General features: G+C 67.9%; 84 protein-coding genes, 3 pseudogenes and 1 riboswitch. Of the genes and pseudogenes, 41 read left to right on the forward strand and 46 right to left on the reverse strand.

What is annotated here, in order from left to right; translation table 11 throughout:
• The 3 genes and pseudogenes from CJZ98_RS05245 to CJZ98_RS05255 form a co-directional block, all read left to right on the forward strand.
• Nucleotides 1-147, forward strand: a pseudogene (locus tag CJZ98_RS05245) (IS5/IS1182 family transposase); the annotation flags it as partial.
• A 309-nt stretch (nucleotides 148-456) separates the two neighbouring features.
• Complete coding sequence (locus CJZ98_RS05250; protein WP_094589082.1) at nucleotides 457-651, forward strand: CopG family transcriptional regulator; 195 nt, start codon at nucleotides 457-459, stop codon at nucleotides 649-651.
• 61 nt (nucleotides 652-712) lie between these two features.
• Nucleotides 713-991, forward strand: a complete 279-nt coding sequence (locus CJZ98_RS05255) for a hypothetical protein (protein ID WP_094589084.1) — start codon at nucleotides 713-715, stop codon at nucleotides 989-991.
• Between the two features lie 5 nt (nucleotides 992-996).
• Here CJZ98_RS05255 and CJZ98_RS05260 read toward each other — a convergent pair whose 3' ends face one another.
• Genes CJZ98_RS05260 through CJZ98_RS05270 form a run of 3 tightly spaced genes read right to left on the reverse strand, consistent with a single transcriptional unit; the run spans nucleotide 997 to nucleotide 4,833 of the window.
• Nucleotides 997-2,271, reverse strand: a complete 1,275-nt coding sequence (locus CJZ98_RS05260) for an FAD-dependent oxidoreductase (protein ID WP_094589086.1) — start codon at nucleotides 2,269-2,271, stop codon at nucleotides 997-999.
• The gene (locus tag CJZ98_RS05265) at nucleotides 2,268-3,830 is read right to left on the reverse strand and encodes a DHA2 family efflux MFS transporter permease subunit (RefSeq protein ID WP_232756227.1); all 1,563 of its coding nucleotides are present in this window, start codon (nucleotides 3,828-3,830) and stop codon (nucleotides 2,268-2,270) included. Before CJZ98_RS05265 ends, CJZ98_RS05260 begins: the two co-directional genes overlap by 4 nt.
• A gap of 1 nt (nucleotide 3,831) precedes the next feature.
• Nucleotides 3,832-4,833, reverse strand: coding sequence for an HlyD family secretion protein (locus tag CJZ98_RS05270; protein ID WP_232756229.1), 1,002 nt, complete (start codon nucleotides 4,831-4,833; stop codon nucleotides 3,832-3,834).
• Nucleotides 4,834-5,095: 262 nt separating this feature from the next.
• Between CJZ98_RS05270 and CJZ98_RS19330 the strand changes: the two are divergent.
• The 4 genes and pseudogenes from CJZ98_RS19330 to CJZ98_RS05285 form a co-directional block, all read left to right on the forward strand.
• Nucleotides 5,096-5,341: pseudogene (locus CJZ98_RS19330) on the forward strand (cation-transporting P-type ATPase); the annotation flags it as partial.
• Between the two features lie 349 nt (nucleotides 5,342-5,690).
• Entirely contained in the window at nucleotides 5,691-6,014 is a 324-nt protein-coding gene (locus CJZ98_RS19015) for a hypothetical protein (RefSeq protein WP_232756244.1), read from the forward strand.
• Between the two features lie 357 nt (nucleotides 6,015-6,371).
• On the forward strand, nucleotides 6,372-7,052 hold the full coding sequence (locus CJZ98_RS05280; protein WP_094589091.1) for a response regulator transcription factor: 681 nt from the start codon (nucleotides 6,372-6,374) through the stop codon (nucleotides 7,050-7,052).
• Nucleotides 7,049-8,434 (forward strand): sensor histidine kinase, encoded by a 1,386-nt coding sequence (locus CJZ98_RS05285; RefSeq protein ID WP_094589093.1) that lies wholly within the window; start codon nucleotides 7,049-7,051, stop codon nucleotides 8,432-8,434. Before CJZ98_RS05280 ends, CJZ98_RS05285 begins: the two co-directional genes overlap by 4 nt.
• Before the next feature lie 57 nt (nucleotides 8,435-8,491).
• Here CJZ98_RS05285 and CJZ98_RS05290 read toward each other — a convergent pair whose 3' ends face one another.
• Nucleotides 8,492-8,995, reverse strand: a complete 504-nt coding sequence (locus CJZ98_RS05290) for an HdeD family acid-resistance protein (RefSeq protein WP_094589095.1) — start codon at nucleotides 8,993-8,995, stop codon at nucleotides 8,492-8,494.
• Between the two features lie 109 nt (nucleotides 8,996-9,104).
• On the opposite strand from CJZ98_RS05290, the gene cysK reads away from it, so the two are divergent.
• Nucleotides 9,105-10,088 carry a cysteine synthase A gene (gene cysK, locus CJZ98_RS05295; protein WP_094589097.1) on the forward strand — a complete coding sequence of 328 codons (984 nt, stop codon included), beginning with the start codon at nucleotides 9,105-9,107 and terminating at the stop codon, nucleotides 10,086-10,088.
• 35 nt (nucleotides 10,089-10,123) lie between these two features.
• Here the strand turns inward: cysK and CJZ98_RS05300 are convergent, their stop codons facing one another.
• From CJZ98_RS05300 to CJZ98_RS05310, 3 genes are all read right to left on the reverse strand, one after another.
• On the reverse strand, nucleotides 10,124-10,348 hold the full coding sequence (locus CJZ98_RS05300; protein ID WP_094589099.1) for a DUF6447 family protein: 225 nt from the start codon (nucleotides 10,346-10,348) through the stop codon (nucleotides 10,124-10,126).
• Nucleotides 10,349-10,374: 26 nt separating this feature from the next.
• Nucleotides 10,375-10,722: a hypothetical protein gene (locus CJZ98_RS05305; RefSeq protein ID WP_094589101.1), complete on the reverse strand. Its 348-nt coding sequence runs from the start codon at nucleotides 10,720-10,722 to the stop codon at nucleotides 10,375-10,377.
• 93 nt (nucleotides 10,723-10,815) lie between these two features.
• On the reverse strand, nucleotides 10,816-12,555 hold the full coding sequence (locus CJZ98_RS05310; protein ID WP_094589103.1) for an ABC transporter ATP-binding protein: 1,740 nt from the start codon (nucleotides 12,553-12,555) through the stop codon (nucleotides 10,816-10,818).
• A gap of 44 nt (nucleotides 12,556-12,599) precedes the next feature.
• Here CJZ98_RS05310 and CJZ98_RS05315 point away from each other — a divergent pair, with 44 nt between their 5' ends.
• The 3 genes from CJZ98_RS05315 to folP all read left to right on the forward strand — a co-directional run bounded on the left by CJZ98_RS05315 (nucleotide 12,600) and on the right by folP (nucleotide 14,558).
• Complete coding sequence (locus tag CJZ98_RS05315; protein WP_269798972.1) at nucleotides 12,600-12,785, forward strand: RNA-binding S4 domain-containing protein; 186 nt, start codon at nucleotides 12,600-12,602, stop codon at nucleotides 12,783-12,785.
• A 184-nt stretch (nucleotides 12,786-12,969) separates the two neighbouring features.
• Nucleotides 12,970-13,671 carry a triose-phosphate isomerase gene (gene tpiA, locus CJZ98_RS05320; RefSeq protein ID WP_261348241.1) on the forward strand — a complete coding sequence of 234 codons (702 nt, stop codon included), beginning with the start codon at nucleotides 12,970-12,972 and terminating at the stop codon, nucleotides 13,669-13,671.
• A 29-nt stretch (nucleotides 13,672-13,700) separates the two neighbouring features.
• Nucleotides 13,701-14,558, forward strand: a complete 858-nt coding sequence (gene folP / locus CJZ98_RS05325) for a dihydropteroate synthase (protein ID WP_094589109.1) — start codon at nucleotides 13,701-13,703, stop codon at nucleotides 14,556-14,558.
• Here the strand turns inward: folP and CJZ98_RS05330 are convergent.
• Nucleotides 14,545-15,216 (reverse strand): hypothetical protein, encoded by a 672-nt coding sequence (locus tag CJZ98_RS05330; protein ID WP_157910881.1) that lies wholly within the window; start codon nucleotides 15,214-15,216, stop codon nucleotides 14,545-14,547. The genes folP and CJZ98_RS05330 overlap by 14 nt on opposite strands.
• Before the next feature lie 396 nt (nucleotides 15,217-15,612).
• Here CJZ98_RS05330 and CJZ98_RS05335 point away from each other — a divergent pair, with 396 nt between their 5' ends.
• From CJZ98_RS05335 to CJZ98_RS18180, 4 genes are all read left to right on the forward strand, one after another.
• A complete protein-coding gene (locus tag CJZ98_RS05335) occupies nucleotides 15,613-17,160 on the forward strand; it encodes an ABC transporter transmembrane domain-containing protein (protein ID WP_232756232.1) in 1,548 nt (515 codons plus the stop codon).
• Nucleotides 17,157-19,289: an ATP-binding cassette domain-containing protein gene (locus CJZ98_RS05340; RefSeq protein ID WP_232756233.1), complete on the forward strand. Its 2,133-nt coding sequence runs from the start codon at nucleotides 17,157-17,159 to the stop codon at nucleotides 19,287-19,289. Before CJZ98_RS05335 ends, CJZ98_RS05340 begins: the two co-directional genes overlap by 4 nt.
• 33 nt (nucleotides 19,290-19,322) lie before the next feature.
• The gene (locus CJZ98_RS05345; protein WP_094589115.1) at nucleotides 19,323-20,792 is read left to right on the forward strand and encodes an HlyD family type I secretion periplasmic adaptor subunit; all 1,470 of its coding nucleotides are present in this window, start codon (nucleotides 19,323-19,325) and stop codon (nucleotides 20,790-20,792) included.
• A 979-nt stretch (nucleotides 20,793-21,771) separates the two neighbouring features.
• On the forward strand, nucleotides 21,772-27,888 hold the full coding sequence (locus tag CJZ98_RS18180; protein WP_157910882.1) for a beta strand repeat-containing protein: 6,117 nt from the start codon (nucleotides 21,772-21,774) through the stop codon (nucleotides 27,886-27,888).
• 85 nt (nucleotides 27,889-27,973) lie between these two features.
• Here the strand turns inward: CJZ98_RS18180 and CJZ98_RS05355 are convergent, their stop codons facing one another.
• Together CJZ98_RS05355 and CJZ98_RS05360 are read right to left on the reverse strand one after the other, a co-directional pair.
• Entirely contained in the window at nucleotides 27,974-31,978 is a 4,005-nt protein-coding gene (locus CJZ98_RS05355) for a magnesium chelatase subunit H (protein ID WP_094589117.1), read from the reverse strand.
• A gap of 71 nt (nucleotides 31,979-32,049) precedes the next feature.
• On the reverse strand, nucleotides 32,050-33,378 hold the full coding sequence (locus CJZ98_RS05360; RefSeq protein WP_157910883.1) for a cation:proton antiporter domain-containing protein: 1,329 nt from the start codon (nucleotides 33,376-33,378) through the stop codon (nucleotides 32,050-32,052).
• Nucleotides 33,379-33,574: 196 nt separating this feature from the next.
• On the opposite strand from CJZ98_RS05360, the gene dapB reads away from it, so the two are divergent.
• From dapB to CJZ98_RS05385, 5 genes are all read left to right on the forward strand, one after another.
• The gene (dapB, locus tag CJZ98_RS05365; protein ID WP_094589121.1) at nucleotides 33,575-34,441 is read left to right on the forward strand and encodes a 4-hydroxy-tetrahydrodipicolinate reductase; all 867 of its coding nucleotides are present in this window, start codon (nucleotides 33,575-33,577) and stop codon (nucleotides 34,439-34,441) included.
• 46 nt (nucleotides 34,442-34,487) lie between these two features.
• Nucleotides 34,488-35,132, forward strand: coding sequence for a hypothetical protein (locus tag CJZ98_RS05370; RefSeq protein WP_094589123.1), 645 nt, complete (start codon nucleotides 34,488-34,490; stop codon nucleotides 35,130-35,132).
• Between the two features lie 312 nt (nucleotides 35,133-35,444).
• Nucleotides 35,445-35,693 (forward strand): high light inducible protein, encoded by a 249-nt coding sequence (locus CJZ98_RS05375; protein ID WP_094589125.1) that lies wholly within the window; start codon nucleotides 35,445-35,447, stop codon nucleotides 35,691-35,693.
• Between the two features lie 145 nt (nucleotides 35,694-35,838).
• Complete coding sequence (locus CJZ98_RS05380) at nucleotides 35,839-37,110, forward strand: FAD-dependent monooxygenase (protein WP_094589127.1); 1,272 nt, start codon at nucleotides 35,839-35,841, stop codon at nucleotides 37,108-37,110.
• 13 nt (nucleotides 37,111-37,123) lie between these two features.
• The gene (locus tag CJZ98_RS05385) at nucleotides 37,124-37,336 is read left to right on the forward strand and encodes a DUF2949 domain-containing protein (RefSeq protein WP_094589129.1); all 213 of its coding nucleotides are present in this window, start codon (nucleotides 37,124-37,126) and stop codon (nucleotides 37,334-37,336) included.
• Here the strand turns inward: CJZ98_RS05385 and CJZ98_RS05390 are convergent.
• A complete protein-coding gene (locus CJZ98_RS05390; protein ID WP_094589131.1) occupies nucleotides 37,327-37,854 on the reverse strand; it encodes an adenine phosphoribosyltransferase in 528 nt (175 codons plus the stop codon). The genes CJZ98_RS05385 and CJZ98_RS05390 overlap by 10 nt on opposite strands.
• Before the next feature lie 122 nt (nucleotides 37,855-37,976).
• Between CJZ98_RS05390 and CJZ98_RS05395 the strand changes: the two genes are divergently transcribed.
• From CJZ98_RS05395 to ppk2, 5 genes are all read left to right on the forward strand, one after another.
• Nucleotides 37,977-38,555, forward strand: a complete 579-nt coding sequence (locus tag CJZ98_RS05395; RefSeq protein WP_094589133.1) for a DUF3038 domain-containing protein — start codon at nucleotides 37,977-37,979, stop codon at nucleotides 38,553-38,555.
• 50 nt (nucleotides 38,556-38,605) lie between these two features.
• On the forward strand, nucleotides 38,606-39,214 hold the full coding sequence (locus CJZ98_RS05400; RefSeq protein ID WP_094589135.1) for a DUF4335 domain-containing protein: 609 nt from the start codon (nucleotides 38,606-38,608) through the stop codon (nucleotides 39,212-39,214).
• Nucleotides 39,215-39,324: 110 nt separating this feature from the next.
• On the forward strand, nucleotides 39,325-39,570 hold the full coding sequence (locus CJZ98_RS05405) for a hypothetical protein (RefSeq protein WP_094589137.1): 246 nt from the start codon (nucleotides 39,325-39,327) through the stop codon (nucleotides 39,568-39,570).
• A gap of 19 nt (nucleotides 39,571-39,589) precedes the next feature.
• Nucleotides 39,590-39,988 carry a hypothetical protein gene (locus tag CJZ98_RS05410; RefSeq protein WP_232756235.1) on the forward strand — a complete coding sequence of 133 codons (399 nt, stop codon included), beginning with the start codon at nucleotides 39,590-39,592 and terminating at the stop codon, nucleotides 39,986-39,988.
• A gap of 66 nt (nucleotides 39,989-40,054) precedes the next feature.
• Nucleotides 40,055-41,017: a polyphosphate kinase 2 gene (gene ppk2, locus CJZ98_RS05415; RefSeq protein WP_094589139.1), complete on the forward strand. Its 963-nt coding sequence runs from the start codon at nucleotides 40,055-40,057 to the stop codon at nucleotides 41,015-41,017.
• Between the two features lie 126 nt (nucleotides 41,018-41,143).
• Here the strand turns inward: ppk2 and CJZ98_RS05420 are convergent, their stop codons facing one another.
• Nucleotides 41,144-41,587 (reverse strand): hypothetical protein, encoded by a 444-nt coding sequence (locus CJZ98_RS05420; protein ID WP_094589141.1) that lies wholly within the window; start codon nucleotides 41,585-41,587, stop codon nucleotides 41,144-41,146.
• Nucleotides 41,544-41,738 (reverse strand): hypothetical protein, encoded by a 195-nt coding sequence (locus CJZ98_RS05425; protein ID WP_094589143.1) that lies wholly within the window; start codon nucleotides 41,736-41,738, stop codon nucleotides 41,544-41,546. The genes CJZ98_RS05420 and CJZ98_RS05425 overlap by 44 nt, the downstream gene beginning before the upstream one ends.
• A gap of 441 nt (nucleotides 41,739-42,179) precedes the next feature.
• Between CJZ98_RS05425 and CJZ98_RS05430 the strand changes: the two genes are divergently transcribed.
• Nucleotides 42,180-45,356 (forward strand): PAS domain S-box protein, encoded by a 3,177-nt coding sequence (locus CJZ98_RS05430; RefSeq protein WP_157910884.1) that lies wholly within the window; start codon nucleotides 42,180-42,182, stop codon nucleotides 45,354-45,356.
• Nucleotides 45,357-45,384: 28 nt separating this feature from the next.
• Here CJZ98_RS05430 and CJZ98_RS05435 read toward each other — a convergent pair whose 3' ends face one another.
• Nucleotides 45,385-45,606, reverse strand: coding sequence for a hypothetical protein (locus CJZ98_RS05435; RefSeq protein ID WP_094589147.1), 222 nt, complete (start codon nucleotides 45,604-45,606; stop codon nucleotides 45,385-45,387).
• A gap of 191 nt (nucleotides 45,607-45,797) precedes the next feature.
• Between CJZ98_RS05435 and CJZ98_RS05440 the strand changes: the two genes are divergently transcribed.
• Nucleotides 45,798-46,388: a peroxiredoxin gene (locus CJZ98_RS05440; RefSeq protein WP_094589149.1), complete on the forward strand. Its 591-nt coding sequence runs from the start codon at nucleotides 45,798-45,800 to the stop codon at nucleotides 46,386-46,388.
• A gap of 265 nt (nucleotides 46,389-46,653) precedes the next feature.
• Here the strand turns inward: CJZ98_RS05440 and CJZ98_RS05445 are convergent, their stop codons facing one another.
• From CJZ98_RS05445 to purS, 3 genes are all read right to left on the reverse strand, one after another.
• The gene (locus CJZ98_RS05445) at nucleotides 46,654-47,541 is read right to left on the reverse strand and encodes a S66 peptidase family protein (RefSeq protein ID WP_232756236.1); all 888 of its coding nucleotides are present in this window, start codon (nucleotides 47,539-47,541) and stop codon (nucleotides 46,654-46,656) included.
• 179 nt (nucleotides 47,542-47,720) lie between these two features.
• Nucleotides 47,721-48,374: a phosphoribosylformylglycinamidine synthase subunit PurQ gene (purQ, locus tag CJZ98_RS05450; protein ID WP_094589153.1), complete on the reverse strand. Its 654-nt coding sequence runs from the start codon at nucleotides 48,372-48,374 to the stop codon at nucleotides 47,721-47,723.
• A gap of 2 nt (nucleotides 48,375-48,376) precedes the next feature.
• Nucleotides 48,377-48,643, reverse strand: coding sequence for a phosphoribosylformylglycinamidine synthase subunit PurS (purS, locus tag CJZ98_RS05455; protein WP_094589155.1), 267 nt, complete (start codon nucleotides 48,641-48,643; stop codon nucleotides 48,377-48,379).
• 91 nt (nucleotides 48,644-48,734) lie between these two features.
• On the opposite strand from purS, the gene CJZ98_RS05460 reads away from it, so the two are divergent.
• A complete protein-coding gene (locus tag CJZ98_RS05460; protein ID WP_094589157.1) occupies nucleotides 48,735-49,172 on the forward strand; it encodes a hypothetical protein in 438 nt (145 codons plus the stop codon).
• 62 nt (nucleotides 49,173-49,234) lie between these two features.
• Here the strand turns inward: CJZ98_RS05460 and CJZ98_RS05465 are convergent, their stop codons facing one another.
• From CJZ98_RS05465 to CJZ98_RS05475, 3 genes are all read right to left on the reverse strand, one after another.
• Nucleotides 49,235-50,365, reverse strand: a complete 1,131-nt coding sequence (locus CJZ98_RS05465) for a GTP-binding protein (RefSeq protein WP_232756237.1) — start codon at nucleotides 50,363-50,365, stop codon at nucleotides 49,235-49,237.
• A 1-nt stretch (nucleotide 50,366) separates the two neighbouring features.
• On the reverse strand, nucleotides 50,367-50,924 hold the full coding sequence (locus tag CJZ98_RS05470) for a HupE/UreJ family protein (RefSeq protein ID WP_232756238.1): 558 nt from the start codon (nucleotides 50,922-50,924) through the stop codon (nucleotides 50,367-50,369).
• A gap of 69 nt (nucleotides 50,925-50,993) precedes the next feature.
• A riboswitch (cobalamin riboswitch) is annotated at nucleotides 50,994-51,171 on the reverse strand.
• A 34-nt stretch (nucleotides 51,172-51,205) separates the two neighbouring features.
• The gene (locus CJZ98_RS05475) at nucleotides 51,206-51,667 is read right to left on the reverse strand and encodes a pentapeptide repeat-containing protein (RefSeq protein WP_094589275.1); all 462 of its coding nucleotides are present in this window, start codon (nucleotides 51,665-51,667) and stop codon (nucleotides 51,206-51,208) included.
• 168 nt (nucleotides 51,668-51,835) lie between these two features.
• Here CJZ98_RS05475 and upp point away from each other — a divergent pair, with 168 nt between their 5' ends.
• The 3 genes from upp to ilvD all read left to right on the forward strand — a co-directional run bounded on the left by upp (nucleotide 51,836) and on the right by ilvD (nucleotide 54,588).
• A complete protein-coding gene (gene upp / locus CJZ98_RS05480; RefSeq protein WP_094589161.1) occupies nucleotides 51,836-52,498 on the forward strand; it encodes a uracil phosphoribosyltransferase in 663 nt (220 codons plus the stop codon).
• 69 nt (nucleotides 52,499-52,567) lie between these two features.
• Nucleotides 52,568-52,858, forward strand: a complete 291-nt coding sequence (locus tag CJZ98_RS05485; RefSeq protein ID WP_094589163.1) for a hypothetical protein — start codon at nucleotides 52,568-52,570, stop codon at nucleotides 52,856-52,858.
• 59 nt (nucleotides 52,859-52,917) lie between these two features.
• A complete protein-coding gene (gene ilvD / locus CJZ98_RS05490; RefSeq protein ID WP_094589165.1) occupies nucleotides 52,918-54,588 on the forward strand; it encodes a dihydroxy-acid dehydratase in 1,671 nt (556 codons plus the stop codon).
• Here ilvD and CJZ98_RS18185 read toward each other — a convergent pair.
• The 8 genes from CJZ98_RS18185 to glpX all read right to left on the reverse strand — a co-directional run bounded on the left by CJZ98_RS18185 (nucleotide 54,579) and on the right by glpX (nucleotide 62,947).
• Complete coding sequence (locus CJZ98_RS18185) at nucleotides 54,579-55,532, reverse strand: hypothetical protein (RefSeq protein ID WP_157910885.1); 954 nt, start codon at nucleotides 55,530-55,532, stop codon at nucleotides 54,579-54,581. The genes ilvD and CJZ98_RS18185 overlap by 10 nt on opposite strands.
• A gap of 145 nt (nucleotides 55,533-55,677) precedes the next feature.
• Nucleotides 55,678-56,070 carry a hypothetical protein gene (locus CJZ98_RS05500; RefSeq protein WP_094589169.1) on the reverse strand — a complete coding sequence of 131 codons (393 nt, stop codon included), beginning with the start codon at nucleotides 56,068-56,070 and terminating at the stop codon, nucleotides 55,678-55,680.
• Nucleotides 56,071-56,098: 28 nt separating this feature from the next.
• On the reverse strand, nucleotides 56,099-56,728 hold the full coding sequence (locus tag CJZ98_RS05505; RefSeq protein ID WP_094589171.1) for a CIA30 family protein: 630 nt from the start codon (nucleotides 56,726-56,728) through the stop codon (nucleotides 56,099-56,101).
• Between the two features lie 90 nt (nucleotides 56,729-56,818).
• Nucleotides 56,819-57,553, reverse strand: coding sequence for a 6-phosphogluconolactonase (gene pgl / locus CJZ98_RS05510; RefSeq protein WP_094589173.1), 735 nt, complete (start codon nucleotides 57,551-57,553; stop codon nucleotides 56,819-56,821).
• A 40-nt stretch (nucleotides 57,554-57,593) separates the two neighbouring features.
• Nucleotides 57,594-59,012 carry an NADP-dependent phosphogluconate dehydrogenase gene (gene gndA, locus CJZ98_RS05515; protein ID WP_094589175.1) on the reverse strand — a complete coding sequence of 473 codons (1,419 nt, stop codon included), beginning with the start codon at nucleotides 59,010-59,012 and terminating at the stop codon, nucleotides 57,594-57,596.
• A 112-nt stretch (nucleotides 59,013-59,124) separates the two neighbouring features.
• Nucleotides 59,125-60,420, reverse strand: a complete 1,296-nt coding sequence (locus CJZ98_RS05520) for a glucose-1-phosphate adenylyltransferase (RefSeq protein WP_094589177.1) — start codon at nucleotides 60,418-60,420, stop codon at nucleotides 59,125-59,127.
• 177 nt (nucleotides 60,421-60,597) lie between these two features.
• Nucleotides 60,598-61,908, reverse strand: coding sequence for a glutamyl-tRNA reductase (locus tag CJZ98_RS05525; protein ID WP_094589179.1), 1,311 nt, complete (start codon nucleotides 61,906-61,908; stop codon nucleotides 60,598-60,600).
• 34 nt (nucleotides 61,909-61,942) lie between these two features.
• Nucleotides 61,943-62,947: a class II fructose-bisphosphatase gene (gene glpX, locus CJZ98_RS05530; protein WP_094589181.1), complete on the reverse strand. Its 1,005-nt coding sequence runs from the start codon at nucleotides 62,945-62,947 to the stop codon at nucleotides 61,943-61,945.
• A gap of 336 nt (nucleotides 62,948-63,283) precedes the next feature.
• Between glpX and rpe the strand changes: the two genes are divergently transcribed.
• Nucleotides 63,284-63,967 (forward strand): ribulose-phosphate 3-epimerase, encoded by a 684-nt coding sequence (gene rpe, locus CJZ98_RS05535; protein ID WP_094589183.1) that lies wholly within the window; start codon nucleotides 63,284-63,286, stop codon nucleotides 63,965-63,967.
• 130 nt (nucleotides 63,968-64,097) lie between these two features.
• Here rpe and ccsB read toward each other — a convergent pair whose 3' ends face one another.
• The 8 genes from ccsB to CJZ98_RS05575 all read right to left on the reverse strand — a co-directional run bounded on the left by ccsB (nucleotide 64,098) and on the right by CJZ98_RS05575 (nucleotide 73,640).
• The gene (ccsB, locus tag CJZ98_RS05540; protein ID WP_094589184.1) at nucleotides 64,098-65,084 is read right to left on the reverse strand and encodes a c-type cytochrome biogenesis protein CcsB; all 987 of its coding nucleotides are present in this window, start codon (nucleotides 65,082-65,084) and stop codon (nucleotides 64,098-64,100) included.
• A 79-nt stretch (nucleotides 65,085-65,163) separates the two neighbouring features.
• Nucleotides 65,164-66,285 (reverse strand): LptF/LptG family permease, encoded by a 1,122-nt coding sequence (locus CJZ98_RS05545; RefSeq protein ID WP_094589276.1) that lies wholly within the window; start codon nucleotides 66,283-66,285, stop codon nucleotides 65,164-65,166.
• Nucleotides 66,286-66,356: 71 nt separating this feature from the next.
• Nucleotides 66,357-67,085 carry an LPS export ABC transporter ATP-binding protein gene (gene lptB / locus CJZ98_RS05550; RefSeq protein WP_094589186.1) on the reverse strand — a complete coding sequence of 243 codons (729 nt, stop codon included), beginning with the start codon at nucleotides 67,083-67,085 and terminating at the stop codon, nucleotides 66,357-66,359.
• Nucleotides 67,082-67,435: a hypothetical protein gene (locus CJZ98_RS05555; RefSeq protein WP_315861400.1), complete on the reverse strand. Its 354-nt coding sequence runs from the start codon at nucleotides 67,433-67,435 to the stop codon at nucleotides 67,082-67,084. The genes lptB and CJZ98_RS05555 overlap by 4 nt, the downstream gene beginning before the upstream one ends.
• 268 nt (nucleotides 67,436-67,703) lie before the next feature.
• Nucleotides 67,704-68,057, reverse strand: coding sequence for a DUF309 domain-containing protein (locus CJZ98_RS05560; protein WP_094589288.1), 354 nt, complete (start codon nucleotides 68,055-68,057; stop codon nucleotides 67,704-67,706).
• A 31-nt stretch (nucleotides 68,058-68,088) separates the two neighbouring features.
• On the reverse strand, nucleotides 68,089-69,915 hold the full coding sequence (typA, locus tag CJZ98_RS05565; protein ID WP_094589188.1) for a translational GTPase TypA: 1,827 nt from the start codon (nucleotides 69,913-69,915) through the stop codon (nucleotides 68,089-68,091).
• A 279-nt stretch (nucleotides 69,916-70,194) separates the two neighbouring features.
• Nucleotides 70,195-72,888: a U32 family peptidase gene (locus tag CJZ98_RS05570; RefSeq protein ID WP_232756239.1), complete on the reverse strand. Its 2,694-nt coding sequence runs from the start codon at nucleotides 72,886-72,888 to the stop codon at nucleotides 70,195-70,197.
• Nucleotides 72,885-73,640 carry a M15 family metallopeptidase gene (locus CJZ98_RS05575; RefSeq protein ID WP_094589190.1) on the reverse strand — a complete coding sequence of 252 codons (756 nt, stop codon included), beginning with the start codon at nucleotides 73,638-73,640 and terminating at the stop codon, nucleotides 72,885-72,887. The genes CJZ98_RS05570 and CJZ98_RS05575 overlap by 4 nt, the downstream gene beginning before the upstream one ends.
• A 140-nt stretch (nucleotides 73,641-73,780) precedes the next feature.
• On the opposite strand from CJZ98_RS05575, the gene chlP reads away from it, so the two are divergent.
• The gene (gene chlP, locus CJZ98_RS05580; RefSeq protein ID WP_232756241.1) at nucleotides 73,781-75,217 is read left to right on the forward strand and encodes a geranylgeranyl reductase; all 1,437 of its coding nucleotides are present in this window, start codon (nucleotides 73,781-73,783) and stop codon (nucleotides 75,215-75,217) included.
• A gap of 149 nt (nucleotides 75,218-75,366) precedes the next feature.
• Here the strand turns inward: chlP and CJZ98_RS05585 are convergent, their stop codons facing one another.
• Complete coding sequence (locus CJZ98_RS05585; protein ID WP_094589192.1) at nucleotides 75,367-76,461, reverse strand: fatty acid desaturase; 1,095 nt, start codon at nucleotides 76,459-76,461, stop codon at nucleotides 75,367-75,369.
• Between the two features lie 224 nt (nucleotides 76,462-76,685).
• Nucleotides 76,686-78,851 carry a glycine--tRNA ligase subunit beta gene (gene glyS, locus CJZ98_RS05590; protein WP_094589194.1) on the reverse strand — a complete coding sequence of 722 codons (2,166 nt, stop codon included), beginning with the start codon at nucleotides 78,849-78,851 and terminating at the stop codon, nucleotides 76,686-76,688.
• Between the two features lie 388 nt (nucleotides 78,852-79,239).
• Between glyS and sir the strand changes: the two genes are divergently transcribed.
• Complete coding sequence (sir, locus tag CJZ98_RS05595) at nucleotides 79,240-80,970, forward strand: sulfite reductase, ferredoxin dependent (RefSeq protein ID WP_094589291.1); 1,731 nt, start codon at nucleotides 79,240-79,242, stop codon at nucleotides 80,968-80,970.
• Nucleotides 80,971-80,975: 5 nt separating this feature from the next.
• Nucleotides 80,976-81,395 carry a hypothetical protein gene (locus CJZ98_RS05600; RefSeq protein WP_157910886.1) on the forward strand — a complete coding sequence of 140 codons (420 nt, stop codon included), beginning with the start codon at nucleotides 80,976-80,978 and terminating at the stop codon, nucleotides 81,393-81,395.
• A 30-nt stretch (nucleotides 81,396-81,425) separates the two neighbouring features.
• Here the strand turns inward: CJZ98_RS05600 and CJZ98_RS05605 are convergent, their stop codons facing one another.
• Nucleotides 81,426-82,175, reverse strand: a complete 750-nt coding sequence (locus CJZ98_RS05605) for a M15 family metallopeptidase (protein ID WP_094589198.1) — start codon at nucleotides 82,173-82,175, stop codon at nucleotides 81,426-81,428.
• Between the two features lie 89 nt (nucleotides 82,176-82,264).
• Between CJZ98_RS05605 and CJZ98_RS05610 the strand changes: the two genes are divergently transcribed.
• Both CJZ98_RS05610 and CJZ98_RS05615 read left to right on the forward strand, forming a co-directional pair.
• Entirely contained in the window at nucleotides 82,265-83,077 is an 813-nt protein-coding gene (locus CJZ98_RS05610; protein WP_094589207.1) for an ABC transporter ATP-binding protein, read from the forward strand.
• 161 nt (nucleotides 83,078-83,238) lie between these two features.
• A complete protein-coding gene (locus CJZ98_RS05615; RefSeq protein ID WP_094589209.1) occupies nucleotides 83,239-84,924 on the forward strand; it encodes a hypothetical protein in 1,686 nt (561 codons plus the stop codon).
• Nucleotides 84,925-84,958: 34 nt separating this feature from the next.
• On the opposite strand, the gene CJZ98_RS05620 is transcribed toward CJZ98_RS05615, so the two are convergent.
• Nucleotides 84,959-85,189, reverse strand: coding sequence for a Nif11 family protein (locus CJZ98_RS05620; protein WP_094589211.1), 231 nt, complete (start codon nucleotides 85,187-85,189; stop codon nucleotides 84,959-84,961).
• A 179-nt stretch (nucleotides 85,190-85,368) separates the two neighbouring features.
• On the opposite strand from CJZ98_RS05620, the gene CJZ98_RS05625 reads away from it, so the two are divergent.
• Nucleotides 85,369-85,653, forward strand: a complete 285-nt coding sequence (locus tag CJZ98_RS05625; protein WP_094589213.1) for a 2Fe-2S iron-sulfur cluster-binding protein — start codon at nucleotides 85,369-85,371, stop codon at nucleotides 85,651-85,653.
• A 29-nt stretch (nucleotides 85,654-85,682) separates the two neighbouring features.
• On the opposite strand, the gene CJZ98_RS05630 is transcribed toward CJZ98_RS05625, so the two are convergent.
• The 3 genes from CJZ98_RS05630 to CJZ98_RS05640 form a co-directional block, all read right to left on the reverse strand.
• Complete coding sequence (locus CJZ98_RS05630; protein WP_094589234.1) at nucleotides 85,683-86,486, reverse strand: ABC transporter permease; 804 nt, start codon at nucleotides 86,484-86,486, stop codon at nucleotides 85,683-85,685.
• Nucleotides 86,483-87,706 (reverse strand): ABC transporter substrate-binding protein, encoded by a 1,224-nt coding sequence (locus CJZ98_RS05635; RefSeq protein WP_094589237.1) that lies wholly within the window; start codon nucleotides 87,704-87,706, stop codon nucleotides 86,483-86,485. Before CJZ98_RS05635 ends, CJZ98_RS05630 begins: the two co-directional genes overlap by 4 nt.
• An 86-nt stretch (nucleotides 87,707-87,792) precedes the next feature.
• Nucleotides 87,793-88,707 (reverse strand): ABC transporter ATP-binding protein, encoded by a 915-nt coding sequence (locus tag CJZ98_RS05640; RefSeq protein ID WP_094589239.1) that lies wholly within the window; start codon nucleotides 88,705-88,707, stop codon nucleotides 87,793-87,795.
• A 192-nt stretch (nucleotides 88,708-88,899) separates the two neighbouring features.
• Between CJZ98_RS05640 and CJZ98_RS05645 the strand changes: the two genes are divergently transcribed.
• The 3 genes from CJZ98_RS05645 (at nucleotide 88,900) to CJZ98_RS05655 (ending at nucleotide 92,017) form a co-directional block, all read left to right on the forward strand.
• Nucleotides 88,900-90,210 (forward strand): acyl-CoA dehydrogenase family protein, encoded by a 1,311-nt coding sequence (locus CJZ98_RS05645; protein ID WP_108723285.1) that lies wholly within the window; start codon nucleotides 88,900-88,902, stop codon nucleotides 90,208-90,210.
• Nucleotides 90,211-90,220: 10 nt separating this feature from the next.
• On the forward strand, nucleotides 90,221-90,784 hold the full coding sequence (locus CJZ98_RS05650; RefSeq protein ID WP_094589241.1) for an OsmC family protein: 564 nt from the start codon (nucleotides 90,221-90,223) through the stop codon (nucleotides 90,782-90,784).
• A gap of 255 nt (nucleotides 90,785-91,039) precedes the next feature.
• On the forward strand, nucleotides 91,040-92,017 hold the full coding sequence (locus CJZ98_RS05655; RefSeq protein WP_094589243.1) for a sulfate/molybdate ABC transporter ATP-binding protein: 978 nt from the start codon (nucleotides 91,040-91,042) through the stop codon (nucleotides 92,015-92,017).
• Nucleotides 92,018-92,069: 52 nt separating this feature from the next.
• Here CJZ98_RS05655 and CJZ98_RS05660 read toward each other — a convergent pair whose 3' ends face one another.
• The 3 genes and pseudogenes from CJZ98_RS05660 to CJZ98_RS05670 form a co-directional block, all read right to left on the reverse strand.
• Complete coding sequence (locus CJZ98_RS05660; protein WP_094589295.1) at nucleotides 92,070-92,963, reverse strand: LysR substrate-binding domain-containing protein; 894 nt, start codon at nucleotides 92,961-92,963, stop codon at nucleotides 92,070-92,072.
• Entirely contained in the window at nucleotides 92,960-93,301 is a 342-nt protein-coding gene (locus CJZ98_RS05665) for a hypothetical protein (RefSeq protein WP_094589245.1), read from the reverse strand. The genes CJZ98_RS05660 and CJZ98_RS05665 overlap by 4 nt, the downstream gene beginning before the upstream one ends.
• 57 nt (nucleotides 93,302-93,358) lie before the next feature.
• Nucleotides 93,359-93,544 (reverse strand): annotated as a pseudogene (locus tag CJZ98_RS05670) (hypothetical protein); the annotation flags it as partial.
• Between the last annotated feature and the right edge of the window lie 98 nt (nucleotides 93,545-93,642).

Consider the following 93,642-nt stretch of genomic DNA (forward strand, 5'->3'; position numbering starts at 1 on the left):
TACGGCTGGATCAAACAGGCCGCCGGGTTGCGGCAGCTCAAGGCCAGAGGCCGCACCCGGGTCGGAGCGGTGTTCCGGTTGCATGTGGTGGCCTACAGCCTGATCCGCCTGGCCAAGCTGCTCAGCCCACAGGAGGCCATGGCATGACATCGGCCGAGAGGGGCGATTGGGGCCGATGCCGTGCTCAACAAGAGCAGCGGATGCCAGAAGGCGCCCCCGAATTGCTGATCAAGAGCCCCAGATGACAGGTACCGGCCACGGCAGGAGCGGCAACAGCAATGCGGCGCGGGTCTGGGCGGCTATTTCAGCAGCCTCCTAGATCCACGGCTCTGGCAGTCGGGCCAACAGCTCACTACTAACGTATCTGATATTATTTGAATCCACCTGAAGACAGAAGGGATACGAGCTGCATGTTCCGTACCGGTCCCGCGAGGGTTCCCCCAGATTTCTGCGCCCGTGCCGAGTGAAGAGAGGACCGCTCGCCTGAGCGTCCTGATCGACCCGAAGAAGAAGGCCTGTTTCGAGGAGCTGTGCCGCCGCGAGGACATCACCCCCTCCCAGGCCGTGCGCCAGCTCATCCGCAGCTTCATCGAAGAGCGCCTGGGTGCCGACTGGCGCGACCAGGTGCTGGGCGAGGACCTGCCGGATTAGCCGGCCAGCGGGGCCCTTGCCCTCCTCGGCCCAGACCACCCATCCCCTTGCACACCAGCCCATGAGCGGCGATCGCATCGGCCACCGCTACCAGATCGGCGACAGCGTGATCAAGCGCAACCCCAACGGCCGCTCCCGGCGCGGCTGGATCCTGGCGCCGGCCGAACAGCGCACCACCCGCGGCACCCGCATGCCCGCCTACGTGATCCGCTGGCGCGACAGCGAACGGCCCGAGCGGGTGCTGCAGCACATGCTCGTGGACGATCCCGAGGGCACCCCACCCGAGGATCCCAGCGTGCTCACGGTGGACGTTCCCGCCAAGCTGCTCAGCGGCAGCTGAGCGGTTCAGGGGAATTCGGGCTGCCAATCGATCGGCCGTTCCTTGAGCGGTGATCCCGCCAGCGACCCAGCCAGGCCCTCCCGCAGGGGGCGCTGGCGCCTCAGCCAACTCGCCTTGGCCAGCGGTCCCAGCATGGGTGCGCCCGCAGCCAGAAGGTGGCGCAGCAGGGCGTTGTGAGCGATCAGCCGGCCCTGGCGGGCTTCCGCCGCTTGCAGCTTCTGCATGTGCCGGATCTCGGGGTCGCGGCGCGCCTGGATCGCCGCCAGGGCCCGATCGAGAAGCTCCCGGACAGGGGCGGGGCCGGCGGCTCCGGCTCCTCCGGGGGCGTGCCAGAGCGGGATCAGCGCGTCCGCCGCCACCAGGCTGTCGCGCAGGGCCATGTTGACGCCCTGGGCCCGTACCGGACTCATCGGGTGGGCCGCATCCCCGAGCAGCAGCAGCCCGGGCTGCCACCAGCGTGGCGCCAGGCCCACCTGAACCCTCAGGCGCAGGGGGCCCTGCAGCGCCAGCGCCGATCTGCGGCAGTGCTCCGCCAACCAGGGGGGCGACAGAGCCGCAAACCGCTCGCACCAGGCCGCCGCTTCCAGCTGGGGCTGCGGCTCTCCCGGGGCCACAACCCAGCCGATCTGCAGCTGGCGATCAGCGCCGGCGAAGGCGCTGGCAATGGCACCGCCGGCCACCAGCGTGAGGAAGTCGTTGCGGCGCTCGAGCAGGGGGTGGCCCGGCAGCCGGAACCAAAGCACATCGATCGGCGCCGCGGGCCGGTGCAGGGCCAGGCCGGCCTGCTGACGCAGCTGTGAGTCACGTCCATCGGCCGCCACCACCAGCGCGGCCGGCAGTTCCTCACCATCCGCCAGGCGTACCCCCACCACCCGCCCGCCTTCTCGCAACAGACCCGTGACCGCCACGCCGGAGCGCCACTGCAACCCCGGCAGTCGCTGGGCCTCGGCGAGTACCGCCTCCAGCAGGTCCTGCTGGCGCACGAGGGTGCAGGGCTGCAGCGAGCCCAGGGGCTCGGCCACCCGGAACAGCTCGCGGCCCTCCACCCGGATGCTCCAGCCATGGAGTGGCTGGCGTGGCAGGCGCTCGAACAGATCCCAGAGGCCCATGCGGGCCAGGGCCTCCAGGCCCGAGGGCATCAGGGCATCGCCGCGGAACTGGCGGGCAAAGCCGGCGCGGGCCTCCACCAGGGTCACGGGCACACCGGCGCGGGCCAGCTGCAGGGCCAGGGTGCTGCCGGCCGGTCCCGCCCCAACGACCACCACGTCGCCCCGGCTCATCGCGCCCCTCCCTCGGAGAGGACAGAGCGGGGACGACGCAGCAACAGCACCAGCGGGATTGCCGCCAGGAACATCAGGGCCAGCAGCTTGAACAGGTCGTCGTAGGCCAGCAGCGCGGCCTGGCGATCCACCTCTCGATCGATCAGCTCCAGGGCCTGGCGGCCTGCCAGCTGAGGATCCACCCCGCGGCTCTCAAGCAGCCGCCGCAGTCCCTCCAGCCGCTCCTGCAGCGGCACCCCCAGGGAGCCTGCCGCCTCGGTGAGGGCGGCGCGGTGCTGGTCGTGGCCATGGGCGAGCAGGGAGGTGAGCAGGGCGATGCCCAGGCTGCCCCCCAGCTGGCGGGTGAGGTTATAGAAGGCGCTGCCGCCGTTGATCTCCTCCGGCGCCAGGTCCCCCAGGGCCGCGAGGCTCAGGGGCAAGAACATCAGCACCGTGCCCACGCCGCGGAAGATCAGCGGCCAGAACAGGGCATCACCGCCACTGTCTGGGTTGATCGAGGCCAGGCTCACCATCACCAGCGACAGCATCACGCTGCCGCCGGCGATCACCCGCCGCGGATCCAGCTGCTGCACCCGCTGGCTGAGCAGCAGCATGGTGGCGCCGCTGGCGAGAGCACTGGGCAGCACCAGCAGACCCGTCTGGATGGCGGTGTACTGCAGCAGCCCCTGGGCGTAGATGGGCACCAGGAACACCGTGCCGTAGAGCCCCACCCCCACCACAAGTGAGAGCACGCAGCCGGCCGCCAGGCTTCGGTGGCGCAGCACCCGCAGGTCCACCGCCGGCTGCGGATGGTTCAGCTCCCAGGCCACGAAGGCCGGCAGGGTGATAGCGCACACCAGGGCCAGGAGAACGATGCCCTGGTCCTCGAACCAGCCGTATTGCTCCCCCTGCTCCAGCAGCACCTGCAGTGAGCCCAGCGACAGGGTGAGCAGGGCGATGCCCAACCAGTCGACCGTTGCCAGCACCGGTGGTGGCTTCGGCTCATCCGGCGGCAGCGCCCGCAGGGCCAGCAGCACCGCCAGGATGCCGAAGGGCAGGTTGATCAGGAAGATCCACCGCCAGCTCAGCAGGTCGGTGAGGAAGCCCCCCAGGGTGGGGCCCAGGGCCGGGCCGGTGATGATCCCCAGCCCGAAGATGGCCTGGGCGAAGCCCTGGCGATCCTTCGGCACGGTCTCGAACAGGATGGCCTGGGCCTTGGCGAGCAGGCCGCCCCCCAGCAGCCCCTGGATGATCCGCCCGGCCACGAGCCAGGGCAGGGTCGGCGCCAGCCCGCACAGCACGGAGGCGGCGGTGAAGCCGGCCAGGGAGAACACGAAGTAGCCGCGGCGGCCATAGCCGTTGGCCAGGAAGGCGGTGAGCGGCAGGATCACCACATTGGCGATGCCATAGCCGGTCACCACCCAGCCCACCTCCGCCAGGGTGGCCCCCAGCTGCGACTGGATCGCGGTCACGGCCACGTTGACGATGCTCGTGTCGAGCACCTCCAGGAAGGCCCCGAGCGAGGCGGTGGCGATGATCGCCCAGTCCGCGGGGCTCAGGGGCGTGCGGCTGGCGGCCACCTCAGGTGTGCACTCGCACGGTGGCTGACAGTCCGGGCCGCAGCCGGGAGCGGAAGGGGCGCACCTGCTCAGGTTCCAGCTCAATCCGCACGGTCACCCGCTGCACCACCTTCGTGAAGTTGCCGGTGGCGTTGTCGGGCGGCAGCAGGGCGAAGCGCGAGCCGGAGGCCGGCGCCAGGCTGCTCACCACGCCGCGGAAGGCCACGCCGGGCAGGCCGTCGAAGCGAACCTCGGCCCGGTCGCGCACCTGCATCCTGGCCACCTGGGTCTCCTTGAAGTTGGCCTCCACCCACACCTGCTCGCCCACCAGGGTCATCAGGCCCTGGCCCGGCAACACCCCCTGACCGACCTCCACATCCCGTTGGCCCACCACGGCGGCGCCCGGCGCCGTGACCGTGGTGTAGGCCAGCTGCAGCCGGACCGCCGCCAACGCGGCCTCGGCCTGGAGCACCTCGGCGCGGGCGGCGGCGGCCTTGCTGCGGTCCACCTGGATCGTGGCGGTGTCGGCCTGGGCGCTGGCGCGATTGCCGCTGCTGCGACTCACGCGGCCCAGGGCCTGCTGCACCTGGCTGCGGGTCAGTTCCACCTGCTGCTGGGAGGCTGCGCCTTGGCGGTAGAGCGATTCGACGCGGCGCAGGTCGGAGGCGGTGCGCTGCAGCTCGGCCCGGGCCTCCAGCTGGGCGCCCTGGGCCTGCTCGGCACTGGCGAGGGCGTCGCTGCGGTCGGCACTCACGGTCACCAGGGCGGCATCCGCCTTGCGTCGGGCTGCCACCAGATCCGCCTCGGCCTTGGCCAGGGCCATGCGCTGATCGCGGGGGTCGAGCCGCAGCAGGGGCTGGCCGGGCCTTACGGCCTGGTGGGCCTCAACCAGCACCTGGGCCACGCTGCCGGGGATGCGGCTGGAGATTCGGTGCAGATGGGCCTGTAGCTGGGCGTTGTCGGTCTGCTCCACGCCCCAGTTGGCCCCGAGCCAGATGGCGCCGCCCCCCAGGGCGACGATCACTGCGGCGGTTGCGCTGGCCTTACCAGGCCTGAAGCCGGCGAGCTGGACTCTGCCGAGCCTGCGGACGGCAGGCTTGGGCCTGTCGTCCTGCTGCAGGCCGGCTGGCCTCACGCCGTCTTGCTCCGTGCTGACCGTCTGAGCCTTGAGCTTCGGAGCGCCGCCCATCCCCAAGGCCTGCAATCCATCAGTCTCGCAAGCAGGGACCGCCTCCGCGGTCAGAGTTCGCCAAGTCACCTAGCGCTAGGGTTCCGGGCCATCCACCGTGAGGACCACCTCGGCTCCAGGGCAGCGTCCCCAGGACGCCAGCGGCTGGGCCTGGTGGAGCGAGCCGGCGCCCCAGCTGCTGCAGGAGCTGGTGAGTGGCGCCGGCGGCCTCCAGGGCGCCACGGCCCGGGCGCGACTGGCTCGCCACGGCCCCAACAGCCTGCGGCTGGCGGGTGGGCCTGCTGGGGTGGCGCTGCTGTCGCGCCAGTTCACCAGTCCGATCATCCTGATCCTGCTCGGGGCGGCGCTGCTCTCGCTGCTGCTCGACTCCCTCACCGACGCCCTGATCATCTTGGCGATCGTGCTGATGAGCGGTCTGCTGGGCTTCTGGCAGGAGCGGAGTGCCGCCCGGGGGGGGGGGGGGGGGGGCCGAGCTGGTGAAACGCTGGTTCTACGCCTCGCCGGCGCCGAAGCGGTCCAGCTCGAGGTTGGAGCGGAACAGGCCACAGGCGCGGGTCGAGTCGGTCCAGCAGCCGATCGCCCTCCACCTCCTGAGTCACCTGCGCCACCCACGTCCCGCTTCCCGCAGCCGCCCCGCAGTTCGGGGCTGGCGGGACCATTCACCCCGACCAGCTGCCCGACTCGTCGCCCTGGTGGCGGCCCTGCTGCAGCTGATCCAGTTGCTGGGGCACCTGGGCCGCCATGCCGAGCCGGCCGCCATGCCTTCACCCGCCTCCCTGCACGGTCCCGCCCTGGTCCTGTCGCTGGTGTTCCTGCTGCAGTTCGCGGTGATCTTCTGGCTCGATCGCCCCATGTCTGGGGCCTGCCGGCTGGATCGACCTCCGCTGTGGAGGGGGGGAGTCCATTGGTATGAGGCCCGCCAGCTTTACCGATTTCTGGCCTGGTGCCCGCCCCGCTGGCGCGGGCACCATCCGTTCCTCAGCCCGTCTGGTCCGAGCTCCACTCCTGTCTGTTGACCCATGACTCTCGCCCCGCCGATCGCCCAGCAGGCCAAGCCCAAACCGCTCCACAGGGCGTTGATCCAGGACGGCGCCGGGGCTTGGGCTGGCACCATGGAATCCCCCAGCGGCCGGTGAAGGCGGGCACCTGGGGTTGCACGGGCTGGCTGCTAGGGGCGCTCACCATCCAGGGGTGCTGATCATCGGTCTGGAGGCTGCCCCGCCAGCAGCTCGCTGAGGCCTTCGGCCTGCCGGAGGGGGACCTGTTCCGCGCCCGCCACGCCTGGATCTGCGCGGTGGACCACGATGACGAGGGCCGCATCCGGGCCATCCGCCTCCCCGGTCCCTGCCTCCCCCAGGCCCATCCCGATCGCGATGCGCATCCTGTTCGCTGAAGACGATGCCCGCCTGGCCGAGCCGCTGGTGGACTACCTCAGCCGTGACCAGCACCAGGTCACCTGGGAGTCCAACGGCAACCGCGCCCTCGAAGCCCTGCTCACCGGGTCCTACGACCTGGCCCTGCTCGACTGGATGTTGCCCGGGCGCGATGGCCTGTCGATCGTGCAGGAACTGCGGCGGCGGGGCCACGACACCCTGGTGCTGATGCTCACGGCCCGCGATGCCGTCAGCGATGTGGTGGCCGGCCTGCAGGGCGGCGCCGACGACTACCTGGTGAAGCCTTTCCGGATGGTGGAACTGGCGGCCCGCATCCGCACCCTGGAGCGTCGCAGCGAACGTCCCTACCGGCCCGCCCAGCTGCAGTGGGGGGAGCTGCGACTCGATCCGATCGGGGCCAAGGTCAGCCTCGGGGATCACGAGCTCAGTTTCACCGCCAAGGAGCTGCAACTGCTGGAGTGGTTCCTCCGGCATCCAGGCCAGCTCTTCAACCGCGGCCAGCTGCTCGATCAGCTCTGGCCAATGGATGTGGGGGCAGGGGAAGACACCGTCAAGACCCACCTCAACAACCTGCGCCGCAAGGTCCGGGCGGCCGGCAGCGACGATCCGATCGAAACGGTCCACGGCCTGGGCTACCGCCTGGTGGCACGCCAACCATGAGGTTGTGGTCGCTTCCCGCCTGGCTCGCCCTGCCTCGGCGCAACCCGGCCTGGCTGAGGCACGAGCAGCGAACGGGCCATCCGGCCCGCAGCCTGCGGCGCCAGCAGGTCGAACTGTTCCTGCTCTACCTGGGCAGCCTGGCGGCCCTGCTGTTGGTCGTGGCGGCCGTGGTGCGGGCGGTGTCGCGGGAAGCGGAGCTCTCGCACCTGCGTGGCCAGCTCAGCCTGATCGGTGAAGACCTGGCGAGCCTGCCGCTGCCGGACCGCGGCAGCGAGCGGCACCTGCAGGAGAGCCACAAGGACTTCACCACCGCCCACCAGCAGGTGGAGTGGTTCCTCGAGACCAGCCAGGGTCAAGGCCACGTGGGTCCAGTGTCGCGGCTGGGAGAGGTGCGCAACCTCGGCAAGCTGCCGCCTCGGCTGCCGGGCCGCCGCTTCTACTGGCAGGAGGGTCCGGGCTGGCTGGCCCTGGTGCGACCGGTCGATGCCCCCGGCAGCCGCGGGGTGTGGCTGCGGATCAGCGCAGGCCTGGAGCCCCTGGAGAAGCGGCTGCGCCAGCTGGATCTGGCCCTGGCCCTGGCGGTTCTGCTGGCCCTGCTGCTCAGCGGGGTCTGCTCCTGGTTGCTGACGCGGCGGGCGGTCCAGCCCTTGGAGCGCAGCCTGGCGCGGCTGCGCCAGTTCAGCATGGACGCCTCCCATGAACTGCGTGGCCCCCTGGCAGCCCTGGCCGCCAACGCCGAGATGGGACTGCTCGACTGTGAGGCGCCCCTCCCCAGCAGGCCATCCCCGGCCGTCCTTCCAGGCACCATGCGGCTGCCGGATCCCCAGCGGCGGCGCTTCGAGGCGATCGCCAGCGCCACCGAACAGATGCAGCAACTGGTGGACGACCTCCTGCTGCTGGCCCGCCAGGATGAGCAGCGCCTGGAGGATCCGCGACCGCTCGACTTCTCGCGCCTGGTCGAGCAGCAGTTGGACCTGCACCGCGATGGCCTGGCCCTGGCCGACCATCCCCTGGCCTTGGCCATCGAGCCCGGCCTCACGGTGCTGGGCCAGGCAGCGCTGCTGCAGCGGCTGGTGCGCAACCTGCTCGACAATGCCCAGCGCTACACCCCGCGCGGTGGAGCCATCGGCGTCGCCCTTGAGGGCCGGGGAGGCCTGGCCTGCCTGGCGGTGACCGATGCTGGGGTGGGCCTCAGCGCCGAGGAGCTTCCACGGGTGTTCGACCGCTTCTGGCGGGCCAGTGCTGAGCGGGGGCGCGGCGGCACGGGCCTGGGACTGGCGATCGCAGCGCGGATCTGCGCCGCCCACGGCGGCTCGATCCGGGTGGCCAGCCGTCCCGGGGAGGGGAGCTGCTTTCGTGTGGAACTCCCCCTGCAGAGCTGAGGGCAGAGAAGGGAGGACGAGGGTCAGCCAGGCCGTGCCGGCGCTGGGCTCTGGGGCTCAGGCCTGCGGAGCCGGTGCACTGAGCAGGTTCACCGCTGAGAAGAACAGCGACACGCCGAACAGGGTGCCGACGGCCCAGAGGCTGTCGCTGGGCCACTCGGCCACGAGCAGGCCACCCAGCAGGGCGGTGATCAGCCCATCGGCGATCACCAGGCCCCGGGCCGGGGCACTGCTGGCGGCGGCACCGGCCAGTTCCATCACCCCTTCACCCACCAGCAACAGGCCGGTAAACAAGGTGAGGCTGATTTCGCTCTCCACCGGGTGGACCAGGATCCACAGGCCACCCACCAGGTAGAGCGCGCCGGCCAGCACCCGGAAGATTCTGCTGCGGGTATCGGCGGCCTGGCCCAGACGCAGCAGCTGGGCGATGCCCGCGGCGATGGCGACCGCGCCGATGGCGATGGTTAGGGCCGTCGCTGAAATGAACGGCAGGGCGATGGCGGCGGCGGCGCTGATGAACAGCAGCACCGCAGTGATCCAACGCAGGGTGTTGGGGGTCATGGGCAGAAGGCGCTCAACACCCAACGTAAGGGGGTTCCAGGTATCCAGCCGCGGTGGCCGAACTCCAGACGATCCCTAGGCTGCGAGCAGTTCGAACCCGCCCCTTTTCATGGCCGCGATCTACAGCGACAACAGCCTGACGATCGGCAGGACGCCCCTGGTGCGTCTCAACCGGGTGACGGCCGGGGCGAAGGCGCAGGTGCTGGCGAAGGTGGAGGGCCGCAATCCTGCGTACTCGGTGAAGTGCCGCATCGGCGCGGCCATGATCCAGGCGGCCGAGCGCGACGGCCTGCTGGTGGACGGCAAGGAGATCATCGAGCCCACCAGCGGCAACACGGGGATCGCGCTGGCATTCGTGGCAGCGAGCAAGGGGATCCCGCTGACGCTCACGATGCCGGAGACGATGAGCCTGGAGCGGCGCAAGCTGCTCACCGCCTACGGCGCCAAGCTGGAACTCACCGAGGGCCGTCTCGGCATGACCGGCGCCGTGAACCGGGCCAAGGAGATCGCCGCCATTGATCCCGATCGCTACGTGCTGCTGCAGCAGTTCGTGAATCCGGCCAACCCCCAGATCCACCACGACACCACGGGCCCCGAGATCTGGAACGACACCGATGGCCAGGTGGATGTGCTGGTCTCAGGGGTGGGCACCGGCGGCACGATCACAGGGGTGAGCCGCTACATCAAGACCACCCTGGGCAAGCCCCTGGTGAGCGTGGCGGTGGAGCCGAAGAACAGCCCGGTGATCAGCCAGACCAAGGGCGGGCAGGCGCTCCAGCCGGGCCCCCACAAGATCCAGGGCATCGGCGCGGGCTTCGTGCCGGGCAACCTGGATCTGGGCCTTGTGGACCGGGTTGAGCAGGTGAGCGACGAGGAGGCCGTGGCGATGGCACGCCGGCTCACCAAGGAGGAGGGGATCCTGGCGGGGATCAGCTGTGGTGCGGCCACGGTGGCGGCGGTGCGCCTGGCCCATGAGGACGCCTATGCCGGCAAGACGATCGTGGTGGTGCTGCCGGATTCCGGTGAGCGCTACCTCAGCTCGGTGCTGTTCGAGGGAATCTTCAACGAGCGGGGCCTGCCGGTCACGGCCTGAGCCTTGGGTCGGCAGGCCAGCCGCCCCCCACCGGCTCAGTCCGGCAGGGGGGTGACGCTCTTGAGCTGCTCGTTGAGCTGCACCGCCAGCGACTGGCGGCCCACGGCCAGCACCTTGAGCGTGTCCTCATGGATCCGCAGCTGGGTGTCGGCCACCTGCAGGCCCCGCACCAGCTCCTTGAGTTCCTCGGGCAAGCCGTTGAGGTCGTAACGCTTGCCCTCGAAGGTGAGTACAGGGAGTTGCTGGGCTGAGTCGGTCATGGGGGCTGGAGAGTCCGCGGCTCAGTCTAGGCCTGGCCTGGGGTGGTGTCAGCAGCTGTGGTGACCTTGGCCGCCGGCAGGATAGGTACCAGAGGCCGCTTGAAGAAGAACATCAGCAACTGCCCCACCTGGGAGGCCTCCACCATCTCCCAGCCCTCCTTTCCAAGCAGGTTGAGGAAAAACTGCAGCTGCTCGGCCGGATGCTTGGGAGCCTGGGCAGCTGCGGTGCCGTACTGCTCCGGGAACTCGCGGGCAATGAACTCCGGACTGAGCACTCCGTGCAGTTTCTGGCTGGCCGCCTGGGGATCGGGCGGTTGGGGTGCCTTGTTGTTGTCCACGTTGATGTGGATCACCCGGTATTCCCACTGCGCCATGGATCGCACCGTCGCTGTCGTCCTGGCGCAACAGGCTAGAGCGATCGGTCCGGCACAGCTGACGCCGTCGAGCAGCGACCGGGCCGTTCCACTTCAGCTGGCCCCACGGATCAGCTGGCGCTCGCACAGATCGCGGTAGCGCCCGGGCCGGCCGATCAGCAGGTCGTGGCTGCCCTGATCCACGATGCGGCCCTGCTCGAGCACCACGATCCGATCGGCCTCCTGCACGGTGGAGAGGCGGTGGGCGATCACCAGCACGGTGCGGCCGTCCATGGCCTGCTCCAGCCCGCGCTGAACCGCCTGCTCCGACTCGGCATCGAGGGCGCTGGTGGCCTCATCCAGCAGCAGGATCGCCGGATCCCCGAGCACGGCGCGCGCAATGGCCAGGCGCTGCAGCTGACCCCCGGAGAAATTGCTGCCCCGCTCCTCCACGCGACTGTCGTAGCCGCCTGGCAGGGCCTCGATGAAGCCATCGGCGTTGGCCAACCTGGCGGCGGCGCGGATCTGCTCGCGGCTCACATCGCGGCCGAAGGCGATCGCCTCGGCCACAGTGCCGGAAAACACATTGCTCTGCTGGGGCACCAGAGCCACGGCCCGGCGGAGTTCGGCGGCCCGCAGGTCCGCCAGATCCTGGCCGTCCAACAGGATGCGGCCCCGCTGGGCGGTGTTGAAGCGCAGCAACAGGGAAAACAGGGTGCTCTTGCCGGCGCCGGAAGGGCCCACCAGGGCCACCACCTGGCCGGGTTCGATGCACAGGTCGAGGTCCTGCAGCACCGGCTGGGCGTGGTCGTAGCCGAAAGCCACCCCCTCCAGCACCAGCTCCCCCTGCACCCGCCCGAGGGCCCGGGCATCGGCACGATCGGGGGGCTCCACGGGCTCCTGCTCGATCTGACGCAGGCGCCGCAGTGAGGCCTGGCCCTGCTGAAACTCGTTGTAGTTGGTTGTGAGGTGGCTGATCGGGTCAATCAGCATCAGCAGGGCCGCTACGTAGCTGCTGAAGCCCTGACCCGTGAGCTCGCCCGCCTGGATGCGCGCGGCGCCCATCAGCAGCACCGCCAGGATGCCGGCCGCCTCCAGGAAGCCCACCACCGGGAACTGCAGGGCCAGCAGCTGCTGGGTGCGGTAGCGGGCACGGCGGTGCAGGTCGATCTCGGTGTCGAAGCGGCGCTGCAGCCAGGGCTCGGCCGCGAAGGCCCGCACCAGCGGCAGACCGCCGATCGCCTCGGCGAGCAGGGCGGCCAGCTCGCTCACCTGTTTCTGGCTGCGCTCCGCAGCGCCCATCACCCGGGCCCCGAACAGGCTCACCAGCACGGCCACCAGCGGCGCCAGCAGCAGCGTGCCGACGGACAGCTTCCAGTCGAGCCACACCATGTAGCCGAACACCACCAGCAGCTGCAGGGCCGATGGGGTGGTGTCCTGAATCGTCTTGTAGATCACCTCGCCGACACGGTCCGCGTCCTCGGTGAGGCGGTAGGTGAGATCGCCCGAGGAGAGCTTCTCCAGGGCGCCGAACTCCAGCCGCTGCAGCCGGGCGAACAGCCGGCGGCGCAGCTCCTGGCTCACCTGCAGGGCAGGGTCGGCCAGCAACGTGTCCTGGCCAAACTGGGCCAGCTTCTGCAGCAGGAACACCGAGAGGGCCAGGCCAACGACCCGCAGCACCCGGTTGAAGTCGCCGGCGCCGATGGCGGGAATGAGCTGGCCCGCCAGCCACGCGAGCAGCGGCCAGCAGACCACGAACACGAGGGTGCACAGCCAGCCGGCCACCAGGCTGCGGCGATGGGGCTGCAACAGCGGCAGCAGGCGCCGGAAGCCGGCCGATGGGGGTGCGAGCATCGGGGCAAGCTATCAGCGCTGTTTTGGCGGACGTTCCCGAACCCATCCGGCTGGATCAGTTCCTGAAGTTCCAGGGACTGGTGGGCACCGGCGGCGAGGCCAAGCAGCGCATCCAGGGGGGCGAGGTGCGGGTGAACGGCTTCCAGGAGACGCGCCGAGGCCGCAAGCTCAAGCCCGGCGACCGGGTGGAGATCGCCGGCCAGACCCACCCCGTGCCACCGGCGGCCTAACGACCCGCGAGGGCCCCCAGTCCTCAGCGGAGGCGGGTTCAGCCTGGGGTCGAGCCCGGCCCTGGTGGTCCTCCCGGGACTTCTGGTGGCGAGGCCCATGGAAGGCCGACCCTTAGGTTAAGGGCCTGTTTTTTCCCTGGACGCCGTGGGCAAGTCGGTCATCGCGGGCAACTGGAAGATGCACATGACCTGCGCCGAAGCGCAGGCCTTCGCGGACGCCTTCAAGCCCCTGGTGGCCCACCTGCCCGTAGGCCGGGAGGTGGTGCTGGCCCCGCCCTTCACCGCGATCGCCACCCTCAGCGCCGCCCTGGCCGGCACCGGCATCCGCGTCAGCGCCCAGAACGTCCACTGGGATGGCTCCGGCGCCTACACCGGCATGATCTCGGCGGCGATGCTGCTGGAGCATGGCGTGACCCACGCGATCGTGGGCCACAGCGAGCCACGTAAATACTTCTCCGAAACGGACGAGCAGATCAACCTGCGGGCCCGGGCAGCCCAGAAGGCCGGCCTCATCCCGATCCTGTGTGTGGGCGAGAGCGACTCCCAGCGCGAGGGCGGCGAGGCCGAGCGGGTGATCCAGCGCCAGGTGGAGCAGGGCATCGACGGCCTTGATCCCGCGCGGCTGATCGTGGCCTACGAGCCGATCTGGGCCATCGGCACCGGCAAAACCTGCGAGGCCGCAGAGGCCAACCGCATCTGCGGCCTGATCCGCCAGTGGGTGGGCTATCCCGAGGTGGTGATCCAGTATGGCGGCTCGGTGAATCCGGGCAACATCGACCAGCTGATGGCCCAGAGCGACATCGATGGCGTGCTGGTGGGCGGCGCCTCGCTGCAACCCGAGACCTTCGCCCGCATCGCCAACTACCAAGTGCCGGTGGCGGCCTGAGCGCCGCCCCCCACCGCCCGGCAGCCGCCATGGCCCTGGTCTGGGGATCGCGCACCTACGTGATGGGGGTGATCAACCTCACCCCCGATTCCTTCAGTGATGGCGGCCGCTTCAACGCGCCCGAGCGGGCCTTGGCCCAGGCCAGGCGGCTGGTGGCCCAGGGGGTGCACCTGCTGGATCTGGGGGCCCAGAGCACCCGCCCCGGAGCGGCGGACATCGGCGCCGTGGAGGAACTGGACCGGCTGCTGCCGGCGCTGCGGCTGATCCTGGAGGGGCGCGCCGCCGGTGCGCTGCCCCATCCGGAGGGCTTCACCCCCCTGATCTCAATTGACACCTTCCGGGCTTCGGTGGCGGCGGCGGCCCTTGAGGCCGGCGCCGACTGGATCAACGACGTGGGCGGCGGCCGGCTGGATCCGCCGATCCTCGACGTGGTGGCGGCGGCGGGCTGCCCCTACGTGCTGATGCACAGCCGCGGCGACAGCCGCAGCATGGATGAGCTGGCAAACTACGGCGCCGTTGGCGAGGAGGTGCTGGCGGAGCTGCGGCGCGGCAGCGAGCAGGCTCTGGCAGCGGGGATTCGTCGGGAGCAGCTGATCTGGGATCCGGGCCTGGGCTTCGCCAAGACCACCCGCCACAACCTGGAGCTGCTCGAGGCCCTGCCCCAGTTGCGGGCCGAGGGCTTTCCGCTGCTGGTTGGCCCCTCGCGCAAGCGCTTCATCGGCGACGTGCTGGCTGAGCCCCGGCCCCGGGCCCGGCTGTGGGGCACGGCCACCGTGGCGGCTAAGGCGATCGCCGGCGGCGCCGACATCCTGCGGGCGCACGACGGCGGTCCGATCGTGCAGACGGCCCGCATGGCCGACGCGCTCTGGCGGATCAGTGGGGGGTGAACTCGATCTGGCCGTCGCCGCTGATTCGGGCCTTGGAGAAAAAGCGGGCGGTGACATCGGAGATGTGGCCCTTGGCCGCCATCACCTCCCCCAGCAGGCCACCGCCTGCCTTCTGGGCGGCGAGGGCCTCCCGCAGCTGCTCCTCGCTGATCACCCCGATCTCCACCAGGCGCTCGCCCAGGCGCTTGTCGTTGAAGCCGGCCTCGTCAAACAGGGCGGGGTTGAGCAGCAGGTCCAGGAGCGCTGGCGGAATCTGCAGGTTGAGCTTGAGGAACTCGCCGAAGCGCTGGCTGCCGGAGAAGGGCCGGTAGTCCTCCAGCAGGCGATCGAGCTCGGCGGCGTCGATCACGCCGACCTGCACGAGCTTGTCGCCAAGGGTCTTGCGATGGAAGGTGGATTCCTGCTGCTCGCTCACGGCGAGGTTGCCCTCCACCAGCTGGGGTTCCGAGAACTGCTCGCGCACCCAGGGATCGGTGGAGAGGAACTTCAGTAGCTCCGTGGGGTTGATGGTGAGGCTTCCGAACTGCTGTTCCAGGAGCTCCTCCACGAAGGCCACCTCGGTGCTGGGGCCAAGCACCTGAAACGGCTGTCGCTGGCCCCGGCCGGGGGCGATCAGCTCAAGCTGCACCCGGGGTGCAGGCAGACGGATGCGAAGCATCGCGGTGGCAATGGGTGTTCAGGCGACCCTAGCGAGAAGACCACAACGCAAGACTCGCAACCGACTACCTCTTCAGAGGTATCTACCGAGCCGTTACCATTAAACAGCTCCCGGAATTGACCGCAAGTCCCTGACGCAATTCTAGCAGCCTGCGGCGTTTCATTGCCAAGTGCAGCAGAATCATCTAAACAGGTTGCGAAGCAAGCTGCCATGAGGCAGGAGTTCGTGGTCGGATCCGCCGCTGTTGATCGTGCAGGCTCCTGGGCTGGGCGAGCCGGGAGTTCTCTGAAGGGCTTCTTCAATCACCTCCTCGACCTGATTGAGGAGCTCTGGCGCCACAAGTTCTTTTCCAACCTCAAGCGCACTGAGTGGGAAGATTATCAGGTTGGACCCATTATGGTCAGCTCGATCCTGATCAACCTGCTGGAACTGGCCTCACCTATCTATATCAACCTCGTCTACACCACGATCCTGCCCGCCCGCTCTGTTTCGAGCCTGCTGGTGCTCACGGTGGGAATCGTAATACTGCTGGCCCTAGCCGGCTGGCTGCGCGCGGTGCGGGGCAACCTCACCGGCTTTGACGGTGCCCGGATCGAGCACCAGCGTCGGATGGAGGCCCTAGCCCACTTCACCCAGCTGCGTCTGGGTGACTATCTGAAGGACTCGCCGGCCACCCACGCCGAGCGACTGAACAGCATCAACCTGCTGCGCGACGAGAGCGCTATCCAGGCCTTCACCACGGCGATCGACCTGGCCTTCTCGCTGGTGTTCGTGCTGGTACTATTCCTGATCGGCGGCAGCCTGGGGCTGATCGCTATGCTAGCGATCGTAATCTACTTGTTCCGCGCCCTGCATTTCGCCCGCGAATTTGAGTCGATCTCCCGCGGCAAGGATCAGGTGGAACTGGAGCGGCTCAACTACCAGTCTCAGATCATGGGCTCGATCGATCTGATCAAGTCCAACGGCCTGGGCAGGGTATTTCTCACGGGCAACGAGGAGCGCCAAGAGCGGGTCGCCTGGCAGCGCATGCAGAACTACATGTTCTCTGGCCAGTACCAGGCGTTCGGCAGCCTGATGAGCCAAGTCACCATGGCCGCCCTGGTGACCTTGGGGGCGTTTCTGGTGATCGCCGGCCGCCTGCCGGTGGGCGCTCTGGCTGCGGCGTTGCTGCTGGGGGGCAAGATCCTGCAGCCCTGGCAGCAGGCTCTGGGCCTGTGGAGCAGCTACCGCCGCCTAATCCACGCCCGGGACGAGCTGGAAACGCTGATGGCCCTTCCGTCGGAACCGGACGGCGGGTCCGAGGCGCTGCAGGCCGATCAACCCCTTCAGATCACCATCCAGGACCTGGCCCTGCCGCCAATCCCAGCGGGATCTGCAGTGCTTGTGCGCGACCAGAGCCTCGGCAGCGATGCCCGTCGCCTGTTCCTCCAGCTGCTGCAGTTTGAAGAAACGGCGGAGCTGAAGCTGAACGGTCAGCCCATCGGGGCCTACTGCCGCGAGCGTCTGCGTCACGATGTGGTCTACGTCGATCCCTCCCAGACATTCTTCGACGGCACCCTGCTGCAGAACATCACCGCCTTCCAGCCCAACCGCTACGGGCGCAAGGCCCTGTTCTGGTCGGTGCTGCTGGGGCTGGATTCCAAGGTGCGCGCCCTCTCGGAGGGGTACAGCACCACACTAGGCACCATGCAGGCCAGCGGCCTTAGCAGTGACACCCGACAGCAATTCCAACTGATCCGCGGCATCGTCCGCGATCCTCTACTTCTGCTAGTGGACCTCAGAGACAGCTCCTACGGCAAGGAGTTCATCGACGGGCTGGCACGGCTGGTGAAGCGCACCCAGGGACGCACCACCGTGCTGATCTGCGGTGCCGGCAATGCCCTCAATTCCGTGACCGACCAGTCCATCGATCTGCCCCGCCTGGGCGCGGAGCTGGGCGCATGACCAGCCGCAACTCGCTGCTCCGCGACCTCACCCTCAGCCCCGAGGCGCCCCTGGCCTTCTGCCTGCGGCTGTTGCTGCAGCAGCTGATGTGGACAGGTCAGCCTGAGGAGCTGTTCGAGCTGATCGGTGACGATCCGCGCACGATGGATCTGGTGGACGTGCGCAACGTGCTCTTGCGCCTCGGCTACGGCAGCCGCAGTGAGACGTTGCAGAGCTGGAGCCAGCTCAACCCCAACCTGCTGCCCTCCCTTTACCTGGCGCCGGACAACATTCCCTATGTGCTGTCCCGCGACAGCAAAGGGGAAATCATGGCCGGCCATGTTGGCGGCCGCGTGGATCCCACCGACCTGCCCAGCGGGGGCCAGCTTGTGGTGCTGCAGGAGCACTATGCGATTGAACGGGTTGGCCTGCTGCAACAGATTGCCTACCGCTTCACCAACCGCATCAGCCTGCTCTACGCCATCAGCTTCGCTCTGGCGCTGCTAGCCCTTACGCTGCCCTTATACATCCGGGCGATCTACAACATCTCGATCCCGAGCAACAGCGTCGCCTCCACCATCTGGATCTTCATCGGGGTGATGGTGCTGTTCGGGCTGGACTGGGTGCTGCGCCAGTGGCGTGCCAGCCAACTGGCGCTGCTGTCGGGCCGCATCGAGAGCCTGATGGGGGTGAGCATCGTTGAGAAGCTGTTCTCCCTTGACTACCGCCAGATCGAGTCGGTGGGCCGCAACGGCCTCTACTTCCGACTGCGCAACTTAGAGAGCCTGCTGGGCTATCTACAGGGACCCCTGGCTCTGGCCTGTCTGGACTTCCCCTTCATCGTGATCTATCTGGCCGCCGTTTTCATGATCGCAGGCGGGCTGGTGATCATACCGATCGTACTAATGGTAATCACGGCCGTGGTGGTGCTGTTCCTCACCAGCTACTACGCCGGCGCCGCCAACCTCACCCAGACCACCGGGACGGGCATCAGCCTGGCCCAGCAGGAGCTGGTATCGCGGTTCCTGGAGGTGAAGACCGCCAACATCGAGTGGGTGTGGCTGCAGCGGCTGCGGGGGCTTTCGGCCCAGAGCAGCATGAGCAGCCTGGCACTGAACAGGCAAGCCAACCGGCTGCAGGCCCTGCTGAGCACGATGTCCCAGCTGGCGGGGGTGCTGACCCTCTCGCTTGGAGCCTGGATGGTCATCGGCAACAGCCGCCCGGATCCAACGGCGATGGGCTCCCTGATCGCAGCGATGTTCTTCGTGTGGCGCATCTTCACGCCGTTCCAGCAGATGATGAATGCGCTGCTGCGCTATGCAGACATGACCAGACAGTACAGGCAGCTGGAGCAGTTCCTCAGGCTGCGCAGCAGCGGCAACGCCAATGCCGGCTCGTCCTCCAGCATCCTTCGCCTGCGGGGCAACGTGATCCTGGATTCGGCCGCCTGCCGGCTTAGCAACGATAGCGGCCTAGCCCTTAGCCGGGTCTCTCTGTCGGTATCGCCGGGCCAGATCCTTGCGGTGACGGGTACAGCCGGCTCCGGCAAGAGCGTGACCCTGAAGTTGATCGATCAGCTCTACGCCCTCACCGCTGGCACCCTGCTGTTCGATGGCAACGACTACCGCCAGTTCAGCACCGAGGCCCTGCAGCGCAACATCGCCTACCTGATGCCCAGCCTGGAGCTGCTGCCCGGCACGATCTGGTCGAACCTCACGGCGATGAACCCAGACGCCACGGTGGAGGGGGTGCGGTGCCTGTGTGAGGATCTTGGTATCCTGGAGCTGCTGGAAGCCCTGCCGGATGGGCTCAACACCCCCCTCAGCAAAGAGATCTCGCACCACATCCCCTTTGGCGTGCGCAAGCTGATTGCGCTGGCCCAAGCCGTGATCAAGGACACGCCAATCCTGCTGCTCGACGACATCAGTCAGGGCCTGGCCCCAGACCAGTTCCAGTGCGTCCTGGAGGTGCTGCCCAGCCTGAGGTACTGCCTGTTCAGCGGCCAGGAGCGCAGCGTGGTCCTCTCCACCGACAACAAAGCCCTACTGGAGCTGGCCGACCGACTCTGCATCCTCGACAAGGGCGTGACTGCCTTCCAGGGCACAGCCGCAGAACTGCGGGCCCAGATGCAGCAGCGCAGCGTCGCCTAAGACCCGTCCAGACTGTCTCCCTACCCCCCGGCCATGAGCAACACTCCCTCCGACTCCGCGGCCAGCTCCGAGTCAACCTCAATCCCCCAGCCCAGCGGCGGGCGCGGCGGGGACCTGGTCCTGCCGCCCGGCAGTGCCCTGCTGCGCCAGCTACCGGGCCTCGACAACCCGGATGCGACGGGACTGGTGGGCCGCAGCAGACTGAGCCAGGCCCTGGAACTGGAGGAAAAGCCCGATGGCCGCTACCTGCGCATGGTGCTTTACGGACTGGGCGCCGCCTTCCTGATCTTCATCCCGTGGGCGGCGCTGACACCGATCAACGAAGTGGTGGTGGCCTCCGGAGAAGTGGTGCCCGAGGGCAATGTAAATACGATCCAGCACTTGGAGGGCGGCATCGTTGAGCGGATTGCCGTACAGGAGGGCGATCAGGTGAAGAAGGGGGATCTGATCATGCAGCTGCGCCCCAACCTGGTAGACAGCGAATACAAGGCGGCCCGCCAGAAACTGCAGGCGCTCACCCTACAGCAGGCCCAGCTGCAGGCCGCCATCCGAGGGGACAACGTCTTGCCGCCATCGATCAAGGAGCTTGGTGCCTTGGGCAACAAGGTACATACGGCCCAGCTCAACCTGCTCAACAGCCGGCTCGACAACACCCAGGATCAGATCGCCACAGTTCAAGCCCAGATTGACCAGAAGCGGGCCGAGATCGCCCGCTTCAACGACCAGGAAGTCAAGTTTCTGCGCGAACAGGACCTACTGCGCCAAGGCGTGAGCATGTACGAGAAGCTCGACAACCAGGGAGCTGTGTCGCGGCTGCAGGTGGTGAATGCCCAGCGGGAACTGGCGGCCTCCAACACGCGCCTGGCCGAGCTGCGAGGCAACCGGTCCGTGTCGTACAAGCTGCTGAGCGAGGCCCAGGCCAAGCTGCGCAGCCTGCGCTCCGGCCTGCGCCTGGAGGACAACTCCAAGATCGCCTCCCTTACCAATGAGGAGGCCGTGGTGGCGGAGGACATCCGCAAGGTACGCAACAGGCTGGAGCGCACAAGCATCCTGGCTCCGGTGAGCGGCCTGGTGCAGGACGTGCGCTACAAGAACGAATCGGCGGTGGTAGGCCCCGGCGCGGTGATCGCCTCGGTGGTGCCGGATGGCACGCCGCGGCTAGTAGAAGCGCGGGTGCGGCCTGCAGACATCGGCTTCGTGAAACTGGGCCAGAAGGCCGAGATCAAGCTCCAGCCCTACGACTACTCGATCTACGGCGCGGTTTCCGGCCAGGTGATTGCCATATCGCCCACCACCTTCCAGAACCCGGACGATCGTCAGTACTACTATCGAGTCAAGATTGCCCTGGAGGATCAGTTTGTGGATGCCAAGAACCGGCGCTACCCCATCCTGCCAGGCATGACCCTCACGGCCGACATCCAGGGCCCAAAGCGCAGTGTGCTTCGCTATCTGTTCCAGCCGCTGACCCGCACGATGAATTCAGCTTTCCGCGAGTCGCGCTGAGCGGCGCCACCGCAAGCCACTCCACCCAGATGGCGCCCTGTAGGCGCCAATCGTTGTGACATGAGCAGGGGGTTCTCATCATATCTTCAGGTCATGGCAGAACGCTGATGAGGAATTGATTTTGGGACAATTCGAATTAACCATGCAGGGTTGCAGAGGATCTCTCAGCAATTTCTAGTGGAGTTGTGGGCACACAACCCTTATCTTGATCATAGATAGGGATTGTGTCCGCTAACGGCGCGGCCACCCTGCGTTCCTCAGCCGTCTTTGCACTCCCGCCATGACCTCGACCCCCTACACCCCCGGGCCCACCCCCGAGGAGACCGCCGCCGCGACGGATGACGCGGGGGCGGCAGCGGCAGAAGAAGAGCGCAAGCTGTCCCAACAGGCCGGCACGCCTGATCCCTACACCCAGACGACCGGTCCGGAATCACCCGGTGGCAACACGGGCCTGGGAGACTCCGCCATCAGGTCCGCCACAGACGGATTCTCGCTAGAGGCGGTAGGGGCTAGGGCCTACACACCTTCCACAAACCTCGACGTGCCCGTCAGTGAAGGGGGCCTCGGAGGCGGTGGAGCACTGGGCGGCCTCGCCTTCGTGGCTCCAACGGGAGCACCCGTGGCCCCATTGTCGACAGCACCTTCTGTCTTTGCCCAGGAGTATGTGGCTCCCGTTTCCGAAGCTGCAGCAGCAGTTGAAGTAGCCCCGGAACCCGCACCGACTCCGACTCCGGAAGCGAGTCCCGCTCCAACGCCAGAACCGGCACCGGTGCCAGGGCCGGAACCCACGCCACTCCCCACACCTGAGCCAGCTCCAGCTCCGACACCCATTCCCACTGCACCGGAGCCCGCTCCTGTTCCTACTCCAGGTCCAGCACCTGGACCCACTCCTGAACCAACAAACGAACCCCCAACGGTCAGCGTTACACCGGGCCCGGATGGTCCCAGCGATCCGCCACCGCCCGGTGGCGATGGTGGTGTGGAAGCGCTACCTCCCGATGTCGTTCTGAATCCCGGCATCGTGGCGGAGCGGGGCTTGGTGGATGCCGGTGCTGAAGGGCTGGCCTCCACCACTGGCACCATCACGATTTTCGATCCAGACGGAATCAATAACATCGCGACTGTCACTATTGCCGGCACTGTACTCACGATTCCACAGCTGAGTGCTCTCTCGCCGACAAGCCCTGTCACGATTTCCCTTGGCGATGAAAGCCTAAATGATGGGGATGATCAACCTGAAGGTCAGCTGATCCTCACTGCCTTTGATGGCACCACGGGCGTTATCAGCTTCACCTACCAGCTACTGAATCCACCCGACAATTCCTTTAGCAATCAAAACATCAACGGAGACAATGCCCTTGCAACCCTAAGCGTGGTGGTAACGGACCTCTCTGGATTATCCAGTCAGGCCAATGGAAGTATTCTAATTATAGATGACCTGCCTAGCGTTGCCATCTCAGATTCTTCGCCATCAACTGCAGATGAGGGCTCCACAATTTCTGGTACTTGGAGTGGCTCGCTTGGCGCCGATCGCATCAATGGACGCTACGAGGTTGTTGTAGGTGATACCGTTGCAGCTCTCGATGAAGCCATTCAGACTCCCAGTGGAACGCTCACCGTCAGCATTGTCGACTCCGCGAGTGGCCCTGAGTATATCTGGACCTTTGAGGCAAGGCCCGATTCTCCATTTATAGAGCCAGAACAAAGCATCAGCTTTACCATTAGAGCACTGGATGGCGATGATGACATTGCCGAAGATTCCTATACCGTCTCGGTCAATGACACCATCAACACCTCCACGGTGACCCTGGCGCCGGTGACGGTGCAGGAAGGCAATACCGCCACCATCACGGCCACCGTCGACAACGCGCCGCAAACCGATCTCACCATCCAGCTCGATAACGGCGCCACCGTCACGATCCTTGCCGGTCAGACCAGCGGCGTCTCCACGGCATTTACGATCAACAACGTCGAGGACGTCTACAAAGATCCCTCCTCCTTCTCCGTTGCCATTGCAGAAACCAGCGGCGGTAACTACGAGAATCTGAATACCAGCTCCACCGCCACTGTCAGCGTCAATGACACCATCAACACCTCCACGGTGACCCTGGCGCCGGTGACGGTGCAGGAAGGCAATACCGCCACCATCACGGCCACCGTCGACAACGCGCCGCAAACCGATCTCACCATCCAGCTCGATAACGGCGCCACCGTCACGATCCTTGCCGGTCAGACCAGCGGCGTCTCCACGGCATTTACGATCAACAACGTCGAGGACGTCTACAAAGATCCCTCCTCCTTCTCCGTTGCCATTGCAGAAACCAGCGGCGGTAACTACGAGAATCTGAATACCAGCTCCACCGCCACTGTCAGCGTCAATGACACCATCAACACTACGCTGGCCACTCTCACGGCCAACACCTCGCAGATCGGCGTGATGGGAGGAATGGTTGAATACACAATCACGCTATCGAGTGCTCTACCGGATTACAGTCCAAAGGGTGACCTTACATTTACGCTTACAAACGGCAGCACGGTTGTCATTCCAGCCGGATCCAATTCAGCCACTATTGCGACGCATTACGAACTCTCAGACTTAGAAGGCCTAGGGCTCGACAACGGTGGGACTCTCAATGTAGGTATTACCAACATTGTCGAGAGCCAGACAGGGCAAGTTTATGAGGACCTGCAACCTCAGGGCCCCATACAGATTTCGGTTATTGATGGAACCCCAACTGGTGGAATTACTTTAAAAGCTTTCACCCTAGTGACTGACGAAAGTGCCGGAGCCAACAACCCCTTACAGAATGGAGGCACTGAAACTGCTCCAGCCGGAACTCTCGGCAAGACTACTGTTTCCTATGCCAATCTTGTCAACGATACATTCTCGTTCGGTCCCGATGGTGCGGCATCATCGAATAGTAAGACTTTCTCACTTGCGACTCAGAATGGTATATCATCAGGCCTTAAGACGTCAGACGGTCAGACAGACATTCTCCTCTATCAAGTTTCACCAGATCTAGTTGAAGCACGCGCTGGCAGCCAAAGCGGAGCGCTAGTTTTTACTGGTCAAGTGAATAACAGTGGCGACCTAACCCTAACGCAGTATAGTGCGGTTCAGCATTTTAACGCCCAGAACAACGACGACATATCTTCAGCACTTGCAACGAATGCTCTCAAGCTCACGGTTGCGGTGACTGATGCAAGCGGGGATAGCCACTCGAGTTCAGTTGATCTCGGTTCTGTTATTCGGTTTGAAGACGATGGGCCAACGGCAGCCAACATAACGCAGGATGGCCTAGCCACTCTTGGAGCCAAGACCAACATCATGCTGGTTATTGACGTTTCAGGCAGTATGGATGATGCATCCGGCGTCGGCAGCATGACTCGCTTGGATTTGCAGAAGTCTGCTGCTATTGAGCTGCTCGATCAGTACGAAGCGCTTGGAAGCACCTCTGTTCGAATCGTAACCTTCAGTAGTTCCGCCCAAGAGGTAGGCTCCACTTGGACAACAGTAGATAATGCAAAGGCAAGCATTCTTGGGCTAACCGCAGATGGGTATACGAACTATGACGCCGCTCTAAACCAAGCATGGAATTCATTCGGTGATAATGGCAAAATTGCTGATGGCCAGAATATTCTGTATTTCTTCTCAGATGGGCAGCCAAATGTGAATTCAATTTCTGGCACTGGCACTGCTAATACCCCCCTGGGCGGAGGTGATGGAATTGACAACGCCGAAGCCACCGCTTGGGAGGGCTTCCTTGACACCAATAACATTAATGCTTTTGCCATTGGGTTAGGCTCTGGCGTTAATGCTACAGCATTGAATCCCATCGCCTTCAATGGCTCTGCGGGAACACAATCTAATGCGATCGTTGTCACTGACCTAAGCCAGCTAAATGCCACGATTCTCAGTACGATTAGTTCGCTGCCCATTAGTGGCTTGCTCCTCAATCCACCTAGCCCTTCTGCTGCATCATTTGGCGCTGATGGTGGCTGGATTCAATCGATCACGGTCGACAATACAGTCTATTCCTACAATCAACCAACTGATACCGCGTCTAGCAATACAGCAAACGGCACTTTTAACTCAAGCCCGAATGAATGGACCGTCAGCACTTCGGCTGGCGGCTCAATCAAGGTTGACATGGATAATGGAACTTATACGTACACTCCTCCAGTAAATCCAACTAGCAGCATAAGTGAATCCATTGGCTTTACCCTAGTTGATCAAGATGGTGATACATCAAGTGCATCCTTGGGTATTAACATAAATCTAGCTGGCACATCTGCCCTTGTTGTCCGCGATGACCGCATCCTAACTAATCAAACTGGCAGTGCCATTAGCATTCCTAAGTGGACCCTATTGGCTAACGACACAGGTGGAGTTGGCGTCACGGACCTGTCAGCCGTATCAGATGCGCTGAGTGGATCTGTGGCAATCAGTGGCACTAATGTTAACTTTACAGATAATGCAGGAGCCGATGGCGGGACATTTGCCTATACAAATACTACAGGCACCCAGTCTGCAAGCGGCAATGTCGAGCTTATCAGAAGCACATCGGGCACTATTAATGGAACCTATCGCGATGAAGTTCTTATTGGCAGAGATGCGAATGCTGATACACTTAACGGTGGTGATGGCAACGATGTGTTGCTTAGCCTAGGTGGCAACGATCGCCTTGATGGTGGGTTTGGTGCAGACATCTTAGACGGCGGAGCGGGGAATGACACCATCATCGGTGGATTGGGTTCAGACACAATAACTAGTGGATTGGGCAATGATCAGTTTGTCTACATTAAAGGGGAAGGAAACTCCGCAGCCAGAGACATAATAACTGATTTCGCCAATGGGGCCGATACAATTGTGATTCAAGGCAATAACATCAATCGGGTGGTGGTGTCCCCAGCGGTTGTGACCGGCTCAACCAATACCTACACTATCACTGTCGACTACTCAACTAGTGGTGGCTTTCAGACCATTTCTGGGGGCTCTCGGGACATCTTTACAATCGCCTTGCAGAATAACGGAGTTTTGAATGACGCCAACAAGACTGGAACGCCATCCAGCCTCAATGGCATTGCCATCACATCTTCGTCTGCCACCATTGATGGAACTATCGTAGGCGCCACACTCTATCTTGACCTCAATCGCGATGGGATCATACAAGACAACGAATTCCTAGGTACATCAAACCTTTTTGGTCATGTTGAGTTTGTTGTTGATCTTGCCAAGTTAGATGTCAATGGTGATGGGCAATTTACCCTCGGAGAAGCGAGGGCAGTCATGGCTGGCGGCATTGATGTAGATACCCAATTAACCTATGAGATCAATCTCTATGGCCCTGTGACTGCAGGTATGATCACGCCACTCACTTCCCTGCTTCAACCAATGCTGGAGGCTGGCATCTCGCTCGATGATGCCCAAGCCCAAATTGTCGCGAAGCTTGGTCTGCCAGACGGCTCTGATATTCTCGACCTGAATCCGATTACAGGCAACAGTAATGTACTTGGTCAGAACGCCGCAGTGATGACACTCGCCGTCCAGTTCAGCGAACTGGTCGCTCAGCAGCTCGGAACAGATGAGGCCCATGCATCTTTCTCCGTCTTTGAAGCCATTAGCACTGTCATCACCGGCCTTCCAGATGGAGGTGTTGCTGACTTCAGTGATCCAAGCATCTTGGCTTCGATTGCAGCTGAACTCAATCTGGAGACCTATTCCGGCAGCTCGGTTAGCTCCTTGATGGAGGCAAGCCAGCAGGCGCTTCAGTACAGCCTCAGCAGCATCGGATCAGAAGACAAGGCTCTTGCCAGTATCAGTGCCGTTCAAAATCTCACCCAAGGCACCTACGCACAGGCAATCGAATCAGTCCAGACTGGTGACCTGAATGAACAAGCTCTTCTGGATCTTGCCAATACGCTCCACTCTTATACAAGTGGCGTGATCACCATCGAGCAGCTTGGATCGTTTAACCAGATTCTCGGCGCAGCCCTTGGCGATGGAGTGATCACATCCACCGAGTTCCAGATTGCTTTGCAATCCCTGCCAGACGTGGGTGGTGCCGCCGCTGTTACCAATGGCTTCGAATCTGAGAACATCAGCAACCTAGCGGCTCAATTCCTCAGTAACCTAGAAGCCAACAACACCGATGGCACCGCTCTTACCTCCGGTGAGATCGCCTACGAGCTGGATGCAGCGGTCAGTGCTTTCCTTATCGAGCACAATATCTCCATTGACCACTATCAGGACATTCAGCAACAGGTGGTTGATCAAGTCTCCCAAGCTCTGGCCAGCCAAGGGTTAGTTATTGATTCTTCAGTTCTCCAGGACCCCGCCGGGCCTGTTGCAGGCGGTGCTGTGAACTCAGCGCTGGATAATCCGATGCATGGCGACGACATTTCCTTGGCTGCCCTGATTGAGCAGGTGATTGCCCATCCAGAGTTACTTACACCCGCCCCAGCGGAGGCCACGCCTGTTGCTGCGATCCTGCCGGTAGGCTCTCCTGCTGAGGGACAACCACTGGATCTTATTTCCGGCGCTGACAGCAGCCATCTGACGCCGGGCGACAATGGTTCAGACCCTGCCAATGGCGCCGCCACTGATCCGAACCACAGCCAAGATCCCACCCATGTCAGTGATTGGAGTGATCCTGGCCTTCTGCCTGCCCTGCCCGGCTCAGTTCTGGATCCGGTGCAGACCAACGCTGGTGGCCAACAGGCCCAGCCCGCAGATTCCAGCAACACCACTGCCACCCCTGTGGTTGAGAGTACAGTTTTGGACGCACCGCTGCAGCAGCCACTGGCAGATCTCGCGAGTGTTGTCGACACTTACATCGCCGATCACCCAGTCACTGAAACCCAGTTGGCTGACATCCATCAGGAGGTGGCCCTCACAGAAACCCTAACCGTGGATCCAATCTCCCACGATTCAGGTGGTGCGGCTGACCTTGCGGTGCAGGATAGTAGTGGTGCTGACAGTACGAGTCACGACCCCACAGATGTCGCCCAGCATGATGCCGGGTTGCAGAACACTCCAGTCGTAGACATTAGCCCTAGTTCTCTAGATCCTGTTCACCACGATATCTTGACCTAAACGATAAAGGCCCGGCGACAAGCCGGGCCTATTTATTGGGTATTACAATGGGTCTTCGTGTGGCACTGCCTTGAAGACGTTCGCTTCAGCCCTCCGTAACCCCCTCAATCCGATCCTCGATCTCCTGGTAAATCTCCTGCAACTGCTGGATGTTCTCATCAGAGGTTTCCCAGTAACCGCGGCCATTCACTTCCAGCAGCGTGCCCACAATGCGGCGGAAGCTGTGGGGGTTGAGATCCAGCAGCCGCTGGCGCATCTCCGGATCGTTGATGAAGGTGTCGTTGGCCTCCTCATACACAAAGTTATCAACCGCGCCACTCGTGGCACTCCAGCCCAGGGTGAAGTTGAGGCGCTTGGCCACTTCGCGTACACCCTCGTAGCCCGAGTTGAGCATGCCCTCATACCACTTGGGATTGAGCAGCTTGGTGCGGGAATCCAGGCGGATCGTTTCGCTCAGGGAGCGCACCTGGGCATTGGCCGTGGTGGTATCGGCGATGTAGCTGGCAGGGGCCTTGCCGTCGTCCCGTAGGCCCTGGATCAGCTTGGTGGGATCACTGTCGAAGTAGTGGCTCACATCGGTGAGCGAGATCTCGGCAGAATCGAGGTTCTGGAAAGTCACATCGGCGGTTTTCATCGCCGATTCGAACACCTCGCGGTTCTGATTCATCTCGCCGGGGTTATCGGCGTTGAAGGCGAAGGTTTTGCGGGAGAGATACATCTCCTGGAGCTCGTTCTCCTCCTCCCAGGTGCTGTTCTCCACTGCCAGGTTCACATTCGATGAATAGCTGCCGCTGGCGTTGGAGAACACGCGCGTGGCCGCGTCGCGCAGCGAGATGCCATTGGCTGCCGCCTGTTCCTGGGCGTGGCGACGGACGAAGTTCATCTCAAGGGGCTCATCGGCCTCCGCCGCCATCTTCACGCCCTGGTCGATCAGAGCCATCTGGTTGATGAACAGATCACGGAACACACCGCTGCAGTTCACCACCACGTCGATGCGGGGACGGCCCAGCTCCTCCAGGGAGATCAGCTCCAGCTTGTTCACCCGGCCCAGGGAATCGGGCACGGGCCGTACGCCGATAAACCACAGGATCTGGGCCAGGGATTCGCCGTAGGTCTTGATGTTGTCGGTTCCCCAGAGCACGCAGGCGATCGTTTCAGGCCAGGTGCCCTGCTCGGCCTTCTGGCGCTCGATCAGCCGGTCCACCACCACCTTGGCCGCAGCAATCGCGGCGCGGGTGGGGATGGCCTGGGGATCCAGGGCATGGATGTTCTTGCCGCTGGGCAGCACGCCAGGGTTGCGGATCGGATCGCCGCCGGGGCCCGGCAGCACGTATTCACCGTCCAGCGCCTTGAGCAGACTCTCCATCTCCATGTCCGCGCAGATCTGCTCCAGGCAGAAGCGCAGGTAACCGAACAGCTTGTCGAGCTCGGCCTGATCCACATCGGGGAAGCCAGCGGCGCGGCAGGCGCTCAACCAGGGGCTGGGAAGCTTGAAGCCAAAGCGCTCCAGAAGGCTGAAGAACCAGCCGAAGTTCTGGCGCAGGGTGACGCGACCATCAGCGCCGGTCACGGCCTTCACCATCGAGCCCACAGCCACACGGCTCACCTCGGTGATCGTGCGGTTGAGCTCCACATCGGCAAGCACGCCGGTGTCATTGCCGATGTAGACGTCCGCAATGGTGCGGCCCAGACTCTCGGCCAGCAGGGCCGGAAGCGAGCGCAGGCCATCCTCCTCCCGCTCCAGGGCGGCGATGTTCACCAGGGTGGCGATCGCCTCATCGGCGGTGGGGGGCTTGCCGATCGTGTGCAGACCGCAGGGCAGCAGCCGGCTCTCGATCTCCATGAGCTGGCGGTACACCGCGCCCACCACGCCATCGCGGGCGTCGAGGTCGATCTCGGAGGCGTCGACATCGGGGAGGACGACATCCTTGTCGAGGTTGCACTGGCGTGCCGTTTCCACGATCGCGTTCACGATCTGCACGCCGCGGCTACCTTCGCGCAGCTGCTGGTAGGAGCCCACCAGCTCGCCCAGCTCCTTGAGGCCCTTGTAGAGACCGGCGTTCTCGGCCGGCGGGGTGAGGTAGCTGATGGTGGAGGCATAGCCACGCCGCTTGGCGATCGTGGCTTCGCTCGGGTTGTTGGCGGCGTAGTAATAGAGATTGGGCAGGGCGCCGATCAGCGAATCGGGGTAGCAGGTTTCGCTCATGCCCATCTGCTTGCCGGGCATGAACTCCAGCGAGCCGTGGGTGCCGAAGTGCAGCACCGCGTCGGCCTTCCACACCTTCTCCAGATAGGTGTAATAAGCCGCGAAGCCGTGGTGGGGGCTGGCGCTGCGGGAATAGAGCAGCCGCATCGGGTCGCCCTCATAGCCAAACGTCGGCTGCACGCCCACGAACACATTGCCGAAGTGACGGCCGTAGATCAGCAGGTTGGTGCCATCACTGTTCAGGTTGCCGGGGGGCTTACCCCAGTTCTCCTCCAGCCGCTCGGAATAGGGGGTGAGCCGTTCGTATTCCTCCACGCTCATCCGGTGGGCGATCGAGAGCTCAGGAGCGCCCTGCAGGGCCTCGGGATCGTTGATCACAGCCTCCATCAGCGCCTTGGAGTCGCGCGGCAGGTCCTGCACGTCGTAGCCCTTGGCCTTCATCTCCTGGAGCACCCGGTGGATGGAGCCGAACACATCCAGGTAGGCCGCGGTGCCCACATTGCCCTTGTCGGGCGGGAAGCTGAACACGGTGATCGCCAGCTTCTTCTCGGCGCGGGGCTTCACCCGCAGCGAGGCCCAGCGGATCGCCCGCTCGGCGATGGCATCGACCCGGTCCTGCAGGGTGTGGGCCTTGCCGGTGGCATCGTCGCGGCCGGAGAGCACGATCGGCTCGATGGCGCCATCGAGTTCGGGGATGGCGATCTGCAGGGCCACCTGCACCGGATGCAGGCCCAGGTCACTCTCCTCCCACTCCTGGGTGGTCTGGAACACCAGTGGCAGCGCCACCATGTAGGGGCGGTTGAGCTTCTTGAGCACCTCGATCGCCTTGGGGTGGTCCTGGCGGGCCGGGCCGCCCACCAGGGCGAAGCCGGTGAGGCTCACTACGCCATCCACGAGCGGCACGTCGGGGTTGAGCGGGTCGTAGAAGAAGGCGTTCACCGGCTTGGTGAAATCAAGCCCACCGCAGAACACCGGTATTACCGTGGCGCCGCGGTATTCCAGCTCCTGGATCACGGCCACGTAATGGGCCTCATCGCCGGTCACGATGTGGCTGCGCTGCAGCACCAGGCCGATCACCGGGCCCTTGCGGGCGGCCTCGGAGAGATCGCTGCGGCTAGCGGTCCAGTTGAGATATTCCTTGAGGTCTTCGAACATCCCCGGCGCCAGAGGATGCCAGATGCCGAGATCCGGGAACACCACGGGCTCGGCCACCTCCACGGCGGGCCGATCACTGCTGCCGCGGGGGAACACGTATTTATCCGCCAGCATCAACAGGAAGTTCCTGAGGTTGTCTGGCGTACCGCCCAGCCAATACTGGAAGCTGAGCATGAAGGAGCGGGCATCCTGGGCCTTCTCCACCGGCAGATACTTCAACACCGTGGGCAGGGTGTTGAGCAGCTTGAGCATGGCGTCCTGGAAGCCGGCACCGCCGGCCTCCTTGCGCTTTTTCATGAAGCCCGCGATGGCGCTCTTGCTCTGGCCCAGCTGGGCCATCGAGAAGGTGCCGAGCTTGTTGAGGCGCATCACCTCCGGCATCGACGGGAACACCACCGCCGCCTTGAGCCGGTCGCGATGGGGCGCCACGGCGTCCACCACCTTCTGGGCCAGGTCTTCGATGAAGATCAGCGAGGCGATGAACACATCCGCCGCCGCCACATCGGCGCAGAAGGCCGCGTAGTTCTCCGGATCGCGCAGCTCCTCGATCAGGTAGCCGCTCAGCTCGATGGCCAGGGGGCCGTTCTGATCGTTCAGCGAGGTGGCCGCCTGGGTGAGGGCGTTCTGGTATTGGGGCTCGAGCACCACATACACGGCCTTCATCACGGCCCGACCGTTCACGTCCGCGGGGCTGACGCGGCGGCTGGCGGAGCGGACCTGGGTGAACATGCGGGCGGATTGAGCAATGTGAAGCAGCCTACGAAGCACCGGCGCCCTGCGCGAGTGCTCCGGACAAGGCTTTACAGGCGTTCTGGGGGGGTGGCCGGCACCGCAGCGGCCCTGAGCGACCCCTCGCGGACCCCGGCATGGCCGTAGCCCAGCCGGCCCAGGAGCGGGCCCGCCATGGCGGTCGTCACCAGGGCCATCAGCACGCCGATCGTGAACAGCTCATCGCTGATCACCCCCAGGCCCAGGCCCACGTTGAGCACCACCAGTTCCGTGAGGCCACGGGTGTTCATCAGCCAGCCCAGCGCCTGGGCCTCCCGGCCCGGCACGCCGCTGAGCCGCGCCATCGCCCAGGTGCCCGCAAACTTGCCAGCCACCGCCACCACGAGCACCAGCAGGCCCGCCGCCACCAGGGCTGGGCTGTCGAGGCTGCCCAGGCGGGTATTGAGGCCGCTCACGGCGAAGAACAGGGGCAGCAGCAGCTGCAGCACCACGGCCTCCAGCCGCAGCTCGAGCCGGCGCCGCAGTGGCTCGTAGCGGGGCATCGCCAGGCCCCACAGGAACGCCCCGAAGATCAGGTGCACCCCCAGCCAGTCGGTGACGGCGCCGCTGAGCAGGGCGCCGCCGAACAGCAGGGCCTGCAGCAGCGGCCCCAGCTCATGGCCAGCGCGGTAGCGGGCCTCCAGCCAGCGGCGCACGGGCCGCAGCCCCACCAACAGCACCAGGGCCCAGAGGGCCGTGCCCAGCAACGAGGCCAGGGCGCCCCAGGCCAGGCCGGCGCGCGAGAAGGCCACCACCACCGCCAGAAGCAGCCAGGCGAGCACGTCGTCGAGGGCGGCCACGGTGATCGCCAGGGCCCCGAGCGGCTGGGCCATCAGGCCCCGATCGCGCAGGATCCGCGCCAGCACCGGGAAGGCCGTGATCGCCATGGCGGTGCCAAGGAACAGGGCGCCCGCCAGGCTGCGGTCACCGGGGAGCAGCTGGGGCTGCCAGGCCTCGAGCGCCAGGGCCAGGCCCACGCCCAGCACCAGGGGCAGGAGCACCCCCACCGCCGTGATCCGGCTGGCTAGGGGAATACGCCCCTGCAACAGCCGCGGGTTCAGCTCCAGGCCCACCAGGAACATGAACAGCACCAGACCCAGCTGGCCCAGCAGGTTGAGCTGGCTGCGCACGCCCGCGCCGAACAACTGGGCCTCCAGGCCCGGGGCGACGGCCCCCAGCAGGCTCGGACCCAGCAGGATGCCGCCCACGATCTCGCCGATCACCCGCGGCTGGTGCCAGCGCTCCGCCAGCGCCCCCAGCAGCTGGGCCACCACCACCACGAGCGCCACCGCCACCAGGGCGGCGGCGATGGCATCCGGTGCCTGGGGCGTGGCGGCGGCCAGCGGGAGCGCGAGGGTCACGCGGGGGGCAGCAGGGGTGACGGGGGCATCCTGATGGGGGCGGCCGCTGCTGGGGAGGCACCGACGGCGCGGGCTGCGGCGATGGGCTGTGGCGATGGGCTGTGGCGATGGGCGCGGGGGCCCATAGGCTCGGCTGGATCAGGCCTGGGCGGTGTCGGCGCCGGCTCAGGCCCCCGTAGCGGCTCCATCCCCTTCCATGACAAACGCCCCCGCTCCCTCCCCCAGCAGCACCCCGATCGCGGTGGTAGTGGCCGGCGCCCTCGGCCGCATGGGGGCCGAAGTGGTGCAGGCCGTGATCGGCGCCCCCGACTGCCGGCTGGTGGCCGCCATCGACACCACAGCCGGCAAGGAGGGGGCCGACGTGGGGCTCGAGCTGGGCCTGGGCGAGCTGGAGGTGGCGATCACCGGCGACTTTGAGGGGGCCCTCTGCCAGGCCAGCCAGGCGGTGCGCAACGACGGTCCCGGTGGCGGCGCCGTGCTGGTGGACTTCACTCATCCCTCAGTGGTTTACGAGCACACCCGCGCCGCGATCGCCTACGGCGTGCACCCGGTGATCGGCACCACGGGCCTCAGCCCCCAGCAGCTGCAGGACCTGGCGGCCTTCGCCGAGAAGGCCTCGATGGGCGGGGCCGTGATCCCCAATTTTTCGGTGGGCATGGTGCTGCTGCAGCAGGCCGCCGCCGCTGCCGCCCGCTTCTACGACTTCGCCGAGCTCACCGAGCTGCACCACAACCGCAAGGCCGATGCCCCGAGCGGCACCTGCATCAAGACCGCCGAGCTGATGGAGGAGCTGGGCAAAGCCTTCAACCCCCAGCAGGTGGAGGAGCACGAAACATTGGCCGGCGTGCGCGGCGGCCAGCGCGAGAGCGGCCTGCGTCTGCATTCGATCCGGCTGCCGGGGCTGGTGGCCCACCAGGAGGTGATGTTCGGCGCCCCAGGGGAGAGCTACACCCTGCGCCACGACACGATCGACCGCTCCGCCTACATGCCCGGCGTGCTGCTCACCGTGCGCAAGGTGCGCCAGCTGCAGGGGCTGGTGTACGGCCTGGAACGCCTGCTGTGACGCGCGGGCTGATTGCTGGGTTGCCGATTGCCGGCAGCATGGGCCGATGCTGATTCCCCTCAAGCCCGGTGAGCTGCAGCGCCTGATCCCGGCGGTGGCCACCGGTCCCCAGTTCGCGGCCTGCACCGGCAACCCCCAGAAGGTGCTGCAGCGGGTGCTGATCGCCGTGATCGGCGGCGTGATCACGCTGCTGATCAGCCAGAGCCAGTTCTCCAGCCGCTGGGGCCCGGTGTGGCTGGTGACCGGCTTCGTCTTCCTGCTCTACGTGCTCTGGGGCCCGATCCTGGAGGCCGGCCAGAAGAACGCCACCCTGCGCCGCTATCCGGCGGGGGCGATCTTCGAGGGGGAGGTGGCCGACCTGTTCACCCGGGAGCGGCTGGAGGGCCAGCAGGAGACCACCGACCGCAATGGTCGGCTGCAGCTGGTGGAGAACCGCCGCACCTGGCTCTGCCTGGAACTGGAGGACGAGGACGGCTACCTGGGCCAGGTGCGCTTCCCGTACGACAAGAAGCACCAGGCGATCCGCCCCGGCATGGTGGTGCGCTGCCTGGTATTGAGCGAGCGCAAGGACTTCTCGCGGATCGGCGCCCTCAGCGACGCCTGGCTGCCCCAGGCCAAGCTGTGGGTGGGTGAGTACCCCTTCCTGCTGCGGCCGGCCTTCGAGGAACTGTGCCTGCGGCGGCTGCGCTGAAGCCACCACACCAGCACTGAACCAGCCAGCCAGCCAGGCTGCCAGCCACGGCGCGGCCAAGACGCGCCCGCCTGCCGACGCCGGGGAGCAGCGGCGTGGGACGTCCCAATGCAGCCGCCAAGGTTCTCTCCAGGGCCTAAGGAACTCGCGCAGACGGCCGGCGCCCAGGCCCCAGGCCCCAGGCCCCAGGCGGAGGGAAGCCCCGCACAGACCTCAAGCGACGACACCCAGCCCACGGACCCCCACCGGTTAACCGTCCGTCATGGGGCGCAATATTGCGTTACATTGTGCTCATAGTTTCCGAGACGCCCCATGGCCCAAGCCCCTGCCGCCTCCCAGATCCGCGGCGCCACCGTCACCCAGGAAGACGGCGGCCGCCTCAATGCCTTCGCCACCGAGCCCCGCATGGAAGTGGTGGACGCCACCGATGGCTGGGGCTTCCACGAGCGCGCCGAAAAGCTGAACGGCCGCATGGCCATGCTCGGCTTCATCGCCCTGATCGCCACCGAGTTCGCCCTGGGCGGCGAGGCCTTCACCCGCGGCCTGCTCGGCATCGGCTGAGCCTCGCTGAACGGCTGGTCACCCACCAGCCAGCCTGACCGACCCTCAACGGTGTCGTCTTCCAACCGCAGCACAGACTCGTGCTGCGGTTTTTTCGTGCCGCCCCACCCAGCCCCGTGCCGTCTGGCCCGCCCCCCCTCGCGCCATGGAAACGCAGCAGCTGCAGGCCCGGGTCCACGGGGCCGGCCCCACCGGCGCCCTGGCGGCCCTGGCCCTGGCCCAGGCCGGCTGGCGGGTGCAGCTGCTGGACCCGCTGGGTGCCGAGGCCCTGCGGCAGCGCAGCCGCGCCTACGCCCTCACCCACTCCAGTCGAGAGCTGCTGGAAGGGCTCGACCTCTGGCAGCCCCTGGCGGCCCATCTGGCCCCGTTCCGGCGGCTGGAACTCTGCGATCGAAGCCTGCACCGCCAGGTGAGCTTCAGTACGGCCGACCTCGGGGGGGCGGATCGGGGGGCTGCGGATCGAAGGGGTGCAGTTCGGGGAACAGAAGGGACCACCGCGGACGCTGCCGTGGGCTGGGTGCTGCAGCACGGTCCGCTGATGGCACTGCTGCTGGAGCGCCTCAAGGCTGATCCGGCCATCACCCTGCTGCTCGGGGAGCCCCCGACGCTGGCAGACCCGCGATCCCAACGGCCCGCGATCCAGCAACCAACGGAGCAGACGCCGACCAACCGGAGACCAGAGGATCAGAACCCGATTGATCTCGTGGTGGCGGCCGACGGCAGCGCCTCCCCCACCCGCCGCGCCGCCGGCCTGGGCTGGTGCTCGCGGCCCTACCGGCAGGGCTGCCTCACAGTTCAGGTGCGGCTGCGCGGCTCCGATCCCGACCAGGCCTGGGAGCTGTTCCGCCCCGAGGGGCCCTTTGCGGTGCTGCCCCTGGGCGGAGACGCCTGGCAGCTGGTGTGGAGCGCGCCGCTGCAGCGGCTGCGGCAGCTGGAGGCGCTCGACCCCGTGGCCTTCCTGGATCAGCTGGCGGGCGTGCTGCCCGAGCAGCTCCAGGCGGAGGCGCTGCTGGATCAGCCCCGGGCCTGGCCAGTGGCCCTGGAGCTGGCCTGGCCCCTGGCCAGCCGCCAACTGGTGCTGGTGGGGGAGGCAGCCCACCGCTGCCATCCCGTGGGCGGCCAGGGCCTCAATCTCTGCTGGCGGGATGTGGCGCTGCTGCAGCGGCTGGCGGCCCGGGCCGCCACGGGCCGGCTGCGGACGGCGGCCCTGCCCCGGGCCTACGGCTGGGGCCGCGTGCCCGATCTGGCGGCGATCCTGCTGGCCACCGACGCCCTGGTGCGGCTGTTCTCCAACCGCAGCCCACTGCTGCTGCCGCTGCGGCGGCTGGCCCTGGCGGCCCTGGCCCGCTGGGCCTGGCTGCGGCGCCTCAGCCTGGCGGCGATGACCTACGGGCCTTGCCCGCAGCGGCGGAGCTGAGCAGCATGGCGCCATGGTGATCGCCACTTCGCCGCAGCCGGGCCCGAGTCCGGCGCTCCTGCGCTACCTGCGCCAGGGCCTGGGGCTGAGCGAAAGCGCCCTGTCGCTCGGGCTCAAGCAGGCCCAGGTGGAGCAGGCGCCGCTGCCTGTGGTGCTCTGGCGCTTCGGGCTGATCAGCCTCGATCAGCTCGACCAGGTGCTGACCTGGCAGGACCGTCAGGAATAGATCAGCAGCGACTCGACCGGCACCGCGCCGGGCAGCTTCTGGCGGCCTGCCAGATCCGCCAGTTCCACCACGAAAGCGAAGCCGATCAACTCTCCGCCCACGCTGTTCACCAGCTCGGCGCAGGCGCCGGCGGTGCCGCCGGTGGCCAGCAGGTCGTCCACGATCAGCACCCGCGGGCGACTCTCGAAGCCGTCGGGATGGATCTCCAGCCGGTCGGTGCCGTATTCGAGGGCGTAGTCGATGCCGTGCACCTGGCCGGGCAGCTTGCCTGGCTTGCGCACGGGCGTGAAGCCGATGCCGCGGTCGGTGGCCAGGGCGGTGCCCACGATGAACCCGCGCGACTCGATTCCCACAATGAGATCCGGCTGCAGCCGATCGCAGACATGGCCCAGCTGGCGCACCACCTCGCGCCAGCCGGCGGGATCGCGCATCAGCGGGGTGAGGTCGCGGAACAGGATGCCGGGCTTGGGGAAGTCGGGCACATCGCGCACCAGCTGGCGCAGATCAATCGAGGACATGGGCAGACAGGCGCCGGGTGCTGGCGGGGATGGACGGGGTGGGCTGGGCTGATGAATGGTCTGGTCAGCAGAGCGACCCCTGCGGATGACGAATCGGCTCCACGACTGGCAGTATCGCAGCCATGAGTGAAGCCCTTGCGCCTGCGGCGCCGCCGTCCCAGCAGGCCCACCCGAGCGGGGGGGAGCGCTCCAGTCCCCTCTCCCGGCGTGGCATCGAGCGCCTGGACCTCATGCTGCTCTGCGCCGAAGCCCTCGACTACAACGGTGGTGAGGCGATGGTGTGGATCAGCCAGAGCCTGGGCTTCACCGAGCTGTTCCCCAACCGGGTGGAGCTATGGAAGCGCCGCTGCCATAACCCCCTGCGCCGGGCCACCCGCCGCGGCCAGCTCCAGGAGGTGGAGACCGATGCCCTGATCCGCATCCTCAACGCCCTGGCCGAGCGGCTCTACCCGATGCTGCGCCAGCTCCTCTCCAGCGCCGAACCGCCGGAGCTCTCGGCCCAGCGCTGGCAGTTGTTCCGCCGCCGCCTGGACGATCTGGTGCAGGAGCGCTTCAACCTGCGACGCGGTGGTGTGCAGCGCCTGCTCGACGAGAAGGAGGGGCCGGAGCTATGCCGCCACCTGATCCAGGCCCTGGCCCTCAGCGCCGGCCCAGGGGGCTTTGATCGGCTCAAGGCGAGCCTGATGGACCCCGTGTCCTGAGCCCTCGCCCCAGCAACACCGCAGCTCCCCATGACCACCGCCGCGCCCCGATGAAGCTCAGCGCCCGCTACGAACAGACCAGCTGCCGGCTGGTCCTGGAGGGCTTCCCCGACCTCTCGGCCGGCCAAGGCGACCAGGCCCTCGGCATCCTCACGGGCTGGAGCCTGGCCCTGGCCGGCCGGCCGGAGCTGGAGGGCAGGCGCGAGCACCTGGTGGCCCTGCTGCAGGTGGTGCTGCCCTATGCCCGCCACCTGCTCAGCGGCGCACCCCGACCCTTCGGGACGGCCGAGACGCCCGTGGTGATTGCGCCCCAGGGCACGGGCCACGAGCTGCTCGTGCGCAGCAGCCTGCCCGACACCCCGCCCCTGAGCCTCCAGCTCGACGACGCCGAACTCGCTGACCTGGTGCGCTGCCTGGATCAGCTGCGGCTCGATGACCGCGTGCGGGTACCGCTGGAGCTGCCCACTCCCCAGCCGCTCAAGCGCTCCGAGCTGCGCCACCGCCAACCGCTGAGGCGGCGCCTGGCGGCACCGGCCACCGGCCTGGCGGCCCTCGCCCTGGGCTCCTTCCTGGCGCTGCTGCTGCCCACCCCGAAGCCCACCACGGCACCACCGGCGGCGACCCCCGCCACTCCGGCCCGCCCCGTCACTGCCGGTTGACGCCGGGGTCTGGCCCAGCACACTGGAGATCAGTGCAAACCTCCACGCTGCCCCAAGCCCCGTTGCCGTCTGCCACCCTGCCGCAGTCCACCCTGCTTCCCCTGTCTTCGATGTCGCTGAGCTGGTCCGAACTGCGCCGTCGCGTCACCCGCCTGGGGGCAGCGCTCGATGTGGTGGTGCGCAGCGATCCGGAGGTCTGCGGCCTGAGCGGAGACGGCTTCCACCTCTCCATGCACCACGGCGGCCAGGGCGACTGCACCGTCGGCGCCCTCAGCCTGGTGGACTGCCCCAACGAGCTCGTGCTGATCGAGTTCGAGCGCTGGATGCGCGGCGCCGGCTACCAGCTGGACGCCTGAGCTCCCCAAGGACACCCCCATGAAACGCCCCCGTCGCCGCCTGCAGCTGGTGCGCCCGGGGCGGCCAGGCTCCAGCGAAGTGCGCCACGTGTTCCGCCGCAAGCGTCCGACCAGTCGGTGGCGGCAACTGCTCGATGGCGTGCTGCTGCTGGCGGGCGGCACGGGTCTGCTCGTGGGTCTGTGGCTGCTCACTGAGCGGTTCGACACCCTGCTGTTGGTGAGTCGGGCCATCAGCGACCTGCTCAACGGCCTGGCGCGGCTGGGGGCGGGGCTGCTGCAGCTGCTGAGCGTGCTGCTGCTCGTGGGCCTGGCCCTGTTGGCGCTGGCGATGCTGGTGGGCGGACTGGTGCGCCTGGTGCGGGCCGTGCTGGCGCCTGCCCCGCCGAAGCGCCGGGAGTCTGGGGGCCAGCGCAGCTGACAGCCGCCTCGGCCCGGGCGATTGCGGGCCGATGGCGAGGCGAAGAACTCTCCCTAACATGCGGCCATGGGCAAGAAGGGCAAGCTCAAAGGCAAGGCCTCGGCGACGCAGGCAGCGGCGGGCTTCAACGCCGACACGCTGCTGCCCCGCCACGGGCGCTTCAGTGATCGCTACTACCCCTCCTCCCAGCTCGATGATCTTCCCGGAGTGGCGTCACCAGAGCCCGCCGCGGAGCAGGCTTCGAGCAACGGCAAGCTCGATCGCAAATTCTACGAGAAGGAACTGAGCCGACTCCAGGAGGAGCTGGTGAAGATGCAGTACTGGGTGAAGGCCTCGGGCTTCCGCCTGATCGTGCTGTTCGAGGGGCGGGATGCCGCCGGCAAGGGCGGCACGATCAAGCGGGTCACCGAGCCGCTCAACCCCCGCGGCTGCCGGGTGGTGGCCCTGGGAACGCCCTCCGACCAGGAGCGGACCCAGTGGTATTTCCAGCGCTACGTGGAGCACTTTCCCGCGGCCGGGGAGATCGTGATCTTCGATCGCAGCTGGTACAACCGCGCCGGTGTGGAGCGGGTGATGGGCTTCTGCACGCCGGCGCAGCTTCGGGAGTTCGAGCAGTCGTGTCCCGAGTTTGAACGGATGCTGGTGCGCTCGGGCATCGTGCTGCTGAAGTATTGGTTTTCGGTGAGTGATGAGGAGCAGGAAGCCCGCTTCCGCTCCCGCATCGACGACCCCACCCGCCGCTGGAAGCTCAGCCCGATGGATCTGGAATCCCGGGACCGCTGGGAGGACTTCTCCCGCGCCAAGGACGAGATGTTCGCCCACACCAACATCCCCGAGGCCCCCTGGTTCACGGTGCAGGCGGACGACAAGCGGCGGGCGCGGCTCAACTGCATCCAGCACCTGCTCAGCAAGATCCCCTACCAGGACATGACCCCCCCGGCGGTGAAGCTGCCGCCGCGCAAGGCGGCCAAGGGCTATGCCCGCCCGCCGATGAACGAGCAGTTCTTCGTGCCGAACCGCTACCCCTAGCGGTGCAGCTGCTGGAACCAGAACCCGGCAAGCTGCCAGGACGACCACAGGAAGATCCCCAGGAACAGCCAGTTCAGCCAGGCGGGGCGTTGGTCGTTGTCGAAGCGCATGGGCGGTGGGCCGGCCTCAGGGGAGGGGGGCGGATTCGAGCTGCCAGCGAAGCACACGGCCATCACCGACGCCAGCGCGGGCCTGGGCGCCGGGCACGGTGATCAGCACGAGCCGCTGGGGGCCACGCCTGTAGTCGTAGCGGCAGAAGCCAGCTCCGGTGCCCGAGCAGGCCGCCAGGCTGGCCAGGGCATTGCCGGCCAACTCACGCTCAAAGGCACTGGGCGTCTGCTCGGGGCCCGGCCGCCAGCCCTGCTGGTGCAGGCGGACATCGGCGGCCAGAATCGGCTGCTGGGCCTGGAGTGGCAGCGGCAGGGGAGCGGACCGCTCGGCTGGGGCCTGGGCCAGCAGCGCGGCAGCCAGCACCAGGGCCAGGGCGCCCCCAGGCCGACCCCAGTGGCGCAGGGCCGCGATCGGATCAGGCGGCCACCACGGGCTGGCGCAGGGCCCGCCGCCGCTCATGCCGCGCTTCGAGCTGGTTGTAGACATCCACGAGCTGGGCACGAATGGCCTCCGTGTTCTCCAGCTTGGCAAGATTCAGTAGCGCGGACTCAATCTGGGCCTTGCTGTCAATCAGCAGGCGGCATTCGCTGGTCCCGGGTTCGTAGGCCATGGCGCAGGTGGGTGTGGAATCCTTCGAAACCCATCGAATCCCGGCCAGCGCCGGGATGTGGTCGGGATTGCTGCCGTTTTGGACTTTGTTCAGCTGGGGCTCCGGCAGGCAGCGCGCCGGATCAGCCGGATCAGTAGAGAAGGGCAGGGTGACGAGTCCCGCCGGATGACGCCCGTGCTGGGGCGTAGGTCCATGCTCAGCCCAGCCGCCCCTCGCCGGCAACACCCCAACCATGACTGGAGAGCGCCGAAGTGTGAGCGGATATGACCCCGGCCCTGAGTCGCGGCCCCGAGGACGAGGCCGATTGGCCCGGGCAGCTCCGGCCAGCCCCAGTGATTAGCCTGGATCCAGAAGCCTGCGGGGACGGCGGGGCGGCATGGGGGGCGAACCTGCTGAATGGAGGGCACAAGGTCGGCCAGCGGGTCTGGTGTGCTGTCAGCCATGAGCCAGCGGCTGCGCCAGGAGCCGATGACGCTGCGCCTGCGGGCGGTGATGGACCAGCTCGAGCAGGCCCTGGTGTCGGTCGACGACGGCAGTGGCCGGGCAGAGGCCAACGCGGCGGCGGTGCGCCTGCTGGGCCTGGAGAGCGCTGAGCTGCCGGCCCAGGCCGTGCTGGCGGCCCTGGAGAATCTGGCCCGGCGCGCCATCAACCGTGACGCCACGACCCCAGGCGCCGGCGAGGAGCCCCAGCTCTGGCGCTTCAGCGCCGCCCCCACCCATCTGCAGGTGCGCTGCACCCCCGTGCACCAGCCGGGTTTCAGCGGCCGGGTGTGGGTTCTCGACGACGTCTCCGTCCTCATGGCGAGGAACGAGTACCTGGAGGCCGCCAACGCCGCCGGCATCGTGGGCGTGTGGGACTGGGACGTGCCGGCCAACGTGCTCAGCTGGGATCCGGTGATGTACCGGCTCTACGGCCGCGATCCGGGCGACTTCGGCGGCGCCTACCAGGCCTGGGCCGATGCGGTGCATCCGCAGGATCGGGCCTATGCGGAGGGAGAGATCCAGGCGGCCCTGCGCGGCGAGCGGCAGTACGCCCCACGCTTCCGGGTGATCTGGCCCGACGGCTCCGTGCATCACCTGCAGGCCGTCTCCCACACCACCTACGACCGCGAGGGCAAACCCCTGCGCATGCTCGGCGTCAACTACGACCTGACCGAGCAGGTGCGCATCGCCGAGGAGCTGGCCGCTCAGAAGGCCCTGCTGGACACGGTGCTCGGCCACATCGACGCCCACGTATACATGAAGGACCGGCAGGGGCGGTACGTCTACGTGAACCCTCCGGTGGTAGCCCAGTTCGGTCGGCCGATCGAGCAGATCCTGGGCCACACCGACCTGGAACTGCTGCCGCCCGACGAGGCCGAGACCCTGACCGGCGGCGACGCCCAGGTGTTCGAGCAGGGGGGCACCCTGACCCTGGAGGAACACCTGCGCGCCCCGGACGGGCAGGTGCGCCTGTTCCACTCAGAAAAGCTGCTGCTGCAACGGCCGGGCCAGGACGACTGCCTGATCGGCTTCTCCAAGGACGTGACCGAGGCCCGGCGCCGTGAGGCGGAGCTGGAGCAGCTGCGCCACCGCACCGAGCGCCTGGCGCTGGACCTCACCGACCACATGCCGGCGGGCACCTACGTGCTGCGCTTTGAGGCCGATGGCACGCCGGTGTTCGACTTCGCCAGCCGGCGCCTGCTGGAGATGCTGGGTCTGGAGCTGGAGGCGCTGAAGGCCGACGGCAACCTGCCCTTCCAGCTACTGCAACCCGTCGATGCGCCGGAGATGTGGGCGCGCCTTTTGGAGTCCTACAGGCGGCGGCAGCCCTTCACCTGGGAGGGGCGGCTGGTGGTGGGGCACGGGCCGCTGTGGGTCTCGATCGAGGCCCTGCCCCGCAGCCGCCAGGACGGCTCGGTGGTGCTGGAGGGCGTGGTGCTCGACGTGACGCGCCGCAAACGGGCCGAGCGGGAGCTGGTGGAGGCCAATGCCCTGTTCCGCCAGTCGATGCAGAACGCGGCGGTGGGGCAGTGCCTCTGCCGGCCGGGCACGGGCGACCTGCTGGAGGTGAATCCCGCCCTGTGCAGCTTCTTCCGGCGTGACGCGGAGACCCTGCTCGCGTGCAGCTGGCAGGAGCTCACCCACCCGGACGACCTGGAGATCGATCGGGCCCTGGCACGGGAGCTTGAGCTGGGCCGGCTGGACACCTACCGGATCCGCAAGCGCTTCCTGCGCCCCGACGGCTCACTGCGCTGGGGTGATCTGTCGGTGTCGTGCATCCGCAACGCCGATGGCAGCGTGCGGGTGGTGCTGGCCCAGATCACCGACATCACGGAGCAGATCCGCACCCAGGAGCAGCTCAAGGAGGAACAGGAGCGACTGCACACCACCATCGACTCCCTGATCGATCCCCACCTGCTGCTGGAGCCGGTGCGCGATGTGCTCGGGGTGATCGTGGACCTGCGCATCGCCGATGCCAACCGGGCGGCCCTGGTGGAGATGGGCAGGACGCGCGAAAAGCTGCTGGGGCGCGCCCTGCTGTCGCTCCTGCCGGGCATCGCCAGCACCGGCCTGCTGGATCTTGCACGGCAGGCGATCGAGGGCGGCCAGCCCATCAGCCTCGATGAATTCCACTACCCCGCCCACGAACTGGCGGGCGGCGATGTCTACCTGGACGTGCGCATGGTGCAGGTGGTCGGCAACCTCAGCTTCACCTGGCGGGATGTGAGCGAGCGGCGCCGGGCCGCCGAACAGCTGGCCCGCTCCGAGGAGGACTACCGCCTGCTGGCCCTCAACATGTTGGATGTGGTGATGCGGCTGGCCGAGGACGGCACCGTGCTCTGGGTCTCCCCCTCCCTCACGCCGATGCTGGGCTGGACGCCCGAGGAGTGGATCGGCCAGAACAGCACCCGCTTTCTGGTGGATGGCCCCGACTCCGAGATCTACCGGAACAACCTGCAGCGGCTGCAGCGCGGCGAGTCGGTGGTGGCCCGCGATCGGATGTATGCCAAGGGCGGCAGCATCCACTGGGTGGAGAGCCACCTCAGCAGCTACCGCCGCAGCGACGGCACGATCGATGGCCTGGTGGGCACCTTCCGGACCGTGGACCGAGAGGTGATCGCCGAGCAGCAGCTCCAGCAGGAGGCCAACTCCGACGTGCTTACCGGCCTGCTCAACCGGCGCCAGATGCTGGAGCGCCTCAGCCACTTCTGCGGCAGCCGTCGCCAGGGCGAAGGCCGCGCCGCCCTGCTGTTCTGCGACCTCGATCACTTCAAGGAGATCAATGACCAGTACGGCCACCAGGCAGGCGATCAGGTGCTGCAGACGCAGGCCGAACGGCTGCGGCGCTGCATCCGCACCGATGACCTGGCGGCACGGATGGGCGGCGACGAGCTGGTGGTGGCGCTGATCGGCGTGAGGGGGCTGGTGGATGCGCTGGCCATCGCCGAGAAGATCCGCCGCACCGCCAACGAGCCGATCGCGGTGCTGGGCGAGCGTGTGAACGCCAGTCTCAGCATCGGTGTGACCCTGATCGAGCCCGGGGAGACTGTGGATGCGGTAATCGCCCGGGCCGACGCGGGCCTGTACGCCGCCAAGCAGCAGGGCCGTAACCGTGTGATCCCGATCAAGACCTGAACAGCGCCGCTGGACCAGCGCCGACGGATCAGCGTGGCTGGGTGGCGGAGCCGCGGCGGCGGCCGCCATCACCTCGCAGATCCCTGGCCCGAGAGACCGACGGACGCACCAGACCGCTGGCGGTGCGGGCGGTGCCACCCTCAGCGGGCCGCTCGATTGGGTTGGCCTTGAGCTCGCTGCGCACCTGGTTCAGCAGCCGGAAGTGGCCGGTGGAGTTGTACTTGCGCAGCACGGCCGGATCCCAGGCCATCGGGGCTCTTGTTGCAGATGGACTCAGCCTATGGCCACGCCAGCTGGCGATGGATCCGTGATAAGTTGTTACAGCGTCAACTGGAAGTCGATCCGCCTTCGTGAAGCCTGCCAGCTGAGGCAGGTCGCTGGCCCCGCGGGGGTGTCGCGAAGAGGTGTTCCCGGTTCCGCAACCCATCCATCGTTCTCGCCATGACCCGGCTCGTCGGCCTGCAGGCCCCTGACTTCACCGCCACCGCCGTGGTGGATCAGGAGTTCAAGGAAGTGACCCTGTCCCAGTACCGCGGCAAGTACGTGGTGCTGTTCTTCTACCCGCTGGACTTCACCTTCGTGTGCCCCACGGAGATCACCGCTTTCTCCGACCGCTACAGCGACTTCTCCAGCCGCAACACCGAGGTGCTGGGCGTGTCGGTGGACAGCCAGTTCTCCCACCTGGCCTGGATCCAGACCGAACGCAAGAACGGGGGCATCGGCGACATCGCCTACCCCCTGGTGGCCGACCTCAAGAAGGACATCGCCCGGGCCTACGAGGTGCTGGATGAGGAAGCCGGCGTGGCCCTGCGCGGTCTGTTCATCATCGATCCCGATGGCGTGATCGCCCACAGCACCATCAACAACCTGCCCGTGGGCCGCAGCGTCGACGAGACCCTGCGGGTGCTGCAGGCCTTCCAGTACATCCGCAGCAACCCCGACGAGGTGTGCCCCGCCAACTGGACCCCCGGCGAGAAGACCATGAAGCCCGATCCCGTGGGCAGCAAGGAGTTCTTCGCCGCCGTGAACTGAGCCACGGGCGATTGAGGCCGAGCGGCCAAGCCAGGCACGCGAATAGCGCTGTGTCTGGCTCCAGCTGCCATCTTCTGCGCTCGCAGTAGATGGCAGCTCGCTATCCATGAACTGGCTTGTCCATGAGCTGTCTGTTCATGCACCGGCTGTCCATGCACGCGAGGGGCCCCTGGAGGGCCCATTTTTTATGGGATCCAGCGCACCATTCCTGGGGTGCAGCCAGCTCCGTCTGTTTGCAAGCCGATGGATCCTTGGTCCTGGGCCCTCAGTCCAGCAGGGTGAGGGTGCCGGCCGTGGCATCGAGGCGGCAGCGGCGACCCAGGGGCAGGGCCAGATTCGGCCGGCCGTGGCCCACCGCCAGACCGCTCACCAGGGGCACCCCCAACAGGGCCAGGCGCTCCAGCAGGATCTCCTCCATGGAGAAGTCGCCGGGGAGGATATCGTCGCGGGCCCAGTCGAAGCGCCCCAGGCCGATGCCCCGCACGCCGCGCAGCAGGCCGGAGCTGCGCCACTGGGTGAGCAGGCGGTCGATGCGGTAGGGAGCTTCGCCCGTGTCTTCGAGCACGAGCACACAGCCCTGCAGGGAGGGCAGCCAGGGGGTGCCGATCAGGGAGGTGGCGATGGTGAGGTTGCTCACCATCAGCGGACCCTCGGCCACAGCAGCCGCGTGGGAGTGACCCCCCTGGAGTCTGGTCCCGTGGCCCCGGCCCTGCAGGGGCGCCACCGCCTCGCCCCGCAGCAGGCCCGCCAGGCGACGCCACTGGGGCATGTCGCCACCGAACCAGCCGTGGATGGCCCCCAGGCTGCCCGCCGCCCGCTGGGCCAGCAACAGGGCGCTGCAATCGGAGAAGCCCACCGTCCAACGTGGCCCCGGCGGCACCTGAAATCCCTGCTCCAGCAGGCGGGTGCTGCCCCAGCCGGCACCCACGTAGAACAGGGCCTGAACGGCGCTGTCGGCCCAGGCGCGGCGCAGGGCATCAGCCCGCACAGCATCGGAGCCGGAAAACCAGCGCCAGCGGCCGAACAGCTCGCGGGGCGTCTGCAGGGTCCAGCCCTGCTCCTCGCACCGGAGCCGCAGCACGGCAAGGCCGTCGTCACCGGACTCCAACCAGGTGCCGGGGGCCAGGGCGGCAATGCGGCTGCCGGGAACCAAGGGTGCGGGCCAGCCAGCGGCAGAGGCGCCCCTGGGCGCAGCGAGAGCCAAGTCCACCGCCTGGGCTGCGCGATCGACGCCGGCCCCACGGGCGGAACCACTGGCCAGCCCTGGCCCGGTGACCAGGGCTGAACCCGTGCCCAGGGAGAGTCGCAGCAGCTCCCGGCGGCGCATCGGCCTCAGCCCAACAGGCTGGCCAGCAGTCGCCGCCCGTCGATACCGCCGGTGGTTGGATCACAGGCCCGCTCCGGGTGGGGCATCAGGCCCAGCACGTTGCCAGCCCGGTTGGTGAGACCGGCCACGTCGCCCACCGAGCCATTGGGGTTGCGGCTGTAGCGGAGCACAACCTGGCCCCTGTCCTCCAGGGCCTGGAGCTGGTCGGGATCGATCTGATAGCGGCCCTCGCCGTGGGCGATCGGGAAGGTCACCTCCTCGCCGCTGGCGTAGCCCTGCAGCCAGGCACAGGCGCCCGGTTCCACCCGCAACCGGGCCGGTTCGCAGAGGAAGTGCAGCTTCTCGTTGCGGGTCAGGGCGCCCGGCAGCAGGCCCATCTCGGTGAGCACCTGGAAGCCGTTGCAGATGCCGAGCACCCGGCCGCCACGCTCGGCGAAGGTCGCCACCTCCTGGAGCACCGGAGCAAAGCGGGCGATGGCACCGCAGCGCAGATAGTCGCCGTAGCTGAAGCCGCCCGGGATCACCACGGCCTCGAGGCCGCTCAGGTCGCGCTCCTCATGCCAGAGGAAGCGGGTCTCGATGCCGAGGCAGCCCTGGGCCGCCCACTGCACGTCCCGGTCGCAGTTGGAACCGGGAAACACCACCACACCGAGGGTCATGCTCAGGCCTCGGGGGCGGGGTCGGCGAGCTCGAGGCTCCAGTCCTCGATCACGGGGTTGGCGAACAGGCGGTCGCTGAGCAACTCCAGACGCTCGCGGGCACTGGCCGCATCGGGGGCCTCCAGCTCCACCTCCACCGCCTTGCCGATGCGCAGCCGGGTCACGCCCTCCACGCCGAGGCGGGCGGCGGCGGCCCGGGTGGCCTCACCGGCGGGATCCAGAACCGAAGGCCTCAGCGAGACCAGCACGCGGGCGGAGAAACGGGGCACCTGAGCTGCACGAGGATTGTTAAATCTTGGCAGGCCGGGCCCCCTGCCCCCTTGCCGCTGATCAGGTTGGAGGTATCTCTCCGGGAGGGCCATGGACGCCCGCCGCCCCGCCACCAGGCTGCATCAAGGCTGCTCAATCCCACGGGGATCCCGCCCGACCAGCCTGCACCGGCTGGGCTCGAGTTCCGCTGGGCTGCGATGGCGCCGGCTCGGACTGCAGGCCCTGGCCCTCGCCGCTGCGGCCCAGACCCTGCTGCCGTCACCAGCCACGGCACAACAACAGCTACCGCTGGAATGCCGCCTCGGCGACGGGGCCTGGCGGGCCTGCACGATGACCATCGCCCGGGCGGGTGAGCACTGGTGGCTGCAGGTGGGCAGCCGCCGGCTGGAGTTCCGCAGCGACGGCCGGGGATCCATCACCTTGAGCACCGGGGCAGGCCCCGGACGGTCGGTGATGCCGGCCTGGCAGCCGGATCGGGCCCTCTGCTGGGATGGGGTCTGCGCCCGCGGCGAGTTTCCCCTGGATTGAGGGCCGCACCGGAGTCGCCGTCTGCGGCCTCGCAGCTGCGGGGGGGCGCTCCGCCGCCGGCTTCAAGCCAGCAGGCCCTCCAGCGCCCGCTGCAGGGCCTGGCCATCGAGACTGAGGCCAAGGACAGCGAGCTCCAGGCCAGGGGCCTGGCGCTCGCTGGCGGCGGCGCTGCTGCGGGGATCGAACCAGCACTCCAGCCGCGGTCCCACGGCCTGGATCTGCAACGGCTGAACCTTGCCCGGCAGCCAGGCCCGTCCCTTCAGCCGCAGGATCGACTGCCCGATGATCTGCTGGCGCAGCTGCGCCTCCAACCGACTGCGCTCGAAGACCCCATCGAGCCGCACCGCCGCCGACTGCATCGCCACATGGGTGTGGTCGTGGTGGTCGTGATCGGCGTGATCGTGGTGGTGATGGCCGTCGTGATGGTCGTCGTGATGGTGGCCGTCGTGGTGATCGTCGTGGCCGTCGTGATCGTGGGCGTGGGGTTCAGCGGCACCGCGATCCAGGCCCAGCAGCAGGGCAGCGGGCACCTGGCCCCGCTCCATCGGCAGCACCGACACCCCCGGACGCAGCCGCTTCTCCAGCTCAGAGCGCAGCTCGGCCAGCCGCGGGGCGGCCACCTGGTCGGCCCTGCTCACCAGCACCAGATCAGCGGCCTGGAGCTGGTCGTCAAACAGATCCTCAATGGCGCTGAGGTGGTCAAGGCTGGGGTCAGCCTGCCGCTGGGCCTCCAGGGCCGAGGCATCACCCACCACGCTGCCAGCGGCCAGGGCCTCACCGTCCACCACCGTCACCACGCCGCTGACGCGGGTTCGGGTGCGGATCTCGGGCCACTGAAAGGCCTGAACCAGCGGGGCCGGCAGAGCCAGGCCGCTGGTCTCCACCACGATCCCGTCCAGCTGGTCGGCCCGCTGCAGCAGGGTCTGCATGGTGGGGAGGAACTCGTCCTGCACGGTGCAGCAGAGGCAGCCGTTGGCCAGCTCCACCACGCGGCCATCGAGCTCCTCCTCGGGGCAGAAGCCGCAGCTGCGGATCAGATCGCCATCGATGCCCACCTCGCCGAACTCGTTCACGAGCACGGCCAGACGCAGGCCGCTGGTGAGCAGCAGATGGCGCAGCAGAGTGGACTTGCCAGCGCCGAGGAAGCCCGTCACCACGGTGACCGGCAGGCGCGTCAGGGTTGGGGTGCTCACGTCAGGGCACCAGGGCGGTCCAGGAGAAGCTGGCGCCCACGCCGATCAGCACGCCGGCCGCCAGCCGCAGGTTGGCCGCACTGAGGCCGGCGGCCCAGCGCCGCACCAGGGTGAGCGAGCCGACCAGCAGCAGCCCCTGGCTGATCAACAGGCCCAGCAGATAGAAGCCGACCGATGTTGGCTCCCAGCCCAGCACCGCCTCGCTGAGCACATAGCCATGCAGCGCAAAGGCAGGCAGCAGCAAGGCGGCGGGCAGGCGACCCAGCTGCACCAGGCCCACCACCACGAGGGACAGGGCCACCAGCAGTTCGGCCCCGGGGAGTCCGGGCAGGACCAGGCCCAGCAGGGAGGCGGACAGACCCGTGGCGAGCAGGCCCAGCACCCAGCGGGTGGGGCGCTGCAGGCCGACCAGGCCCAGGGCCAGCAGGAACAGCAGATGATCGGGGCCGAGCAGCGGGTGCCCCAAACCGCTGAGCAGGCCGCTCAGGGGCGAAGGCGTGAGGTGGAAGAAACCCATCAGGTGATGGGCCGAGGCCGGCGCAGCAGCCAGCAGGGACAAGGCCGCGACTCCGAGGGAGAATGCCGCGCTGAGGCGAAGATTGGTCATCCGGAAAGCTGGTCCGCGCCAGGGATGGGGTGGGCTCCGGTGGGCGTTCTGACTTGGGACGCGGCCCCTGGGGGTGCGGCCCTTCACAGCTGCGGGACAGCGCCGGACTCGGCCCTTGGCAGATGCCAGAACCCCACCGGACTTTCCCCGTTACCTCCGCTGGCTGATCCCCAGCGGAACCGGAAGCCACAATCTAGGCGTGTCCCAGAGGCCCATTGGCAGGGCGCCGCCCCTCAGCGGCAGGCGAGAGAGTCGCGGGTGTCGGCACCGGTGCGGGGATTGGTGCCGCTGGCCCTGGCGCAGAGAGCCTTCTGCTGGGGCAGGTCGAGCACCGCATCGCTGAAATCGGCGCCCTCGATCTGGGCGTCCGTGAACTTGCTCTGCATCAACATGGCGTTACGCAGCACGGCCCCGGAGAGGTCGGCGCCGTCAAACCGACTGGCGAAGGCCACCACGTCGCCCAGGTCGGCGCCGCTCAGGTTGGCCTGCTGCAGGTTGGCGGTGTTGAACACGGCGCCGCGGAGGTCCGTGTCGCTCAGGTCGAAGCCCTGCAGGTTGGCCTTGAGGAACTCCTGCTTTTGCAGGTTGCGGCCGTGCATGTCGCTCTGGAGGTCCTGCAGGCTGCGCAGGCCGCGCAGTTCGGGGGCCGTGATCGCGGCAGCCGGCGCGACCGGGCCCAGCGCGGCGCCAAGCATGAGGGCCAGCGGCAGCAGCAGGGCGAACAGGCGGCGGACCAGGCGCGGGCGGACCAGACCCTGACCGGCCAGGAGCTGGGGAATCCGCGAACCGGCGAAGGGGGGCAGCACCGCAGAACTAGCTTGGTCGGCTCAAGCTATGGCAGCGATCCACCGCAGCGCGACCCGATGAGCATGTCCCTGAGGGTGGTTGTCCCCCCCCATCCCCTGATCGGCCACTGGCTCACCGTGCTGCGGGATCAGCAGACCCCACCGGCCCTGTTCGCCACCGCCATGGCCGAACTGGGCCGCTGGCTCACCTATGAGGCTGTGCGCGACTGGATCCCCCATCAGCGTGTGCCCGTGCAGACCCCCCTGGCCCTGACCGAGGGCACGGTGGTGGACGCCTCCGTGCCGATCCTGGCGGTGCCGATCCTGCGGGCCGGCCTGGGGCTGTGGGAGGGCGGCCGCATGGTGCTGCCCGCGGCCCAGGTGGCCCACATCGGCCTGGTGCGCGACGAGGCCACCGGCCAGGCCCACTGCTATCTGGACAAGCTGCCCGCCGTGATCCCGGCCAACGCGGGGGTGCTGGTGTTCGATCCGATGGTGGCCACCGGCGGCACCCTGCTGCAGGTGCTGGAGCGGCTGGAGGCCAGGGGGGTGAGCGGCCAGCGGCTGCGGGTGGTCAGCGCCCTGGCCGCCAGCCCGGGCCTGAAGGTCCTGGGGGAGCGCTTCGCGGACCTGACCCTCTACACCGCCTGCATCGACGCCGAGCTGGACACCGCCTTCCGGATCGTGCCCGGTCTGGGCGATGCGGGCGATCGGCTCTACGGCACCGAGCCCAACAGCTGAGGGCGAGTCCTGGCCCGCCGGGGCCGTGATCCCTAGGCTGAAGGTCAGTCCAGCCCAGTCCCGGCAGCGATGGCCAACCGCGAGAGCAGCTCCAGCCTCCTGCTGAGCACCCTGGCCGGGGCCGTGCTCGGCGCCGCCGGACTGGCCTGGTGGCTGCTGTCGGAAACGGAGAAGCGGCAGCAGCGCCAGCGGCGGGAGCGCAGCCTGCAGCTCTCGCGCCTCTCCAGCGGCGACGGCGACGAGGTCGACACCAGTCGGCGGCCGGTGCTGGATTCGGAACTGCAGGACAAGGTGCAGCAGCTCAACCGGGCCATCGACGACGTGCGCCGCCAACTGGAGGGCCTGGGTAGCGGCAGTTGAGGGCGCCCAGGCCCGGGAGCGCCGCTCGGTAGGTTTCCCAGCAGACACCGCCGCCGGCCATGCTCCGCTCCGCCGCCATCACCCAGGGGATTCAGCGCTCCCCCAACCGCGCCATGCTGCGGGCCGTGGGCTTCGGCGACGGCGATTTCAGCAAGCCGATCATCGGCATCGCCAACGGCTACAGCACGATCACGCCCTGCAACCTGGGCCTCAACGACCTCGCCCGACGCGCCGAGGAGGCGGCCCATGCCGTCGGCGCCATGCCGCAGATGTTCGGCACCATCACCGTGAGTGATGGCATCTCGATGGGAACCGAGGGGATGAAGTACTCCCTGGTGAGCCGTGAGGTGATCGCCGACTCGATCGAAACCGCCTGCAACGGCCAGAGCATGGATGCGCTGCTGGCAATTGGCGGCTGCGACAAGAACATGCCAGGTGCCATGCTGGCGATGGCGCGCATGAACATCCCCGCCATCTTTGTGTATGGCGGCACGATCAAACCGGGCAAGCTCGGTGCCTGCGACCTCACCGTGGTGAGCGCTTTTGAAGCGGTGGGCCAGTACAGCGGCGGCAAGATCGATGAGCAGCAACTCACCGCCATCGAGAAGAATGCCTGCCCCGGCGCCGGCAGCTGTGGCGGCATGTTCACAGCCAACACGATGAGCGCCGCCTTTGAGGCGATGGGGCTGAGCCTGCCCAACAGCTCCACGATGGCGGCCGAAGATCCGGAGAAGGCGGACAGCGCGGCCCGCAGTGCCGAAGTGCTGACCGAGGCGATTAAAGCCAACATCTGCCCGCGCGATCTGATGACACGCGAGGCTTTCGAAAACGCGATCAGCGTGATCATGGCGGTGGGGGGCTCCACCAACTCGGTGCTGCACCTGCTGGCCGTGGCCCGCACCGCCGGGGTGGATCTCTCCATCGACGACTTCGAGACGATCCGCCAGCGGGTGCCGGTGATCTGCGACCTCAAGCCCAGCGGCCGCTACGTGACCGTAGATCTGCACCAGGCCGGCGGCATCCCCCAGGTGATGAAGCTGCTGCTCGATGCCGGCCTACTGCACGGCGACTGCAAGACGATCGAGGGCAAGACCCTGCGGGAGGTGTTGGCCGAGGTGCCCGCCGAGCCACCGGCCGGCCAGGACGTGATCCGCCCGCTCTCCAATCCGCTCTACGCCAAGGGCCACCTGGCGATCCTCAAGGGCAACCTGGCCGAGGAGGGCGCCGTGGCCAAGATCAGCGGCGTCAAGAACCCGGTGATCACCGGCCCCGCCCGCGTGTTCGAGAGCGAGGAGACCTGCCTGGCCGCCATCCTCGACAAGCAGATCAACCCCGGTGATGTGGTGGTGGTGCGTCAGGAGGGGCCGGTCGGTGGTCCGGGCATGCGCGAGATGCTCAGCCCCACCGCCGCGATCGTGGGCCAGGGCCTGCTGGACTCGGTGGCCCTGATCACCGACGGCCGCTTCTCCGGCGGCTCCTTCGGCCTGGTCGTGGGCCATGTGGCCCCCGAGGCCGCCGTGGGCGGCACGATCGGCCTGGTCCAGGAGGGCGACAGCATCACCGTGGATGCCAGCCAGCTGCTGATCCAGCTCAACGTGGACGAGACCGAGCTGGCACGCCGCCGTGCCGCCTGGACGAAGCCAGAGCCTCGCTACACGACGGGCGTGCTGGGCAAGTACGCCCGTCTGGTGAGCAGCAGCAGCCTGGGGGCGGTAACCGATCAGGGCTGAACGCTTCCAGCACCGGTGGAGGGCGACAGCCCCAGCCGACCCCGGTGCTGGATCCCATCGTCAAGCAAGCGGGGGCGTGAGGGCCAGAGAGAGAATGGCCGGGGTGCCCACAGGGAGGGAGGGTCCGAGAGTGGGGAGCGCTGACCCTGCTCATCCCGGGCCTTCCGTTCCACAGCCATCACTTGATTGAGGCCATTGTCTCGATTCGGATCATCAGGTGACATCTCGAGGAAAGAGCGGCGAGCAAGGGTAGCCTTTGACCAGAACTCATCCATGTGGCGCAGTCTTTTCTCATCCAGAGCCCAGTCGATCAATACCTGTCCCGCTTCAAACTTAAGATCATCACTTTCCCCACTCACGGCTGCGAGAGCATCGGCATAGTGCCTCCTCATTTCGTTGACCTTCCTGAAGGGGGGAAGACCTTGAACGTAGGCCAGCCTTACAAGCGCTCGGCTCCTTTCGATGGGGTTTCGAGCGGTTTGCAGTGCCTGGGAAAAGTACTGTACTGCCCTCTTATTCTCTTGGCTATCTTTAGCAAATTCATCGCCAAGAATGATGTGCTCTGCATGGAGAACTCTGTCTCCCAGCTCACGCGCTAGCGTATCTGCGGAGGATCGATAGAGCCCTTGGTTAAGCTCGATAAATCCCACGGCTTCGCCTATCCGCCTTCTCTTAGATTTTTCCTCGCTCAGCAAAACGAGCTTATCAAGGACTCCTCGAAACTCCTCTCGCTTCTCCCGGAGCTCCTTTTGATCGCCCTGATTGGTTGAGATGATAAACGAGATCAACGAAACCACCACAGCAAGGAAACTCCACAGATTTGATGGTTCTAGATACCAGGGTCTGCGGGGCTCCGTGACGATGACTTGCAGCTGATCAACCTGATCCCGCACCAACTTCAGATCAGCCTGCGACACGAAATCCAGCTTGTCATCTGGGGCCATCATTGATTACGACGACGACACCATGAGGATGGCACAAATTCCCACCCAGCTCTACATGTGGGAGATCCATTCGAGCGCGGCCATCCCCTGATGCCTGTCAGACCTGGATTGTCCAGACCAAAGGCATCCCATGATCAACTGGAGATCAGCCGTCCGTGATCAGGGCGCGCAGCCGCCGGGCCAGGGCCTCCAGGGGCACGCCCCAATCCGGTCGCTCGCAGCGCTGGCCGCTGTCAGCGGCCATCCAGAGCGGGTGGCCGCCCTGCCAGAGCACAGGGGCAGCGGCATCATTGCAGCGCGACACCATCAGGTGAACCGAGCTGCCGCTACGAAAGACCTCCAGCTCCAGATCACAGTCGGGATGGCGGCACCCCTGCTGATCGCGGGCCTCCAGCAGCAGGATCAGATCGCCGGAGTCCGGGGAGAATGGATCCGCGGCGATCACGGCGGCGTGCCGCCAGGGCTTGAGACACAGGTCGGCGACGGCCGCCACCTGAGACAGGAAGGGAGCCAGATCGTCGGGCAAGGCGGGCAGCATGGGGCGGGACGGAGGTGAGGCCTGGGGCTCAGGGCACGGCGCGGATCGCCCGGATGCCGAGGCGCAGGGGCCCCGGCCGGAAGCCCGGATTCAGCCCACCGGCATCGCCGAACTTGGAGTGCAACAGCTGCAGTCGGGTGATGCGGCTGGGATCGAAGCGCAGCGGTGCCCCCAGGGGCAGACCCTGCACCGGCTTGGCCCGCACGCTGGGGGTGAGCCGGTTGAAGGGAATGGTGATCACACTCACGCCCGAGGCGTTGGTGGCAAACTCGGCCACCCAGCGCAGGCCGCCGGGGATCAACTCGGTGAGGCCCGCCAGACCATCGGCGCAGGCGATCGCCAGCTTGTATCGGCGTCCATCCCCCTCCAGCTCGAGTTCCAGGGCTCCGTAGGCCGAGAGATCCAAGGGGGGCGCGAACTGGGGGGAGCGGCAGCTCACGAAGCCACCGCCCTGCTCGATCACCTCGGCCTCCATCAGCAGCCCCTCGGAACTGCTGCGGCAGCTGCCCTGGCTGCGTCCCCCCATGATCGTGTCGTTCAGGCTCTGCCAGCCGGCGAAGCCATCGCCCGCCACCACCACGAGCGGTGCAGGCGTGGCCGGAACAGCAGCAGGGCTGGCCGGGCTTGGCGTCGCAGGAACAGGGGGCGGCAGGTCCATCGGCGGGGCGGCTGGGACGGCTCCCGGGCTTCTCGGGAACTGGGGGTCAGCCTGGCGCAGGCAGCCTCCGCCTGGTGAGCTGCTCCTCGCTCAAGCGGGGGCCGTGAGCCCCGCGGCGGCGGCGGCATCGGCGAGCACCAGGACGGGGCTGCGGGGCTGCACCAGCCGGGCCGGCGTGCGCTCCGGTGATTCGGCCGGATCAAGCAGCCGCTCCAGGGCCTGGCGCTTGCCGGTGCCGCTCACCAGCACGATCACCTGGCGGGCGGCGCTGAGCACCGGCGCGGTGAGGGTAATGCGATCCAGCCCCTTGCCCTGGCCCACGGTCACGGCCCGATCCCTCACCGTCGTGGCCGTGCTGCCGGGAAACAGGGAAGCCGTGTGGCCGTCGTCCCCCAGGCCCAGCAGCATCAGATCGAACACGGGCGGATCGCCCGGACACAGGCGTCGCACCAGGGCCTCGAAGGCGTGGGCGGAGGCGGTGGGGCTGTCCAGATCGGTGGGCACGGGGTGGAAGCGGGCCTGGCGGGCGGGCTCCTGAGCCAGCAGGGTCTCGGCCAGCAGGCGGGCATTGCTGGCGGGATCGGAGGCCGACACCCAGCGCTCATCGCCCAGCAACACATCGACCCGATCCCAGGGCAGGTGCTCCTGGCCCAGCAGCCGGTAGGCGGCGGCGGGGGTGGTACCGCCCGAGAGGGCGATCTGGCAGCGGTCGCGCTCATCGAGGGCGAGATCGATCGCGGTGGCGATGCGCTGGGCGGCGCGGCGGGCCAGGTCGTCGGGGCCTGGGGCCACCTCGAGCTTGTAGCGCGCGGAGGAAGGGCTCATGGCGTCAGGCCGCAGCGACCCCCAGCATGGCGAGGACGCGTCAGTCCAGCCATTCCGTGTGGAAACTGCCGGGGCGGTCCACCCGCTCATAGGTGTGGGCCCCGAAGCAGTCGCGCATGGCCTGCACCAGGTTCTGGGGCAGGCGCGGGCTGCGGTAGCTGTCGATGTAGTCGAGGGTGCTGCTCAGGCAAGGCACGGGGATGCCAGCCAGGGCGGCGCCAGCCACCACCTGGCGCAGGCCGGGCAGGCGCCGGTTCACCTGCTCGGCGAACCAGGGGTCCACCAGCAGATTCGGCAGATCGGGATTGGTGGTGTAGGCGTTCTGGATGCGTTGCAGCAGCCGGGCCCGGATGATGCAGCCCCCCTTCCAGATCTGGCCGATGGCCGCCAGATCGAGTCGATAGTCATGCAGGACGGACGCCTCCTTGAGCAGTGCCATGCCCTGGGCATAGCTGGCGATGGCCGCCAGGACAGCCGCATCCTGCAGAGGCGCCATGGCGTCGGCGGGGCTGCCCAGCTCGATCGGATGGGCGGGGGGAGCGGGCAGCACGGGGGCGGCGGCGATGCGCTCGACCCGCTGTGAGCTGAGCACCCGGGCGTTGAGGGCGGCGTAGACGGTGGGTACCGGCACCCCCATTTCCAGGGCGCTCACCACCGTCCAGAGCCCCGTGCCCTTCTGGCCGGCGGCATCCACGATCAGCTCCACCAGATCAGCGCCGCCCTCGGGGTCCTTGGTGCGCAGACACACCTCGGTGATCTCCACCAGGAACGACGCCAACTCCTCGGTAGCGTTCCACTGGCCGAACACATCGGCGATGGCATCACCATCGAAGCCGGCGCTGCGCTTGAGCAGGTCGTAGGCCTCGGCCAGCACCTGCTCGATGCCGTACTCGATGCCGTTGTGCACCGTTTTCACGAAATGGCCGGCGCCGCCCGGGCCGATGTAGGTGACGCAAGGGCCATCGTCGACCTGGGCCGCCATCTTGCGGACCAGCGGCTCGATCGCCTCGTAGGCACTGCGGGTGCCGCCGGGCATCATGCTCGGCCCCTCCAGGGCCCCCTTGGCACCGCCCGACACGCCCATGCCGATGTAGCCGAAGCTCTTGCTCTCCAGCTCCGCCACCCGCCGTTCGGTGTCGGTGTAGAGGGAATTGCCGCCGTCGATCAGCAAGTCGCCCTCCTCCAGCAGGGGCGAGAGAGACGCGATCAGGTCGTCGATCGGCTGACCCGCCTTCACCATCATCAGGATGCGGCGCGGCCGCTCCAGCTTGGCGATGAAGTCCTCCAGGGAGGTGGAGCCGATGATCCGCTTCCCCGCCCCGCGACCGGCGAGGAATTCCTCGGTCTTGGCGGTGGTGCGGTTGTAGACGACGCAGGAGAACCCGTTGCGCTCAGCGTTGAGCACCAGGTTCTCCCCCATCACCCCCAGGCCGATCAGACCGAAGTGAGCCTTGTCCATCGAAGGCGACTGCCTGTGCTGACTGGCCTCAGTGTGGCGAGGGCGCAGCGGCGGCGCTGGAACTCAGGGGCCTCTGTGAGAGAGAGCGCACCGAGCGGGGGCTGGGGCTGGCTCAGATCACGCTGCCGTCGGCGATGGTGGCGTTCTTGACGACCACCACGATGCCGTTGCGGATGTAGAAGCCGAGCTCGGGCCGGTCCGCCTCCTCGACGTGATCCTTATTGACGATGGTGACGTTGCGGCCGATGCGCACGTTCTTGTCGAGGATGGCGCGCCGCACCGTGGTGCCCCGGCCCACGCCGATCGGGGTGCCACCCCGCTCCCGCAGCACGGCCCGATCCTCGCTCGACTCGAAGTAGTCCGCCCCCATCACCAGGGTGTCCTGCAGCACCACCTCATCCTCCACCCGGGTTCGCACCCCCAGCACGCAGTGGTGGATGCTGCAGGCCTTGAGCATCGAGCCCTCGCCCACGATCGACTGGGTCACCTGGGCATCGAGCAGCTTGCTCGGCGGCAGATAGCGGGGACGGGTATAGATCGGGAACTTCTCGTCGTAGAAGGAGAAGGCCGGATTGGGCTGGTCGGTGAGGGCCATGTTGGCCTCGTAGAAGGCGCCGATGGTGCCGATGTCCTCCCAGTAGTCGTCGAAAAGGAAGCTCTGCAGATTGTCGCCCCGCTCCAGGGCGGTGGGGATCAGTTCCTTGCCGAAATCGGTTGAGTTGGGATTTTTGGTCAGCAGGTCAAACAGGGTGTCGCGGCTGAAGACGTAGATGCCCATGGAGGCCAGGTAGGGCCGCTTCAGGGCCTCTTCGGATGAGAGACCCAGGCGTGAGGTATCCACCCACATGGCCTTGAGCGCCTCGCCCGTTGGCTTCTCGCGGAATTCGTGGATGCGGCCGACGCTGTCGGTGTGCATCAGGCCGAAGCCCTCGGCCTGGGCGGCATCCACCGGCAGGGCGCCAATGCTCACATCCGCGCCCGTGTGGATGTGGTGATCCACGAACAGGCTGTAGTCCATCCGGTAGAGCTGGTCACCCGAGAGGATCAGGTAGTGATCCACATCCCACTCCTGGAACAGCCACTGGTATTTGCGCACCGCGTCGGCAGTTCCTTCAAACCAGGAGGGACTTTCGGGGGTCTGCTGGGCTGCCAGCACCTCCACAAAGCCCTGGCCAAAACCGGAAGAGAGGTTGTAGCTCTGGGTGAGGTGACGGTTCAACGAGGCACTGTTGAACTGCGTCAACACGTACATCTTGTTGATGCCGGAGTTGATGCAGTTACTGATGGGAATATCGATCAGTCGATACTTGCCAGCCAGCGGCACGGCGGGCTTGGCGCGGGTCTTGGTTAGGGGGTAGAGGCGGGTACCGGCGCCACCGCCGAGAATGATGGCCAGAACACGCTTCATCTCCGCTTCCCCAGGAATTGTAAGGCTCTAGAAACGCTAGACGATGGCCTTGCGGCACCGCTGCATGGCGCCGCACATTGGGTCAAAAAGACAGGCGTCCTAGCGCTCTGCCACTGCAGGTAGGTCCCATGCTCCCGCAGCCGATCGCCGGCTTCCGTCCAGGGGTGCCGCAGGGACTCAGGCCTCGGCCGAGCTGTCGTAGAGCTCGAACAGATCCTGGATCACCTTCATGGCCACATGGCGCTGCTGACGCGGCTGGGGCGCCCGCAGATTGGTGACGGGAGTATGCAGAATTTTGTTAATGATGCCCTTGCTGAGGGCCTCCACCACCTTGCGTTCCCGGGCCGAGAGATCGGGCCCCATGCGGCTGAGGGCCTTCTGCAGTTCCTGCTCGCGGATGTCCTCCAGTTGCAGCCGCAGTCGGTTGACGATCGGTACGGCCTCCAGGCCGTCCCACCACTCCAGAAACTGGCGACCCTCCTCCTGCAGCAGTCCCTCGGCCTCGGCGGCGATCTCGCGGCGGGCCTCCTGGTTGCGGGCCACCACCTCCTGCAGGTCGTCCACGTCATAGGACTCGACCCCGCCCAATCCGGCCACATCGGCGGCGATGTTGCGGGGTACGCCGATGTCGATGAGCATCAGCGAGGAGCGGCGATTGAGCCGGCCCAGGCGCTCGGCATCGATGATCGGATCATCGGCCGCCGTGCTGGTGAACACCAGCGAGCAGGTGCTCAGGCAGTGGTTCAGGTCGCTGAGGGGGCGGCACTGGACGGGCAGTCCGGGGAAGTCGGCCGCCATCTGCTCAGCCCGCTCCACGGTGCGGTTGAGCAGCACCACGCCCTTGGCCCCCTTGGCCTGCAGGTGCTGCAGCAGCAGGCGGGCCATGCGGCCGGCACCCACCACGGCGATCTGCTCCTGATCGAGGGGCACCAGATCGTCGACGCCGCGGGCTTGGCCCACCTTCAGCTGGGCCAGCTCCACGGCCGCCGAACTGATCGACACAGCGCCGGTGCCGAGGTTGGTCTCGGTGCGCACCCGCTTGCCGGTGCTCACGGCCTGGTTGAGCAGGCGATTGAGGATCGGCCCGATCGAGCGGTGCTCCTGGCCGAGCCGGTACATCTTCTTGACCTGGGAGAGGATCTGGCCCTCCCCCAGCACCAGTGAATCGAGGCCGGCGGCCACCCGCATCAGGTGACCCACGGCCTCCTCGTGGTGATAGGTGAACAGGTGCGGCGTGAGATCGCCGAGCTCAAGCCCCGACACCTCACTCAGGAATGTTCCCACCGCCGTCACGCCCTGCTCCGGATGGCGCAGCAGGGTGTAGATCTCCAGCCGGTTGCAGGTGCTGAGGATGGAGGCCTCCAGCACCTGCTCGTCGGCGCGCAGCCGCTGGAGGGAATCCTCCATGGTCTGCTCGGCGATGCTGAGCCGCTCGCGGATCTCCACCGGAGCCGTGTGGTGACTCAGGCCGACGACGGCAATGTGCATGGAGGCTGACCTCGTGCGCTGGGTGGGAGTGGATTCAGCGCAGAGCGATGCTCTTGGCCCCGTCCTTGATGTGGATGGTGTTGGTGAAGCGGGCCGTGTTGTCGAGGGTGCTGATCACCAGGGAGCTGGTTCGGACGCAGTCGGTCTCGAACTTGACGCCGTCGAACAGCAGGCCGTCGGTGATGCCGCTGCCAGCGAACACCACGTTCTCGCCGGAGGCCAGCTCCTCGGCCTCGTACACCTTGTCGACATCGGTGATGCCCATCTCATTGAGGCGAGCGATGTTGCCTTCCTTGGTGTAGTCAGCCCACTCGGAGGTCTGGGCGACGGCGGGGTCATACACCAGCTGGCCCTGGAAGTGGCCGCCCAGGGCCCGAAGGGCGGCGGCCGAGATCACGCCCTCAGGGGCGGCGCCGATGCCGAAGAGGGCGTGGGTGCCGGTGCCGGCAAAGCCGCAGGCGATGGCGGCCTGCACGTCGCCGTCGGAGATGGGTTGAACGCGGGCGCCGGTGGAGCGGATCTCCGCGATCAGGTCCTTGTGGCGGGCGCGGTCCATCACCACGATCACCAGCTCGCTAGCGGCCAGACCCAGCACGTCGCTGAGGATCTTGATGTTCTCGGTGGCGCTGTTGCGGATGTCCACCTTGCCCTTGGCGGCCGGGGGAGCGGCCAGCTTCTTCATGTAGAAGTCGGGGGCGTTGAACAGGCCACCGCGGTCGGAGGCTGCAAGCACCGCCATCGAGCCGCGCTGGTTGTTGGCGCAGAGGTTGGTGCCCTCGCAGGGGTCCACGGCGAAGTCGACACCGGGGCCGGTGCCGCTGCCCACTTCCTCGCCGATGTAGAGCATCGGCGCCTCGTCGCGCTCGCCCTCGCCGATCACGATGCGGCCCTGCATCTGGATCTGGCCCATGCGCTTGCGCATGGCCTCCACAGCGGCGGCATCGGCTTCGTCCTTCTTACCCAGGCCGGTGAGTTCGGCGGAGGCGATGGCGGCCTGTTCGACGACCTCGAGAATTTCCTGAATCAGCGTGCGATCCACAGCGGTCCGGCGTAGGGAGGGGGCTTGAGCGGGGGAGAGGGGGCTTCGACGGACGCATCAGGGCCGGCGCAGCCAAGGCGGCAACGGCGAGGCGATGGGGTCGGAGGGAATGGTGCGGGCAACGGGCGGAACGGACGGCACAGTCGCCTGTGGGGGCCGGCTGGGAAGTGCTCCCTGGTGCCGGGCCCGGCGATTCGGGCCGGTGTTCAGCAGTTGCAGGGCCTCTCGGGCTTTGAGCGCCGTCCACTGTATCAGCGACGGCCGTCAGGCCCCGCCGGGGCCGGGCGAAGGCCGATTCCTACAATCCCAATCTCCCCGCGCCCCGGTGGCCCCTCCATGAGCACAAAGCCCCTGGTGATCTCCCCGTCGATCCTCTCCGCCGACTTTTCCCGCCTCGGCGAGGACGTGCGCGCCGTCGATCAGGCGGGCGCCGACTGGATCCACGTGGATGTGATGGACGGCCGATTCGTGCCCAACATCACCATCGGCCCGCTGATCGTCGAGGCCCTGCGCCCGGTGACCTCCAAGCCGCTGGACGTGCACCTGATGATCGTCGAGCCTGAGAAGTATGTGCCCGACTTCGCCAAGGCCGGCGCCGACATCATCTCCGTCCAGGTGGAGGCCTGCCCGCACCTGCACCGCAACCTGGCCCAGATCAAGGACCTGGGCAAGCTGTCCGGTGCGGTGCTGAACCCCAGCACCCCGATCGACACCCTGGAGTACTGCCTGGAGCTGTGCGACCTGGTCTTGGTGATGAGCGTGAACCCCGGCTTCGGTGGCCAGAGCTTCATCGAGAGCCAGGTTCAGAAGATCCGCGACCTGCGCCGGATGTGCGACGAGAAGGGCCTGGATCCCTGGATCGAGGTGGACGGCGGCATCAAGGCCGAGAACGCCTGGAAGGTGATCGAAGCCGGCGCCAACGCGATCGTGAGCGGCTCGGGCGTGTTCAACCAGCCCAGCTACGCCGATGCCATCACCGGCATCCGCAACAGCAAGCGCCCGGTGGCCGTGGCGGCCTGAGCCCTGGGCACTGGTTGCGCGAAGAGGGGGGCCTCGTGCCCCTTTGTCGCTGCCCTCAACTGCCAACAAGCCCCGGAAAGCCAGCTGGCTTTCCGGGGCTTTTTCTTGGCGACGCCGCGCCTGGTGGGGCTCAGCTCAGGAACCAGCCGTAGCTGTGCAGGCCGATGCCCAGCAGATTCACGCCGATGTAGCAGACGCAGATCACAACCAGGCCTGCCGAGGCCACCAGGGCCGGCCGGCGGCCCTGCCAGCCGCGGCTCAGGCGCGTGTGCAGGTAGGCGGCATACACCAGCCAGCAGATCAGGGCCCAGGTCTCCTTCGGGTCCCAGCTCCACCAGCTGCCCCAGGCCTCATTGGCCCACACCGCGCCGCTCACAATGCCGATCGAGAGCAGCAGAAAGCCCACGGTGATGGTGCGGTAGCTGAGGCTGTCGAGCTGCTCGCTGAGGCTGATGCTGGCGCTGGAGAGCTGCAGGGCCGGCGGCGGCGCGAGCGTGGCGGTAGCGGAGGCGCGTGCTGGAACCACGCTGGCGTAGGCCAGCACCTCGGGCTGGGGAGCGGTGGGGGCGATCCGCTGGGCCTGGCGGAAGCCGCCGCTGCCGATCGAGCTACTGCGCAGTTCCAGGCCCTGGCCCCGGTCAGTGACCAGCACCGCCACCGACAGCAACGAGCCCACCAGCAAGGCCGCGTAGCTCACCATGATCACGCTCACGTGCATCACCAGCCAGCTGGAGCGCAGCGCCGGCACCAGCGGAGCGGCCTGCTGCAGCTGATCGGGCAGCGCAAAGCTTGCGAAAGCCACGCAGCCCAGGCCCATGGGGGTGGCGGCGGCGGCCACGATCGGCGAAGGCCAGCTGCGCTCCACCAGCAGCTGGGTGAGGGTGCAGGCCCAGGCCAGAAAACAGAGCGACTCGTAGAGGTTGCTGATCGGGAAGTGGCCCGACTGCATCCAACGCAGCACCAGCTGGGCCGTGAGGCTGAGGTTGGCCGCCGCCACCATCAGGCGGACGGCGGTACTGCCCTGGCCGCCGCCGCTCACGCTCCAGAAGGCCAGCGGCAGGGCGACCAGCAGCAGGGCGAAGGCCGCCAGGCCGAGGGCAAGCACCGGATCGGTCACGGAACAGGAGTGGCGTTGGAGGTGCGCTCAGTCTGCCGCGTGGGGCGGGCCATCAGGGCTCCAGCGGCGACGCCCCGCCTCAACGGCTGGCCTGGCGTAACAACCACAGCCCCCCGGCCAGGCCAATGAACACGGGCATCCAGGCGGCCATGAAGGGCATCAGCGTGCCCTTCACCCCCAGGGAACTGAAGATAAACGACATCAGGTAGTAGCCGAAGATCAGCAGCACACTGATGCCGAAGCCCTGGCTGCGGCTGGTGCGGGCATTGGGCCGCACCCCCAGGGCACTGCCGATCAAGCCGAACACCAGGCAGATGGCAGGGAAGGCAAACTTCTCCTGGATCCGTACCCGCAGCCGCCGGGCCTCCTTCTGGTTTCCGGCCTGGTTGAGCAGCCGTTCGGCCTGCAGGGCCTCAGCCACGCTCATCTGGGTGGCATCGTTCGGCAGCTTGCCGATCGCGATCGGAGCCGTGGTGAAGGGATAGAAGTAGCGATCGAAATTGGCCGTGGTGGTGCTGTTGACCGCCGCGTCGATGTTGACGATACGGCCATCGCGGAACTCCCACATGCCCCGGGCCTCATTCCAGATCCCCTTGTCGGCAATCAGCATCTGCTGCTGGCCCTCGCGTGAGAAATCCAGCAGGGTGACGCCGAACATCTCGCCCTTACGGAATTCGCGGGCGTAAAAGAGCTGGGTCAGGCCCCGCTCCGAATCGCCCTTGGGATCGCGGGCCCGAACCCGGCCGAAGCGGGAATAGACGATGTTGCGGCCGCGCTCCGAGGCCAGGGCCCTCCCCAGCGCCCGATCCAGGGTGTCGGAGGCCGAGAGGTTGGTGGCCGGCACGATGGCGTCGTTGAACATGAAGGTGAGACCGCTCATCAACGTCGCCACCAGCAGGCCTGGCAGCACCATGCGCCAGGTGGCGACGCCGATGCTGCGTAGGGCCGTGAGCTCGCTGGTGCTCGACAAGCGGCTGTAGGCCAGCAGGGTGGCCATCAGCGTGGCCATCGGGAACGAGAGCACCAGAAAACCCGGCAGCCGCAGGCCGAGCACCTGCAGGGCCGTGGCCACGGGCAGACCCGCCTCGGCCACCTTGCGCACCAGCTCGAACACCACTCCCACCGACAGGGACACTGTGGTGAAGGCGGCCACCCCGAAAATCAGCGGGCCGGCCAGCTCGCTGGAGAGCCAGCGGTCCATCAGGGGCAGCTGCTCCCACTGGCGCCGGAGGCGCAGGCCCAGGCGCTGCAGGGGATCGGTCAGAGCAGCGATCACAGGCGGAAGCCCTCCCCTAGGTAGTGGCGGCGCACCTGGGGATCCTCCGCCATGGCACGCGACGGGCCGGCGGCCAGGATGCTGCCCTCGGTGAGGATGTAGGCCCGATCGGTGATCGCGAGGGTTTCGCGCACGTTGTGGTCGGTGATCAGGATGCCCATGCCCCTCTGCCGCAGCCGGGCGATCAGCTCCTGAAGGTCGGCGACAGCCAGGGGGTCCACCCCGGCAAAGGGCTCATCGAGCAGCAGGTAGCGGGGCCCCTCCTCTCCTACCGCCAGGGCGCGGGCCACCTCGCAGCGGCGACGCTCACCGCCCGAGAGCTGGAAGCCCTTGCGGTGTTCGAAGGGCCGCAGGTGGAAGTCGTCGATCAGCTGTTCCAGGCGCTGGCGGCGCTGGCCCAGGGGGGTGCCGCTCTGCTGCAGGGCCAGCATGAGGTTATCCCGCACGCTGAGGGTACGGAACACACTGGCCTCCTGGGGCAGATAGCCGATGCCCAGCCGCGCCCGCCGGGGCATGGACAGACCCTGCACCTGCTGGCCCTCCAGCAGCACCCGGCCGGCGTTGGGGCGCAGCAAGCCCGTCACCAGGTTGAAGGTGGTGGTCTTGCCGGCGCCGTTGGGGCCAAGCAGGCCCACCACCTCGCCGGGTTCCAGGTCCAGCGTGACACCCTTGACCAGCGGCCGGCCGCCGATGGTCAGGACGACATGATCGAGTTTGAGGCTCATGGCGTGGGCTGAGCCGGCTGGGTCGGCGATGCCGTGGGGGTGGACTCGATGCGCAGGGTGCTGAACACCTGGCGGCCCGCCGCGGGGTTCGCCAGGACTCGCTCGGTTTCGACGAAGTAGGTCACCAGCTCGGCCCGCAGGTGATTGCCGCCCTCCTGGATCACATCCACATCACCGCTGAGCACCACCCGGCCCTCCTTGCTGAAGTACTGGGCCTGACGGGAGGTGGCCACGACGCGGCGGTCGGGATAGACGATGCGCACGTTGCCGGTGGCGGTGACCACCCCGGTGACCTGGTCGGCCCGCTGCAGGTCAGATTCGATGGTGACCTGACCCGTGGTGGGCGTCACGGCAGGGGCAGGGGCAGGCGCCGCAGCCGGGCTGGCAGGGACTGGCGCGGACACAGGCGAACCCAGGCCCTGGGCCCGGGCCCCAGCAGCGGCCAGGGGCAGCAGCAGCAGGGCCAGGGCTGGCGCCAGCAGGGAGCCCCAGGCCGCTGGAGAGGGCAGCAGGGAGCGGCTCCCTAACGGACCCCGGCGAATCGGGCTCGGCCTGTGTACTGCTGCCAACCCGGCCCCCAGACGCGCAAGGGACCCAACCTAAGGCCAACGGGTCCGATTACCCGGGGGCAGGCTCCAGTCGTGGCAGCGGTTCTGCATCGGGGTCGCGCTGTTCCTGCAGGGCCCGTAGGCGAGCCGCCACGATGGTGGTGAGAGCCTGCAGATCGAGCCCCAGGGCCGAGGCGCCGTAGGGCCGCAGCCGGCCGAGCCCCTCCCCCAGCAGCACCGTGGCGCCGCGGAGGTTGCCCCGCTCCAGGTGCAGGTGGGCGACCGCCACCTGCAGGATCCCCTGCAGAGCGGCCCGCTCAGGCCCCTGGGTCTCGTGCCAGAGCTCCTCGAAGCCGTCGTGACAGGCGTACCAGTCGCCGGCATTGAAAAGCCTGACGGCCTCCGCGAAACGCGGGTCGGCCATCAGGCGGAGATCCTCATCCAAGCCGCTGCCCTCAGCGCTTGGCGGCTTTCTTGGCGGGCAGTTTGCGCAGGCGGATCGACTCGGGGGTGACCTCGAGCATCTCGTCGGGACCGATGTACTCGAGGGCGCGCTCGAGGGTCATCTGGATCGGCGACTGCAGGGTATCCAGCACCTCAGCACCGGCGGAGCGAATGTTGGTGACCTGCTTGGCCTTGCAGACGTTCAGCTCGAGATCGGGCGGACGGTTGTGCTCGCCCACGATCATGCCCTTGTAGACCTTGGTGCCAGGGGTAATGAAGAACTGACCGCGATCCTCGGCACCCTTGAGGGCATAGAAGGTGGCGGTTCCCTCCTCGAAGGACACCAGCACGCCGTTACGGCGGGCCTCCAGATCGCCCTGCATGGGGCGATAGTCGAGGAAGGAATGGCTCATGATCCCCTCACCGCGGGTGGCCCGGATGAACTCGCCACGGAAACCGATCAGGCCCCGGGAGGGCACCACGAACTCCAGCTGGGTGCGGCCGTCGTTGGTGTTCTCCATGTTCTGCATCTCGCCCTTGCGGACGCCGAGCTTCTCGATGCAGCCACCCACCGATTCCTCGGGCACATCCATCACCAGGGTCTCGTAGGGCTCACTGGGGGTGCCATCAATGGTGCGGAAGATCACCTGGGGCTGGCTCACCTGGAACTCATAGCCCTCGCGGCGCATGGTTTCGATCAGGATGCCCAGGTGCAGCTCACCGCGGCCGCTCACGGCGAAGCGGTCGGGGGAATCGGTGTCTTCCACCCGCAGGGCCACGTTGGTGAGCAGCTCCCGCTGCAGGCGGTCGCGCAGCTGACGGCTGGTGACGAACTTGCCTTCCTTGCCGGCGAAGGGCGAGTCGTTGACCACGAAGGTCATCTGCAGGGTGGGTTCATCCACCTTGATCAGGGGCAGCGCCTCGGGGTGATCGGGGCAGGCGATCGTCTCGCCGATGTTCACCTCGTCGAAACCGGCCACGGCCACGAGGTCGCCGGCCCGGGCCTCGGCGATCTCCACCCGCTGCAGGCCCTGGAAACCCAGCAGCTTGCTGATGCGGCTGCGCTTGATGCTGCCGTCGTCACGGATCAGGGCAGCGGGCTGGCCGGCCTTGATGGTGCCGTTGTGGATGCGGCCGATCATGATCCGACCCAGGAAGTCGGAGTAGTCGAGCGTGGTGACCTGCAGCTGCAGGGGTTTCTCGGGGTCGCCCACCGGGGGCGGAACGTGGCGCAGGATGGCGTCAAAGAGCGGCTTCATGGTGTCGCTCTCGGTCTTCATGTCCGGCTTGGCGTAGCCGCCCATGCCGCTACCGAACAGGTAGGGGAAGTCGCACTGGTCGTCGTCGGCGCCCAGCTCCAGGAACAGGTCGAGCACCTTGTCGACGGCCTGCTCGGGGTCGACGCGGGCGCGGTCGATCTTGTTGACGAACACGATCGGCCGCAGGCCCTTCTCCAGGGCCTTCTTGAGCACGAAGCGCGTCTGGGGCATCGGGCCCTCGTTGGCGTCCACGATCAGCAGACAGCCGTCGACCATGCCGAGCACCCGCTCCACCTCACCGCCGAAGTCGGCGTGGCCAGGGGTGTCGACGATGTTGATGCGGATGCCGTTGTAGTCGACGGCAGTGTTCTTGGAGAGGATCGTGATGCCGCGCTCCCGCTCCAGGTCATTGCTGTCGAGCACGCAGGTGGGAACCGCCTCGCCGTCGCGGAAAATGCCCGACTGGTTCAACAGGGCATCCACCAGGGTGGTTTTGCCGTGGTCAACGTGGGCAATGATCGCGATGTTGCGGATCGGCGTGGCCTTGTGGTTGCCGTTGGCTGTGGGCTCGGCGCTCATGCAGGTAATGACAGGGAGGATTCTTCTCAGGGCACGTGCCGACCAGGCCGGTGAAACGGCGATGGCGGTGGTCCCGATGTCAGAGCCGGGCGGGAATGGCGGATGCCATCGCCGGGACGTCGGACATCGGCGGGGGAGGACTTGGACGGATCACAGAACAGATCACAGAGGCTGCTTGGATCAGGCTCCAGGGAAACCCCAAGGAGATCCAAACGCTGCGATTGGGTAAGACCCGGTATCGGATAGACCGATGACCCCTACGGTGCTGATGGGTTAATGCTATCGCAGTGCCCCGTCCGGCCTCAGGCTGCCGCGGGTCACACCCAGGCGGCTGTCGAGCTGCTCCTGCTGCCACAGCTGGCGGCCGGAGATCCGCCCGGCCAGGGCGTCGAGGTAGAGGCCGACCCGGCGGCCAGTGTCGGCCGGGGTCTCGTCCAGCAGCTCCAGCCGGAAGTGACGAACTCCGGAGCGCAGCAGCTGGGGAATGGCCTCTGCGGCGGTCTGGGCCTTGCCGTTGAAGAGGGTGTTGCGGCAGCCCAGGTCCGCCTTGAGGGGATGCTCGACGCCGCTGCGATCCCGCAGCAGGACGGTGTGGTGCTCGCAGGGGCGGCCGCAGTCGGTGTGGTCGTGGCCGTTGGAGAGGAAGGCGCAGAACAGGCAGTGCTCCATATGGAACAGCGGCATGTGCTGGTGCAGGGTCAGCTCCAGGGAGCCGGTGGGGCAGCCGGCCACCAGGGCCAGCAGCTGGTCGAGGGCCAGGTCGTAGCTGGCGGTGACGCGCTCCAGGCCCCAGCGCTCCAGGAACCAGGCGGCCGTGAGCGGGTTGGCCACGTTGAGGGAGAAGTCGCCGATGCAGGGCGCCTGGGGAGTGAGGCGCTCCAACTGATCGGCATTGCGCACCAGGTAGCCGTCCGGCTCGGCCCGCAGCAGCGGCTCCAGGCTCCAGGCCTCATCGGGCCGCACGATGCGGGGCCCCGTCAGCCAGAGGCCGCCGGGCCAGCGGCCCCGGCCCAGGGCCACGGCCTGGCGCAGTTGGGCCGGGTGTTCGATGTCGGCCACCACACGGTGCAGGGCGGAGCCGGAGGCCGCAGGCACCTCGGGAAGCTCCACCAGGGCCTGGAGCTGCTCCAGGCTGCGCACCAACACAGTGAGCTGGGGCTCGGTTTGGCTGGGCGGAATCGGGGGGCTCACCGGCGAGCCGGCGCTGGAGGCCAGAACGCTGAGGGCTGAGCCGCTGGAATCCGAGCCGCGTGAATCTGAGCCGCCGGAAACTGAGACGGGCTGCAGCTGCCGCAGGGCCTCCGCCAGGGGCAGGCGGGCCCGCCCGGACTCCGTCTCCGCCTCCACCGCATCGGGCCCTGGGCCGCCGCCGGCCGCCAGGGCCCGATCCAGCTGCGCAACGAGCTCCCGCCGCAGCTGGTTGAGCTGGGCCACCGGCAGGAACAGACCGGGCGGCAGAGCGAGCTCCAGATGCATCAGCTGCCAGCGGGTGCCGCCGAGCCGGCCCAGCTGGGCGGTGAGGCGCTCGGCGTCGAGGCCGGCGCCGGTGGCCGGCTGCAGCGCAGCGGCCGACTCCACCTGCCAGGGGCCACCCGCCAGCCCTGGCACCTGCTCCAGCCGCAGCCGCAGGGGCTCTCCGGCCCGGCCGCCCACCTGCAGCCGCAGCGGCAGCCGCCGCTCGGTGGTCTCCTGCTGGGCCATGCGGGCGAAGCGCTTGTCCAGCTGGGGATCGCTGGTGAGCCAGGCGGGGCTACCGGGGCCCAGGGCCGCGGTGTCGATCCGGCCGGGACCGAGCCGCAGGGCCAGCCGGCCAGCGGGCCGCCGTTCCACGGCCATCACCCTGGCCCCCACCTCGATCGGCGGCGCCAGGGGATCCCGGCTGGGGGCCTCGAACACGACCCCATCGCCGGGCTTGAGGGCCAGGGCCGTGGCCAAAACCAGCCAGCCGCCCCGCTCCTGGGCCTCCAGACGCCCCAGCCAGGGGCCGCGCTTCTTGCTCCAGCGACCCTGCACCAGGCGCCGGTGGTTCACCCCCTCCAGCCAGCCCGTGCCCAGCCCGCGGGAGAAGCTCAGCTCCAGGTGGCGGCGAAGCTCGCCGGCGGCGGTCTCGGCCTCCGGCCGCTGGGCCTGGGGCTCAAGCCGGTCCAGGCCCTGGCGGTAGGCGTCGGTCACGGCTGCCACGTAGGTGGGGTCCTTGAGCCGACCCTCGATCTTGAGGCTGGCCACCCCGGCCGCCGCCAGCTGGGGCAGCAGGTCCCAGGCGGCCAGATCCTGGGGAGAGAGCAGGTAGCGCTGCTCGCCCAGATCCCGTTCCACCCCATCCACGATCAGCTGGTAGGGCAGCCGGCAGGCCTGGGCGCACTCGCCCCGGTTGGCGCTGCGCTGGCCCAGGGCCTCGCTGGTGAGGCACTGGCCGGAATAGGCCACGCACAGGGCCCCATGAACGAACACCTCCAGGGGCATGCCCAGCCCGCGGGCCTGCAGCTGGGCCTGGATGCGGCCGATGTCCCGCAGGCTGAGTTCGCGGGCCAGCACCACCCGCTCGCAGCCCAGATCGGCGGCCTGGGCCACCCCGGCGGCACTGGTGATCGACATCTGGGTGGAGCCGTGCAGGGCCAGATCCGGCGTGAGCAGGCCCGCCAGCCGGGCCAGGCCGATGTCCTGGACGATCAGGGCATCGACGCCGGCCCGCTCGGCCGCCAGCAGCAGCTCACCCGCCTCGGCCAGCTCGCCTGGGAACACCAGCACGTTCACGGTGAGGAAACCCTTGACGCCCCGGGCATGCAGCCAGGCCATCACATCGGGCAGATCACGGCGCCGGAAGTTCTCGGCCCGCAGCCGGGCATTGAAGGCCTCCACTCCGAAGTAGACGGCATCGGCGCCATTGGCCACCGCCGCCTTGAGCGACTCCCAGGAGCCGGCCGGCGACAGAAGTTCGGGGCGTGGAGCCGCTGCCATGTCGTCGTCGCTCATCGGCGCGCCAGCCGCTGGGCGGCGGCGAAGGTCTGCAGGGCCTCGGCCGAGCCCTCGAAGCGCCAGTGCCAGGGCTCGTAGTTCACCCCCTGGCGGTTGCCGGCGGGGAAGGAGAGGTGGAAGTGAAAGCGATTGGCGTTGGCCTCCAGCCAGGCGAAGGCCTCTGTGCGCTCAAAGGCGGGCGAGAGATTGGTGGTAGGCACCCGGCCGTCACCGAGGTCCACCGCATAGCCGGTGCTGTGCTCGGAGAAACCCGGCGGTGCGCTGACCTGGGCCCGCTCCTCGGCGCTCTGGTTGCGCTCGGACTTCACATCAAAGAAGAGGTGCTTCTGCAGGGCGATCGAGCGGAAGGCGCTGAGCACCCGCAGGTCAACCCCATCGGCTTCGGCGGCCCGCTGCATGGCGAGCAGGGCCTCGGCCGCGTCGCGCTGCAGCTCCAAGCCAGGGGCGATCGCCACCAGCTCGCTGGCCTTGGCCTCGCCATAGGGGAAGTGGCCGAGCAGCCGTCCATCAGCGCCCAGGCGGGCGGCCAGGCCGGCTACCGGCGGCGGGGCCAGCAGCCGGGCCAGGGGCTGGCGGAACACGAGCAGCGCAGCGCCCACCGCCGTGAGCACCAGCGTGGCGGTGACCAGGGTCTGGCGCCTGCCGGAGCGGCGCAGCGCCGGCGACACCGTGCGGCGGGCGACGGGAATCTCGTCAGGGCCGCTGGCAGCTGCGGCACGGGAGTCGCGGCGGCCCTGACGGCGTTCCATGGGCGCTGGCCGCGGCACCGGGATCTCAATGGCTTCGGTGGTGGAACGATGGTAAAGGGATACCCCGACCCAGCCGACGGCGACCCACACAGCGGTGTTAGCTTCTGGCCAAAGATCCTTCTGCCGGAGCGGGTTTCAAGATGTTGCGAGTCGCGGTGGTGGGCGGCGGCCCGAGCGGATCCTGTGCTGCGGAAGTGCTGGCCAAGGCCGGCATCGAAACCTGGATCTTCGAGCGCAAGCTGGATAACGCCAAGCCCTGTGGCGGCGCCATCCCCCTGTGCATGGTGGCCGAGTTCGACCTCCCCGAGTCGATCATCGACCGCAAGGTGCGCAACATGAAGATGATCTCCCCCTCCAACCGCGAGGTGGATATCAATCTGGAGAACGAGAACGAGTACATCGGCATGTGCCGCCGCGAGGTGATGGATGCCTTCCTGCGCAACCGCGCCGCCGACCTGGGCGCACACCTGGTCAATGGCCTGGTCACCAAGATCGACACCGGCGTGAACCGCCAGGGCCCCTACACCCTCACCTACTCCGACTACGCCGCGGGTGAGGCCACCGGCGAGACCAAGACCCTGGAGGTGGATCTGATCGTCGGCGCCGATGGCGCCAACAGCCGCGTGGCCAAGGCCATGGATGCCGGCGACTACAACGTTGCCATCGCCTTCCAGGAACGGATCAAGCTGCCGCCCGAGGAGATGAAGTACTACGAGAGCCTGGCCGAGATGTACGTGGGCACCGATGTGTCCCCCGACTTCTATGCCTGGGTGTTCCCCAAGTACGACCACGTGGCCGTGGGCACCGGCACCATGCAGGAGAACCAGGCCCTGATCAAGAGCCTGCAGGAGGGGATCCGCGAGCGGGCCAAGAAGCGCCTCGTGAACGGCGAGGTGATCAAGGTGGAAGCCCACCCGATCCCCGAACATCCCCGCCCCCGCCGGGTGGTGGGTCGCATGGCCCTGGTGGGCGATGCCGCCGGCTATGTGACCAAGAGCTCGGGCGAAGGCATCTACTTCGCCGCCAAGAGCGGCCGCATGTGCGCCGAGCAGATCGTGGAAGCTAGCCAGGGCGGCAAGCGCATCCCCACCGAGGCCGATCTCAAGAAGTATCTGAAGAAGTGGGACCGCCAGTACGGCGCCACCTACAAGGTGCTGGAGATCCTGCAGAACATCTTCTACCGCAACGATGCGGCCCGCGAGGCCTTCGTGGAGATGTGCGATGACAAGGATGTTCAGCGCCTCACCTTCGACAGCTACCTCTACAAGCGGGTGGTGGTGATGAACCCCTGGCAGCAGCTCAAGCTCACCCTGCTCACCTTGGGTTCGGTGCTGCGGGGCAACGCCCTGGCTCCCCAGGGCTACAAGCCTGTGGACAGCGCGGTTCGCGATGACGCCGAGGTGAACGCCATGCTGGCCGTTAGCACCATCAAGGGAGGCATCAAGGTCAAGGGCCAGAAGAGCGCGGCCGCTGCAGCCAAGGCAGCTGATGCCTCTGCATCGGTGGACGCCGCTGGAGCTGCCCCCTCCAAGGCAGGAGACGAGGAGCGGGAGCCGGTTCTGGCCGGAAAGGGCTGAAGCCCGACCCGCGAGCCCGACTCGCGAGGATTGACCCCACCGTATGGGCCAGCTGGACGTTGTTCAGCTGGCTTTTTCTTGTGGGTGGGTTTGGGCTTTGAGGTGCGAGGGCATGGGACTGAGGTACAGCATGAGCCCCGCCGATGAAGTCATGGCTGGGTGAGGGCCTGCTCCAGGCTGATCAGCCTGAGTGCCTGGTCGTCCCAGAGGATGTAGCGGAAACAGCTCGGAAACTCGCTGATCCGCAACCGATGGCAGGCGGCCAGCAGCGGGGCGTTGGCCGCATGGCAGGCGCGCAGCCGGTAGTTGGGGATCCGCTCGCAGAGGTGGTGGATGCTGTGGAAGGCGATGTCGCAGGAAAACCAGTTCAGAATCTCCGGCATCTCCAGGTTGCTGCTGCCCTCCAGCGCCCCCTTGAGGTAGCTCCAGCCCTCGGTACCACTGGCATAGGAGCCCTCGTAGTTGTGCTGCACGAAAAAGATGCAGAGGAAGATCGCCGCCGAGAGCGTCATCACCGTGAGGTAACAGGCCCAGAAGAGACCTGCGCCGAGCCAGGCGCCCATCAGCCACCAGCTGGTGAGCACCACCGCGTTGTTGGCCACCAGATCCCGGCATTCGCCGGCGGTGTACCAATGGCTGGAGCGGAAGTGGCGAGTCTGGGCCGGTAGCTCCGCCAGGCCCCGCAGGCCGTTGCGACTCACGTGGGCACCCATCGCCCCAAGCCACTCGGCGGTGCCCAGCAAGAGCTGGAGCCGCGGCCGGACCAGCAGGTAATAGCAGCCCCCCGGCAGCAGCATCAGCGGATGGCGGCTGAAGCCGTAGAGCCAGCGCTGCCGTGGGGTGAGGTCCAGAAAGGCCCGGCGGGTGAGCAGGGCCGAGGGGCCGCGGTAGCGCTCCCAGTTGCCGTTGTGCTTGTGGTGAAAGGCGTGCCCGCGGGACCAGGGGTGCTGGGGGATGCCATTGAGGCAGCCCAGCAGGAAACCGGCCAGCTGATTGAGGCGGCTCGTGCGGAACAGGGAGTTGTGGCCGCAGTCGTGCATCAGGGCGAAGGAGCGCGCCGAGAACAGCACCAGCAGCGCCAGTACCGGCAAAAGCAGCAGCTGCAGCCCCGCTGCAGGGGAGCCCAGCAGCGCCACGCAGCCCCAGAGCAGGGCGATGGGGCCCACGGTGTTGATCAGCTGCCAGGCGGCGATGCGGTCATCGCTCTGGCGGAAGGGCTCCAACACGAAATCGCGGCGACGCACTGGGCGTGCCTGCGCCGCGGAGAGCGGAGATGAGAGAAGAGTCAGGCGGAAGCCCCAGAGGAAGCAGGGAAGGGGTTCCGTGCCGGTCACTCAGCCTAGGCAGAAAGAGCCGGGAGTCGGCAAGAAGGGCGGCCGCCCACTGCGATCACCTCACCACGGGCCCCTCGCCATGACCCTTCGCGGGGAACCTCGTGCTGGTGCTCCGGCGCCAGGCTCCCCAGTGCTCAGCCGGCAATGCGGCTGAAGTCCGCCAGGACTGAGGCCTGGTTGCGCAACACCCCCAGCAGGTTGAGCCGGTTGGTGCGCACCGCCGGCTCGTCGGCCATCACCATCACACTCTGATCGCCATCAAAGAAGGCCGCCAGGGTGTCGCGACTGGCCGCCAGGGCCCGGGCCAGCTCGCCATAGCGAGCGGCTCCCTCGCCGGCAGCGATCGGCTGGAGCTGCTCCAGCACCTGGAGCATGGCCGCCTCACTGGGCTTCTCGAACAGCGCGGCGTCAACCACGCCGGCGGGGCTGAGCCTGGCCGCATCCAGGCTGCCCTTCTCGGCCAGCCGCGCCGCCCGCGTCACCACGGCCTGCACGCCGGCCAGCTCGCCGCTGGCGCGCAGGGCAGCCAGCAGGTCGGCGCGTTGGCGGGCATCGGCCGGATCGCTGAGCACCCGTTCGATGGCCACACCCTCACCGGCCACCGCCTGCACGAGATCGCCATCCACCCCCTGCTCCTCCAGCAGGCTCACCAGGCGCTGGCGCAGGAACTCCGCCAGCTCCGTCGCCAGAGCAGGCGCCTGCACCGAAAAATGGGGCAGCAGCTGGGACCAGTGGGCCGTGGCGCGCCGCAGCAGCGCCTGCAGATCCAGGCTCCAGCCGCGCTCCCAGAGGATCTGGAGCAGGCCGTTGCCGGCGCGGCGCAGGGCGTAGGGATCGGAGGAGCCGCTGGGCCGCTCGCCCTTGGCATAGATACTGAGCAGCAGCTCCAGCCGCTCGGCCAGGGCCACCACGGCGCCGGCATCGGAACTGGGCAGATCGTCGCCGGCGCCGCGGGGCAGGTAGTGCTCCAGCACCGCCAGGGCCACGGCGCGGGGCTCGCCCTCGGCCAGCAGATACTTGCCGCCGATGATGCCCTGCAGCTCGGGGAATTCACCCACCATCTGGCTCACCAGATCGTGCTTGCACAGGTGGGCGGCGCGGCGGGCGTGGTCGCCCGTGGCGGCGCCGAGCTGCAGCTGCTCCAGCAGCACGTCAGTGAGCCATTCGATCCGCTCGACCCGATCCAGCAGGGAGCCCAGGCCTTCGGCGAAGGTGACGCGGGCCAGCTGGTCGCGGCGGTCGATGCTGGGTACGGCGCGATCGGCCTGCACAAAGAACTCGGCATCGGCCAGGCGGGCCTTGAGCACCCGCTCGTTGCCGCGGCGCACCGTGTCGCTGGCGGCCGGCAGGCCATTGCCGATGCACAGGAACCGCGGCAGCAGTGCATCCTTGGCATCGAGGGCCAGCGGATCGCTGGCGGCACCCGAGCGGTAGAGGGGCACATAGCGCTGGTGGGCGCGCATCACGGTGCTGAGCACCTCCGGCGGCAGGCCGAGGGACTGCTCGGCCACCGACCCCTCGATCAGCAGCGGCGCCTCCACCAGGTCGGTGAGCTCGTCGAACAGGTCGTCCGGCAGGTCGGGGCGGGCGCCCAGGGCAGCGGCGGCCTCCAGCACGGCGGAGCGGATGGCAGCGGCCCGGCCAGCGCGATCCACCTGCACCCCCACGGCGGCCAGGCTCTCGGCGTAGGCCCCGGCACTGGGGATGGTCACGGATTCGGCCAGCAGCCGGTGGCCGCGGCTGGTGTTGCCGGCGCGCACCTCCGGATCGCTGCCCTGCAGCGTGACGGAGATCACGGTGGCATCCAGCAGAGCCACCAGCCAGCGCACGGGCCGGGAGAAGCGGCTCTCGCCCTCCCCCCAGCGCATGAAGCGACGGCCCTGCAGGGCGCCGATCCACTGGGGGATGTGCTCGGCCAGCACGGCGGCGGTGGGGCGACCCCGCTCCAGCACCCGGGCGAACACGAAGGGGCCCTTGGGGGTATCGCGCAGCTCCAGGGCCTCAGGGGCGATGCCGCAGCGCTTGGCGAAGCCGATAGCGGCCGGCGTAGGGACGCCGTCCTTGAAGGCCTGGCCGGCGGGCGGGCCCTTGCGCTCCTCCTCGAGGTCGGCGGCGGCGGCGGGGAGACCCTCCACCAGCAGGGCAATGCGGCGGGGCGTGCTGGTGGTGGTCACCACGCCGTGGCTGAGGCGTTGTTCAGTCAGATCGCGGCGTACCAGCTGTTCAAGCTGGGGCAGGGCCAGGCGGGCGAAGTCGGCGGGCAGCTCCTCGGTTCCGATCTCCAGCAGAAAGGTCGACAAGGGGCAGGCCACGGCAGCCCCCAACTTTATGGAAGGGGCCTGCGGCGGCAGCGCAGGGGCCTGGGGCCACAGCCCCCGTCCGGCCGCTTCGCTAGCTTCGACCTACGACCGTGGCGCCGCTGTGACCGTGACTGGAAGGCAGACCTCTGGATCCAAGCCCGGATCCAGCAAGAAGGGCTCTGCCACTGTCCAGGCCACGGTCAAGACGGTCCAGGCCACTGCCCAGACGCAAGCCGCGCAGCCCGCAGCAGCCCAGGCGGACATCCTGCAGCCCGGTACCGCCCAGCCAGACGCCACTACACCCGCCAAGGGCGCCAAGCCAACGGGCTCGCCGAGGCCAGCCGGCGTCCCCCCCCAAGTCAGCACCCCAGCCGGGCCTTTCCCGAGCATCGCCGCCGGAACGGAGCGCAGCAAGTTCGAGCAGCTCAAGGCCGACAGCGACTACCTCAAGGAACCCCTGCGCACCGAACTGGCCAACGACAAGCCCAACTTCAGCGAGGGGGGCGTGCAGCTGCTCAAGTTCCACGGCAGCTACCAGCAGGACAACCGCGAGAACCGCCAGAAGGGCAAGGACAAGGACTGGCAGATGATGCTGCGCCTGCGCAGCCCGGGCGGGCGGGTGCCAGCCCAGCTGTTCCTGGCCATGGATGAACTGGCGGACCGGCTTGGCAACGGCACCCTGCGGGCCACCACCCGGCAGACCTTCCAGATGCACGGGGTGGCCAAGGCCGACCTGAAGGAGGTGATCGGCACGATCATCCGCTCCCTCGGCTCCACCCTGGCCGCCTGCGGTGACATCAACCGCAACGTGATGGCCCCGGCCGCGCCGTTCGAGAAGGGGGCCTACCCGGCGGCGCGCCAACTGGCCAACCAGATCGCCGATCTGCTGGTGCCCGTGGCGGCCGAGGGCTCCTACCTCGACCTGTGGGTGGACGGCGAACTCAGCTACCGAATCAAGCCCCAGGCGCCGGTGAAGGCGGTGCGGAGCCGCCAGCAGGAGGGCGGCGTGTTCAGCGGCGATGCCAACGAACCCCTCTACGGGACCACCTTCCTGCCGCGCAAGTTCAAGGTGGCCGTGACGGCACCGGGTGACAACTCGGTGGACCTGCTGACCCAGGACATTGGCCTGGTGGCCTTTACCGACGCCAGCGGCAGCCTGCGGGGCTGCAACGTGTACGTGGGCGGCGGCATGGGCCGCACCCACAACAAGGAGGAGACCTTCGCCCGTACCGCCGACCCGCTGGGCTACGTGGCGGCGGAGCACGTGCTGGATCTGGTGCAGGCCATCGTGGCCCTGCAGCGCGACCACGGCGACCGCCAGCAGCGGCGTCACTCTCGCATGAAGTATCTGATCCACGAGCGTGGCATCGCCTGGTTCAAATCCGAGCTGAAGACGCACTACTTCAGCCACCCGATCAAGGGTCTGCGGCAGGAACCGAAAGTCAAGCTGGAGGACTACCTGGGCTGGCACCGCCAGAGCAGCGGCCTCTGGTTTGTGGGGATCCCGCTGCTGAGCGGCCGCCTGGCCGGCCCGTTCAAGGCGGGGCTGCGCCGGCTGGTGGAGACCTACCAGCTGGAGATCCGCGTCACCCCCAACCAGGACCTGCTGCTCTGCAACATCGGCAGCGCCCAGCGCTCCAGCGTGCGGGAGGGCCTGGCGGCCCTGGGGGTGGAGAGCCCCGAGGCGCCGGCAGCCCTGGCGCGCCACGCCCTGGCCTGCCCGGCCCTGCCCCTCTGCGGCCTGGCCGTGACGGAGGCAGAGCGGGGCCTGCCGGCGATCCTCGAGCGCCTCGAGGCCCAGCTGCAACGCCTGGAGATCGAGAAATCGATCCTGGTGCGTGTGACGGGCTGCCCCAACGGCTGCGCCCGCCCCTACATGGCCGAACTGGGGCTGGTGGGCAGCGGGCCCGACCTCTATCAGCTCTGGCTTGGCGGCGCCCCCAACCTCACCCGCCTGGCCGAGCCCTACCTCGATCGGGTGCCGCTGGAGGATCTGGAGACCACCCTCGAGCCGCTGCTGCTGAGCTGGAAGGCGGCCGGCGGTCGCCGCAGCCTGGGGGATCACGTGGTGAAGCTGGGCCGCGACGCCGTTGGCGCACTCCTGACTCCCACCACCTGATGCCGATGGCCCGTTCCCTGCCACCCCTGCCCATCGGCGCGCCGCGCAGACTCGCCCTGGCGGCCGCAGCCCTTGGCCAGGCCCTGGCGCTGGCTCTGGCGGGGCCGCTCGACGCCGCCTCGGCGAAGCCGCCCCCGGATCCGGAGGCCGATCGTCGGCCCGATCCGCCGGCCTCGCGGGTGGAGCGCTTCGACCCGGATGCCAGCACCTGCCGGCCTGAGAACCTGCTGCGGGGCTACCGCAACCAGCTGGCCCAGTTCGCCGACCAGCCAGCGGCGGCCCAGGCCCAGCTTCGCCGCCTGCAGCGGGACCTGGCGGTGGGCAGCATCAACGGCTGCATCCAACGGGGGCTGCTGAGCAAGGAGCAGGCCAGAACGTTGGCCGCCTCGATGGGAATCGATCGGGACGGGACGGCCAAGCCATAGCCCGCTGCGCCCCCCTGACGAGTCCCCGGATCAGCCCGTCTCCAGCCAGCGTCCGTAGCGGGCGCAGGCTGCGCCGCTGCGCCAGGCCCAGAGCTGATCGCCCCAGCTGAAGTGCCACCACTCGTTGGGGTGCTGGGCGAAACCGGCCGAGGCCATGGCCTCCCGCAGCAGCGTGCGGCGCCGATGCCACTCCCGCGCCTCTGCCTCCATCGCCTGTGCCTCAGCCTCCGATGCGCCGGCAGTGCCAGCCGTGGTGGCTGGGGCACCTGAAGCGAAGTGGTCCGGCTCGGACACGGCGCCGATCGCATCGATCGGAGAACCCAGGTTCAGCTCCCGGCCCTCGGCATCGGCGAGGGTCAGGTCCACGGCCGCCCCGGTGCTGTGGGGCGGCGGGGTGGTGGGATCGTCGCTGGGGGGGGCCCAGAAGCGACCCACCTCGGCCTGCACCGCCGCCAGGGCCGGCGAGGGGCGGTGCGGATCCACGCCCCTGAGCCGGCATTCCTCGGCGATGGCGTGCTCCACCATGAAGCGCTGCACCGCCAGGGGCCGCCAGGCGTCAAAAATCGTCAAGCGCCACCCCGGTTGCTGGCGCCGCAGGGCCGCGTCGGCCAGCAGGAGCCGCTCGATCACGCCACTGCGCAGCCGGAAGGGCGAGGCCCCGATGCCATAGGGGGCGCCAAGGGCGGCGTAGGGATGGGGCTCCAGCCGCGGCAGCGCGCCCGGCAGCTCCAGCAGCGGCTCGCCGCAGTCGGCGATGGGGATGGAACTCCAGGGGCGCAACGGGCTGGCGAGCGGCGGTCCCCATTCAAGGGCGACGGCGATCGGCCCGGCCGCCGTGGGGAAGGGACCTCCATGGGTACGGTGCGCCCATGGACAGCCCAGCGCCCACCCCCTACCTCGACCTCCAGGCGGTGGAGACCTGGCTGGGCCCCCGGCGGGTGTTCGAGGACCTCACCCTGCAGCTGCATCGGGGGGAGCACACCGTGATCCTTGGCCCCAACGGCTCCGGCAAGAGCTCGCTGATCAAGCTGCTCAGCCGGGAGCTCTACCCCGTGGTGAAGCCGGGCTCGCACCTGCGCCTCTTCGGCAGCGACTGCGTGAACCTCTGGCAGCTCCGGGCCCGCATCGGGCTGGTGTCAGCAGACCTGCAGGCCACCCATCTCAGCGGCGGCGTGGGGCGCACCCGCGCCAGTGACGTGGTGCTCTCGGGCTTCTTCGGCTCGGTGGGGCTCGGCCGCAGCCAGCAGCCCAGCGCCGCCCAGCACGCCCGCGTGGCGGAACTGCTCGAGCAGCTCGGGCTGACTGATCTGGCAGCCCGCCCCTATGCCGAACTCTCCGACGGTCAGCGCCGCCGGCTGTTGCTGGCCCGCGCCCTCGTGCACGACCCCGAGGTGCTGGTGCTGGATGAGCCCACCAACGGCCTCGACCTGAAGGCCAGGCACCAGCTGCTGGACCAACTGCGCCGGCTGGCCCGCGCCGGCACCACCCTGCTGCTGGTGACCCACCAGATCGAGGCGATCGTGCCCGAAATCGAACGGGCCGTGCTGCTGCGCCAGGGCCGCGTGGTGGGCGATGGCCCCACGGCCGACCTGCTCCAGGAGGGGGTCCTGAGCGAGCTGTTCGACACCCCCTTGCGGGTGCTCACGTCCAACGGCTATCGCCAGGTGCTACCGGCGGGCTGACCTGAGCTGGCCCTGCGCAGGCGGGCGTACGGCCGTGACGGACGACACAGGGACAGGTATCGGCGGGCAGCCGATAACCCAGGCCTAACCAGGGTCCTCCCTCCCCTTAACGACCGCTGCACCGACCTGGGGAAGGCTTGACGCGACTGCGTTTCCGGTCGATGCCCCCCTGCCGCCCGCAGCTGCCGCCCCTGCCCCTGCTGATCGGCGGACTGTGGCTGCTGGCCGTGGCGACCGCGCTGGTGGGCCTGGGGGATCTGCCCCTGCGGGACTGGGATGAGGGCATCGTCGCCCGGGTGGCCCTCGAGACCAGCCAGGCCCCCTGGAGCCAGAAGTTGCTGCCCACCTACTGGGGCGAGCCCTACCTGAACAAGCCGCCCGGGCTGCATCTGCTGATCGCGGCTGCCATCGGCCTCTGGCGGAGCCTCACCGCCGCACAGGCCGCAACCCTGCCCCCGGAGTGGGTGGTGCGCCTGGTGCCAGCGCTGCTCTCCACGGCCCTGGTGCCGCTGCTGGCGGCGATCCAGGGGCGGTTGCGACCCGGCGATCGCCCCAGCGCCCTGGCCACCGGCGCCATCGCCCTGACACTGCTGCCCCTGGCTCGCCACGGCCGCCTGGCCATGCTCGACGGCTGCCAGCTGGTGGCGATGGCACTGATCTGGTGGGGCCTGTTGGGCGCCACGGCCCCGCGGCCACGGCTGCTGCGCTGGGGTCTGGTGGCGGGGCTGGGGGGCACGGCGCTGCTGCTGCTCAAGGCGCCCACGGCCCTGCCGGTGCTGGTGATGGCCCTGGCGCTGCGGCTCCTGGATCGCGATCTGGGCCGCCGCGACTGGGCCTGGCTGCTGGCCGTGATCGCCCTTGGGCTGCTGCCGGGGCTGGCCTGGCATGGCTTCCACGCCCTAGCCCGCGGCGACGGGGCCCTGCAGATGTGGACCAGCCAGGGGTTTGCGCGGGTCAGCCAGGCGATGGAGGGCCATGGCGGCGGACCCCTGGAGCCGGTGCTGGAAGTGCTTGAGGGCGGATGGCCCTGGCTGCCGCTCTGGCCCTTCGGCCTTGGCCTGGCCTGGCGCCAGCGGCGCAGCCAGGCCGGGCGCTGGTGCCTGGGCCTGACCCTGGGCACCGCGCTGCTGGTGCTGCCGCTGCGCACCCAGTTGCCCTGGTACAGCCTGCTGCTCTGGCCGAGCTTCGCCCTGGTCTGCGGCCCGGTGTTCGCTTGGCTGGTGGTTCGCGGGCGGGAGCTGCGGCCGCCCTGGACCCGGCAGCTGGCGCGGCTGCCCAGGCTGTGGGCCCTGATTGGGACCGCGGGCCTGCTGGCATCCCTGTTGGTGGTCTCGGGGCTGGTGGGCCTCAGCAGCGGCCATGGCCTGGTGGCCCTGGGCCTGGGCCTCGGGCTGCTACTCGGGGGGCGGATGCTGGACTCGCGCCGGAGCCCGCGGCGATGGGCGGGAGGCCTGGGGGCCGTGGCCGGCGTCTGGCTCAGCCTGCTGGTGCTGATGGCGAGTCCGCTCTGGCTGTGGGAACTCAACGAGAGCTGGGGGACGCCCGCGGTGGCCCGGATGCTGCACGAGCGCGGCGTGAGCGGGCCGGTGCGGATCTGGCAGGAGAGCGAGCGGCCCAGCCTCAACTGGTATGCCGGCCGGCGCATCCGTGGCGCCAATCGCAGCTCGGACCTGCGCAGCGGCGAGGACCCGGGGCCGGAGCTGCTCAGCCGCCAGGCCCCGCGCCCGGAGGAGCTGCGCTGCCGCCAGCTGGAGCAGGGGGAGAGCCTGGGCCTCTACCGCTGCCGGGCCGAGCCCGCCAGCGGCGACCAGGCCCGGGCGGACGCGCCCCCAGCCCTGCGCTCCTGACATACCCCCGCCGGCCAGACCCAGCAGGGCCGCCTCAACCAACCTGCGACTGGCCGGCGAGCCCCTGCTCCTGGCGCACTTCCTGGCGCCGCTCCTGGCGGTGCTTCACCCGCGCCGCATGCAGGTCATGGCGGGTGATGCGGAAGCCCAGCAGCCGGGCCGACTGGAGCAGCTCCTGCTCGGAGCGGCAGCGGCGCAGGTTGCGTCGCAGGCCGCGGTCGGATTCGGCCTGGTCCACCAGGCGCTGCAGTTCAATCCAGCTCATCAAAAGGGATGCCGGGAGCCCAGTATCCCGACCCTGCCAAGGGGATTCCAGGCCCCACGCGGTCACAATTGCGACCAGATGTGACCGGCGCCCGGTGGGCAAAACCCGACGCCGCTGCCGCACCGCCACTGCCGAACGACCAGAGCGCGGCTAAACCAGGCAGGACAGAGCGAATCCCCATGGCCAGTTACACCATCAGCCTTGAGGGCGGCGAAAGCTTCCCCTGCGCCGATGACCAGTACATCCTCGATGCGGCCGAAGCCGCCGGGGTGGACCTGCCCTACTCCTGTAGGGCAGGGGCCTGCAGCGCCTGCGCCGGCCGGATCCTCTCCGGCAGCGTGGATCAGGCCGACCAGAGCTTCCTCGACGACGACCAGATCGCCGCCGGCTTTGCCCTGCTCTGCGTCAGCTACCCCCTGAGCGACTGCAGCATCCGCAAGGACGTAGCCGAGGAACTGGGCTGAAGCGACAGCCGCAGGCCCGTGCGGGAGCCTCAGCTCAGCTGGGGCACCGCCGTGGCGGAGAAGCTGAAGCGCCGCAGCAGGGCATCGAGGGCCCAGCCGATCAGGCCGATCACCAGCAGGGCGGCCGTGAGTTCGCCGTAGGCCAGCCGGTCGCGGCAATCGAGGATCAGATAGCCCAGGCCAGAGCTCACCCCCAGCATCTCGGCCGGCACCAGCACCAGCCAGATCAGCCCCACCGCCACCCGCAGGCTGGCCAGCAAGCTGGGGCGGATCGCCGGCAGCACGATGCGAGTCACGATCTCAAGGGGCTCGGCGGCAAAGCTGCGGGCCACCTGGATGTAGAGGGGATCCACCGTGCGCACGGCGGTGGTGATGCTGAGCAGGATCGGCCAGATGGCGGCGATCGCCAGCAGGAAGAACACCGGCAGATCCCCCACGCCGAACACCATCACGGCGATCGGCATCCAGGAGAGGGGCGAGATCATGCGGATGAACTGGAACACCGCCGAGGTGGTGAGCTCCAGCCGGCGCTTGAGGCCCAGAAGCAGACCGAGGGGCACCGCCACCAGCACCGCCAGCACCAACCCCACGCCCACCCGCAGCAGGCTGGCGCCGGCATGGCGCACCAGTACGCCCGAGGCCAGGCCGCTGGCCAGGTTGGCAAAGCCCGCCTGGGGCGAGAACTCCAGCAGGATCGGCACGCTGCGACCCAGCACCGCCACGGCCAGTCCCCAGATCCCCAGGCCGATCAGCAGCCCCAGGGCCGGCAGGGCACTGGCCTGGAGCAGGGCCGGCACGGGCCGGCGCAGACGCAAACCCAGCACGGTCGTCATGCGAAGGCGATCTGCTCGCGGCGGCTGAAGCTGGCGGGGAGGTTGAAGGCCCTGGCACCGCCGTTGGCCTCGATGGCCCGACGCACGAAGCGATCGGTCACCAGATCCCGCGCCACCCGGTTGGGATCGAGATTGCGGAGGAAGGCATTGTCGCCCTCCACCTGGGTCACCTTGAGCAGGCGCACCAGTTCGCGGGTGTAGGAGGCAAAGGGATAGGGCTGGAAATCGATCCGCTGGTTTCGCCACTCCGGATGCTGAATCGCGCCGTCCTGGCGATACTCGGCGCCGCCGTAGAAGGAGAGGGCGCGGTTGAGCACGGCCCGGCTGTGGGGGGTGTAGTCGCGACCGCCCTCCTGGGAGAGGATGTCGGCCACCTCGGGCCGGTTGCCCTGCATCCAGCGCTGGGACTTGACGATCGCGTTCACCACGCGCTGGGTCCATTCGGGCCGGTTCTTGACATCATCCTCGTGGACGAGCACGACGCAGCAGGCGTGGTCATTCCAGATGTCGCCGGTGAAGCGCAGCACCTTGCCGATCTTGCGGGTCTCGGCGGCGGCATTAAACGGCTCAGCCACGATGTAGCCGGCGATCTTCTTGCTGGCCAGGGCCGGCACCATCTCGGCCGGCGGCAGCACCACCAGATTCACCTCATCGGCGGCCAGCTTGGCCTCGATCGGCCGCCGCACCACCTTCAGGCCATTCTTCTGCAGCAGCTGCTGCAGAACGATGTTGTGGATCGAATACCAGAAGGGAATCGCCACCACCTGGCCGCCCAGATCCCGGGGCTTGTCGATCGAGGGCAGAACGGTGAGCGCCGAGCCATTGGTGTGGTTCCAGGCCACCACCTTGGCCGGCACGGACTTGCCGTAGCGCATCCAGATCGTGGTGGGGAAGAGCATGTGCACCACGTTCACCTGCCGCGAGAGGAAGGCCTCCGACAGCTGGGCCCAGGAGCGGAAACGGGTGGGATCGGGCGCTGTCAGGCCCTCGTTCTTGAAGGCGCCGCGGGCATGGGCGATCAGCAACGGCGAGGCATCCAGGATCGGCAGGTAGCCGATCTTCACGGGCTGGTCCTGCCCCTTGGCCAGCGAGGCCGCCTGCAGCGGCGACTGGCCGCCCAGCAGGCTGAGGCCGGCGGAGGCGGCCAGCAGGCCACCGAATTGCAGGAACTGGCGGCGGCTCATGCCGCAGCAGTCGCAGGTGAGGGGGTGGTGGGTCATCGCGGCGGAGACGGGAGGTAAGGGCGCGGTAGGGGGGGAGCAGGAGTCGGGCCAGGTGAGGCGACCTCAGGGATACCGAGGAGCACTCAGCCCTCCAGAACGGCTCCGAGCTCCTGCAGGATCTGGGCCCGCAGCTCGGGGTTCGAGGCGGTGGAGTCCGCAGCAGCGGAATCCGTAGCTGTGGAATCCGCAGCCAAGGAATCCGCAGCCAAGGGTTCCGAAATGACGGGATCGCGCACGCCCCGCCACTCGCGCCGCAACCGGCCGGGGTGCCGTTCCATCAGCACGATGCGGTGGCCCAGGGCGATCGCCTCCTCCACATCGTGGGTCACGATCAGCACGCCGCAGCCGGTGCGGGCCACGATCGTCTGCAGCAGCTGCTGCATGCCGGAGCGGGTCACAGCGTCGAGGGCACTGAAGGGCTCATCCAGCAGCAGCAACCGTGGACGTCGCACCAGCACCCGGGCCAGGGCGGCCCGCTGGGCCATGCCACCCGAAAGCTGGGAGGGATGGGACGGGCCGTGGCCCTCCAGGCCCACCAGCCGCAGGGCCTCCTGGACCCGCTGGCGCCGCTCGCCCGGGCTGAGCCGCTCGGAATGGCGCAGGGTGAGGCCGAACTCCACATTGCGGTGAACCGAGAGCCAGGGCAGCAGGGCAGGCTGCTGAAACACCACCCCCACGGCGGGATGGGGGGCATCGGAGCGCTTCCCGGCCACCAGCACCCGGCCCTGCTGGCGGGGAATCAGGCCCGCGGCCAGCCCCAGCAGGGTGGACTTGCCACAGCCGCTGGGGCCCAGCAACACCGTGATTTCGTGGGCCTCCAGGGCCAGGTCGATGCCCTGGAGCACCTTGCCCTGGGGGGCCTGGCTGGGCCGACGGGGGTAGCGGAAGTGCAGGTCCTGGAGCTCCAGCAGGGGGAGCGGAGCGGCGGAAGCGCCAGGCCCCTGCTCCCCGACAGGGCGGACCGTCAGGGGCGCCTGCGCGGCGGGGACCCCGCTCATGGACAGAGAACGGCGAGGGGCGAGGCTGCGAAGGCCGGCAAGATCAGCGCTAATCCCATCGACTTTTAGACCTAGGCTGGCCGCGACCCTAGGTCGCTTGCCCCAGCGGCCCCTGTGGTCCGGGCTACACCCCACCCAGAGCCGACGTGCTCAGAGCCACACCCCCCGCCCCGGCTCGCCGCGCACAGTGCCATGACCCCCAGCATCGGCATGCCGCCCGCCCCACTCTCACCCCCTTCCGCGGCAGAGCCTCTGGCGGCAGAGCAACCGGATGGATCCGAGCCGACTCCGACTGCCCAGACCCCCGGTCCAGAGATCCTGGAGCGCACCCGCCTGATCACCCGCCGCCGCCTGGCTCCCCTGGCGGAGGCGATCGATCGCGAGGGGCTCTATCCCCGCGAGGTGCTGAGCGAGCTGGCGGCCGCCGGCGCCTTCAGCGGCCACCTGCGCAGCCACGGCCAGCCGGGCGATGTCGGCCTGGCGATCGAGACCATCGCCGCGGTGGCGGAGGTGTGCGGCTCCACGGGCTTCGTGGCCTGGTGCCACGCCGCCTGCGGGCTCTATCTGGAGGAATCCGGCAACCCAGCCCTGCAGGGCCAGCTGCTGGCCGAGCACATCGCCGGCCGGCGCCTGGGGGGCACGGGCCTCTCCAACCCGATGAAGACCTACGCCGGCATTGAGAAGCAGCTGCTGCGCGCCGTGCCCGATGGCGACGGCTACAGGCTGAGTGGTTCACTCCCCTGGGTGAGCCATCTCAGCGCCGATGGCTACTCGGCCGTGGTGGCCGAAGTCGTGGAAGCCGATCCCGGTGGCGCGGCCCAGACGTCCAGTGCAGTCGGCCCCGCAGGTCGGCAGGTGATGGTGCTGCTGCCCGGAAGCGCCCCCGGTGTGGAGCTGGTTCCCTGCCCCACCTTCTCCGGCATGGAGGGCACCAGCACCTACGCCATCCGCCTCAAGGGCCACCACGTGGGGCCCGATCGGGTAATCGCCGATCCGGCCCTGCCCTTCATCCAGCGCATCCGCGACGCCTTCGTCCTGCTGCAGTGCGGCTTCGGCCTCGGAGTCATCCAGGGCGCCATTGCCTCGATGCGGGCCGTGCAGGGTCCCCTCGGCCACGTCAACCGCTTCCTCGACGACGGCCCTGACCAGCTGGATCAGGAGCTGGCAGAGCTGCGCCAGGGCCTGCAGCGGCTGGCCAGGGACCTGACTCCAGGGCCCACCAACCCCTCGCCGGCCCAGGCGACAGAGCGCACGATCGCCGTGCTCGAAGCGCGGGCCGCCAGCTCCGAACTGGCGCTGCGGGCCGCCCAGTCGGCGCTGCTGCACCAGGGGGCCCGCGGCTACCTGGCCAGCTCGGAGGCCCAGCGGCGGGTGCGTGAATCCCACTTCGTGGCGATCGTGACCCCCGCCCTCAAACACCTGCGCAAGGAGATCTCCCGGCTGCGCAACCTGCCAGTGCCGGAATCCACCGGCACCCCTCTTCCCTCCCCTGCCGCCCACTAAGTAACGCCCCATGAGCGACGCCCCTTCCCCCGTGCAGACCGTGACGGCCCACCTGCGGCCGATCGATCGCGACGGCCTGCTGGCCTTTGCCGCCAAGGGCCGGGCCAATCCCGGGGCCCGCGGCACCAACCGGGTCCACACGGTCACCGAGGGCCAGTACCGCACCCTCAGCTACGTGGGTGACCACGAGCCCGTGGTGGTGGATGAACCGCTGCACCTGTTCGGTCAGAACACCGCCCCTGCGCCGGGGGAGATCGTGCTGTCGGGTCTGGGTGGCTGCCTGGCGGTGGGCATCACCGCGGTGGCGACCTGGAAACAGGTGCGGCTCACCCGCCTGGAGCTGTTCCTGGAGGGCGACATCGGCAACCCGGCTGCCTGGGGTGCAGGCGGCGCCCTGGACACAACACCACCGGAGATGGGCTTTCAGGCCATCCGCGTGCGGGTGCTGGTGGAGGGCGAGGCGTCCCGGGAGGAGCTGGAGGCGATCGTGGAGCAGGCGAATGCCTACTCGCCGGTGGCCAACACCCTGCGCAATCCGGTGCCCTTGGAGATCGCCCTGACCCCGGCCCCCTGAACCCGTCCCCCCTGAACCCGACGATCGGATCCCTCCCGCCTGAACACGAACGGCCGGCAGGCGCCGGCACCCGGGCCATTGATCACCCCAGGCCATGGCAAACGATCACTAAAAGTGATCAACCGCATCACCCATCGGTTTTGGGGGTGAGCGATCCCTAGCCTCAGCATCAACAGCCGATCAGCTCCGGGAACCGCCTCCGCGCCAGCCACCTCCGCTCCAGCCCGCCTCCAGAGTTTTCACCCCCTTTTCCCCATGGGTATCCGCGTCTCCGGCGTCACCAAGCGCTTCGGTTCCGCCACCGCCGTCGACAACCTCAGCCTCGACGTTGAGACCAACTCGCTGGTGGCGCTGCTGGGGCCCTCCGGCTGCGGCAAGAGCACGCTGCTGCGCATGATCGCCGGCCTGGACAACCCCGATGAAGGCCGCATCTGGATCAACGGCGAGGAGGCCACCGGCCGCTCGGTGCAGGACCGCCAGGTGGGCTTCGTGTTCCAGCACTTCGCCCTGTTCAAGCACCGCACCGTGCGCGACAACATCGGCTTCGGCCTGGAGCTGCGGGGCTGGAAGAAGGACGCCATCCGCCGCCGGGTGGATGAACTGCTGAACCTGGTGCAACTGCAGGACTACGGCAGCCGTTTCCCCTCCCAGCTCTCGGGTGGCCAACGCCAACGGGTGTCACTGGCGCGGGCCCTGGCGGTGCAGCCGCGGGTGCTGCTGCTGGATGAGCCCTTCAGCGCCCTCGACGCCAAGGTGCGCAAGGAACTGCGCGGCTGGCTGCGCAACCTCCAGGAGGAGACCAAAGTCACCACCGTGATCGTGACCCACGACCAGGAGGAGGCCTTCGAGGTGGCCGACAAGATCGCGGTGATCAACAAGGGCCGGATCGAGCAGATCGGCACCGCCTCGGAGATCTACGACCATCCCGCCACCCCCTTCGTGATGAACTTCGTGGGCGAGGTGAACGTGCTGCCCAGCGAGCTGCACAGCCACTCCGGCGCCGACCTGTTCGTGCGCCCCCACGACATCGAACTGCTGCGCGACGCCAACGGCGACAGCGTGCCGGCCGTGCTGCGCCGCGTCACCCACCTCGGCAAGGAGCTGGTAGCCGAACTGCAGCTGGAGAACGGCCAGAAGCTCAATGCGCAGCTCCCGCGTGACCGCCGGGATCTCGACGGCCTTCAGAACGGCGACCGCGTTCACATCCGCCCAAGGGCCGGCCACCAGTTCTGAGGCCCCGGGCGGGCCTCGCCAGCGGGGGGGCTCGCCAGAGCGCGCCCCAGCCTCAACCCCGCACCGCCTGCTCGAAGGCCTCCAGCAACCTCGATTGATGCCGTTGGGGGTGGCGGATCATCAGGATCGGCTCCTCCATCTCCAGCTGCTCCACCCGCACGGGCCAGAGCAGCTTCAGCGCGATCTCGTGCCGCACCATCGACTCCGGCAAGGCCGCCGCCCCGGCGCCGTTCAGCACGATCGTCTTGACCATTTCGCTGCTGTTGAGCACCAGGGCCACTGGCAGGCTCTCGAGGGCCACACCGGTGCGGGCCAGGCCGGCCTCGAACATCTGGCGGGCGCCGGAGCCGCGCTCCCGCAGGATCCAGGAACTCTCCGCCAGTTCCCCTGGCAGCAGGCGTTCCCGGCCATACCAGGGGTGGCCGGGGGCCACCACCACCTGCAACCGCTCCGTGCCCACCTGCTCCCCCTCCAGGGATCCGGGCAGCCCATGCACGGCCGAGCCGCTGACGAAGCCCAGGTCGAATTCCCCCTTGCCGGTGCCATCGAGCACCTGTTCGGCATTGCCCAGGCCACACTGCACCTCGATGGCGGGGTGGCTGTCGTGGAAGCGCTTGAGGGCCGCCGGCAGCCAGTAATTGCCCACGGTGAAGCTGGCGCCGATGGTGAGGGCACCACGTTTGAGGGCGTTGAACTCCAGCAGGCGACGCTCCAGCTGGTGCACCTGCTCACTGAGGCGCGTTCCCTCGATCACCAGGAAACGGCCGGCGTCGGTGAGCTCCACCCGCCGGCCGATGCGGTGGAACAGGCGCACGCCAAACTCGGCCTCCAGCTTGGCCACCGCCGCGCTCACCGCCGGCTGGGTGATGTACAGCTCATCGGCGGCACGGCTGAAGTGCAGGTGGCGCGACACCACCAGGAACACGTTGAGCTGATCGAGATTCACAGGGCAGGCAGCTCCGGCCACCCGCTCTGAAAGCCGTCGAGCTGCCAGTGGGGATCCGCATCCAGGGCGGATCGCAGGGCCCGCACCAGCTCCCGCTCGGCCTGGGAGGGCACCCCGCTGCTACTGCGGCGCAGGTGCCAGCGCACCTGGGTGGCCGCGTCAGTCAGGGGGTAGAAGTCGAGCTCCAGCAGCAGCAGCGGCGACTCGCTGGTGGCCAGCAGGTGGCTCGACTCGCCGTAGGACACCTCCAGCCCCAGATCCTCCAGCCAGGTGAGGGCCACGGCCTCGGCGGCAGCGCGGGAAAGGGCGGCATGGGCGGTGAGCACCGCGACGGACATCGGCCAGCACAGGGACTAGCCGGAGTATGGGCTTGATCCCCGGCAGCGGGGTGTCACTCAAAATGCCAGCCAGAGGGCCAGCGCCGGGGTAAGGAGCGCCAGCAGCAGCGTCAGCGGCAGGCCCATCCGGAAGAAGTCCCGGAACGAGTAGCCGCCCACCGAGTACACCATCGTGTTGGTCTGGTAGCCGATCGGGGTGAGGAAGCTGTTGGAGGCCGCGAAGGTCATCACGCCCATGGCGGCACTTGATTACCCAGCTCGCTCCGCAGCGCAGGACCTGAGCCCATAGACTGGTACACAAATACCAGTCCGGCCATGGCCCGCAGTGCGATCCAGTTCCA

Origin of the sequence: Vulcanococcus limneticus LL (assembly GCF_002252705.1) — a bacterium.
GTDB classification, from domain to species: Bacteria; Cyanobacteriota; Cyanobacteriia; order PCC-6307; family Cyanobiaceae; genus Vulcanococcus; species Vulcanococcus limneticus.

Bases quoted from the DNA above. Each gene is read 5' to 3' on its own strand.
- CJZ98_RS05255 (WP_094589084.1), top strand. From the start codon at position 713: ATGAGCGGCGATCGCATCGGCCACCGCTACCAGATCGGCGACAGCGTG.
- CJZ98_RS05260 (WP_094589086.1), bottom strand. From the start codon at position 2,271: ATGAGCCGGGGCGACGTGGTGGTCGTTGGGGCGGGACCGGCCGGCAGC.
- CJZ98_RS05280 (WP_094589091.1), top strand. From the start codon at position 6,372: ATGCGCATCCTGTTCGCTGAAGACGATGCCCGCCTGGCCGAGCCGCTG.
- CJZ98_RS05285 (WP_094589093.1), top strand. From the start codon at position 7,049: ATGAGGTTGTGGTCGCTTCCCGCCTGGCTCGCCCTGCCTCGGCGCAAC.
- CJZ98_RS05290 (WP_094589095.1), bottom strand. From the start codon at position 8,995: ATGACCCCCAACACCCTGCGTTGGATCACTGCGGTGCTGCTGTTCATC.
- cysK (WP_094589097.1), top strand. From the start codon at position 9,105: ATGGCCGCGATCTACAGCGACAACAGCCTGACGATCGGCAGGACGCCC.
- CJZ98_RS05300 (WP_094589099.1), bottom strand. From the start codon at position 10,348: ATGACCGACTCAGCCCAGCAACTCCCTGTACTCACCTTCGAGGGCAAG.
- CJZ98_RS05305 (WP_094589101.1), bottom strand. From the start codon at position 10,722: ATGGCGCAGTGGGAATACCGGGTGATCCACATCAACGTGGACAACAAC.
- CJZ98_RS05310 (WP_094589103.1), bottom strand. From the start codon at position 12,555: ATGCTCGCACCCCCATCGGCCGGCTTCCGGCGCCTGCTGCCGCTGTTG.
- tpiA (WP_261348241.1), top strand. From the start codon at position 12,970: ATGACCTGCGCCGAAGCGCAGGCCTTCGCGGACGCCTTCAAGCCCCTG.
- folP (WP_094589109.1), top strand. From the start codon at position 13,701: ATGGCCCTGGTCTGGGGATCGCGCACCTACGTGATGGGGGTGATCAAC.
- CJZ98_RS05330 (WP_157910881.1), bottom strand. From the start codon at position 15,216: ATGCTTCGCATCCGTCTGCCTGCACCCCGGGTGCAGCTTGAGCTGATC.
- CJZ98_RS05335 (WP_232756232.1), top strand. From the start codon at position 15,613: ATGGTCAGCTCGATCCTGATCAACCTGCTGGAACTGGCCTCACCTATC.
- CJZ98_RS05340 (WP_232756233.1), top strand. From the start codon at position 17,157: ATGACCAGCCGCAACTCGCTGCTCCGCGACCTCACCCTCAGCCCCGAG.
- CJZ98_RS05345 (WP_094589115.1), top strand. From the start codon at position 19,323: ATGAGCAACACTCCCTCCGACTCCGCGGCCAGCTCCGAGTCAACCTCA.
- CJZ98_RS05355 (WP_094589117.1), bottom strand. From the start codon at position 31,978: ATGTTCACCCAGGTCCGCTCCGCCAGCCGCCGCGTCAGCCCCGCGGAC.
- dapB (WP_094589121.1), top strand. From the start codon at position 33,575: ATGACAAACGCCCCCGCTCCCTCCCCCAGCAGCACCCCGATCGCGGTG.
- CJZ98_RS05370 (WP_094589123.1), top strand. From the start codon at position 34,488: ATGCTGATTCCCCTCAAGCCCGGTGAGCTGCAGCGCCTGATCCCGGCG.
- CJZ98_RS05375 (WP_094589125.1), top strand. From the start codon at position 35,445: ATGGCCCAAGCCCCTGCCGCCTCCCAGATCCGCGGCGCCACCGTCACC.
- CJZ98_RS05380 (WP_094589127.1), top strand. From the start codon at position 35,839: ATGGAAACGCAGCAGCTGCAGGCCCGGGTCCACGGGGCCGGCCCCACC.
- CJZ98_RS05385 (WP_094589129.1), top strand. From the start codon at position 37,124: ATGGTGATCGCCACTTCGCCGCAGCCGGGCCCGAGTCCGGCGCTCCTG.
- CJZ98_RS05390 (WP_094589131.1), bottom strand. From the start codon at position 37,854: ATGTCCTCGATTGATCTGCGCCAGCTGGTGCGCGATGTGCCCGACTTC.
- CJZ98_RS05395 (WP_094589133.1), top strand. From the start codon at position 37,977: ATGAGTGAAGCCCTTGCGCCTGCGGCGCCGCCGTCCCAGCAGGCCCAC.
- CJZ98_RS05400 (WP_094589135.1), top strand. From the start codon at position 38,606: ATGAAGCTCAGCGCCCGCTACGAACAGACCAGCTGCCGGCTGGTCCTG.
- CJZ98_RS05405 (WP_094589137.1), top strand. From the start codon at position 39,325: ATGTCGCTGAGCTGGTCCGAACTGCGCCGTCGCGTCACCCGCCTGGGG.
- CJZ98_RS05410 (WP_232756235.1), top strand. From the start codon at position 39,590: ATGAAACGCCCCCGTCGCCGCCTGCAGCTGGTGCGCCCGGGGCGGCCA.
- ppk2 (WP_094589139.1), top strand. From the start codon at position 40,055: ATGGGCAAGAAGGGCAAGCTCAAAGGCAAGGCCTCGGCGACGCAGGCA.
- CJZ98_RS05420 (WP_094589141.1), bottom strand. From the start codon at position 41,587: ATGAGCGGCGGCGGGCCCTGCGCCAGCCCGTGGTGGCCGCCTGATCCG.
- CJZ98_RS05425 (WP_094589143.1), bottom strand. From the start codon at position 41,738: ATGGCCTACGAACCCGGGACCAGCGAATGCCGCCTGCTGATTGACAGC.
- CJZ98_RS05430 (WP_157910884.1), top strand. From the start codon at position 42,180: ATGAGCCAGCGGCTGCGCCAGGAGCCGATGACGCTGCGCCTGCGGGCG.
- CJZ98_RS05435 (WP_094589147.1), bottom strand. From the start codon at position 45,606: ATGGCCTGGGATCCGGCCGTGCTGCGCAAGTACAACTCCACCGGCCAC.
- CJZ98_RS05440 (WP_094589149.1), top strand. From the start codon at position 45,798: ATGACCCGGCTCGTCGGCCTGCAGGCCCCTGACTTCACCGCCACCGCC.
- purQ (WP_094589153.1), bottom strand. From the start codon at position 48,374: ATGACCCTCGGTGTGGTGGTGTTTCCCGGTTCCAACTGCGACCGGGAC.
- CJZ98_RS05460 (WP_094589157.1), top strand. From the start codon at position 48,735: ATGGACGCCCGCCGCCCCGCCACCAGGCTGCATCAAGGCTGCTCAATC.
- CJZ98_RS05475 (WP_094589275.1), bottom strand. From the start codon at position 51,667: ATGCTTGGCGCCGCGCTGGGCCCGGTCGCGCCGGCTGCCGCGATCACG.
- upp (WP_094589161.1), top strand. From the start codon at position 51,836: ATGAGCATGTCCCTGAGGGTGGTTGTCCCCCCCCATCCCCTGATCGGC.
- CJZ98_RS05485 (WP_094589163.1), top strand. From the start codon at position 52,568: ATGGCCAACCGCGAGAGCAGCTCCAGCCTCCTGCTGAGCACCCTGGCC.
- ilvD (WP_094589165.1), top strand. From the start codon at position 52,918: ATGCTCCGCTCCGCCGCCATCACCCAGGGGATTCAGCGCTCCCCCAAC.
- CJZ98_RS18185 (WP_157910885.1), bottom strand. From the start codon at position 55,532: ATGGCCCCAGATGACAAGCTGGATTTCGTGTCGCAGGCTGATCTGAAG.
- CJZ98_RS05500 (WP_094589169.1), bottom strand. From the start codon at position 56,070: ATGCTGCCCGCCTTGCCCGACGATCTGGCTCCCTTCCTGTCTCAGGTG.
- CJZ98_RS05505 (WP_094589171.1), bottom strand. From the start codon at position 56,728: ATGGACCTGCCGCCCCCTGTTCCTGCGACGCCAAGCCCGGCCAGCCCT.
- pgl (WP_094589173.1), bottom strand. From the start codon at position 57,553: ATGAGCCCTTCCTCCGCGCGCTACAAGCTCGAGGTGGCCCCAGGCCCC.
- gndA (WP_094589175.1), bottom strand. From the start codon at position 59,012: ATGGACAAGGCTCACTTCGGTCTGATCGGCCTGGGGGTGATGGGGGAG.
- CJZ98_RS05520 (WP_094589177.1), bottom strand. From the start codon at position 60,420: ATGAAGCGTGTTCTGGCCATCATTCTCGGCGGTGGCGCCGGTACCCGC.
- CJZ98_RS05525 (WP_094589179.1), bottom strand. From the start codon at position 61,908: ATGCACATTGCCGTCGTCGGCCTGAGTCACCACACGGCTCCGGTGGAG.
- rpe (WP_094589183.1), top strand. From the start codon at position 63,284: ATGAGCACAAAGCCCCTGGTGATCTCCCCGTCGATCCTCTCCGCCGAC.
- CJZ98_RS05545 (WP_094589276.1), bottom strand. From the start codon at position 66,285: ATGGACCGCTGGCTCTCCAGCGAGCTGGCCGGCCCGCTGATTTTCGGG.
- lptB (WP_094589186.1), bottom strand. From the start codon at position 67,085: ATGAGCCTCAAACTCGATCATGTCGTCCTGACCATCGGCGGCCGGCCG.
- CJZ98_RS05560 (WP_094589288.1), bottom strand. From the start codon at position 68,057: ATGGCCGACCCGCGTTTCGCGGAGGCCGTCAGGCTTTTCAATGCCGGC.
- typA (WP_094589188.1), bottom strand. From the start codon at position 69,915: ATGAGCGCCGAGCCCACAGCCAACGGCAACCACAAGGCCACGCCGATC.
- CJZ98_RS05570 (WP_232756239.1), bottom strand. From the start codon at position 72,888: ATGAGCGACGACGACATGGCAGCGGCTCCACGCCCCGAACTTCTGTCG.
- CJZ98_RS05575 (WP_094589190.1), bottom strand. From the start codon at position 73,640: ATGGAACGCCGTCAGGGCCGCCGCGACTCCCGTGCCGCAGCTGCCAGC.
- chlP (WP_232756241.1), top strand. From the start codon at position 73,781: ATGTTGCGAGTCGCGGTGGTGGGCGGCGGCCCGAGCGGATCCTGTGCT.
- CJZ98_RS05600 (WP_157910886.1), top strand. From the start codon at position 80,976: ATGGCCCGTTCCCTGCCACCCCTGCCCATCGGCGCGCCGCGCAGACTC.
- CJZ98_RS05610 (WP_094589207.1), top strand. From the start codon at position 82,265: ATGGACAGCCCAGCGCCCACCCCCTACCTCGACCTCCAGGCGGTGGAG.
- CJZ98_RS05615 (WP_094589209.1), top strand. From the start codon at position 83,239: ATGCCCCCCTGCCGCCCGCAGCTGCCGCCCCTGCCCCTGCTGATCGGC.
- CJZ98_RS05620 (WP_094589211.1), bottom strand. From the start codon at position 85,189: ATGAGCTGGATTGAACTGCAGCGCCTGGTGGACCAGGCCGAATCCGAC.
- CJZ98_RS05625 (WP_094589213.1), top strand. From the start codon at position 85,369: ATGGCCAGTTACACCATCAGCCTTGAGGGCGGCGAAAGCTTCCCCTGC.
- CJZ98_RS05630 (WP_094589234.1), bottom strand. From the start codon at position 86,486: ATGACGACCGTGCTGGGTTTGCGTCTGCGCCGGCCCGTGCCGGCCCTG.
- CJZ98_RS05635 (WP_094589237.1), bottom strand. From the start codon at position 87,706: ATGACCCACCACCCCCTCACCTGCGACTGCTGCGGCATGAGCCGCCGC.
- CJZ98_RS05640 (WP_094589239.1), bottom strand. From the start codon at position 88,707: ATGAGCGGGGTCCCCGCCGCGCAGGCGCCCCTGACGGTCCGCCCTGTC.
- CJZ98_RS05645 (WP_108723285.1), top strand. From the start codon at position 88,900: ATGACCCCCAGCATCGGCATGCCGCCCGCCCCACTCTCACCCCCTTCC.
- CJZ98_RS05650 (WP_094589241.1), top strand. From the start codon at position 90,221: ATGAGCGACGCCCCTTCCCCCGTGCAGACCGTGACGGCCCACCTGCGG.
- CJZ98_RS05655 (WP_094589243.1), top strand. From the start codon at position 91,040: ATGGGTATCCGCGTCTCCGGCGTCACCAAGCGCTTCGGTTCCGCCACC.
- CJZ98_RS05665 (WP_094589245.1), bottom strand. From the start codon at position 93,301: ATGTCCGTCGCGGTGCTCACCGCCCATGCCGCCCTTTCCCGCGCTGCC.